The sequence below is a fragment of the Thermincola sp. GK-1 genome (assembly GCF_059412445.1).
This window is the reverse complement of the sequence record NZ_JBSQAT010000004.1, coordinates 115,344-228,191: the sequence shown is the minus strand read 5'-3', so window position 1 is coordinate 228,191 and position 112,848 is coordinate 115,344. Positions and strand designations below refer to the sequence as shown.

125 protein-coding genes, 4 tRNA genes, 1 other RNA gene and 2 riboswitches (2 of these 132 running past the window's edge) are annotated in these 112,848 nt (G+C 45.8%); of the genes, 17 read left to right on the top strand and 113 right to left on the bottom strand.

Annotated elements, in window-relative coordinates; genetic code table 11:
- The 15 genes from ACSNJE_RS05910 to ACSNJE_RS05840 form a co-directional block, all read right to left on the bottom strand.
- A protein-coding gene (locus tag ACSNJE_RS05910; protein WP_052216941.1) for an ABC transporter ATP-binding protein crosses the window boundary here: on the bottom strand, positions 1-321 show its 5' portion. 516 nt of this gene lie to the left of the window's left edge; 321 of the gene's 837 nt are visible here — the first part of the coding sequence; the start codon lies at positions 319-321; the stop codon falls past the left edge of the window.
- 33 nt (positions 322-354) lie between these two features.
- Positions 355-1,404, bottom strand: coding sequence for an aliphatic sulfonate ABC transporter substrate-binding protein (locus ACSNJE_RS05905; RefSeq protein WP_495252197.1), 1,050 nt, complete (start codon positions 1,402-1,404; stop codon positions 355-357).
- Positions 1,405-1,839: 435 nt separating this feature from the next.
- On the bottom strand, positions 1,840-2,865 hold the full coding sequence (locus ACSNJE_RS05900) for a sugar kinase (RefSeq protein WP_013121097.1): 1,026 nt from the start codon (positions 2,863-2,865) through the stop codon (positions 1,840-1,842).
- A gap of 63 nt (positions 2,866-2,928) precedes the next feature.
- Complete coding sequence (locus ACSNJE_RS05895) at positions 2,929-3,576, bottom strand: bifunctional 4-hydroxy-2-oxoglutarate aldolase/2-dehydro-3-deoxy-phosphogluconate aldolase (protein WP_013121098.1); 648 nt, start codon at positions 3,574-3,576, stop codon at positions 2,929-2,931.
- Positions 3,569-4,348, bottom strand: a complete 780-nt coding sequence (locus ACSNJE_RS05890) for an HpcH/HpaI aldolase family protein (protein ID WP_461569024.1) — start codon at positions 4,346-4,348, stop codon at positions 3,569-3,571. The genes ACSNJE_RS05895 and ACSNJE_RS05890 overlap by 8 nt, the downstream gene beginning before the upstream one ends.
- 85 nt (positions 4,349-4,433) lie before the next feature.
- Positions 4,434-5,534: an ABC transporter ATP-binding protein gene (locus ACSNJE_RS05885; RefSeq protein ID WP_052216944.1), complete on the bottom strand. Its 1,101-nt coding sequence runs from the start codon at positions 5,532-5,534 to the stop codon at positions 4,434-4,436.
- Positions 5,535-5,565: 31 nt separating this feature from the next.
- Entirely contained in the window at positions 5,566-6,666 is a 1,101-nt protein-coding gene (locus tag ACSNJE_RS05880; protein ID WP_052216945.1) for a mandelate racemase/muconate lactonizing enzyme family protein, read from the bottom strand.
- The gene (locus ACSNJE_RS05875) at positions 6,653-7,447 is read right to left on the bottom strand and encodes a creatininase family protein (RefSeq protein ID WP_495252196.1); all 795 of its coding nucleotides are present in this window, start codon (positions 7,445-7,447) and stop codon (positions 6,653-6,655) included. Before ACSNJE_RS05875 ends, ACSNJE_RS05880 begins: the two co-directional genes overlap by 14 nt.
- A 35-nt stretch (positions 7,448-7,482) precedes the next feature.
- Positions 7,483-7,941 carry a RidA family protein gene (locus ACSNJE_RS05870; protein ID WP_013121103.1) on the bottom strand — a complete coding sequence of 153 codons (459 nt, stop codon included), beginning with the start codon at positions 7,939-7,941 and terminating at the stop codon, positions 7,483-7,485.
- 37 nt (positions 7,942-7,978) lie between these two features.
- A complete protein-coding gene (locus ACSNJE_RS05865) occupies positions 7,979-8,803 on the bottom strand; it encodes a carbohydrate ABC transporter permease (protein WP_052216947.1) in 825 nt (274 codons plus the stop codon).
- Complete coding sequence (locus ACSNJE_RS05860; protein WP_013121105.1) at positions 8,800-9,681, bottom strand: carbohydrate ABC transporter permease; 882 nt, start codon at positions 9,679-9,681, stop codon at positions 8,800-8,802. The genes ACSNJE_RS05865 and ACSNJE_RS05860 overlap by 4 nt, the downstream gene beginning before the upstream one ends.
- A 93-nt stretch (positions 9,682-9,774) precedes the next feature.
- Positions 9,775-11,106, bottom strand: a complete 1,332-nt coding sequence (locus ACSNJE_RS05855) for an ABC transporter substrate-binding protein (protein ID WP_013121106.1) — start codon at positions 11,104-11,106, stop codon at positions 9,775-9,777.
- Between the two features lie 152 nt (positions 11,107-11,258).
- The gene (locus ACSNJE_RS05850; RefSeq protein WP_041587791.1) at positions 11,259-11,441 is read right to left on the bottom strand and encodes an aspartyl-phosphate phosphatase Spo0E family protein; all 183 of its coding nucleotides are present in this window, start codon (positions 11,439-11,441) and stop codon (positions 11,259-11,261) included.
- A 31-nt stretch (positions 11,442-11,472) separates the two neighbouring features.
- Positions 11,473-13,365 (bottom strand): aldehyde ferredoxin oxidoreductase family protein, encoded by a 1,893-nt coding sequence (locus tag ACSNJE_RS05845; protein WP_495252195.1) that lies wholly within the window; start codon positions 13,363-13,365, stop codon positions 11,473-11,475.
- A 23-nt stretch (positions 13,366-13,388) separates the two neighbouring features.
- Complete coding sequence (locus tag ACSNJE_RS05840; RefSeq protein ID WP_013121108.1) at positions 13,389-14,162, bottom strand: IclR family transcriptional regulator; 774 nt, start codon at positions 14,160-14,162, stop codon at positions 13,389-13,391.
- A gap of 217 nt (positions 14,163-14,379) precedes the next feature.
- Here ACSNJE_RS05840 and ACSNJE_RS05835 point away from each other — a divergent pair, with 217 nt between their 5' ends.
- On the top strand, positions 14,380-14,640 hold the full coding sequence (locus tag ACSNJE_RS05835) for a MoaD/ThiS family protein (protein ID WP_052216949.1): 261 nt from the start codon (positions 14,380-14,382) through the stop codon (positions 14,638-14,640).
- Positions 14,641-14,700: 60 nt separating this feature from the next.
- Here the strand turns inward: ACSNJE_RS05835 and ACSNJE_RS05830 are convergent, their stop codons facing one another.
- The 18 genes from ACSNJE_RS05830 to ACSNJE_RS05745 all read right to left on the bottom strand — a co-directional run bounded on the left by ACSNJE_RS05830 (position 14,701) and on the right by ACSNJE_RS05745 (position 28,888).
- The gene (locus ACSNJE_RS05830; protein WP_013121110.1) at positions 14,701-15,540 is read right to left on the bottom strand and encodes a MetQ/NlpA family ABC transporter substrate-binding protein; all 840 of its coding nucleotides are present in this window, start codon (positions 15,538-15,540) and stop codon (positions 14,701-14,703) included.
- A gap of 10 nt (positions 15,541-15,550) precedes the next feature.
- A complete protein-coding gene (locus ACSNJE_RS05825; RefSeq protein WP_013121111.1) occupies positions 15,551-16,210 on the bottom strand; it encodes a methionine ABC transporter permease in 660 nt (219 codons plus the stop codon).
- Positions 16,200-17,228, bottom strand: a complete 1,029-nt coding sequence (locus ACSNJE_RS05820) for a methionine ABC transporter ATP-binding protein (protein WP_013121112.1) — start codon at positions 17,226-17,228, stop codon at positions 16,200-16,202. Before ACSNJE_RS05820 ends, ACSNJE_RS05825 begins: the two co-directional genes overlap by 11 nt.
- Before the next feature lie 47 nt (positions 17,229-17,275).
- A complete protein-coding gene (locus ACSNJE_RS05815) occupies positions 17,276-18,523 on the bottom strand; it encodes an O-acetylhomoserine aminocarboxypropyltransferase/cysteine synthase family protein (protein WP_495252194.1) in 1,248 nt (415 codons plus the stop codon).
- Between the two features lie 30 nt (positions 18,524-18,553).
- Positions 18,554-18,961, bottom strand: coding sequence for a M67 family metallopeptidase (locus ACSNJE_RS05810; RefSeq protein WP_013121114.1), 408 nt, complete (start codon positions 18,959-18,961; stop codon positions 18,554-18,556).
- Between the two features lie 82 nt (positions 18,962-19,043).
- A complete protein-coding gene (lgt, locus tag ACSNJE_RS05805; protein ID WP_495252193.1) occupies positions 19,044-19,916 on the bottom strand; it encodes a prolipoprotein diacylglyceryl transferase in 873 nt (290 codons plus the stop codon).
- A 15-nt stretch (positions 19,917-19,931) separates the two neighbouring features.
- Positions 19,932-20,522 (bottom strand): hypothetical protein, encoded by a 591-nt coding sequence (locus ACSNJE_RS05800; RefSeq protein ID WP_461569041.1) that lies wholly within the window; start codon positions 20,520-20,522, stop codon positions 19,932-19,934.
- 9 nt (positions 20,523-20,531) lie between these two features.
- A complete protein-coding gene (locus ACSNJE_RS05795) occupies positions 20,532-21,161 on the bottom strand; it encodes a Fe-S-containing protein (protein WP_461569043.1) in 630 nt (209 codons plus the stop codon).
- A gap of 5 nt (positions 21,162-21,166) precedes the next feature.
- Complete coding sequence (locus ACSNJE_RS05790; RefSeq protein WP_013121118.1) at positions 21,167-21,310, bottom strand: CcmD family protein; 144 nt, start codon at positions 21,308-21,310, stop codon at positions 21,167-21,169.
- A gap of 117 nt (positions 21,311-21,427) precedes the next feature.
- Entirely contained in the window at positions 21,428-22,108 is a 681-nt protein-coding gene (locus tag ACSNJE_RS05785; RefSeq protein ID WP_013121119.1) for a cytochrome c biogenesis protein, read from the bottom strand.
- Positions 22,109-22,111: 3 nt separating this feature from the next.
- Entirely contained in the window at positions 22,112-22,777 is a 666-nt protein-coding gene (locus ACSNJE_RS05780) for a heme exporter protein CcmB (protein WP_013121120.1), read from the bottom strand.
- Positions 22,762-23,475, bottom strand: coding sequence for a heme ABC exporter ATP-binding protein CcmA (gene ccmA, locus ACSNJE_RS05775; protein WP_495252192.1), 714 nt, complete (start codon positions 23,473-23,475; stop codon positions 22,762-22,764). Before ccmA ends, ACSNJE_RS05780 begins: the two co-directional genes overlap by 16 nt.
- Positions 23,476-23,490: 15 nt before the next feature.
- The gene (locus ACSNJE_RS05770) at positions 23,491-24,480 is read right to left on the bottom strand and encodes a hypothetical protein (protein ID WP_495252191.1); all 990 of its coding nucleotides are present in this window, start codon (positions 24,478-24,480) and stop codon (positions 23,491-23,493) included.
- Positions 24,477-24,878: a hypothetical protein gene (locus ACSNJE_RS05765; protein WP_495252190.1), complete on the bottom strand. Its 402-nt coding sequence runs from the start codon at positions 24,876-24,878 to the stop codon at positions 24,477-24,479. The genes ACSNJE_RS05770 and ACSNJE_RS05765 overlap by 4 nt, the downstream gene beginning before the upstream one ends.
- A gap of 24 nt (positions 24,879-24,902) precedes the next feature.
- Positions 24,903-25,415, bottom strand: coding sequence for a cytochrome c-type biogenesis protein (locus ACSNJE_RS05760; RefSeq protein WP_052216957.1), 513 nt, complete (start codon positions 25,413-25,415; stop codon positions 24,903-24,905).
- A gap of 5 nt (positions 25,416-25,420) precedes the next feature.
- A complete protein-coding gene (locus tag ACSNJE_RS05755) occupies positions 25,421-27,382 on the bottom strand; it encodes a heme lyase CcmF/NrfE family subunit (protein ID WP_495252189.1) in 1,962 nt (653 codons plus the stop codon).
- Between the two features lie 48 nt (positions 27,383-27,430).
- The gene (locus ACSNJE_RS05750) at positions 27,431-27,859 is read right to left on the bottom strand and encodes a cytochrome c maturation protein CcmE (protein ID WP_461569056.1); all 429 of its coding nucleotides are present in this window, start codon (positions 27,857-27,859) and stop codon (positions 27,431-27,433) included.
- Between the two features lie 21 nt (positions 27,860-27,880).
- Positions 27,881-28,888, bottom strand: a complete 1,008-nt coding sequence (locus tag ACSNJE_RS05745; protein ID WP_495252188.1) for a hypothetical protein — start codon at positions 28,886-28,888, stop codon at positions 27,881-27,883.
- Between the two features lie 289 nt (positions 28,889-29,177).
- On the opposite strand from ACSNJE_RS05745, the gene ACSNJE_RS05740 reads away from it, so the two are divergent.
- Both ACSNJE_RS05740 and ACSNJE_RS05735 read left to right on the top strand, forming a co-directional pair.
- A complete protein-coding gene (locus ACSNJE_RS05740) occupies positions 29,178-29,624 on the top strand; it encodes a cupredoxin domain-containing protein (RefSeq protein WP_013121128.1) in 447 nt (148 codons plus the stop codon).
- Positions 29,625-30,078: 454 nt separating this feature from the next.
- A complete protein-coding gene (locus ACSNJE_RS05735) occupies positions 30,079-30,426 on the top strand; it encodes a YckD family protein (RefSeq protein ID WP_013121129.1) in 348 nt (115 codons plus the stop codon).
- Between the two features lie 158 nt (positions 30,427-30,584).
- Here ACSNJE_RS05735 and ACSNJE_RS05730 read toward each other — a convergent pair whose 3' ends face one another.
- The gene (locus tag ACSNJE_RS05730) at positions 30,585-30,857 is read right to left on the bottom strand and encodes an SHOCT domain-containing protein (protein ID WP_495252187.1); all 273 of its coding nucleotides are present in this window, start codon (positions 30,855-30,857) and stop codon (positions 30,585-30,587) included.
- Between the two features lie 176 nt (positions 30,858-31,033).
- On the opposite strand from ACSNJE_RS05730, the gene ACSNJE_RS05725 reads away from it, so the two are divergent.
- Entirely contained in the window at positions 31,034-31,486 is a 453-nt protein-coding gene (locus ACSNJE_RS05725) for an N-acetyltransferase (protein WP_013121131.1), read from the top strand.
- A gap of 86 nt (positions 31,487-31,572) precedes the next feature.
- On the opposite strand, the gene ACSNJE_RS05720 is transcribed toward ACSNJE_RS05725, so the two are convergent.
- The 3 genes from ACSNJE_RS05720 to ACSNJE_RS05710 form a co-directional block, all read right to left on the bottom strand.
- Complete coding sequence (locus ACSNJE_RS05720) at positions 31,573-31,821, bottom strand: spore germination protein (protein ID WP_474661482.1); 249 nt, start codon at positions 31,819-31,821, stop codon at positions 31,573-31,575.
- Positions 31,822-31,862: 41 nt separating this feature from the next.
- Positions 31,863-32,102 (bottom strand): spore germination protein, encoded by a 240-nt coding sequence (locus tag ACSNJE_RS05715; RefSeq protein ID WP_013121133.1) that lies wholly within the window; start codon positions 32,100-32,102, stop codon positions 31,863-31,865.
- Positions 32,103-32,273: 171 nt separating this feature from the next.
- Positions 32,274-32,546 carry a metal-sensitive transcriptional regulator gene (locus ACSNJE_RS05710; protein ID WP_041587792.1) on the bottom strand — a complete coding sequence of 91 codons (273 nt, stop codon included), beginning with the start codon at positions 32,544-32,546 and terminating at the stop codon, positions 32,274-32,276.
- Positions 32,547-32,710: 164 nt separating this feature from the next.
- Here ACSNJE_RS05710 and ACSNJE_RS05705 point away from each other — a divergent pair, with 164 nt between their 5' ends.
- Entirely contained in the window at positions 32,711-33,004 is a 294-nt protein-coding gene (locus ACSNJE_RS05705) for a DUF6922 domain-containing protein (RefSeq protein WP_495252186.1), read from the top strand.
- Positions 32,956-33,087 carry a hypothetical protein gene (locus ACSNJE_RS05700; RefSeq protein ID WP_495252215.1) on the top strand — a complete coding sequence of 44 codons (132 nt, stop codon included), beginning with the start codon at positions 32,956-32,958 and terminating at the stop codon, positions 33,085-33,087. The genes ACSNJE_RS05705 and ACSNJE_RS05700 overlap by 49 nt, the downstream gene beginning before the upstream one ends.
- 162 nt (positions 33,088-33,249) lie before the next feature.
- Here ACSNJE_RS05700 and ACSNJE_RS05695 read toward each other — a convergent pair whose 3' ends face one another.
- The 40 genes from ACSNJE_RS05695 to ACSNJE_RS05500 form a co-directional block, all read right to left on the bottom strand.
- Positions 33,250-33,501: a hypothetical protein gene (locus ACSNJE_RS05695; RefSeq protein WP_495252185.1), complete on the bottom strand. Its 252-nt coding sequence runs from the start codon at positions 33,499-33,501 to the stop codon at positions 33,250-33,252.
- Between the two features lie 107 nt (positions 33,502-33,608).
- The gene (locus ACSNJE_RS05690; RefSeq protein ID WP_013121137.1) at positions 33,609-33,968 is read right to left on the bottom strand and encodes a hypothetical protein; all 360 of its coding nucleotides are present in this window, start codon (positions 33,966-33,968) and stop codon (positions 33,609-33,611) included.
- A gap of 248 nt (positions 33,969-34,216) precedes the next feature.
- Positions 34,217-34,603, bottom strand: an RNA gene (rnpB, locus tag ACSNJE_RS05685) — RNase P RNA component class A.
- Between the two features lie 93 nt (positions 34,604-34,696).
- The gene (locus ACSNJE_RS05680) at positions 34,697-35,476 is read right to left on the bottom strand and encodes a reverse transcriptase-like protein (RefSeq protein ID WP_013121138.1); all 780 of its coding nucleotides are present in this window, start codon (positions 35,474-35,476) and stop codon (positions 34,697-34,699) included.
- 104 nt (positions 35,477-35,580) lie between these two features.
- On the bottom strand, positions 35,581-36,297 hold the full coding sequence (locus ACSNJE_RS05675) for a zinc ribbon domain-containing protein (RefSeq protein ID WP_495252184.1): 717 nt from the start codon (positions 36,295-36,297) through the stop codon (positions 35,581-35,583).
- A gap of 52 nt (positions 36,298-36,349) precedes the next feature.
- Positions 36,350-37,462, bottom strand: coding sequence for a Nif3-like dinuclear metal center hexameric protein (locus ACSNJE_RS05670; RefSeq protein ID WP_495252183.1), 1,113 nt, complete (start codon positions 37,460-37,462; stop codon positions 36,350-36,352).
- Entirely contained in the window at positions 37,435-38,139 is a 705-nt protein-coding gene (locus ACSNJE_RS05665) for a tRNA (adenine(22)-N(1))-methyltransferase (protein ID WP_495252182.1), read from the bottom strand. Before ACSNJE_RS05665 ends, ACSNJE_RS05670 begins: the two co-directional genes overlap by 28 nt.
- 707 nt (positions 38,140-38,846) lie before the next feature.
- Positions 38,847-38,922 (bottom strand) — tRNA-Val (locus ACSNJE_RS05660).
- A 33-nt stretch (positions 38,923-38,955) separates the two neighbouring features.
- Positions 38,956-39,031 (bottom strand) — tRNA-Glu (locus ACSNJE_RS05655).
- A gap of 113 nt (positions 39,032-39,144) precedes the next feature.
- Positions 39,145-39,220, bottom strand: a tRNA-Ile gene (locus ACSNJE_RS05650).
- A gap of 54 nt (positions 39,221-39,274) precedes the next feature.
- Positions 39,275-39,349 (bottom strand) — tRNA-Asn (locus ACSNJE_RS05645).
- A gap of 125 nt (positions 39,350-39,474) precedes the next feature.
- Positions 39,475-40,575, bottom strand: a complete 1,101-nt coding sequence (gene rpoD, locus ACSNJE_RS05640) for an RNA polymerase sigma factor RpoD (RefSeq protein WP_052216969.1) — start codon at positions 40,573-40,575, stop codon at positions 39,475-39,477.
- Between the two features lie 32 nt (positions 40,576-40,607).
- The gene (gene dnaG, locus ACSNJE_RS05635) at positions 40,608-42,437 is read right to left on the bottom strand and encodes a DNA primase (protein WP_052216970.1); all 1,830 of its coding nucleotides are present in this window, start codon (positions 42,435-42,437) and stop codon (positions 40,608-40,610) included.
- Positions 42,438-42,514: 77 nt separating this feature from the next.
- Positions 42,515-43,024, bottom strand: a complete 510-nt coding sequence (locus ACSNJE_RS05630) for a YaiI/YqxD family protein (protein WP_474774475.1) — start codon at positions 43,022-43,024, stop codon at positions 42,515-42,517.
- A gap of 125 nt (positions 43,025-43,149) precedes the next feature.
- Positions 43,150-44,151, bottom strand: coding sequence for a deoxyguanosinetriphosphate triphosphohydrolase (locus tag ACSNJE_RS05625; protein ID WP_495252181.1), 1,002 nt, complete (start codon positions 44,149-44,151; stop codon positions 43,150-43,152).
- A gap of 74 nt (positions 44,152-44,225) precedes the next feature.
- Entirely contained in the window at positions 44,226-44,825 is a 600-nt protein-coding gene (locus tag ACSNJE_RS05620; protein ID WP_495252180.1) for a flavodoxin family protein, read from the bottom strand.
- A gap of 86 nt (positions 44,826-44,911) precedes the next feature.
- Positions 44,912-45,490, bottom strand: a complete 579-nt coding sequence (gene thpR / locus ACSNJE_RS05615) for an RNA 2',3'-cyclic phosphodiesterase (protein WP_474774478.1) — start codon at positions 45,488-45,490, stop codon at positions 44,912-44,914.
- Between the two features lie 11 nt (positions 45,491-45,501).
- Complete coding sequence (locus ACSNJE_RS05610; protein ID WP_052216975.1) at positions 45,502-46,353, bottom strand: ATP-binding cassette domain-containing protein; 852 nt, start codon at positions 46,351-46,353, stop codon at positions 45,502-45,504.
- 1 nt (position 46,354) lies between these two features.
- Complete coding sequence (gene cbiQ / locus ACSNJE_RS05605; RefSeq protein WP_052216976.1) at positions 46,355-47,140, bottom strand: cobalt ECF transporter T component CbiQ; 786 nt, start codon at positions 47,138-47,140, stop codon at positions 46,355-46,357.
- Positions 47,141-47,228: 88 nt separating this feature from the next.
- Entirely contained in the window at positions 47,229-48,107 is an 879-nt protein-coding gene (gene pstA, locus ACSNJE_RS05600; protein WP_052216977.1) for a phosphate ABC transporter permease PstA, read from the bottom strand.
- Positions 48,104-48,997 carry a phosphate ABC transporter permease subunit PstC gene (gene pstC / locus ACSNJE_RS05595; RefSeq protein ID WP_083436768.1) on the bottom strand — a complete coding sequence of 298 codons (894 nt, stop codon included), beginning with the start codon at positions 48,995-48,997 and terminating at the stop codon, positions 48,104-48,106. The genes pstA and pstC overlap by 4 nt, the downstream gene beginning before the upstream one ends.
- Positions 48,998-49,112: 115 nt before the next feature.
- Positions 49,113-50,024 carry a phosphate ABC transporter substrate-binding protein gene (locus ACSNJE_RS05590; protein ID WP_052216979.1) on the bottom strand — a complete coding sequence of 304 codons (912 nt, stop codon included), beginning with the start codon at positions 50,022-50,024 and terminating at the stop codon, positions 49,113-49,115.
- A 230-nt stretch (positions 50,025-50,254) separates the two neighbouring features.
- A complete protein-coding gene (locus ACSNJE_RS05585; RefSeq protein WP_495252179.1) occupies positions 50,255-50,962 on the bottom strand; it encodes a response regulator in 708 nt (235 codons plus the stop codon).
- Between the two features lie 120 nt (positions 50,963-51,082).
- Entirely contained in the window at positions 51,083-51,526 is a 444-nt protein-coding gene (locus tag ACSNJE_RS05580) for a CBS domain-containing protein (RefSeq protein ID WP_052216981.1), read from the bottom strand.
- Positions 51,527-51,660: 134 nt separating this feature from the next.
- Positions 51,661-51,861 carry a hypothetical protein gene (locus ACSNJE_RS05575; RefSeq protein WP_052216982.1) on the bottom strand — a complete coding sequence of 67 codons (201 nt, stop codon included), beginning with the start codon at positions 51,859-51,861 and terminating at the stop codon, positions 51,661-51,663.
- 55 nt (positions 51,862-51,916) lie between these two features.
- Positions 51,917-53,338, bottom strand: a complete 1,422-nt coding sequence (locus ACSNJE_RS05570) for an ArnT family glycosyltransferase (RefSeq protein WP_495252178.1) — start codon at positions 53,336-53,338, stop codon at positions 51,917-51,919.
- Between the two features lie 164 nt (positions 53,339-53,502).
- Entirely contained in the window at positions 53,503-53,745 is a 243-nt protein-coding gene (locus tag ACSNJE_RS05565) for a hypothetical protein (RefSeq protein WP_052216984.1), read from the bottom strand.
- 149 nt (positions 53,746-53,894) lie between these two features.
- Positions 53,895-54,284, bottom strand: a complete 390-nt coding sequence (locus ACSNJE_RS05560; RefSeq protein ID WP_474774484.1) for an Hsp20/alpha crystallin family protein — start codon at positions 54,282-54,284, stop codon at positions 53,895-53,897.
- 40 nt (positions 54,285-54,324) lie between these two features.
- Positions 54,325-54,975 carry a pyrophosphatase PpaX gene (ppaX, locus tag ACSNJE_RS05555; protein ID WP_052216986.1) on the bottom strand — a complete coding sequence of 217 codons (651 nt, stop codon included), beginning with the start codon at positions 54,973-54,975 and terminating at the stop codon, positions 54,325-54,327.
- Between the two features lie 183 nt (positions 54,976-55,158).
- A complete protein-coding gene (locus ACSNJE_RS05550; protein WP_052216987.1) occupies positions 55,159-56,976 on the bottom strand; it encodes a GGDEF domain-containing protein in 1,818 nt (605 codons plus the stop codon).
- Between the two features lie 284 nt (positions 56,977-57,260).
- Entirely contained in the window at positions 57,261-60,527 is a 3,267-nt protein-coding gene (locus ACSNJE_RS05545) for a S8 family serine peptidase (protein ID WP_495252177.1), read from the bottom strand.
- Positions 60,528-60,908: 381 nt separating this feature from the next.
- A complete protein-coding gene (locus tag ACSNJE_RS05540; protein ID WP_041587677.1) occupies positions 60,909-61,094 on the bottom strand; it encodes a hypothetical protein in 186 nt (61 codons plus the stop codon).
- Positions 61,095-61,934: 840 nt separating this feature from the next.
- Positions 61,935-63,179, bottom strand: coding sequence for an EAL and HDOD domain-containing protein (locus ACSNJE_RS05535; RefSeq protein WP_495252176.1), 1,245 nt, complete (start codon positions 63,177-63,179; stop codon positions 61,935-61,937).
- Positions 63,180-63,244: 65 nt separating this feature from the next.
- A riboswitch (cyclic di-GMP riboswitch) is annotated at positions 63,245-63,370 on the bottom strand.
- 533 nt (positions 63,371-63,903) lie between these two features.
- On the bottom strand, positions 63,904-65,655 hold the full coding sequence (gene pyk, locus ACSNJE_RS05530; protein ID WP_495252175.1) for a pyruvate kinase: 1,752 nt from the start codon (positions 65,653-65,655) through the stop codon (positions 63,904-63,906).
- Between the two features lie 140 nt (positions 65,656-65,795).
- On the bottom strand, positions 65,796-66,758 hold the full coding sequence (gene pfkA, locus ACSNJE_RS05525; protein WP_013121166.1) for a 6-phosphofructokinase: 963 nt from the start codon (positions 66,756-66,758) through the stop codon (positions 65,796-65,798).
- Positions 66,759-66,806: 48 nt separating this feature from the next.
- The gene (locus ACSNJE_RS05520; RefSeq protein WP_495252174.1) at positions 66,807-67,763 is read right to left on the bottom strand and encodes an acetyl-CoA carboxylase carboxyltransferase subunit alpha; all 957 of its coding nucleotides are present in this window, start codon (positions 67,761-67,763) and stop codon (positions 66,807-66,809) included.
- 2 nt (positions 67,764-67,765) lie between these two features.
- Positions 67,766-68,617 (bottom strand): acetyl-CoA carboxylase, carboxyltransferase subunit beta, encoded by an 852-nt coding sequence (accD, locus tag ACSNJE_RS05515; RefSeq protein ID WP_013121168.1) that lies wholly within the window; start codon positions 68,615-68,617, stop codon positions 67,766-67,768.
- Positions 68,618-68,672: 55 nt separating this feature from the next.
- Entirely contained in the window at positions 68,673-68,870 is a 198-nt protein-coding gene (locus tag ACSNJE_RS05510; RefSeq protein WP_013121169.1) for a putative signal transducing protein, read from the bottom strand.
- A 185-nt stretch (positions 68,871-69,055) separates the two neighbouring features.
- The gene (gene mtrB, locus ACSNJE_RS05505) at positions 69,056-69,283 is read right to left on the bottom strand and encodes a trp RNA-binding attenuation protein MtrB (RefSeq protein ID WP_013121170.1); all 228 of its coding nucleotides are present in this window, start codon (positions 69,281-69,283) and stop codon (positions 69,056-69,058) included.
- 91 nt (positions 69,284-69,374) lie between these two features.
- A complete protein-coding gene (locus tag ACSNJE_RS05500; protein ID WP_013121171.1) occupies positions 69,375-72,815 on the bottom strand; it encodes a DNA polymerase III subunit alpha in 3,441 nt (1,146 codons plus the stop codon).
- A gap of 215 nt (positions 72,816-73,030) precedes the next feature.
- Here ACSNJE_RS05500 and ACSNJE_RS05495 point away from each other — a divergent pair, with 215 nt between their 5' ends.
- On the top strand, positions 73,031-74,368 hold the full coding sequence (locus ACSNJE_RS05495; protein WP_495252173.1) for a B12-binding domain-containing radical SAM protein: 1,338 nt from the start codon (positions 73,031-73,033) through the stop codon (positions 74,366-74,368).
- Between the two features lie 25 nt (positions 74,369-74,393).
- Here the strand turns inward: ACSNJE_RS05495 and ACSNJE_RS05490 are convergent, their stop codons facing one another.
- Together ACSNJE_RS05490 and ACSNJE_RS05485 are read right to left on the bottom strand one after the other, a co-directional pair.
- Positions 74,394-75,605 (bottom strand): EAL and HDOD domain-containing protein, encoded by a 1,212-nt coding sequence (locus ACSNJE_RS05490; protein ID WP_495252172.1) that lies wholly within the window; start codon positions 75,603-75,605, stop codon positions 74,394-74,396.
- A 90-nt stretch (positions 75,606-75,695) separates the two neighbouring features.
- Positions 75,696-75,818, bottom strand: a riboswitch (cyclic di-GMP riboswitch).
- 59 nt (positions 75,819-75,877) lie between these two features.
- Positions 75,878-76,264: a PilZ domain-containing protein gene (locus tag ACSNJE_RS05485; RefSeq protein ID WP_495252171.1), complete on the bottom strand. Its 387-nt coding sequence runs from the start codon at positions 76,262-76,264 to the stop codon at positions 75,878-75,880.
- A gap of 285 nt (positions 76,265-76,549) precedes the next feature.
- On the opposite strand from ACSNJE_RS05485, the gene ACSNJE_RS05480 reads away from it, so the two are divergent.
- The 3 genes from ACSNJE_RS05480 (at position 76,550) to ACSNJE_RS05470 (ending at position 77,970) form a co-directional block, all read left to right on the top strand.
- A complete protein-coding gene (locus tag ACSNJE_RS05480) occupies positions 76,550-77,101 on the top strand; it encodes a flavin reductase family protein (RefSeq protein ID WP_052219102.1) in 552 nt (183 codons plus the stop codon).
- 81 nt (positions 77,102-77,182) lie between these two features.
- The gene (locus ACSNJE_RS05475; protein ID WP_052219101.1) at positions 77,183-77,506 is read left to right on the top strand and encodes a YtrH family sporulation protein; all 324 of its coding nucleotides are present in this window, start codon (positions 77,183-77,185) and stop codon (positions 77,504-77,506) included.
- Positions 77,503-77,970, top strand: a complete 468-nt coding sequence (locus tag ACSNJE_RS05470; protein ID WP_052219100.1) for a sporulation membrane protein YtrI — start codon at positions 77,503-77,505, stop codon at positions 77,968-77,970. Before ACSNJE_RS05475 ends, ACSNJE_RS05470 begins: the two co-directional genes overlap by 4 nt.
- On the opposite strand, the gene ACSNJE_RS05465 is transcribed toward ACSNJE_RS05470, so the two are convergent.
- The gene (locus tag ACSNJE_RS05465; RefSeq protein WP_013121175.1) at positions 77,967-78,275 is read right to left on the bottom strand and encodes an MTH1187 family thiamine-binding protein; all 309 of its coding nucleotides are present in this window, start codon (positions 78,273-78,275) and stop codon (positions 77,967-77,969) included. The genes ACSNJE_RS05470 and ACSNJE_RS05465 overlap by 4 nt on opposite strands.
- A gap of 97 nt (positions 78,276-78,372) precedes the next feature.
- Between ACSNJE_RS05465 and ACSNJE_RS05460 the strand changes: the two genes are divergently transcribed.
- Both ACSNJE_RS05460 and ACSNJE_RS05455 read left to right on the top strand, forming a co-directional pair.
- A complete protein-coding gene (locus ACSNJE_RS05460; protein WP_013121176.1) occupies positions 78,373-79,056 on the top strand; it encodes a metal-dependent hydrolase in 684 nt (227 codons plus the stop codon).
- A 284-nt stretch (positions 79,057-79,340) separates the two neighbouring features.
- Positions 79,341-79,526: a hypothetical protein gene (locus ACSNJE_RS05455; RefSeq protein WP_013119752.1), complete on the top strand. Its 186-nt coding sequence runs from the start codon at positions 79,341-79,343 to the stop codon at positions 79,524-79,526.
- Between the two features lie 63 nt (positions 79,527-79,589).
- Here the strand turns inward: ACSNJE_RS05455 and ACSNJE_RS05450 are convergent, their stop codons facing one another.
- The 9 genes from ACSNJE_RS05450 to ACSNJE_RS05410 form a co-directional block, all read right to left on the bottom strand.
- The gene (locus ACSNJE_RS05450) at positions 79,590-80,000 is read right to left on the bottom strand and encodes a Fur family transcriptional regulator (protein WP_495252170.1); all 411 of its coding nucleotides are present in this window, start codon (positions 79,998-80,000) and stop codon (positions 79,590-79,592) included.
- 183 nt (positions 80,001-80,183) lie between these two features.
- Positions 80,184-81,302 (bottom strand): N-acetyl-alpha-D-glucosaminyl L-malate synthase BshA, encoded by a 1,119-nt coding sequence (bshA, locus tag ACSNJE_RS05445; protein ID WP_495252169.1) that lies wholly within the window; start codon positions 81,300-81,302, stop codon positions 80,184-80,186.
- Entirely contained in the window at positions 81,299-82,003 is a 705-nt protein-coding gene (bshB1, locus tag ACSNJE_RS05440) for a bacillithiol biosynthesis deacetylase BshB1 (RefSeq protein ID WP_495252168.1), read from the bottom strand. The genes bshA and bshB1 overlap by 4 nt, the downstream gene beginning before the upstream one ends.
- A 23-nt stretch (positions 82,004-82,026) precedes the next feature.
- A complete protein-coding gene (locus tag ACSNJE_RS05435; protein ID WP_495252167.1) occupies positions 82,027-83,430 on the bottom strand; it encodes a VWA domain-containing protein in 1,404 nt (467 codons plus the stop codon).
- 2 nt (positions 83,431-83,432) lie between these two features.
- Positions 83,433-84,353, bottom strand: a complete 921-nt coding sequence (locus tag ACSNJE_RS05430) for an AAA family ATPase (protein ID WP_474774258.1) — start codon at positions 84,351-84,353, stop codon at positions 83,433-83,435.
- A 64-nt stretch (positions 84,354-84,417) separates the two neighbouring features.
- Positions 84,418-85,098, bottom strand: coding sequence for a Crp/Fnr family transcriptional regulator (locus tag ACSNJE_RS05425; protein ID WP_052218849.1), 681 nt, complete (start codon positions 85,096-85,098; stop codon positions 84,418-84,420).
- Between the two features lie 2 nt (positions 85,099-85,100).
- Positions 85,101-85,592 carry a molybdopterin-guanine dinucleotide biosynthesis protein B gene (gene mobB / locus ACSNJE_RS05420; protein ID WP_495252166.1) on the bottom strand — a complete coding sequence of 164 codons (492 nt, stop codon included), beginning with the start codon at positions 85,590-85,592 and terminating at the stop codon, positions 85,101-85,103.
- 3 nt (positions 85,593-85,595) lie between these two features.
- Entirely contained in the window at positions 85,596-87,137 is a 1,542-nt protein-coding gene (gene fdhD / locus ACSNJE_RS05415) for a formate dehydrogenase accessory sulfurtransferase FdhD (protein ID WP_495252165.1), read from the bottom strand.
- A gap of 54 nt (positions 87,138-87,191) precedes the next feature.
- Positions 87,192-87,683 carry an L-2-amino-thiazoline-4-carboxylic acid hydrolase gene (locus ACSNJE_RS05410; protein WP_013121185.1) on the bottom strand — a complete coding sequence of 164 codons (492 nt, stop codon included), beginning with the start codon at positions 87,681-87,683 and terminating at the stop codon, positions 87,192-87,194.
- A gap of 136 nt (positions 87,684-87,819) precedes the next feature.
- Here ACSNJE_RS05410 and ACSNJE_RS05405 point away from each other — a divergent pair, with 136 nt between their 5' ends.
- Entirely contained in the window at positions 87,820-88,638 is an 819-nt protein-coding gene (locus ACSNJE_RS05405) for a polysaccharide deacetylase family protein (RefSeq protein WP_495252164.1), read from the top strand.
- Here ACSNJE_RS05405 and ACSNJE_RS05400 read toward each other — a convergent pair.
- Positions 88,635-89,384 (bottom strand): class I SAM-dependent DNA methyltransferase, encoded by a 750-nt coding sequence (locus ACSNJE_RS05400; protein ID WP_495252163.1) that lies wholly within the window; start codon positions 89,382-89,384, stop codon positions 88,635-88,637. The genes ACSNJE_RS05405 and ACSNJE_RS05400 overlap by 4 nt on opposite strands.
- 23 nt (positions 89,385-89,407) lie before the next feature.
- Positions 89,408-90,508, bottom strand: a complete 1,101-nt coding sequence (locus ACSNJE_RS05395; protein ID WP_495252162.1) for a 6-phosphofructokinase — start codon at positions 90,506-90,508, stop codon at positions 89,408-89,410.
- 152 nt (positions 90,509-90,660) lie between these two features.
- Here ACSNJE_RS05395 and ACSNJE_RS05390 point away from each other — a divergent pair, with 152 nt between their 5' ends.
- Entirely contained in the window at positions 90,661-91,314 is a 654-nt protein-coding gene (locus ACSNJE_RS05390; RefSeq protein WP_013121189.1) for a CBS domain-containing protein, read from the top strand.
- A gap of 9 nt (positions 91,315-91,323) precedes the next feature.
- Here the strand turns inward: ACSNJE_RS05390 and trmL are convergent, their stop codons facing one another.
- The 3 genes from trmL to ACSNJE_RS05375 all read right to left on the bottom strand — a co-directional run bounded on the left by trmL (position 91,324) and on the right by ACSNJE_RS05375 (position 93,808).
- The gene (trmL, locus tag ACSNJE_RS05385; protein WP_013121190.1) at positions 91,324-91,782 is read right to left on the bottom strand and encodes a tRNA (uridine(34)/cytosine(34)/5-carboxymethylaminomethyluridine(34)-2'-O)-methyltransferase TrmL; all 459 of its coding nucleotides are present in this window, start codon (positions 91,780-91,782) and stop codon (positions 91,324-91,326) included.
- Between the two features lie 586 nt (positions 91,783-92,368).
- Positions 92,369-93,148, bottom strand: coding sequence for an alpha/beta hydrolase (locus tag ACSNJE_RS05380; protein WP_461570095.1), 780 nt, complete (start codon positions 93,146-93,148; stop codon positions 92,369-92,371).
- A gap of 39 nt (positions 93,149-93,187) precedes the next feature.
- Positions 93,188-93,808, bottom strand: a complete 621-nt coding sequence (locus ACSNJE_RS05375; RefSeq protein WP_013121193.1) for a Na/Pi cotransporter family protein — start codon at positions 93,806-93,808, stop codon at positions 93,188-93,190.
- 299 nt (positions 93,809-94,107) lie between these two features.
- Between ACSNJE_RS05375 and ACSNJE_RS05370 the strand changes: the two genes are divergently transcribed.
- Positions 94,108-96,030, top strand: a complete 1,923-nt coding sequence (locus ACSNJE_RS05370) for an aconitate hydratase (protein ID WP_495252161.1) — start codon at positions 94,108-94,110, stop codon at positions 96,028-96,030.
- A gap of 57 nt (positions 96,031-96,087) precedes the next feature.
- Here ACSNJE_RS05370 and ACSNJE_RS05365 read toward each other — a convergent pair whose 3' ends face one another.
- The 7 genes from ACSNJE_RS05365 to glgA (ACSNJE_RS05335) form a co-directional block, all read right to left on the bottom strand.
- A complete protein-coding gene (locus ACSNJE_RS05365) occupies positions 96,088-96,369 on the bottom strand; it encodes a DUF503 domain-containing protein (protein ID WP_013121195.1) in 282 nt (93 codons plus the stop codon).
- A 40-nt stretch (positions 96,370-96,409) separates the two neighbouring features.
- Entirely contained in the window at positions 96,410-97,768 is a 1,359-nt protein-coding gene (locus ACSNJE_RS05360) for a VanW family protein (RefSeq protein WP_495252160.1), read from the bottom strand.
- A 28-nt stretch (positions 97,769-97,796) separates the two neighbouring features.
- A complete protein-coding gene (locus ACSNJE_RS05355) occupies positions 97,797-98,564 on the bottom strand; it encodes a PRC-barrel domain-containing protein (protein ID WP_013121197.1) in 768 nt (255 codons plus the stop codon).
- Between the two features lie 30 nt (positions 98,565-98,594).
- Positions 98,595-99,815: a hypothetical protein gene (locus ACSNJE_RS05350; protein WP_495252159.1), complete on the bottom strand. Its 1,221-nt coding sequence runs from the start codon at positions 99,813-99,815 to the stop codon at positions 98,595-98,597.
- Between the two features lie 118 nt (positions 99,816-99,933).
- A complete protein-coding gene (locus ACSNJE_RS05345) occupies positions 99,934-100,824 on the bottom strand; it encodes a hypothetical protein (RefSeq protein WP_495252158.1) in 891 nt (296 codons plus the stop codon).
- A 33-nt stretch (positions 100,825-100,857) separates the two neighbouring features.
- Positions 100,858-100,995, bottom strand: a complete 138-nt coding sequence (locus tag ACSNJE_RS05340; protein WP_495252157.1) for a hypothetical protein — start codon at positions 100,993-100,995, stop codon at positions 100,858-100,860.
- Between the two features lie 189 nt (positions 100,996-101,184).
- On the bottom strand, positions 101,185-102,663 hold the full coding sequence (gene glgA / locus ACSNJE_RS05335) for a glycogen synthase GlgA (RefSeq protein ID WP_013121200.1): 1,479 nt from the start codon (positions 102,661-102,663) through the stop codon (positions 101,185-101,187).
- A 346-nt stretch (positions 102,664-103,009) separates the two neighbouring features.
- On the opposite strand from glgA (ACSNJE_RS05335), the gene ACSNJE_RS05330 reads away from it, so the two are divergent.
- A complete protein-coding gene (locus ACSNJE_RS05330; RefSeq protein WP_474658963.1) occupies positions 103,010-104,335 on the top strand; it encodes an S-layer homology domain-containing protein in 1,326 nt (441 codons plus the stop codon).
- A 32-nt stretch (positions 104,336-104,367) separates the two neighbouring features.
- Here the strand turns inward: ACSNJE_RS05330 and ACSNJE_RS05325 are convergent, their stop codons facing one another.
- From ACSNJE_RS05325 to ACSNJE_RS05285, 9 genes are all read right to left on the bottom strand, one after another.
- The gene (locus tag ACSNJE_RS05325; RefSeq protein WP_495252156.1) at positions 104,368-106,071 is read right to left on the bottom strand and encodes an ABC-ATPase domain-containing protein; all 1,704 of its coding nucleotides are present in this window, start codon (positions 106,069-106,071) and stop codon (positions 104,368-104,370) included.
- Between the two features lie 9 nt (positions 106,072-106,080).
- Entirely contained in the window at positions 106,081-107,139 is a 1,059-nt protein-coding gene (locus ACSNJE_RS05320; RefSeq protein WP_495252155.1) for a DUF1786 domain-containing protein, read from the bottom strand.
- A gap of 20 nt (positions 107,140-107,159) precedes the next feature.
- On the bottom strand, positions 107,160-107,366 hold the full coding sequence (locus tag ACSNJE_RS05315) for a hypothetical protein (RefSeq protein ID WP_495252154.1): 207 nt from the start codon (positions 107,364-107,366) through the stop codon (positions 107,160-107,162).
- Positions 107,367-107,509: 143 nt separating this feature from the next.
- On the bottom strand, positions 107,510-107,746 hold the full coding sequence (locus tag ACSNJE_RS05310) for a hypothetical protein (RefSeq protein ID WP_474774271.1): 237 nt from the start codon (positions 107,744-107,746) through the stop codon (positions 107,510-107,512).
- Positions 107,747-107,854: 108 nt separating this feature from the next.
- On the bottom strand, positions 107,855-109,342 hold the full coding sequence (gene glgA / locus ACSNJE_RS05305) for a glycogen synthase GlgA (RefSeq protein ID WP_474774272.1): 1,488 nt from the start codon (positions 109,340-109,342) through the stop codon (positions 107,855-107,857).
- A 137-nt stretch (positions 109,343-109,479) separates the two neighbouring features.
- Positions 109,480-110,106 carry an endonuclease III gene (gene nth / locus ACSNJE_RS05300; protein ID WP_013121206.1) on the bottom strand — a complete coding sequence of 209 codons (627 nt, stop codon included), beginning with the start codon at positions 110,104-110,106 and terminating at the stop codon, positions 109,480-109,482.
- Between the two features lie 75 nt (positions 110,107-110,181).
- Positions 110,182-110,664, bottom strand: a complete 483-nt coding sequence (locus ACSNJE_RS05295) for a hydrolase (protein ID WP_474774273.1) — start codon at positions 110,662-110,664, stop codon at positions 110,182-110,184.
- A gap of 22 nt (positions 110,665-110,686) precedes the next feature.
- Complete coding sequence (locus ACSNJE_RS05290) at positions 110,687-110,983, bottom strand: hypothetical protein (RefSeq protein WP_013121208.1); 297 nt, start codon at positions 110,981-110,983, stop codon at positions 110,687-110,689.
- A 202-nt stretch (positions 110,984-111,185) separates the two neighbouring features.
- Positions 111,186-111,659, bottom strand: a complete 474-nt coding sequence (locus tag ACSNJE_RS05285) for a DUF4829 domain-containing protein (RefSeq protein ID WP_495252153.1) — start codon at positions 111,657-111,659, stop codon at positions 111,186-111,188.
- 206 nt (positions 111,660-111,865) lie between these two features.
- On the opposite strand from ACSNJE_RS05285, the gene ACSNJE_RS05280 reads away from it, so the two are divergent.
- A complete protein-coding gene (locus tag ACSNJE_RS05280; RefSeq protein ID WP_474774274.1) occupies positions 111,866-112,096 on the top strand; it encodes a DUF896 domain-containing protein in 231 nt (76 codons plus the stop codon).
- A 44-nt stretch (positions 112,097-112,140) separates the two neighbouring features.
- On the opposite strand, the gene ACSNJE_RS05275 is transcribed toward ACSNJE_RS05280, so the two are convergent.
- The 3 genes from ACSNJE_RS05275 to ACSNJE_RS05265 form a co-directional block, all read right to left on the bottom strand.
- On the bottom strand, positions 112,141-112,329 hold the full coding sequence (locus ACSNJE_RS05275) for a ferredoxin (RefSeq protein ID WP_013121211.1): 189 nt from the start codon (positions 112,327-112,329) through the stop codon (positions 112,141-112,143).
- 72 nt (positions 112,330-112,401) lie between these two features.
- The gene (locus ACSNJE_RS05270) at positions 112,402-112,608 is read right to left on the bottom strand and encodes a hypothetical protein (protein ID WP_013121212.1); all 207 of its coding nucleotides are present in this window, start codon (positions 112,606-112,608) and stop codon (positions 112,402-112,404) included.
- Between the two features lie 219 nt (positions 112,609-112,827).
- On the bottom strand, positions 112,828-112,848 hold the end of the coding sequence (locus ACSNJE_RS05265) for an aldo/keto reductase (protein WP_013121213.1). Its footprint extends 987 nt past the window's final position; the window shows 21 of its 1,008 coding nt (coding positions 988-1,008); its start codon lies off the right edge, out of view — the gene reads right to left on this strand; it ends in the stop codon at positions 112,828-112,830.

Here is a 112,848-nt window from a genome sequence, read left to right as displayed (position 1 = left end):
TTCCTTTGATAAACCGGCTATTTTCATGCCGTATTCAACATTTTCAATAACCTTTAACCACGGAAACAAAGCTGCTTCCTGAAACATTACTACCCGGTCCGGACCGGCTTCCGTGACTTTTTTGCCGTTTTTGGTTATCTGACCGCTTGTGGGTTCCTCCAGTCCGGCAATGATGTTCAAAAGGGTCGACTTACCGCAGCCTGACGGCCCAACCAGGGAAATAAACTCCCCGTCAGCTATTTCTATGTTTATATCCTGCAACGTATGGGTATGACCATTTTTAGTAGCAAAGCTTTTACTTACACCTTCAACTCGCAGCATATTAACACATCCTTATCCGTTTCCCCGTTTTTATCACCGCAATTCCGTCAGTTTCTTTTCCGCTAATATCTTGTTGATTAAGCTCAAATCAAAAAGGTTGGAAATATCGGGGGTTTCTTTAAGGTATTTGTTTTCTACGGAAATTCTGACAAACTCGTTTACAGATTCTATCTCCGGATTATATGTAACGGTAATCCGTCTAAAGGCGTTATTTAAAACATCCGGCGGCAAACTTTTTCCGGTCAGTTTTTTAATTTGGCTGTTAATCACTACCTGGCTGGCCTTAGGGTCTTTGCCTATCCGTTCAGTGATTTCCACATGGGCTTTCAGCCACTTTTCAACTAAATCAGGGTGTTCCTTTAAAAACTTACTGCTAGCAATTACCACTGCCGTAGAGTATTTGCCATTCCGCCATACTTCTTTGGCATCCAGCACTACCCGGGCGCCTGTTTCTTTGACTATCCTGGAACCCCAGGGTTCCGGAACCAAAGCTGCATCCACTTCCCCTTTACTGATCAAAGTCAATATATCGGGGTTTTCGGCCGGAATTACCGTAACCGTGCCGCCTTTGGAGGCATCTTTTAAATTTGCCTGGCTGAGAAGGTTACGTAAAGAAATGTCCTGGGTATTGCCCAGTTGGGGAACTGCCACCCGCTTACCATCCAGATCCTTCACTTTCTCTATATCCGCTCCTTTTCTGGCAATAAGAACGGCACCTGCATCAGCAGCCCCGGAAATAATTCTGAGTCCTCCCTTAGATTTAACAAAACCATTAATGGCTGGAACCGGTCCTATGTAACCCAGGTCAATCTCACCTGCCAGGAGGGCCTCGATTTCAGTGGGCCCGGCATTAAAGATATGTTCCTGGATCGTAACTTCAGAACCCATCGCTTTTTGGAAAGTCCCGTCCCCAAATCCTGCCAGGGCCTGCGCATGGGTCAGATTAGGAAAATAACCTACTCTGATCACCTGTTTCCCATCCTGGCTCTTCTCGGTTTTATCACCGCTACAGCCGGCAAGCGCCACTATAGCCAAAACACTTAAAATTAGTACACCCTGCTTTAATTTCCTTCTATTTAACATTTTTATAAGATCCCCCTTTATTTTAACTCCTAGTTCTCCTATCGGAATTAATGTTTTTAGTTGTTTTTAATATTAACAATATTTATGGGTATTGTCAATTACAAATTCATTACAATGTAGATGACAAAGCCGCATTACAGAATTAAGGGGAGGTTAAATGATTCCTCCGCCACGGGCGAAATCAAAAAATGGAGGGCATATTATTCTTCCGCTCACGGACGAAATCTCCTCCGGCAGCCGCTCCCACTGCGTGGGTCGCGGGCCGGAGGACGATTTAAGTCCCCGCTCCGAATAATATGCCCCCCTGACACCAGAAGAACAATAGGACGATTTTAGCCCCGCTCCGGAAAACATTTAACCTCCCCGAATTTTTCAGAATAACCTTGTCAACAGCCTGAGGGCTGCCCATAACGGCAGCCCTCAAGCCACAGTTGTTTACCTCTGAACCCTGCCTGAACCATCGCCGGACATGAGGTTTTTTACTTCTTCAACAGTAACGTGATTAAAATCGCCCAAAATCGTGTGCTTCAGACATGAAGCAGCAGCAGCAAAATTAACGGCATCTTCTGGTGTATAGTCGTTTAGCAACGCGTAGAGCAGTCCGCCCACAAAAGAATCGCCACCGCCAACTCGGTCCACAATTCTGATGTTGTATTTCCTGGAGAAATAATAGTCTTTTCCGTCATAGAGCATACCAGACCAGCCGTTATCAGAAGCAGAGTAGCTTTCCCGCAGGGTGATAGCCACATATTTAAAACCGAACTTCTCCGCCAGTTTCCGCGCTACATCTTTATATCCTTCCCTGCTCAATTCACCGGAAGTAATATCAGTATTGTCCGCTTTGATGCCAAAAACTTTTTCCGCATCCTCTTCGTTACCTATTGCCACGTCGACGTACTGCATCAATTCGGTCATCACCTGGCGGGCTTTTTCCGTTGACCATAGTTTTTTCCTATAATTCAGGTCACAGCTTACAGTCAGGCCCATTTCCTTGGCAACTCTGGCTGCTGCCAGGGTAAGTCTGGCAGCAGAATCACTCAGGGCAGGCGTTATCCCGGTAAAGTGGAACCATGCAGCACCGGAAAAAATCTGTTGCCAGTCAAAGTCTCCTTCTACAGCCGTAGCAATAGCTGAATTGGCCCGGTCGTAAACTACTTTGGAGGGACGCTGGGAAGCGCCGGTCTCAAGGAAGTAGATACCCAACCTTTCGCCGCCCCTGGCAATATAGTCCGTTTTAACCCCAAACCTCCGGAGGTGGTTAATAGCGCTCTGGCCTATTGGATTATCAGGTACCTTGGTCACAAAGTAAGCATCTTCGCCAAAGTTGGCCAGGGATACCGCCACATTGGACTCCCCGCCTCCGTATGTAACATCAAAGCTCTCCGCCTGTACAAATCTCTGATATCCGGGTGTGGACAACCGCAACATGATTTCCCCGAATGTTACTACCTTCTTACTCATCGTCATTCCCCCTGCCTGCTTAGAGTGTAACTTTCAGTATAAAGTTTTTACAAGCGGCAGTTGTTAACCGGCCTTCCTCGCCGCTTTAACCGCTTCCACAAAGAGACTGGCGGTCCTGGTCACTTCATCGTAATCTCCCCGCCTGGCTCCTGCCGTTAGGTCCGATCCCACACCGACAGCAATGGCGCCAGCCTTAATCCATTCACCCACATTCTGCAGGCTCACCCCACCCGTAGGCATTAGCGAGGCCTGGGGCAGCGGGCCTTTGATATCTTTAATTATCCGGGGTCCATATACGTCACCGGGAAAAACCTTGATTATATCGGCTCCGGCCTCCATAGCGGTAATGGTTTCGGTTACAGTCATGCAGCCAGGCATGTAAGGTACCTGGTAACGGTTGCATAATTTGGCTGTTTCCAGATTAAAAGACGGACTGACAACAAACTCAGCGCCCGCCAGTATGGCAATCCGGGCAGTCTCAGCATCCAAAACCGTTCCCGCTCCCACCAGCAATTCTTCCCTGGAAAATTTCTTCCGGAGAATCCTGATCACTTCGTCGGCGCCTGGCACCGTAAAGGTTATTTCTATCGCATTAACGCCCCCCCTGATACAGGCATCGGAAATCAACTCCGCCTTTTCGGGGCTGTCCGCTCGCACAACTGCTACAATTCCGGTATCAATTATTCTCTGTAAAATTTCCATCTTACGCATTACCTTCATCTCCTACTCCCTGGTATAAGCTGTCTGCAATTTCTTTAAAAGATTGGTATATGATTCCCGTATCAACGGAATAAGCAATGTACTGAACCCCTAAGGCCAGCCATTTCCTGGCCGCGTCAACATCATCCACAAAGGTACCTACGATTTTACCCGCTTCCCGGGCCCGGTCAATAATTTCCCGCATCCTGGCAACCACCAGGGGGTGGTCAACCTGACCGGGCAAACCCAGGGACTGGGATAAGTCGTAGGGGCCGATAAATATGACATCAATGCCCTCAACCTGGAGAATATCCTGGATGTTTTCCATCCCTTCTTCCCCTTCGATGTGAATAATGGTCCGGGTGTTTTGGTTGGCCAGAGTAAAATAGGCCTGCCGGTCCACCGAAGAATAGCCTGCAGCGCGTACATACCTGCAAACGCCCCGTTCACCCAGGGGAGCAAACTTGGCGGCCTGCACAACCTTCTCGGCATCGGTTCGGGTACTTACCTGGGGTACCTGTACCGCATCTGCCCCGATATCCAGTGCCCTGGATATCAACGCAGGGTTGTTTTCTGAAACCCTAATAACAGCCGAGAGACCCGATAATTTGGCCGCCCTGACCATCTCTTCAGCCACCAGCATATCTAACGGTCCGTGCTCACAATCAATGATTACAAAATCAAAACCTGCGATGCCAATAATCTCTACAAGGGCAGGGTTCGGTAATTTTAAGAAGGGACCGAAAGCGACCTGTTTTTTTTCAAACATCCTGTTCAGCGTCATAGGCATACATCTCCGCTAAGTTTTTAGTGAGTCCAACTGGATTGTCCTTTAGTTCCGTCCCCAATTAATAATCTTTTCCCCAAAACTAGACAAGAGCTTTTTCAGTGGAGTTTGAAAAATAATAGGCTTTTAACATATCCATATTTACAGTCACCTTATCTCCGTGTTTGATTTGCACCGTCGGTAGGAGTTTAGCCGTTATCTGGATTCCATCAGCGATCTCCAGATAAGCCAGTTGGTCGGAACCATGAAGTTCCACAATATCTACCCCGGCATCCAGCCGACCGTTATCGGCACCAAAAGCTTCCCCACCTACGAGTACCGCATCGGGCCGGATTCCTAAGGTTACAGATTTTTCACCGGCTGAAACCAGGGCATTCCGGTGGGCGCCCGAAACGGGCAACCTAAAACCGGCGCCTACAAACCAAAGTTGCCCGTTTTCTTCAGAAAGGGTGCCGTCCAAAAAGTTCATCGGAGGAGAGCCTATAAAGCCGGCGACAAACTTATTAGCCGGATTCTTATAAATGTTCAACGGTGTATCTGCCTGCTGGATAACCCCGTCTTTCATGACCACAATCCGGTCTGCCATGGTCATTGCTTCAATCTGGTCATGAGTAACATAGATAATGGTTCTCTTCAACCGCTGGTGCAGGCGGGTAATTTCAACCCTCATTTGCACACGCAGTTTTGCGTCCAGGTTACTCAGGGGTTCATCCATAAGGAAAACCTGGGGTTCACGCATGATGGCCCGTCCCAGGGCAACCCTTTGCCGCTGACCCCCGGACAATTCACCCGGTTTACGTTTAAGCAGGTGTTCGATGCCTAAAATCTGAGCAACCTGCAGTACCTTACCGGCAATTTCACTTTTCTTCTTGCCTTTAATCCGCAGTGAAAAGGTCATGTTGTCTTCAATGGTCATATGGGGATAAAGGGCGTAATTCTGAAACACCATGGCTATATCCCGGTCTTTGGGCGGCAAATCGTTAACAATTCTGTCCCCGATTTTAATGGTCCCCGAGGTGATTTCCTCCAGCCCCGCAATCATCCTTAAAAGCGTGGTCTTTCCGCAACCGGACGGACCGACAAGAGCAACAAATTCCTGGTCCGCGAAATGTAAGTTGACATTGTTGACCGCAACAACATCGCCGTACTGTTTGACTACGTTCTCTAAAGTAACTGAAGCCATTAGTTTTTCATCTCCCCTCCATTCGTTTTACCTAGACCTTGACTGTGAATTCTGCGACAGCGTCTTGATCCAGTTCAATTCCGAACCCGGCGCCTTCCGGCAAGATCAGGCAACCACTTTTATATTCCAAAGGTTTTTTAAGAATATCCCGCTTCAGCAGAAGCGGCCCTACCAATTCAGAAGTCAACGACAAAGCTGCATTGGCAGCAACAAAGTGAGCGCTGGCGACGGTTCCCGGGCCAAGTTCCAGCATACTGCCGGCGAACGGAAACTGCCCTGCGGCCTCGGCAATGGCTGCAATCTTCCTGGCTGCAACAATTCCCCCGACTCTGGAAACCTTTATGTTAACCATGTCTGCCGCATCAGCCCTGGCGATTTCCATAGTATCATAAGGTGTTAAAATACACTCATCGGCAACAACAGGTATGGGGCTGTGCTCCCGGACAAACCTGAGACCGTTAATATTCCAGGCCGGCACAGGCTGTTCCACATGGTTAGGTATGAATTTGGCAAACTCTGTAATGCGCCGCAGGGCTTCTTTTGGTTCCCAGGCCTCGTTGCCGTCTAATCTTAACGAGGTATCATAGCCAATGGCATCACGCAGTGCTTCTACATTTTCCAGGTCTTTCCGGGCATCGGTGCCAACTTTAAGTTTAAAGGTACGGTAGCCTTCGGCCAGTTTTTCCTTGGCCTCCCGGTTCACCTGCACAGGGTCCTTGGCGCTCAATACCCAGCAAACTTGCACTTCTCTCGCTTTGCCCCCCAGCAGGTCATATACCGGCATATCGTATATCTTACCAACCAGGTCATGCAGGGCAAAATCCACGGCGCACTTGGCATACCTTTCACCCTTTACCGCGGCGGCCAGGTTTTCCATAATTTGGGTAATATTCCGGGGGTCCCGGCCTATAAGCAGCGGTTTAAAGTATTTGTTGATTACAAAGACTACTCCGGCCTGGCTGCCTTCATCATAAATCGGAATACAGGATGCTTCCCCCAGCCCTATTCGTCCCTGGTCATCTTCAATTTCAATGATAACAAAATCAGCAGTGCTTCTTGTGCCATAGGCCGCTTTAAATTCATGTAGGAGCGGTACGCTTACGGCAGTAGCCCGAACATCAACAATTTTCATTTTCCAGGTCTCCTTTTTGCATCATTGTGATTAATCTGGCCAGTTCCGCAACAACGGCCTTAAAAACAGCTTCGCCGAAATCAGGCGTGGCTTTGGTCGGATCACCCACATGCCCGTACTCCGACAATTGTCTGTACGGCTTATACATAGCCACCCTGTTAGAAGCGAACATCTCCGGGCTCCAGTATTCATTTCCCTTGACCACGTTAGCCCGTAGCAGGTCCTTTCTCACATCTTCCGGCGCTATGTGCATCTTTAAAGAAGTTTCCAGTTCGCACCCATGGCTGATGCCGCCAAATTCGGATTTTCGCAACCTGGCCACCAGGTCCGCAACCAGGTGCCAATAGGTGACCAGCACCGGTTCCACTTCGCAATGGGCGCCTACTTCATCTATGGCATAGCGCAGAGCAGCCATGTTGCCACCATGGCCGTTGACGACCAAAAACTTCTTCACTCCGTGGCGGGCCAGGCTTTTAAGAATATCGAACACCAGGGCCGTTAATGTTGATTGCCTCAGGGTAATAGTGCCGCTAAAGCTCATATGGTGTTCGGAAATACCAAGCCAGAGGGGAGGAAGCAGGGCGCAGGGAATCCCGGTACTACAGGCCTTGCCCACCGCTTCTTTGGTAATCTCTAGGACTATATCAGTATCGGTATTCAGCGTCAAATGAGGTCCGTGCTGTTCATAAGCCCCTACGGGCAGGACAACCACCGGATCCTCTTTGATCAAATTTGCCAGTTCGTTACTTGTATAAGAACCCCAGTATATTTTGTTTTCCATACCGCATTCGCCTCGATTCCAATATTTCTCTGCAATTACTCGATCTCAAAAATGACTTCAATTTCAACCGGGGTATTAAAGGGCAGTACATTAGTACCGAGAGCCGAACGGGCATGCCGCCCGCTGTCGCCAAAGATTTCGGCAAAAAAGTCGGAAGCCCCGTTGATCACTTTGGGTTGCTCGAAAAAGTTCAGATCGCTGGCCACAAAACCCAAAAGTTTGACAACCCTTTTAACCCGGTCCAAACTGCCCAGTTCCTGCTTGACGATAGCCAGGGTATTAATGGCCGCAATCCGTGCTGCCTCGTAACCCTGCTCCAGGGTCAGTTCCTTGCCTACCTTGCCTGTATATTTCATTTCACCGTCCACCACACAGGCCTGGCCGGAAACATACAACAGGTTTCCGGTCCTTACAGCCGGGACGTAATTAGCCACCGGCACCGGCGCCGCAGGTAAAACAATGCCCAGTTCTTGCAAGCGCTGTTCTGCACTCATTGACTTCAACTCCTTTTAACAAAATAAAGCATAAAATCTATTTAACTGCCCCCATAGTGAGCCCGCGTACCAGGTACCGGCGCATAACTATAGCAAAGATAATGGGAATCAGACTACCTATAGTGGAAGCGGCAGCCAATTCACCCCAAAGGATCCGTTTGGACCCGAAGAAGGAAGTTAAGTGTACAGTAAATGGCTTGGCTATACTCTGCGTAAGTATGGAGGCAAAGAAAAATTCATTCCAGGTAAAAATAAACATCAATACGCCTGTGGCTATCAAACCACCTGCCGTCAAAGGCACTGTAACTTTCCAAAAGGCCTGAAGGCGTGAACAGCCGTCTATCATGGCTGCTTCTTCCACATCCGGGGGTATTTCTTCAAAAAAGCCCCGGGTCAGCCAGATACAAAAAGCCAAATTCATGAAGATATAAATCGCTATTAACCCAACGTAGGTATCGACAAGGCCAAACCGCACCATCAAGAGGTACAAAGGTACCGCAAAAGCCACCGGCGGCGCCATCCTGGTAGTCAGGACCATAAAAAACCAGTTGTCTTTGTTCTTGATCTTGAACCTGGCAAAGGCGTAACCGGCCAGGCTGCCGACAGGCAGCGTTATAAGTACTGTTATCAGACTGATAATTACGCTGTTCCAAAGATACTTGGGGAACATATCGTTAAACAAAACTACTTTATAGTTTTCTAAGCTTGGCACAAAGGTTCCCAATGGCTGGGTGGAAAAAACCTCCAAGGGCGGTTTGAAGGAGGTGGTCACCAGCCAGTATAGCGGGAACAGAGCGATTACTGTGTAAAGCAATAATACGGCATATTTGACAATATTGGCTATTATCTTGTTATTTTTCATGCTTTCACCTGCTTACTTTTAAAAGCGCCAGTATACTTCACAAGTATCATGGCCAAGAATGTAGTAAAGTACAGCGCAAAAATACCCAACGCCGAAGCATAGCCTATGTCAAACCACTGGAAACCAACGGTGGCCAGGTAAGTATTTAACGTTTCGGAAGCATTTCCGGGCCCCCCGGCGGTCATCAGTTGAATGGTCTCATAAACCTTCAAAGCATCCATGGCTCTGATAATTAAGACTACGACAATGAACCGGTTAAGCAGAGGAAGAGTCATATAACGGAACACCTGCCAGCCGCTGGCCCCGTCTATCAGTGCGGCTTCAAAAGGTTCCCTGGGTAGGGCTTCCAACCCCGACAACAACACCAGGATGACCAACGGCGTCCACTGCCATACATCCACGGCCACTGCCGACCATAAGGCCAGGGACGGGTTCCCCAGGAAGTCGATCTTGTCCAAACCTATCGCTTGCAAGAGCTTGTTAATGATACCCAGGTTATAGTTATACATAAATTTGAAATTTAAGGTTGATATGGTGGGGGCAATAACCATGGGAACCAGAAATACTATCCGAAAAAAGCCCTGAAACCATTTGGTCTTTTGCAGGATCAAGGCTATCATCAAACCCAGGACAAAGGAAATACTTACACTGACAGCAACAAATTCCACAGCCCTGGCTAAAGCCATCCAGAAACGAACATCTTTAACCAAATGCAAGTAGTTACCTAAGCCTATAAAGACTTTGCCTGCTGCTGGGTCAGTTAAGTTATAACGGGTTAAGCTGGTGTACAATGCCTCAATGGTCGGGTAAACACCCAAGGCTGCAAACACTATTAAGGCCGGCAATAGCATGATCCATTTGGTACGCCTGTCTTCCAAGTTTTTATTCACTCCTTTTATAGCCAGTAACCCTTGGTTTATGACAGGGGCGGGTTTTTGCCCCGCCCCTCCCTCTTATAACTTACTTTTAACTTACTTTTTAGCTCCAGCCATTATTTTGTCAATGTCCTGTTGCGCTTTGGTCAGTGCGCTATCTACAGTCTGCTTGCCTGAAATGGCCAGGGAAATTTGTTTTTGGAAGGCTTCGGCAATCTTCTCAAACTCGGGTACATTCGGCCAGTAAGAAGTATCTACTGAACCGATGATCTCGTCAATCTGGGAAGTAAAGAATTCCAAACCCTTGGCCTTTTCCTTGTATTCTTTGCTTTCATAAACCCTGGAATCAGGGAAATCAAACCTGATGCCTTTGTTTACTTCTTTCAGGGAAACCTCAAGACTGTCGCGCCATTGCAGGAACAACCATGCCGCTTCTTTGTTCTTGGAATACTTACTGATAGCCAGGCCTTCGCCATACATCCACTGGGCATACTTATCTGCAGGTCCTTTTATTAAAGCGACACCAATTTTATCCGCTACTGAGGAAACTTCCTTATTGGCGTATACACTGGGGAAACCGCTCATTTCAAAGTTCATGGCGGCCTTGCCCTGGCGGAACATTTCAGACATAACGTCCCAGCCTATCGCAGCCTGATCCGGAGGACCGTATTTTTGAGCCAGTTCAACAAAATCGGTCATGGCTTGTTTCATTTCCGGGGTATTTACAGTCACCTTGCCGTTTTCATCCAGCACCCGGGCGCCATAAGCCCACGCCCAGCCGGCAGATGTTCCGAAGGATGCCAGTGAAGACTCCCCGCGGCCAATGAACGGATATACATCTTTTTCTTTACCAGCCAGCGCCTTGGCTGCCTCTAAAACATCCTTAGTAGTTTTCGGCACCTGCAGGCCGTATTTCTTAAATAAATCAGTTCTGTATATCAGCACACCGCCGGAAGCAGAAACGGGTACCGCATAGAGTTTATTATCACTCCCACGGTATGTATTCAGCAGGCCTTTTGGTATGTAGTCGAGGGAATTCCATTCCTTATCGGCTTTATTCTTGATGTAATCATCCAGCGGTTCCAGGGCTTGAGCCCTTAAGTACTCGGGCATGTACCAAAACTGGGTGGCCACAACGTCGTAAGCTCCGGTTCTGGAGGTAGCGTCAAGGATTAATTTGTTACGTACTGTCGGTTCATCATAGATTTCATATTCAACTTTGATACCGGTAGCTTTTTCAAAATCCCCTACAAACTGTTTAATTGCTTCAGTTTCGTAACCGGTTTTTAATAACACTTTTAAAGTCGTGCCTTCATAGGCTTTGCGGGGGTCTGAACTCTGACTGGAAGTCTTGCCGGTCCCACCGCATCCTGCAACCAGCAGAGCGCCAATCAACATAATAACTAACAATAAACTCTTCTTGCGCATTGACATCCTCCTTTAACTTCTGGCTTACTCTCTCAAAACTTTGACGCAGGATTTAACACTTATGTAACTTCTGACCCACCACCCTCCTTCATCATCAAAGATAGACAAGAAACCCGTTTGGACTGCCCACAAAAACTAAGCGGAAACCATGCTCATCCCTTGCGCGAAGCATTTCCTCCTGCAGACCGGTAATATTCGTTCAACGCTGCATCCAACAGGGAGCTGATAAACAATACTTCCGGGTCTGTCAAGGCACCGGCACGTGCAACGGTCTCTTCAAGTTTTTCACGCAAATCCATAATTTTCTGTAAATTGACTTCAGCGGCTGTTTTCATTACTTTCACCAGCTTTTTTTAAACCGTATTACTAAATTAACCAGTCCAGTCCGAGCTCTTTTAACTTCCCTGGGGAAGGCGCGCCCGTTTCATGGTCCCAACCCATTATTTCATAGTAATTTTTTACGGCCTGCTGTATTTGCTCCGGTTCAACCCTGGACCCTTTGGATTCTCCGGTCGTCAGAGGCTCGGTTAACCGGCGGGGGATAATATCGTCCTGTACTCCAAACCCCTCACGGAGGTTAAAAATCCGGGTCATGACGATTCCACGTTCTCCCGCTTTCATCAGTTCATACAAACTGGTATCCCACCCGGTGGCACACTTTACTAAATCGCATAAACCGGTCAGCGGCAGGACATGTCCGGGCGCCGGAACAAAAATACAAATATCCAGCATGTTATACAGTCCCCAGACAATTTGATTCAGAACAAATAACCTTACTTTGTCAATACCCAGGTCCATGGTGGGCACAGGTTCTATCACGCCCAAAGGTTCGAAGGACTTCAGGAAAGGACCCTTCTGTGAAAATTGGAAATCGTGTTCCATCTGGATATGATCTCCTCCGTTATGGGCTACGGCATAACCGATGGCGGCTCCGACCTTGCCTCCCCTGGGGTCCTGCAAAGCCAACTCTTCGCCTTTACCATGGACAGCAAGTGCTTCAGCGCCGTTGCCGATTCTGGCAGCCATTCTTTTCGTGCCTTCCGCCATTATATCGCCAATTCCCCGGCGGTAGGTAATCATTTCTATACATCTTAAAATAGTTTCGGCACTACCGAATTCTACAGGCATGTCCCCCTGCAAATCTTTCGGTAATATTCCTTTTTGTGCACATTCCATGACAAAGGAAATGGTTACTCCGGTCGATATGGTATCCAAGCCATACTCGTCACACATTTCCGCGGCTTTTATGACTACTTTCGGGTCAGTAATGCCGCAGTTACTGCCTAATGCCGCAATGGTTTCATACTCGGGACTGTGAACTTCCGACTTCGTGTCCAGCTCCCCGGAGTTCTCCACCCTGGCAATTTTTCGACAGGCAATGGGGCAAGCAAAACAACGGGTTTTTCCTATCATCAATCCCTGTTCTTTCATGTACTCGCCTGTAAGCTTCTCGGCTCCTTCAATGGTGCCCCCCTGGAAATTGTAGGAGGGCAAAGACCCGATAGCATTGTACATGGCGACCCCTCCCGATGTGCCGTATTCATAAAAAAGGCCGCATGTATCAGGTCTGTTAAAGTTTTGCGCTACCCAACGCGAAATCTCTTTAATCTTTTCTGGCTCTTTAGTCTCCGGCCGTTTACCGCCGCTAACGGCTACGGCTTTTAAATTTTTCGAACCCATAACGGCACCCAGGCCGAGACGTCCGAATACGTTATGGCGTCCGGCAGTAATACAAGCATAACGAACCAGGTTTTCACCGCCAGGACCGATGCAGGCAACTTTCACCCTGGGGTCGCCGGTGTCATCAAAAATCCTCTTTTCAGTCTCGCTGGTATTCAATCCCCACAGGTTACCGGCATCCCTTATTTCAACTTGTCCATCCCGCAGGTAAAGGTAAACGGGCTTTTCAGACTTCCCGGTGATGACTACGGCATCGAAACCGGCAAATTTCAGCTCAGGACCCCAGTTCCCGCCGGCCTCTGCTTCCCCAAACCCGCCCGTCAGCGGCGACTTGGCTACTACTGAAGCGCGGGCATTACCGGGAAAGGGAACACCAGTAACAACACTCACCGCAAAAACAAGGATATTTTCCGGCGCCAAGGCATCCGTGCCGGCGGGCAGGTCCTTAAGCAGGTAATAAGCGCCAATGCCCCTACCGCCTAAATACTTGCGGTACCAGCTTTCCGGCTTTTCTTCCATTCTGGTGCTACCGTCTGTAAGGTTTACACAAAGAATTTTACCATTGTATCCATACGGCATATGTAAAACCTCCAGTTGTTTAATTATAAGCGGACCGGCGGCGGCCAATCTCCCACATACCCCATAGCGCGGGAAAAAGCTTCCGCAGTCTGGCTTAACAAACCGGCATACTTGGCCAGTTCCTCTTCCGGGGTATATGTTATCGTTGCCGATATGCTGATACTGGCTATGACCTTGTTGGTAAAATCAAAAACCGGAGCAGCCATACAGTAAATATCATCCTCATGCTCTCCGCGGTCCCAGGCTATACCATTAACACGTATTTCCCGTATCTCATTCATCATATGTTCCCTGTCTACAATCGTCCTGGCAGTAAAGGATTTCATTTTAATCTGCGCCAGTATCTGATCAATTTTTTCGTCAGGAAGATAAGCCAACAACGCCTTGCCTACACCGGTGCAATAAACATGGGCCCGTTTGCCGATTCTTGAGTACATGCGGATTGGTCTACTTGTGTCAATTTTATCCAGGTATACAATCTCTATACCGTCCAATACAGCCAGGTGAACCGTCTCGTTTGAAGTTTTATTTAACTGTTCCAAAAAAGGGCGCCCAATTTTTCTGACATCCATTCCTTCACTTAAGGCATGAGCCATCTCAAAGACTGCATATCCTAATTCGTATTTCCCATTTGAATTCAACCGGACAAAATTATGGTCACGCATTGTTGAAAGCAACCTTGAAGCCGAACTTTTATGTATTCCAAGTTTTTCGGCTGCCTCCTGTACCCGTAAGGGGCTGATAGCCAAAAGTTTTAAAAGGCATAAGGCTCTTGCTACAGTATCGATATACGTCACCCCTTTCCAATTGTTGCTTTATTTGCAACAATATTGCTCTATTTGCAATTCTTAATTTCATGTTAGCAGGAAGTTAACCTGGTGTCAATTACAAATCAATAAATGTAATAAATTATCGATTAAAAGAGAAAGCCGGTTGAACTTCACTTGTCCGGATTAATCCACTATACTTATAAATGAAGTTGTGAAAAGTATTTAAATTAATTGAGGCAGGTGAATGACCATAGGCAAAGTAACCGTATATTTCTGCCCTCCGTTAAACAGTATTACAAAAAAAGAAAAGCTTGACATTCCAGTAGAAGAGAACATCAAGCTTACCGATTTGGAAGAACACCTGATTAAACAGTTTCCCGCTTTGGCAAATCTCTCCATCAAACATATTTACTATGTAATCGGGGATAAATCCGTATCAAACAGAGAATTCCTTATCAATGCCGGCGAAAAGGTTAAATTGCTTTTTCCCATGTACGGCGGATAAGCCGCCGAATAAAAAGGGGTTATCCCAATTAACTTTGGGATAACCCCTTTTTGGAAAATGTTAAAACACCGGGACTACCGCACCCTGGTATTTATCTTCAATAAATTTCTTGACTTCCGGTGAAGTCAGGACCTGGTCGAGGATTTTAATGGCTTCTTTGTTTTCGTCACCCTTGCGGATGGCGATGATATTGGCATATGTCTGGGCAGCCTCGGAGTTTTTATCTTCGGAAAGCAGGGCATCCTTGCCTGCTGTCAATCCTGCCTCGACAGCATAATTTCCGTTGATGACAGCCAGGTCAACATCAGGCAGGGACCTGGGAATCTGCGCAGCTTCCAGTTCCTTAATTTCAATCTTTTTGGGGTTTTCTATAATGTCATTCTTGGTAGCCTTCAGGCCAGCGCCCGGTTTAATCTTTAACAGCCCTGCCTTTTCCAGCAGCAGTAAAGCACGGGCCTCGTTAGTAACGTCATTGGGCACCGCAATTTGCGCGCCCTCTTTCACTTGGTCCAGGGATTTAACTTTGCCCGGATAGATTCCCATGGGCTCAAAGTGAACCTTGGTGGTATAAGTCAGGTCCAGGTTATTTTCCTTACTGAATTCCTCCAGGTAAGGAATGTGCTGGAAATAATTGGCATCCAGTTCCCCGCTGGCTAAGGCCTTGTTGGGCAGAACATAATCAGTAAATTCAACAATTTCCAGGTCTACGCCTTTCTCTTTAAGCAGCGGCTTGGCAAACTCGAGAATTTCTTTATGCGGTACCGGAGTAGCTCCTATCTTAAGCGTTAAAGCGCCCTTTTCGCCGGATTGCCCGGTTTCTTTAGCCCCACTGCAGCCAACGGCAATAACGGCCACTAACAAAACCGCTGCCAGCAACAATAAAATTTTTGCCCTTCTCATTTTTTCCCTCCTATTTCACTTTTTTGTTTAATTTACGGGAAGCATAGTTCCCCAAACTTTGAATCAATTGTACCATTACCAGCAGCAAGAAAACGGTATATATCATAATATCGGTTTTATAGCGGTAGTATCCGTACCGGACGGCAATATCACCCAAACCGCCGCCACCGATAAACCCGGCCATGGCCGAATACCCAATCAGGGTGATAAAAGTTATGGTCGCGCCTAAAACCAACGAAGGTATTACTTCGGGAATAAGTACCTTGTAAATAATCTGCCACGGAGAAGCCCCCATGGCCAAAGCCGCTTCCACTATCCCACGGTCCACTTCCTTCAGGGAAGTTTCCACCATGCGGCCGACAAAGGGAATGGCGCCTATTACCAGGGGAACTATGGCCGCCGTTGTCCCTATGGTGGTGCCGGTAATCGCCCTGGTGATGGGAATGACGGCAACCATCAGAATAATAAAAGGTACTGACCTGGCGGCATTAACAACAGCGCTTAAAACCTGATTGACAGGCCTGTTTTCCAGAATATGCCCCTCTTCGGTAGTAACCAGGGCAATACCCAGGGGCAGCCCTACCAGGTAGGACAGAATCAGGGATACCGTTGTCATGTACAATGTTTCCAGAGTTCCGTTATATATAAGCTGCCAAGTTTCAGCCGGCATGGTCCAGGACCTCCACATACAGTTTTTTGTCCTTCAGGTACTGAATGGCCTGCAGTATATCGGCCTGTTCCCCCGCCAGATCCAGTGTTAAAATGCCAAGCGGCGCACCCTTGATATAATCAATGTTCCCCGCCATGATGTTTACCTGGATGCCACAATGGCGGACCAGTTCCGCCACTACCGGTTCAGCGGCCGGGGCTCCCGTAAAAACTACGCGGACAAGGCGGTGGTAACGGCCCGCCGCCTTGATCTGCCTGTAAAATTCCTGTGGAATTTCTACGTTGTAAAGGCTCTGAATAAAGCCTTTGGTAGTTTCCTTCCGCGGATGGGCAAAAACATCCATAACAGGACCCGATTCAATTATCTGCCCGTTTTCTATGACAGAAACAGTGTCACATATTTCCTTGATGACCTGCATCTCATGGGTAATTACGACAATGGTTAGATTTAACTCCCGGTTTATGTCTTTCAATAAAGACAGAATTGACTGGGTAGTAGATGGGTCGAGAGCTGAGGTGGCTTCGTCGCAGAGCAGGACCTTGGGCTCGTTGGCCAGTGCCCTGGCTATACCGACCCTCTGCTTCTGTCCGCCGCTAAGCTGGGCGGGATAGGCCGCTGCCCTTTCGGAAAGGCCAACCAGTTCCAGGAGGTCGGCCACCCTTTTATTAATCTGGGTTTTGGACATCCCGGCTATCTCCAGGGGAAAAGCCACGTTGTCCCGGACAGTCCGGGAATACAGCAGGTTAAAATGCTGGAATATCATGCCGATTTTTCTTCTGGCATCACGCAGCTCTCTGCCCTGCAGTACCGTTATCTCGCGTCCGTCAACGATAACGGACCCCTCTGTGGGTTTTTCTAGCAGGTTGATGCACCGGACCAGGGTACTCTTCCCGGCTCCGCTATAACCAATAATGCCTGCAATTTCACCCTTCTTTATATGCAAATTGATATTCCGCAAGGCAGCAATCTCACCCGCCGCTGTATGGAACACTTTGCTCAGGCCTTCGATTTTGATCATTGCACTCAATACCTCATCCAAAATTTTGTCCAAAATATATACCCAGTCTATTGTACTACATTTAACGCCTGTTGGAAATCCCCAATTAAATCCTGAATATCTTCTATCCCCACACTGACCCTGATCATATCGTCAGTGACACCTGTAGCCTGCTTCTCTTCTTCGGAGCACTCCGCAAAAAGGGAGGCGTAAATCGTTGAGGCCGGGTGGACCACCAGTGTCCGTAAATCGCCAATATTCGAAAGGTTATAGGCATATTTCAGGTTGTTAATTACCTTAAAGGCATTTTCCTTCGACCCAACACCAAAGGTCAATATAATACCAAATTTCCCGTCAAATTGGCCTTCAGCTAACCGGCGATAGGGATTACCCACTAGGCCCGGATAGTTAACCCAGGCGACTTTCGGGTGTTCGGCAAGGAATTGGGCTAAAGCCAGGGCATTACTACACATTTTCTCCATCCGCAAGCCCAGTGTGTCAAGTCCTAAATTGTTTAAATAGGCGTTAAAGGGAGCCATGCATACTCCAAAATCCCTGTGGATGCCTTGCCTAAGCTTAGCCAGATAAGCAAAAAATGAGTATTTCTTCTTGTATTCATGTAGCTTTGGAAACTTGGTTTCATCCCAGTTAAACCTGCCCCGGTCAACGATCACACCACCGATGGAGTTGCCGCTCCCGTTAATAAGTTTGGAGGTTGAATGCACGACAATATCGGCGCCGTGTTCAAAGGGTCTGAACAGGTATGGAGTGGTAACAGTATTATCCACTACCAGCGGAATATTATGCCTGTGGGCCAGTTCAGCCAGCTCGCTGATATTTGGAATATCCATTTTGGGATTGCCAATGGTTTCAACAAAAATGAGTCTGGTTTTACCGGTAATCTCTGCGGCAAAACTCTGAACGGAAACCGTTTTGGCAAACCGGGCTCTTATCCCGTAATCGGCGAGGTTCATAAAAAGTGAATATGTACCGGCAAATATTCCTGCCGAAGAAACCAGTTCGTCTCCCTGTTCCAGCAAGTTGAGGACAGCCATGCTGATAGCGGCCATCCCGGACGCGCATGCCACAGCGCCAATGCCCTTTTCCAGAAAAGCTATTCGCTTTTCGAAGGCTTCAATGGTGGGATTGTTTATCCGGGTATACACATAACCCGGCTCGGCGCCGGCAAATATTTTCTCCAGTTCCTCAGCGGTCTTGTGCCGGAAGGAGGTAGATTGAAAAATAGGAACAGTGGTTGCCCCTGTCCCCTCGTCAGGTTGATAATTTCCATGCAACAGCCTTGTATTAAATTCCATCAGTTATCTCTCCCCTGCTCCATCTACTGTTCAAATTACCTGCATCGGTATTTCCCGGTAATCCCCATTCTCAATGTGGAAGGCCTTCAGTACAGGAGGGTTGGTCATCAGTGACAGGATCATATAGACCGCTGCCGGGTCAAAGGCCAGCCTGATGTCTTCCCTTGAAGGCCTGGAAGGTGTGGCAGGGTGGCTGTGGTAGTTGCCCAACACCTTAAGGCCCCTTTCCCGCACAGATTTATAGACCTCCAGTTGTTCTTTCGGGTCCAGGGAAAAATGCTCGGGGCTGTGGTCGATATTGGTCATAGGGTATATATCCACTATTTCAATTATCCCTTCAGCAGCCTTCCCCGCCAGGATACCACAACATTCATTGGGCAGCTCCTCATTTGCCTGCCTGATCATCTGTTCCACCAATGTTTCCGGAATCTTGATCATATTGGCCTCCTGCTTCTGTTAAGGAATGTATATCATTAATTTTAACCATAATATACATATTTGTCTATAGGAATTTATGGGTTTAAATTGCCTCAACCGGCCCGTATCCTAACCCGTAGTATATGGCCATTGATACAGCAATAGCTAAAAGTACTAAACTTAACTGCACCCAAAATAGGTCTAAAGCGGAAGTTTGCAGGGTAAGGCCCCGGTCTTTAACAGAAAGCTGCTTGTTCCCGCTTCTGCCCAGCCAGAAGTAAACGACTGCAGCGGCCATTATGAACACCAGGCTGGCCAGGTGGGCCACACTGATAACTCCTCCCACTGTGGGATTATACCTGAAGAATTCCACAATGCCCCTGGCCGCGGCATATAGCGCTATATAAATCAAAAATAACTGACCGTCAAACCTGGTTCTCTGCCTGAATCTCCACAGCAAAAAGAAAATAAAATAATCCAGTACAAACTCATACAATTGAGTAGGGTGCAGTACTTGGCCCTTTACGTTAACTCCCCAGAACCAGGGTTTGGACATGGGGACGCCAAATACATCGCATCCCACCCTGCCAATAGCTGTACCCAGCGCTATAGCGGGGGCTACTGTATCGGCTAAGACCCAAAAATTCAACTTATGCTTACGGATAAACCAGGCGCCGAATATGAAGCCGCCCAATAGGCCTCCGTGAATGGACAGACCGCCATGCTGGAGCATAATTATTTCAGCGGGATTCTGGATATAGTAATCCAGGTTATAAACCAGGATGTAAAAAATTCTCGCCCCCAAAATGCCAGAAATAACCAGACCCATGGCCAGGTTATACAGCATTTCCGTATCAATCCCTTTTCTTTTTGCTTCTCGGAGCGCAAAATAAAGGCCTACCAATACTCCCACGGCAATCATAAACCCGAAAGAGTAAACCTGGAAGGAGCCTATTTGAAACAGTACGGGTTTCATATCTCTACCCCCAACTTACTTGACCTTATCCATAACTTCCTTTACTAGGGCTTCCCGGTTACCTTCACCCTGGATAGCCACCCAGTAATTAATTTTGCCTTCCTGCCAGTAAAAGTGTTCCTGCCCCATGCCGTTAACCTTGATGACTTCCCGTCCGGCCAAAGTAACAGGCTCCCGACCGGTAAAGACCTGGCTGGCCGGTACTTTTTGGTCCATCTCCCTGAACAGTTGAGCCGCCTCTTCCACCGAAGAAGACACCGATAACCACAGGGTTATCCGGGTATTTGGTTTACCATAAACCAGGATATAAGCGTTTACAACATTTATACTGGTGCGGTGCATTTTGCTTATAGCATCTATAGCAGTAGGACCTGACTGTTCCTGCATCTTTTTGGCGCCAAGCAGCTCATCGGGGATTCTTAGAACCCCCTGGCCCGAAAGGTCCCGGTCACCCTCACTCTGGTTGTACCCCGCCGGCCTGCCCTGGTCATATCCGGGCTGTCCACCCTGGTTTTCAACGGGGGCAAGGAACAGGGTCCAAACCAAAAAGCCGATGGCTGTCAGGATAACAGCAATTATTATGAGGTAAAGATTTTTCCTATGCATATTTTCCTCCTAACCCATAACATCTTCGGTAAAGAACCTGGGCTGCCAATCTTTAATCACGGACTCAGGCAGTACGATTTTATCACCCTCAACAGTATACTTCAATTCCTCGGGCGGGTATTTCACACAGCCGCCGGCCTCACCAAACAGGTCCGTATTCCTCCATCTTGTTCCACAGGCTACGCATACCAAACTATCGTCTTGAAAATAAAATTCGGTGCCGTAACAGGGTTCGCAAATACTGGATGCAACAACAACTCTCCCGGCGGTCGTCAGGAAGGCCATGATAGGCATTTTCCCTTTAATTTGGCCGTAGAAGACATGTTCAGGATCACTATCCTTATATTCAAACCTGACTATCTTTTTATCTACGACCTCTGACAGGGGAATCATAATCTTTCCATCCTTTTGTTCTGCCTCAATCAAGGACATTTCTACTTTTTTACCTTTATAAGAGGGGGTCTCTTCCACAAAATAGTTACCCCCGTCATCACTTTTATAAGGCCCGCTGTTGGCATACCAAATGCCTCCCACAGCCAAAATAACTGCCATAACGGAGACAATGATGATTTTCTTCCTCTTTTTCCTGCTGGCCTCTATATATTCCTGCATAAACTTCTGTTTTTTATCTTCTCTCATGCCAATCATTCCCTTCCCATTTGGCGCTTGGCCAGGCTTTCCAGCTTACCCACTTCGCCTTCCAGACGGGTCAGTTTTCTTCCTGATGCAAATATGAACACTGATATAAGTAGCCAAATTATCGTATAAGCAACTGTCAAATACGCCATTTCCCCTCAGCTCCTTAAGTGTTTTTCTTATTTTGTACGTTCTGATTGCTAATTTCTTACCTCTGTTTCTTTCCTTCGATTTTTTCCTTTTTTCTACTTCTTGTCTACTCCGGTTTCTTACCTGTAATTTCTTACTTCTTCCTTAAGCCGGTCAAACCTCTCTTCCAGCCTTTCAATCCGGTAAAGCCTCGGCATCAACCATCCGTACAGGGCTGTAAAGGCTGCCAGGCTAACCATCAGCGTAGTAAACATCTTCGGTGAAATTGCCATTCCGGAACTGTTTAAAATTTTAGGGTGAATAGTATTCCACCAGCTTATGGAGAACCAGACGATGGGAACATCGAGAAAACCGATTATTCCAAAAAGGGCGGAAAATCTTTCCCTTTTTTCTTTTTCATCAACGGTAACTCTGACCAATACGTACCCTGCATAGATAAACCATAATATAAGGGTTGTTGTCAGCCTTGGATCCCAGGTCCACCATGCGCCCCAGGCTGATTTACCCCAGATAGGCCCTGTCAGGATAACAATTGTCGTGAAAAGCAGGCCGATTTTTGCTGAGGCGGCTGCCCACCAGTCCCATTTGGAATTACGCGTTTTCAGGTAGACAATGCTGGCGATGAACACTACGAAAAAGGCAAAGAAGGCTATCCAGGCCGATGCCACGTGGAAATAAAAAATCTTCTGTACCGGGCCCATTATCTTCTCATTAGGTACCCAGGCAAAAACAAGGTATATCGCAACTGCCATCAGCACAGTTGCCACTACACCAATTGCCTGTTCAATTTTGGCCAACATTTTTTACACCTCCACCAGGTAATCAAATAACAGCCACGGAACCACTAGGTATATCAGGTCAAAGGCGCCTACCAACTTTAACCATCCCAGCCACTCAGCGGCGGGCTGGCCATTTAACAAGGCCACTGATATTTCCACCGCTCCAATTACCAGTGGTACCAGTAAAGGAAACAGCAACACCGGTAGTAGTAATTCACTGTTCTTGGTATACGAAGTTAAAGCCGCTATAAAGACCCCTATTGAAGCAAAACCTGTAGTGACAAAAATAGCGACGATTGCAAACAGAAGTAGACTGCCTTCGGGTTTATATGAAAAAAGAAGCATTATTAATGGGAAGGTAACGGCTTCAACTGTTAAAAGCAGGACCACAGTTGTCATGGCCTTGCTCAGGAATATCATTCCCGGGCCGACCGCGAGGGTGAGTCCCGCCAGGCAACCGTTTTCTTTTTCAGGGGTAAAAGCCTTGTTCAGGCCTATGGTGCCGGCAAACACAAAGATAACCCAGATTATTCCCGGCACCCACATTTTAACCTCTTTGGCCGGTGGAAGGGCAAAATTAAGGATAAGGGTTGCCAACAGGACGAAAAGCAGTACCCCTCCCACCTGCTCCTTCCGCCGCAATTCACTCCGCAGGTCTTTCCAAATTAAAAGCCTTAACTGTCTGAACATAGAGATTTTTCACTTCCTTGGAGGGCCTCCTGATAAAGTTTCAAGACTTCCTCCGGGCTGTTCGGGCACTCTCCCAAGTAGGCTGGATGCCCCTTTTTCAGTATCAAAAGCCTGTCTACCAGGCCAAAAATATCGTCACAGGAATGGGTTACCAGAACCATAGCTTTACCATCGGCCTTCCACTGTCTTATAAATTCGCAGAGCAGCTTTAATCCGGCCTGGTCCAACCCTGTCTGGGGCTCATCGAGCAAAATTATTTCAGGGTCCTGCAGCAGAAGGCGGGCCATGGCCAGCCTCTGCTGCATGCCCCTTGAATACCTGCCCACTTCTTCGTCCCCATCCCATTCGAGACCCACTTTTTGCAAAACGTCTTCTATTTGGGCAGGGGTTATTTCCCGGCCTGTTATAGAACCATAAAAATACAGGTTTTCCTTGCCGGTAAGTGAACTGTACAGGTAAGTCTGGTGTGAAAGCATACCCATGGCGGGGCGCCCTTCATTTTTAACATCGCTCCCCTGCCATGTGACTCTCCCTTCCGAGGCTTTCATAAGCCCGGACAGTAGCTTAAGAAGGGTAGACTTGCCGGCCCCGTTAGGTCCCATTACAGCCATGATTTCACCCCGGGGAACCTGGAAACTGACAGGTCCCACCAAGTTGCGATGCGCTACATATTTTGCAAGTTCATGGGCTTCCAGCATGCTACCCCTCCTCGGTTATTGTGCATCCAGTTCTTCCTCAACAGCTTTTAACTTAATTTTTACTTCCCTTAAAAGCTCCCAGTAGGCCTTCTTTTTCTTCAGAAGCTCTCCATCGTCAGGATTATTCTCCAACTGTTCCTCTATCTTCACCAGGTTATTCAGCAGTTTTTTATGCCTTGCCTGTAATGAAAGGAACAGCTTGTGCAGTTTTTCTTCGTCTTCCTTCTCCCTGGCCTCTTTTACTCTTTTTCGGATATACAGGCTGGTAGCCACCAGGAAGGCCACAATCAAGACACCCAGGAACACCAGCCATAAATGGGGATTCGTATTGCGGAGCGGTGAATTGTACCAGCGGCTCAGATGCTCCGGGCTGTGAAAATCTATTTTTCCTGTAGGCGAAGTTTTGCTGACAATACCTCTACCTGTTGAGGCCTTTCCGCCCATGATAATCTCAAACTCAAGTCCTATGCCGCTGGGCACATTTTGTCCGCCAAATACCCTGAACTCCTTGGACTCCATATTCTGAACACCCAAGTCCTGCAGTTGCTTAGTTGATATACTGAGTTCATCGGCGGGAGCAAGGGCATAAAGAACCTCGTTGGCATAAACAAGCTGGGTGCTCAATACGGCTTTGCCACCGGTTACAGGAAGCTTATAAGTTAACCGTACTTCATTATTCCCCTTGGTCCACTTAAAAGGGGTTACTACTTTATCTCCGTTACGTTCCAGATTGTCAGCTTTAACAGGCTGCGGGGAACTCCCTTTATAAAGCAGGACCTCAACAGCATTATCGGGTACTCTCAGTTCAATATTGCCCTCAGGTGTGTCACCGGTAACATTCCATTGAAGCACCTCATCAACGGAAATATTACCATCCTGCCCTGTCTTAAACAGAAAGTGGTGCAGCTTAACTGCGGGAAGAGGGGCCTGCTGCGCCGCCAGGGCCAGGTTGGGGATAAGCAGCAGTACCATGGTAACAGCAAGAATTATTATATACTTCTTCAACTGTTTCCCCTCCCGGTTTTTAGACGTTTCAATTCCTCTTCAATCTCTTTATCGATGGCTTTTGTTGCTTTTTCACCACCGGCCCTGTTGTTCTCATCCCCATCCAGGGAAACTATATCTTCTTCTTCCTCTTCAAGGTACTCAACAGCCATCAGTTGGTATTTCTTTTTCAGGGCATGGTAATCATCTTCTGACAATTTCCCTGTGGAGTAGTCAAATTCTATTTCATTCAGTGTTGTCAACACTGCTTCCTTATCCATCTCTCCCAGACCGGCCAGTTCATCTTCCCACCACCGGGCCTGTGCAGCTTTAAAGTTGCGGCTGACCAAAGGCCATCCTACCCAGTAAATGATCAGACCCAGGGCGGCTATTTCCACTATCAAAAACAGGCTGTCCATTTATTTTCCTCCTTCCACGGAAAATTACCACCTTTTCCGCAGTTCCTCCTGTAATTTATCTTGGTATAGTTCCAGCTTTTCTTCCTGTAATTCTGAACTTTCCATTTCACTGTCATCTTCCTCAAGCCTGTTTGTAAAAACCCACTTGTCAACTACAGTATAGATCAGGATTCCACCGGCCAGGACAAAGATAAAAGGAGTAACCCAGGCCGTGATATTGAAACCCTTTGCGGGGGGAGCAGCCAAAACCTGCTCCCCGTAGATACTTACAAAATAGGCCAGAATTTCTTCTTTACTCCTGCCTTCGGCCATTTTCTGCTTGATAATTCCCCGCATATATTCAGCGGTGGAGTTTTCACAAGCGCTTACCAGCATACCGCAAGAGTCCTGGCAGACCAGCATGTCCTCCAGTTCCTTTTGCATTTTGGCTGCCTGCAACCCCGTTGGACCCCTGTTTTCAGCGGCAGTGGCAACCATGGTATTAGCGGTCAGGAGGAGTCCGATTATGCCAAGTAAAATCATCAACCTTTTTGCCACGGCTCTCAGCTCCTTTGAATATATTTACCGCCAACGGCACTGCCACGGCCGGGCCATAAGGCAAATATGGTGCCGAACACGGTAACCCAGCCGCCGATCCACATCCATTTAACCAGCGGGTTGATCAGGATTTTAAAGGTACTGGTACCCTGCTGATCCCAATCCGCCAAAATGAGGTAAAGGTCCTCATCATAACCGCTGTGAATGGCTACCTCCGTGGACGGGTTCGGGTGGGTCGGGTAGAATATCCTGGACGGCTCCATAATGCCAAGGTATTTATCACCCTTCCAAACTTCCAACTGGGCATAAACTTCGTCATTTTTACCCACCTTTCGTTCGGCCAGGCGGTCATATTTAATGTTATATTCCTGAACTTTTACCGATTCACCAAGTTTCAGTGACTTTGGCACCTGAACATCATAAGTGTGGGAACCAATGATACCAATCAGGATCAGAATCAGGCCAATGTGAATGATATACCCACCATACCTGCGGCAGTTTCTTATCAATAGTTTGCCCGCAGCCACCGGCATGGCTTCGCCTGTCAGCTTGCGTCTTGCAATTATGCCTTTTACAGTGTCATATATTGTGGCAGCAAGCGCAAAAAATGCTATGCTAAAGGCCAATACAGCCATTGGTTTCATGCCCATTATTATTGAAATCAGGGCAAAGACTGCCGTAGCTCCTACCGGAACCAGAAAATTCTTCATCAGATTGGCCATACTGGCTTTTCTCCAGGCGATTAACGGGCAAATACCCATCAGGAGGAAAAGAGCCAATCCTAAAGGCGCGTTAACCGCATTGAAGAATGGTATGGAAACGGTTATTTTCTTACCCGTTACAGCCTCTGATAAAATCGGAAACACAGTCCCCCAGAAGGTAGCAAAAGTGATACCCAGCAGAACCAGGTTGTTGAAAAGGAAACTGCTTTCCTTGGATATATATGATTCAAACTGTTTTTCTTCTTTCAACATGTGCAGCCGGTCAACCATCAGCCACAGGGAAGCTACCAGCGCACTTACCGTAAAGGCCAGGAAGAACTTGCCCAGGTCAGAGTTTCCAAAGGCGTGGACGCTGGTCAAGATACCGCTGCGAACCAGGAATGTCCCGAACAGGGTCAGAACATAAGTGATAATAATCAGGAGAATGTTCCAGATCTTTAGCATGTTCTTACGTTCCTGGATCATAACTGAATGCAGGAAGGCGCTGCCCGTTAACCAAGGCATAAAGGATGCGTTTTCAACAGGGTCCCATGCCCAGTAACCGCCCCAGCCCAGTTCCACATAAGCCCATTGACCGCCTGATAAGTTACCTATGGTCAGGAACAGCCAGGCAATAACAGTCCATCTCCTGGTTACCTTAATCCATGCATCGTCAGTGGTTTTCAGGATTAATCCGGCCATAGAAAAAGCGAAGGGAATCAAGAATCCTACATAACCAAGATAAGTCGTTACCGGATGTATTACCATCCCCGGATTCTGCAGCATGGGATTAAGCCCCTGCCCCTCCGCCGGAGCAAAGGCCAGCTTTTCAAAGGGGTTGGTAACAAAGGCCATCATGAATAAAAAGAACGCTGCGTTAATCATCATAATTATGGCAACCCATGGGGTCATTTCTTTCAACTTATCGGCCCTTACAACAATAGCGGCATAAATGGCCAGCACCCATACCCAGAGGAGTAAAGAACCCTCATTACCGGCCCACCAAGCCGAAAGTTTATAGAAAAGGGGCAGGTCAGTACTGGTATAGGAATATACATATTTAATCGAGAAATCACTGACCGCCAATGAATATAACAGGGCTAAAGAAGCTATCGTTGTCAGCAGAGCAATCCCGTATACTGCGCCTTTTGCGCTGGTTTTCAAACGCTCATTGTCCGTCTTGATGGCCACCGCATTGGCAATTATGACATATAAAGATAACCCAAAGGCCAACATAAGGGACAAGTAACCTAAATCCGCTATCATGGTCCCTCCCCTTCCTAATTCGTATTTGGTGATAAATGCCGAACAGATCTATTTTTTGATTTTCTCGCCAGGGGCCGCACCAGGGGCAACTTTCTCTTCTTCGTATTTGGAAGGACATTTGACTAACAGCTTATCTGCCTGTAAAACCCCTTTTTCATCAAACCTACCCTCGACGATTACAGGGTATCCTGACTCAAAGTTATCGGGCATAACATCTCGGTATACAACAGGAAGTCTATTCTTTCCATCAGTAAGTTCAAATTTTAAAATAGGCACGGTGGAATCGTATTTTATCGTATCATTATCTACTTTAGATTCAATCTGTATAAAACCGGGATTTTCCCCGCGGGAATTTGCCGCCAGGGCTTGTGCTACAGTCATGTTTTCACCCATTGCACTCTGCATCCCGGCAGATATCAGGAGTCCAACAGCAATTACAGCTATACCGACCACCACTAAGGCTTTCTTGTTTTTCATACACCCATCTCCCCGCTATAATTACTCTTCATATTCTTCTTCGAGGTCAGCCAGCAACTGGAGGTAAGTTTCCTCGGAAATGGCGCCGTCAAGAAGCTGCTGCCTTAGTTTTTTCTTCTCTTCAACAAGCAACGGATTTTTCGCTCCTTTGGTCCGGTTGGTTTTAACTGCCTTTTTGGCCAACCGGTCAATCCTGTCGGCACGCTGCTTATCTTTGTTCTGCATTACGGCATAGGAAATGAAGCCACCCAGTATCAGTACCATAAACCCTGCCGGCACCCATATCTTGGCATCTTTAAAGCTTGAGGTAAACTGTACTCCCGACGCCTGTTGTTCCCCGCCGTTGTTGTTATTATTAACCTGCTTTTCAACTGACGGTTTGGGGTCTGCTTTTTTATATGATACATTAAGAGTAATCTTGTTGTTAGGAGTTTGGTTGCTGTAAACATAATTGTGGTTCACAAATCCGCCACTGTCGGTATTTGTACTGCTCGGCGCCGGGTCTATCTTAAAGTTTTCGGCTTTCAGCGGCTGCTGTACCGATACGGTCAGGCTATCAATTTTGTAACTGGGCTGGTAAGAGAAAGTGAATTTTTTGTCAACAAAACCTTCTATCGGGTTGTAATAGTACTCCAGGAATACCGGGTATTCTTCCCCAGGGGCAATTGACCTGGTAGTTTTCCAAGTCAGTTCAATCCAGTCACCCTTATCTTTTTGCTCATAAGGCTGGCAGCTATGGCCCCCATTGACAATTTCGCAGGCCATACCTATTTCCAGGTCTTTTCCTTTAGGGATGTTCCATTTAACTTCCCCTTTAAAGGGTGAATCGGAGGCATTGACCATAGTACCTTCCAAAATTACCAGCACCCTTGGGTCATCATATTCAGGCCAAACACTTACCTTTAAGTTCTTGAATTCCATTTGTTCGTCCCCTGCCCATACGGCGGCAGGTATGAAACTCAATACCGTTACTAATACCAGGACGCTTGTTACTACCGGCCTAATTAATGTTTTAAAGATCCTTTGCATTTTTCTCCCCCCAAAATTTTGATTAAAAGGATGTTAGTTTGGCCAATACTTACAGCCGATCCCTCTACTACTAATCGTAGTATATTCCGGCAAAATAAATTACTACTTTTAGTAGTACTATGTCGAATTCATTGTACACTATTCCTGTAGGTTTAGCAATACTTTATTTAAAAAATATTAAATGAAAAAATTTTCTTGGATTTTGGGGCTTGTTTAACAAACTTCAATATAATATAATTTACATTAGTACTACGTTTTGTAGTATTATCTTTTTTTAGGAGGGTTATAAATGGGTAAAAAAAAGGGTACCACAAAAAAAGCCCGTTCCAGGCGAAATAATAAGCAAAAATTGATTCCCCTGGTTATTATGGCTATTGGAATTGTCGGACTTGCCGTCTGGATTGTCGCATCGGCAGCCAGGTCCGGTAGTGGCGCCGGTACGGGGCCGGCCGTGGCGGCCAAAGTAACGGACGGTGTCCAGGAAATTTCTATGGATCTCAGCCCTGCCGGTTACAGCCCTAATAATATTACCGTGAAAAAAGGCATTCCAGTAAAGATTAATACTAATGCCACAGCCGATGCCGGTTGTGTAAGGGGTATCATGATTCCTGATTTCAACATTAACGTAGCCCTTGATGTTGGTTCTGACTCCTTTACCTTTACGCCTGACAAGACAGGCACCTTTGAATTTACCTGTCAGATGAAGATGTCCAGGGGAACAATCACGGTTATTTAACAATTCCACCAAAATAATGGGGCTGGGATACTTCCACATGCATAACTGTTGGGCAAATGATAATAAAAGCAAATCATTGATAAACTCCGAAAATGATGATAAATGCCCTTTCTTTTGTAAATTCAGCCGATTTTGATATTTGTCTTTTTAATAACCCGGTTCTATAATTAGCATAGTTACTACTTGTTGTAGTAAAGTTTTAAGTTAACATGAAGCCTGCTTTTTTTGCAGGTGATTTTTTACAATATTGTCTACTATCACGCGTAGTACTATCTGTATTCCTGATAGTTCAGGTCTATTCTGGTAATGTCAAACATTATGTTACAAAATTATCTGGTTTTTATAATATCAGGTATTCCAACTAAATAACCGATATGGAGGTGATGCAATAAGCACCAAAAAGGTTTTCGCCAACAAATTACTAAAAATCAAACTTATTGAGGAGGTCTTTCTTATGAAGAAGAAATTATTAACGGGTATCATAGCGGCAACATTAATGGTTGCTTTCGCCATTCCGGCTTTCGCAGCCATTTCCGACAGCCAGAAGAAAGAAATCAACAACCTGCTTGAACAAATTGCTTCTTTGCGTAAGCAAGTCGTCGAAAAGTATGTTGAAGCCGGTAAATTGACTAAGGAACAGGGCGAACAAATTAAAAAGAATATTGACCAAGCTACCAAATACCAGAAAGAGAACGACTTATTAGGACCCGGTTTCGGATGCGGCGGCCCGGGCATGATGGGCGGCTATAATATGATGGGCGGCTATAACATGATGGGTGGCTATAACGCCAATACCATTTAACTTTAGTTGGGTTGTACTTACAAAATAAATTATCCCCCACAAAAAAATAATACTTTATCTCTGTGAAGAGAGCCGCAAAGGCTCTCTTTTTTTATCGAAAAAAATGAAAGAAAACAGGTGGTATACTTTCTTGGAAAATATACCACCTTAGCCCTTGATTATTTCTTCAGGTCCTCAATCATCTGCCGGTATTGTTCTCTTGTAATTTCACCCTTTGCGTAACGCTGGCGGAGAATCTCTTCGGCGCTGTCAGTATGTCCGGGGTATCCGTGCTCCCGCGGCCCATGACATGCTCCCAATCCTGCTCCCCGCAAGAACCTGGCAGCGACATAAAGTATTATTACCCAAAATACTATCTGTAAAATCATACCTATTCCCATCATCCACCAATCCCCTCCGACAAACGGACCGTAGAACCAGCGTCCCATCATAGTCTCGTCATCTCCTTAACAGTTTTGTTTCTTTTAATTTAACTCTTATTTTTGACCAAAACGAGGCAAAATTATGAACAATATGTGAAATTTATTAAAAACACTCCCCTATTTCCAAGGTCCCATAGCAGTAGTATAATAATTTTATAATTGTTATTGAGGAAGGAGAAGGCTCATTGATCTATAGAAAAGCAAAGATAACCGATGTGGAAGACATCCATGCCCTACTGGCCCATTATGCCGGTGAAGGGTTAATGCTCGCCCGCCCCAGGTCAAAATTGTACGAAAGTATCCGGGAATTTTCAGTAGCTGAGAAAGATGGGAAAATTGTCGGCGCCGGCTCCCTGCACATCATCTGGGAAGACCTGGCTGAAGTCCGGGCACTGGCGGTAGCGCCGGAATACAGAGAAAAAGGCATAGGCAGGACCCTGGTCAACATTTTTTTGGAGGAAGCACGTAACCTTGGCATCCCTAAAGTTTTTACCCTCACTTACCAACGGGGTTTTTTTGAAAAATGTGGTTTTCGGCTTATTTCCAAGGACGTTTTGCCCCACAAAGTATGGAAAGAGTGTATTGATTGTCCCAAGTTTCCCAACTGCGACGAAAATGCCTTGGTCATAGATTTATGAAATTCAGTTAGTCATACAAAAACGATGGAACTTTATTCCACCGCTTTTCCATTTACCTTCGCGCTAAAAAAAAGGACTTATGTGATTTAAGAGAGACTGACGGGACGAACAAAAGCATTGTCAACCAAATCAGGGTCAAAAAATATCGGTGCATTTGGTGAGTTATTCAGGCTTATGTCTCCCGCACTAAATGCTCCGGCTACCTTGTTTTTGGTTTCGCTCTGCGGGGTCGTTAACAGGGTATCACCAATGTTTATCATAGCTGTTCCAGCACTGCTGTTGACTTTGTAACCGCCAAGGTTGATAATTACCCCAACTCCAGGCAAAATTCTCACCTCTTTATAAATATTTCCTGGTCCCGTTGTATCGGAAGAAATTAAGAAACGCTTACCGGCCTTACAGTGGAACTGTCAATTACATCCGGGTCACTGAAAACAGGCGTGCTGGGGGCATTATTCAAAGTACCGTCGCCGGCGCTGAAAGGACCCGCCACCAGGTTTTTCGTTACGCTTTGTGGCGTGGTGATCAAATTATCACCGATATTGACTGAAGCCGTGCCGGTCATGCTGTTTATTTTAAAAGCCCCGATATTAATAACAACCCCAAAACCGGGCAAGACTATCCACTCCTTTCTCCGGCCATATCTTATTGTATGCTATAACTAACTATTTTGACAGGATGTTCTTTTCAGTTATCTTTCGTTCAAAGGGCAAAAAAGAAAGAGCCTTACGGCTCCACGATTTAAAGAGATAATACTAAATGAGAATTTTAGTTTTAAGAATACAGCCTATTTTATAAATTTGGAAATGACATCCACGAGCTCCTCTATACGCTCGTCGCCCTCACCTTTTCTGATGGCTGCCGAAACACAGCCCCTGGTATGGGATTCAATTATTGACAAGCCAATTTTATTAATTCTGGCCTTTACTGCCGCCAATTGTATAAGCAGGTCAACACAATAACGGTCTTCTTCGACCATTTTGGCTATACCACGAATTTGACCCTCCACAGTTTTTAAGCCGTTGAGTAGGTTTTTCTTAAATTTTTCCGGCCTATCCAAAGATACCTGACGCTCCTTTACAACCCACCGGGGGGATTTTTTTTTATTGTACAACCTGGGGTTTAAGCTTGTCAAATGCTTATATTTTTCAATTTTATTTGTTAATTTTTTCCGGATGTGGTATAATATTTTTAAGGAAAATGCTTTTACTTTGAGGTATCACCATGTTGCCGAAAGAGCTGCATAAATTTTTCTGGGAACATAACCCGGCTGAACTTGAAGAAAAAACTTATTGGTATTTTACGATTGAACGGCTCCTGGAACATGGCAATGACCAGGCGATTAGGTGGGTATTTAAGCATTATCCCCAGGAAAAAATTATTGAAGTTATTAAATCCAGCCGGTCGATTTCCAGGAAAACGGCAAATTTTTGGAAGAATTTCTTCCACCTAAGGGAGGAGGAAATTTTTTGTTTGACGAAGTCATCTCACCAGCCAGGCATAAACTTTCGTGGATGAAACCGGAAAACTGGTCAGGGATGAGATTTTGGGGGTATAGTGTTGAAGAATATAAATGCAGAATCATTGGGATGATTTACTGAATTCGTTAGACAGATTGCCAGATTTGTGGAGGAATATGAGAAAAAATAGTGTAGAGAATTAACACCTGCCGTGGGCAGGTGTTTTTTAGTATTTAAGAAATTTTTTATAGATTTTAATAAACTTGAAAGCAGGTGAAAAGCCAATGATCCGGCAATATACTTTCAATGCTGCCGTATGTAGGAACATAATCCTGTTGCTCCCTTTTCCCGGATAACGGCAACTATCTTCTGCAGGGCAGCCTCCAAATCTTCCCGGTAGGGAAATCCCTTCTGCTCCAGCAGTACCCGGGCAGCGACGAAGAGCGCCATGGCCTCGGCCCCGGAAAAGGTGAGGGGTTTCACATAATAGGCGCCTCTGGAGGCAAAGGCATTAATATTAAATGCCATTCTATTTATTAGTAGTTTCATTACCATATTAACCAAATCCTGCCGCGAAAAACATCGTGTTTTGTCGATTGAAACAAAAAAAATACACCGACCTTCTAACGCCGGTGTATTACGCCAAATCAATTCATCTTCACCTAACCTCGCTTCACAAAATGCGTACTATACCACTTCTCCACGTTCGCATTCCGAAACTTGCTAAAGACTAACCTTTTCTTTGGCCCTTTCCCCCATGCCACGTACGCCGTCTGGGACGGTTTTAGCGCGTTCTGCACACCAAAACTCCTCAACTCTTTCATAACAAACGCACACCTGCCCAGGTTTCCCCGAAGTACCTTTTCCAAATAGGGTACCTGTTGCCTTCTCCATCGCTCGTAATCCTCAATCGTAAGCATTCCGATTCTCATAAACAAATCCACCGGAGCAATATAGCCCTTTTCAGAAAGCAACCCTGCACAAGCGTGGCGTACCCGTTTACTAAGTTCGTTTCTGTTCATTCTTCTTTCCTCTGTAAAACCTTTATTGTATCGTCAACCCAAAGTTCAAGCCTTCTAATAAACGCCCTTGGAAAATACTCCCTTGTTACAGAACCTGCAACAGTATCCGCAACCTGGATGCCCTTTTTCCGATGCAGCACAATATATTTTGAGCCTTAACTCCCCATACTCTTTAGTCATACTATCTTAATAAAAACAATGGTGGGAAACCGAATGTATAAATATACATATCCAGTTTCCCATAAACAAAACCGAGTAAATCGATAAGCCGAGTTCTGTCGTGGATGATCATCTATCTGGGACGACAGTTACCTGCCGCCTCTAGCGACCTTACCCGGGAACGGAACGGGCCGCTCCATTGTTCCCCTATTTGGTCTTGCTCCAGGTGGGGTTTACCTAGCCGGTTAGTCGCCTAACCGCTGGTGAGCTCTTACCTCACCGTTCCACCCTTACCCCATACTAGAGGTTAGAGGTTCAACTTCTAACCTCCAACCTCCAGTAGGAGGCGGTTTGTTTCTGTGGCACTTTCCTTGGGGTCGCCCCCACTGGGTATTACCCAGCACCCTGCCCTGTGGAGCTCGGACTTTCCTCAGGTATAAACATAAATTTATACCCGCGATCATCTGATTTACTCAGTTTATTTTATGATTTGTTCTCCTGCTGTGTTTCAGGAGTTTTATACTAACATTTTTTTATCGTCATGTCAAATGCCAAATTTCTCTAATTATTTACCCAAATAACGTGGTTTGGACCTGGGCTCCAGAATTGGCATTGTTATTATCTTCTTTTTTAGGCAACAAATCGAAGCGCATGGGATAATAAGACACTATCTCCCGAGAATCAGCCAGCGCTTCAACTTGGTGTTCAACCTGACCTGTGATGGCCAGTCCCGTTCCTTTGGTCAATATGATATCCCGACCGGCAATAGCATATTTAAGCTTGCCTTTTACCAGGTAACTGGTTTGTTCATGAAGGTGCTTATGAAGAGGTAAAATTAAGCCTTTAGGATAATTAAACTCTACCAACATCAGTTTGGGAGTAAAGGCAATTACTTTCCAGGTAAGGGGGCTTTCCCGGTCAGGTTCAACGGAAACAGTGTGAATGTTTTCTTCAAGGTTAGCGGCTGCTTTAGCCAATTCGTAGGCCTGTTTATTAGTTTCCCGATCTATTAAATAAAGGTTGACCAGAGGATTTTCTTCCAAAAGGCTGCAGGCCCGTTCATGTAGCATTTTGAGCTTTTTATCCCTTACATCAAAAACACCCTTTAACTGTTTAAACATGAGCTCGTTATCGGTGTATATATCAACGGAACCGAAATTCCAATTTACCGCTCTTTCCAGCGCTTTATTCAGCGCCAGGTAACCTGCTTCATTAAGGGAAGTCTGGCCCACATATTCGCCTTTTTCCATTAAAGTAGTGGTTTTATCCGTACACGCTACCATCCCAATACCGGCAGTATTTGTTTTTCTACTGACAGTTCCGCAGAGGTATATAGTTAAATCCGCCATGTTACTTACCACCTCTTGGCTAAATAAATGAATTTTTCACCTTATTATATGTACCGTGGAAATAAATTGCCAAGGGGTGGCCATGCTTTTGATAATTTTAAAACCTAAAGAGTAAATAAAATCCGTCCGCAATTCTCACAAAAGATATCCTCAGAATTCTCTTGGTTTTTAAGTCTTTTAACTGTTTCGATGGACAAGACCATGTTGCACCCGGTACAAGTATCATGTTGAATTAAAGCCACAAGTTTTTTATCAGGAAACTTTTCCCGCATCTCGGTAAACCACCGCAATATTTCGGGCCCAATACTTTCCTTTAGTTTTTCGATATCATCGCTTATCCGGCTAACTTCCGCCTCCCGGCTATCCTTTTCCCGCTGAAAAGCAGTGCACAAGATTTTAAATTCCTTAATTCCCGCTTCAATCTCCTGTTTAACGCTGCTCAATTCATTCTCAATGCCTTCCATTTTTTCCAGATTGTCTATAATTTCATCCTCTAAAGCTGCTATTTGTTTTTCTATTTGTTCAACTTTATGCTGAGCCTGTTTCAGTTCTTTTGGGGAGGACACTTTATCGCTGTATAGCAGAAAGTTGGTTGCTGCCAGTTTTTCCTTCAAAGACTCTACCTCGTGTTCCCTAGCCCGATTTTTCTTTTTTATTTGTTCAAATTTATTCTTTTTTTGTTCATATATCTGTTTAAATTCTTCCAATTCGGTTTTTAACTGCTTCAGTTTTGCTGTGCCGGACTTTAGCGGTCTTCCCAATTCATTTAATTGGCTCTCCAGGTTTTGTAAATCCCATAACAACTTAAGGTATTCTTTCATGGTAAACCCCCCGCAAAAAATAATATAAAGGACAGAAGTCCAGCTCCTGCCCTCATAAAAACGTAAAAGGGTCTGTGTTAACTTGAGATACATAAATTTCCACACCGTCTTTTACCAGGCGCTCTTTTAAAAATGCCGCCAGTTGGTCCAATATGACAATCTCCGTCCCGTTATGACCGGCGTCTATTAAATGCAGGTCCATTTCTTTTGCTTCTAAGGCTTCATGGTATTTCACGTCGCCCGTTACCAATACATCGGCGCCGGCAAAAAAAGCCTTATGCAAAAGGCTGGCTCCACTCCCACCGCAAACCGCCACTTTTTTAACTGTTTTTGCCAAATCGCCTACAACCTTAACAGTCTGCACATTAAGCGTTTTCTTAACCCTGTCGGCAAACCTGCCCAAAGTGGTCTCCTCGTTTAGAACTCCCATTCTGCCCAGGCCAAAAACCTTGCCCCTGTTGAAAAGAGGATACACATCATAAGCAACTTCTTCGTATGGATGGGCTTTTAACATTGCTTTCAAAACGCTGTTTAAATTCTGCTTGGGTAGAATCGTCTCCAAACGCTTTTCCTCTACCTTTTCAAGCTGTCCTACCGCTCCAATGAATGGGTCGGACCCTGCCAAAGGTTTAAAAGTACCTATCCCGTCAACCTGAAAAGTACAATCCGAGTAATTGCCAATCCACCCTGCTCCGGCTTTGGTAACGGCTTCCCTGACGGCATCCTCATGCCCTGCGGGAATAAAAACAACAAGTTTAACAAGCTCTTCCTCCTTGTCCGGGCTTAGGATTTCTATATTTTGTAAACCAAGTTTTTCCGCCAGAACCGCATTTACCCCTTCCACAGCGCTGTCCAGATTGGTATGGGCTGAATAAACAACTAATCCGTTCAAAACAATCTTTTCAATCAATGCACCAAAGGAAGTGTCAAAACGCAAATTCCTTAAAGGCTTAAAAATGAGCGGGTGATGCGAAACAATCATTTCCGCCCCCATACTTAAAGCTTCGTTGACAACATCAGCCGTAACATCCAGAGTCACTAATACTTTGGAAACCTCCCTTGTGGTCGTCCCAACCTGCACACCCACATTATCCCATTCTTCGGCCAGGTGTTTAGGAGCAAACTGTTCTATGTAATTTATAACGGTTTGGCATTTAACAGACATTCTAACACCTCTTCCAGCCTTTTTATCTCTGCCGACATTTTCTCTGATTGCTCCCGGGCCTGAATAGAACCCTGCCGTTTAATCTGAGCCATGATGCGCTTACGGTGCTCCAATTCCTTTTCCAGTTTCTCTTTCAGCAGCGGGTGTTTCCTGGCCAAGAGCACAGGGCCATACAAAATTTCCTCTTCCTTCAGCCGAAACCCGGCGCCTCTCCTGGCCATAATAACGGTATATATTTTATCATCTTCCTGTACCAGTTCTTCGTCGTCAATTACCCACCCATTGGTCATTAGCCACTTTCGCAGGATATCTTCATCAGTCATGGGCTGTAAAACCAGCTTTTTGAGTCCTTGCACAATCAATGGTTGGCCATTTAAAATATCCACAATGGTAGCCCCTCCCATGCCGGCTATAATTGCAGTATTTACTTCGCCCGGTTTTAAAACTGATAAGCCGTCACCCAACCGCACATCTATTTTTGTACTCAGTCCCATCTTTTGTACGTTTTTTAAAGCTGTTTCATAGGGACCTTTGTTCAGATCAGCAGCAACGATATAGTTATTGCCCCTGTTGGCAAGAAATATGGGTAAATAACCGTGGTCTGTTCCAATATCAGCTAATCTGTCGCCGATATCGATAAATGAAGCCAGCGCCAATAATCTTTTTGATAAATTCATAGTCACACCTTAAGCTAAAAGATAACTCTGTTTTATTATTTCAACATCTTTGGTTTAAATACCTTTAAACAACCCAACCCATACTTAATTTACCAAATAAAAATTAAACTTTTGGCGAATTAATATATTTTCCACGGAGATAATAATTAATGAAAAGGGTTCATAACAGCCGAGCGAAGATCATTGCAGGCTCTTTAAAGGGTCTGTAATGGTCGGGCAAAGGTTATTACAGGGTCGCCGGTTACCTTTTGGCTCTGTAATAGCCGGAGCGCAGATTGTTATGGGTTCCGCATGGGTTTGCAGCAGCCCGAACGGTTGCTGTAGGCTCAGTAGGGATTCATAACAGTCGGGCCACGATCATCATGGGTTCTGGAAGGTTTTCCCCGGAGTCCGCCCTTTAGAATTATTCTAAAGGTTCCCCTCCGGATGTACAACCTATAGGGTCTGTAGCAGCCGAGAGGTTGCTGCAGGCTCGGTAAGGGTTCATGATGGTCAGACAAAGGTTGTTGTATGTTCCGTAAGGGTTCGTAGCAGTCGAAAGATTGCTGCGGGCTCTGTAGGGATATACAGCAGCCGGCGGTAGGTTGTTATGGGCTCTTTTTTATGTGACTTCCGCCTCGGCCTTATGGTGGGCAAAGGGTCCTTACAAGCAGGGGGTCGGCTAAAACAAAAGCTGTTGGATCTATCCAACAGCTTTAATCCTCCTCTGGTGGGCGATGACAGGATCGAACTGCCGACCCCCTGCTTGTAAGGCAGGTGCTCTCCCAGCTGAGCTAATCGCCCTAACTATCTATATAAATTTTGATTATTATTAATTGGTGACCCCTACGGGATTCGAACCCGTGTTACCGCCGTGAAAGGGCGGTGTCTTAGACCACTTGACCAAGGGGCCTCTATTGGAGGTTGGAAATTGGATGTTAGAGGTGGATATTCGGTTGGAATTCGCTTCAGCGAATTCCTTCCATTTTTCCAACTTCCAACTTCTAACCTCTAACTTCCAGTAAATGGTGGGCCCACCAGGACTCGAACCTGGGACCAACCGGTTATGAGCCGGTTGCTCTACCAACTGAGCTATAGGCCCTTTTCTATTAAATGGCCAGTGCCTTTGGGACACCCACCATATTTGATTTAGTTATGGCTCCCCGGGCAGGACTCGAACCTGCAACCTACCGGTTAACAGCCGGGTGCTCCACCATTGAGCTACCGAGGAACATCTCAAGTGACAAAATACATTATACGATACATTTATAACTTGGTCAATAATATTGTTACTGGAAAATTTAAATTTATTCCTACTTAACAGAAAATATGTCGTGAATACTCAAAAACCCTTCGCTATTCTAAAAAGTCCTTTAATTTTTTACTTCTGCTGGGGTGTCTTAATTTTCTTAAAGCCTTCGCTTCTATCTGCCTGATACGCTCTCTGGTTACCCCAAATTCCTGGCCTACTTCCTCCAAAGTCCTGGACCTTCCGTCATCAAGGCCAAACCTCAACCGCAGGACTTTTTCCTCTCTTGGAGTAAGGGTCTCCAATACCTCTTCCAGTTGTTCACGCAGCAATATAAAGGAAGCTGCTTCTGCCGGAGCGGGCGCATCCTGGTCTTCTATGAAATCACCAAGATGGGAATCCTCCTCTTCGCCGATAGGAGTCTCCAATGAGACAGGTTCCTGGGCAATCTTCATAATCTCCCTCACCCTGTCCACCGGGATATCCATTTCAGCCGCAATTTCCTCAGGAGTTGGTTCGCGCCCAAGCTCTTGCAGTAATTGCCTGGAAACCCGGATTAACTTATTAATAGTCTCCACCATATGCACAGGAATTCGTATAGTTCTGGCCTGGTCCGCGATGGCCCTGGTAATTGCCTGTCTGATCCACCAGGTGGCATAGGTACTGAATTTATAACCCTTACGGTAATCAAACTTTTCTACGGCCTTAATCAAACCCAGGTTACCTTCCTGAATTAGGTCCAGGAATAACAATCCTCTGCCAACATACCTCTTGGCAATACTTACCACCAAACGCAAATTCGCTTCAGCCAGCCGCCGTTTAGCTTCCTCATCTCCTGACTCCATTCTCTTAGCCAGTTCAACTTCTTCTTCAGCGGTCAACAGCGGAACTCGCCCTATTTCCTTAAGGTACATACGGACAGGGTCATCTATACCAATACCGTCGGGTACAGTTAAATCCACTTCAATTTCGGCCTCTTCAGCGTCAGCTTCGATAGCCTCACTATCCAAGGGCTCCAGGTCAGGTACTTCAGGAACCACATCTATTCCCATATTGGCTAACTTTTCATAGATTTCATCTATCTGTTCGGGGTTCAGGTCCACACTCTGCAAAGTGTTCATAATCTCGGTGTAGGTTAAAATACCCCTTTTCTTTCCATTTTCAATTAATTCTTGTACCCCTTCAACTTGTATAATATCCTTGGACATGTATTCCCCCCCTTCCCCAGGGTATTGGTATTTTATATAAGTTTGGAAAACTCCATTAAAAGTTTATCTCGCAGTTCCATATCTTTAGACTGTTCCGCCTGCTCAATTTGTTTCAATAATGTTTCACGGCGGCATTTTATGTCATCATCCTTAATCACCTTAATATAGTCGGCAATTAAGGAGTGCGGGTCGCCCGGCGGTTCCTCCTGCATCATCAAAGCCGAGAGTTTCTGCCTTAGTTCTTTATCTGCCACTTTATCAATAAAAGCAGCAGGTTCAAATTCAATGCCAGAGGCCAAAATTTCATCCAAATAATTTATAATAACAATATATTCCGGAACATCGGTGAAATTCACACCCAGTTCCTCTTTGACTCTTCCATAAAGCTCCTGATGTGTAATCAGCAACCTTATCAGGTTGTCTTCCGCTTGCCGGCGTGCGCTTTTTTTAATTACCTGTTCAGGATTTGTTACCTTGGGGGTTCCTTTAGGCGCTTTAAACTCAGTGTTATTATCCCTTTCTAAGGTAATTTTATCCCATTTGGCCATATTTTTTCTGAATTGCTGCTGATATTTCTTAATTTCTCCCCAAAGTGAATGGGAACTTATGCCTAAAGTTGTTGAAATTAACTTTATTTGTTCTTCTCTTTCAATTTCGCTGGGAATTCTGATTATATTAGGTATTAATTCGCCAACAATTCCTATTTTCCCTTCAATCGTATTACAATCAAATTTTTCCATACCTTTGGCCAATTTATATTCAATCAAAGACTTAGAACCTTCCCTGATTAAGCGGGTAAAACTTTCCGGTCCTTTCTTCCTGATCAATTCATCGGGATCCTTGCCATCCGGGATGGTCACCACTTTCACCCGGCACCCTGTGTCCTGCAGAATCTCTAAACCGCGCAGGGTAGCTGCTACCCCGGCTGTATCCGCATCATAAGCAATATATACATTTGGCGCGTAGCGGGCCAAAATTTTACCCTGTTCCCTGGTCATTGCCGTACCAAGAGAAGCGACCACATTTGAAACCCCATACTGGTGACAGGTAATTACATCCATGTAGCCTTCAACTATAACGACGTGTTCTTGTTCTCTTATAGCCGGAATAGCAAAATTAATCCCGTATAAATTTTTACTTTTGTTAAAAACACTGGTTTCAGGAGAATTCAAATACTTCGGCAGGCTATCATCCAAAACCCGCCCTCCGAAACCAATAACATTATTTTTGTGGTCCCAGATTGGGAACATCACTCTGTTGCGAAACCGGTCATAATAGCCGGTCCCGGTGGACCTTTTTGTTACCAGGCCCTGCGCCTCTAAATAATCTGGCGAATATCCCCTTTTTTGCAAAAATCCCAGCAGGCTGTCCCAGCCAGGCGGCGCAAAACCAAGTTGAAATTTTTCTATAGTAGCCCGGTCAATACCTCTTTTCAGGAGGTATTCCCTGGCTCCGGCAGCTATGTCATGATTAAGCAAAATATAGTGATAAAAGTTTTTAACCAATTCATTTAACCTGTACGCCTTTTCCCTCTGCCTGAGTTTCTGTGCCGCAGCGGAATTTTTACCCTCAGGAATAACTATACCCGCTTTATCGGCCAGAAACTTAGCAGCCTCAGGAAAGTTCAGGTTTTCTATCTGCATAATAAAGGAGATTACATTCCCTCCTGCCCCACAGCCAAAACAGTAATACATCTGCTTTTCAGGGTTCACTGTAAAGGAAGGAGTTTTTTCATTATGAAACGGGCACAACCCCACATAATTCCTGCCCTGTTTTTTCAAACGCAGGTATTCGGATACTATTGTATAAATGTCATTCCTTTGCCTTATTTCATCTACTATATCATCGGGGATAAAACCCAATTAAACCACCCTCAAATCCGACAACTCGTAGTAAATAAGTGATTCGCCAAATATTGATATTTTCCTGCTGCCGGATTTTAAAACCCCCTCTCCTCAAGAGACGGGGTTTTTGCTTCTTTTAATATCCCCTCGATTAATCTAGTTAAACTAAGGCAAAACCTTTGCCTATCAGATTTGGTAAAGGCTTTCGGACCCTTTGTGCGCCCTCCGCCCCGGCGAATTTTAACGCCAAGGTGGCGTTCGACCAACAGCCTCTCCATACTCGCTTCGGAATAAATATATCCTCTTGGGCTTAAAGCCCGGGCCTCTTTGGCCAAGACCAAACTGGCCAGCCCGTAATCACCGGTGACTACAATATTATTTCTCTTTACCCTGTTCAGAATTTCCATATCTACAGCCTGAGAGACATTATCAACATAAATCAAATCTTCCCCAGGTCGCACTTCCCGGCCAAAATGCGCTATACTCGCAATTAGTATAACCGGAATATTAAATTTTTTTGCAACATTGGTTATTTCTGAAAGCACTGGGCAAGAGTCCGCATCGACGAGTATTTTAATGGGATAATTAGTATTATTCGATGTCACATAAAATTTTCCTTCCCGTTTTGACAAATTTTAAAAAGATTCTGCCAAAACATATATTATTTTAACCATAAATTAACAAATTATACAGGTTTAAAAAAGTATTATAACATATAAAGTCTTTTTTATCAAACTATCCAGGGGTCAGGTAAAAATAACTCGGTATATTGTTTTATGGCATAACGGTCTGTCATACCGGCTACGTAATCACAGGCAATTCTGACTATAGATTCGGATTTCTTCAAAACATCCCATTCTTCAGGAAGGGCTTCCGGATGCTCTACAAAATGCATAAACAAGCTTACCAATACTTTTTTCGCTTTTTGTTCTTCTTTTTTGGCGGTAGAACCCACATAAACACGTTCAAACAGAAAGGAACGAAGTTTGTCCATGGCCTCTTTTACTTCCGGGCTCATTTTTATTTCCGGTTGGTCTGTGCTGGCTGTTATCATGTCTCTTACCATAGTATTAATACGCGTACTGTGGTCTTCGCCAAGAACCTTTAAACAATCCCTCGGCAGGTCACTCAACCTGATGATCCCACCCCTGATGGCATCATCAATATCATGGTTAATATATGCCATCCGGTCAGCAATTTTTACAATAGCGCCTTCCAGGGTAGCCGGGGTAACAGGGCCTGTATGGTGCTCGATGCCGTTCCGGACCTCCCAGGTCAGGTTCATGGGTTCAAGCACATCAACCACCCGGAGGCTCTGTTCATTGTGTTTGAAATGCATGCCAAAATGCTCCTGCATAACCACATTTAAAGCCTCTTCGCCGGCATGCCCGAAAGGCGTATGTCCCAAATCATGTCCCAGGGCAATGGCTTCTGTCAGGTCTTCATTTAAACGCAGAGCTTTGGCAATAGTACGGGCAATCTGCGCCACTTCAAGGGTATGGGTCAGGCGGGTTCGGTAATGGTCTCCTTCCGGCGCTATAAACACCTGGGTTTTATGTTTGAGCCGCCGAAAAGCCTTGGAATGGACTATGCGATCCCGATCCCTTTGGAATGCCGTCCTTACTTCACATTCCGGAGCCGGTTTCATGCGCCCTCGGCTGTCTCTGGACAAACAGGCATATGGTGAAAGCTGCCGTGCTTCCATTTGTTCCGTTCTCTCCCGGATATTCATTTGCGCACCCCCTCAACCGGAACACTAGGTAAAGAAAAGTCGCGGGCAGTCCCACGACAATTAAGCTATAGCAATTATCTCTGCCTTAAAGCTTTTGTAGCTTCAGCTACTTCATAAACCCGCCGGCCAAGAATGCGGGCCCGCAGCAATCCTGTTTCATCAGCATTGGCAGGCCGCTGGGCACAACCGCCGTGGTGACCGGCGTCATCTTCAATATAACCGTCGCCGACTACCGTCATACCCTGCACCAGCATCATGTCATGAATGGCCTTAACAGTAGTTTCCTGTCCGCCAAAGCGGGCGGCACCCACCGTAACTGCTCCGCCAACAACGTTTAACAGTTTCTTGTTGGCCCGCAGTTGCCTCGTTTTATCCCAGAAACCTTTCAACTGAGCGGAAACAGTACCGAAGTAAACCGGGCTGCCAATAATTATTCCATCGGCTCGGCCGAGCAGTTCATAAACCTTGCCCAGTTCCCGATCCTTAAAACAGTGACCGCCGCAAGGGTTGGAACAGCAGTTGCAAAAAGGTATCGTCGCACTCTTCAGAGCCTCAGCAGCATGAATGATAACAATTTCAGCCCCCTTTTCCCTGGCCGGTTCCAGGGCGGCACTTAATAATGCAGCAGTATTATCTTCTTTATTCGGGCTGCCGTTCAAGCCGATAATTAACACTCTGTTCACCTCTCCGCAGCATCAACTAAAAACATAATTTAATTTTATTCTAGCTCGGGCAAAATGTTCCTGCAAAAAAAAAATATTTAGCCGGTACTTAATGGAAACCTTGCAAGACTTTTATAAACGGGGCCAGTAGGCGTAAGCCGGCTTTCATACAATATTACTTCGCCAACATGGACTGTTAACCCTGTAATCCCTTCCACCGTTCCCTGTGGGGACAAATGAAATACCTTTTCCGGCTGCTTTTTTAACCGGCCGAGGGTCAGATGGGGAATATATTTCTTGGTATCCCGGGCTAAACCAATTTCCTCGGCGATTTCGTCTATAATTTCGTGCAATCTGGCCAGGTTACTACCCGGATCACAGACCCCAGTCCACAGAACATTAGGATTTTTCAAGTTTGGAAATCCTCCGATTTTCGTGAGCTTAAACCGAAAACTTCCTACACTGCTCAGCCTTTCGGGAATCATATCTTTAAGCCTGCCGATTTGCTGTTCTGAAATATCGCCGAAAAATTTTACAGTCAAATGCAGGTTCTGTCGTTCCACCCATTTTATTCTAAAACCCTCTGGTCCGGCTACCTTCTCAATGGATTCCTGCACAGCGGAAAGCTGCCGTTTGGCCTCACCGGACAGCGGAACAGCCAGAAAGCAGCGTTTCAAACTCAGGGCGCTCACCCCTTTTGACTAATTTTCCTGATCGCTTTTACCGCCTCATCTACCGTATAAGGTAATGTATCTGGCGTAAATTCCGGCAGCCGGCTGAAAATCTGCGCTACGATGGGTAGGCGTAAATTAGCCTGAGAGACAATATCTTTATTCACCAGCAGTTCTTTACCTCCTTCGGCCAGTGTCCTACCCGATTTGATGACAATAATCCGGTCAGCCCATTCCGCGGCCAGATCCATATCATGAGTGGCTAACAGAATAGTTTTACCCCTCTCATAAAAGCCGGCCAGAATCTCCATAAGCACGTCCTGTCCCCCAGGATCCAGATAAGCCGTGGGCTCATCGAGAATTATTACTTCCGGGTCCATGGCCACAACCCCGGCAATGGCCACCCTTTTCTTCTGGCCGAAGCTCAGGTGGTGAGGCGCTTTATCCTTGAATTCCCACATACCTACTAATTTCAGGGCATCCTCTACCCGGGATTTAACTTCATCGCGGCCCAAACCCATATTCAGCGGGCCAAAAGCAACATCGTCCCATGCCGTCATAGCAAATACCTGGTCATCAGGGTCCTGAAATACCAAACCCACCTTATTCCTGATCTCTTTTTCTGTAGCCGGTGATACCTCTATCCCCGCCACTTTAATGCTTCCCTGCTGAGGCAGGTTGATGGCATTCAAGTGCAACAACAGGGTTGACTTACCTGCTCCGTTGGGTCCGACCAAAGCCGTCCGTGAACCCTTTGGTACGGAGAGGGATATTCCTTTTAAGGCGTGGGTATCATCTTTATACCGGTAATGCAGGTCATTTACTTCTATGATATTTTCTATGTCGGCTCCCTTGTTTACCGTACCCATTCTATAACCCCCTCCTGTCCAGGATAACGAGAACAATACCGGCACCAAGCACCAAAACTGTCCAGATAAAATCCTTCGGCATCATCCTAAAATCATGCAGTGTTTTCATTTTCCCCGTATACCCCCGGGAAAGCATAGCCAGATATACCCGTTCTCCCCTCTCATATGCTCTTATAAACAGCGAACCCACCAACTGCCCGAGGGTGCGCAGCGTATGCAGGTGCCAGATATTCTTGCCGGCCACAAAGGCCCTGGCCTTGCGGGCCCGCCGCATACGTTTTAATTCATCCATGGCCACAAAAATATAGCGGACGGTAAATTCAAGAAGCTGTAGAAAAACAGCCGGAACCCGCAGTTCGGCCAAAGCCTTTAAAAGGTAGTTGAACCTTGTCGTCAAGGTCAGAAAAAGCACGGCCAATATGGAGGCCAAAACCCTGCCAAAGAGCATAACAGCTTCCCGGACTCCCTCTTTCGTCGCCGTTAACGTTACCACCCAGAGGTTCACATGAAGCAAAGTCTCTCCCGGCTTGATAAAAGGGAAAATCAAAATCATTATCCCGGCAAAAGGTATGACCCAGGTAATTCGGCTGAAAATATAACTTAAAGGTATTTGGGCAAATATCAGTAACAAAATCCAAAAGAAAGCGGTCGCGAACAAAAGGGCCGGCGTCTTAACCCCGGCAGCGAGGAAAATAAAAACAAGAGTGGTCACCGTCTTGGCCCTGGGATCAATGCGATGAAAAAAGGTATCCATTTGGGCGAATTCGTCAAGGTGAAAATGTTTCATGGTTTGGCTCCCCTGTTGTAATATTCCGGATTTATTATATCACCAACTGGAGCCTTCTTGAAACTTTTTTCAGCAAAGTTTTTATTTCTTAACCCATACGTTTTTGCATGCGGCGTCCTATCCACCTGGCTAAAATGTTAAACAGCAGCACCACTATGATTAAAACTGCAGCCGACCCATCTGCCACGGCCCGCACATCGGGTATAAGACTTTCGGAATTAACCTTCCATATATGAACCGCCAAGGTTTCCCCGGGTCTGAATGGATTGAACGGCGACGTAGGATAAGTTGGGAGCCAGCGTGAAAAATTGAGGTTCGGGCTGCTCATTCCGGCAGTATAAAGCAGCGCCGCAGCCTCGCCAAAGATCCGCCCGGCAGAAATAACAAAACCGGTTATAAGTCCCGGAAATGCTGTTGGCAGCAAAACTTTCACTATCGTCTGCCATTTTGTCGCCCCCAGGGCCAAACTGCCTTCCTTATATTCTTTCTGTACACCGGTAATAGATTCTTCCGTTACCCGGACAATAAAAGGCAAATTAATAACAGACAAAGCAAAGGCCCCGGCCAGTATGGAGTATCCCCAGCCGGTCATATTGACAAAAATTATTAAACCAAAAAGCCCTACAACAATCGAAGGCAAAGATGCCAGGGTTTCTATACAGGTCCTGATGATTTTTACCAGCGGCCCGTTTTTGGCATATTCAGCCATATAAACGCCTGCCAGTAAACCTATAGGCACTGTAATAAGCATAGAAAGGACCAACAGGTAAAAAGAGTTGAAGATTTGAGGCCCAATCCCGCCTCCGGCAGCTATATTTGTCGGAGGACTGGTTAAAAAATGCCAGTCAATCACTTTAGCGCCATGGTAAAGAATATATCCGATCAGAAACAAAAGAAGAGCAATTACAGTAAGCGCTCCGGCCCAAAACATCCCAGTGGCCAATTTATCGGCTGTTCTGGCGTTCACTGGTTAACCCCCCTTTTACTCACCAGTCTGATTATGATAATAAAAAAGAATGACATGATTAGCAGCACCAGGGCCATGGTCCAAAGAGCATTGTTCCAGGGGGACCCCATAGCAGTATACCCCATGTCCATAGTAATTCCACTGGTCAATGTGGTAGCCGGATCAAGTAGGGAATGTGGTATCTTCCTCACATTGCCCAGCACCATTTGGACTGCCAGCGCTTCTCCGAAAGCTCTGGCCAGGCCCAGGATCAGTCCTGTCATGATGCCGGGCAAGGCTGCCGGAAACAGGACTCGGCGAATTAATTGCCAGCGCGTACTACCCAAAGCATAGGAGGCTTCTTTATATGAATTAGGGAGTGCCTTAATCCGGTCTGTGGCAACACTGACGGTAGTAGGCAGAATCATAACGGCGAGGACCAGACCGGCAGCCAAAACACTGACCCCTAATCCGCCAAAGGTGCTTCTTATGAAAGGTACCAGGACACTCAGGCCAATCCACCCGTATACTACAGAAGGGATACCGGCTAACAGTTCAACGGCAGGCTGCAAAAATCTTTGACCAATGCTTGGCGCTATTTCCGTAATAAAAAAGGCGGAAATGATGCTTAACGGCGCGCTTAGCAACACTGCGAACAATGAGACTACAATCGAGCCTGCCAAAAAAGGCAAAATCCCGAATGAAGGGCCTCCTTCGGCTGCGCTACGATCGGGGAACCAATCGGTGTTTAAAAATACATTGGAAAAACTAATGTGGTTGCTGAAAAAGATGGCCAAACCTTTGGAAGCAATAAAGAAAATAATTGAAATCGTGAGCACAATTACCAGAGCTACACATAAAAAAGAAGCCCATTTACCAATTAACTCGTTTTTCACATTTTTTAAATTCAACGTTCCAAACACCCCTAATCAAAATAAAAACCACTCATTAATAAAAGCATGATGGGACAGCCCCAACAAAATTGAAGCTGCCCTGGCCTGAATTAACTTTCTTAAAAATATGCTTTTACTTCGCGCCTTTCTCTACCTTCATTTCAGTTACCGGTATATAGCCCAACTTTGGAACAAGAGTTTTCTGAACATCGTCGGAAAGCATATAATCCAGGAAAGCCTTGGTTAAACCCTTAGGTTCACCCTTGGTATACATGTGCTCATAAGACCAGACAGGATACTTTCCTTCGACAATGTTTTCCTTGGTGGGAGCGACTCCATCAAGGCTTACAGCCACTACGCTCTTATCAACATAGGATAATGCTAAGTATCCAATCGCGCCAGGGGTTTCTGCAATAATCTTCCTAACGGTTCCCGAAGAATCCTCTTCAATTCCACTGGCTTCCTCCGCACCATCCAACGCGTATTTCTTGAAGGTAGCACGAGTACCGGAACCTTTTGGCCTGTTCACCAAGGTAATTTTTTGGTCTATACCTCCAACATCTTTCCAATTAGTAATTTTGCCGGTAAAAATATCAATTAACTGCTGTTTGGTAAGGTTGTTGACCTTAACCTTGGGGTTTACCACCGCAGCCATGCCCACAACGGCTACCTTGTGGTCAACTAACTGGCTGGCATCGATACCGTCTTTTTCTTCAGCGAAAACATCAGAGTTTCCGATATTAGCTGCTCCCTGGGAAACCTGGGTAAGACCTGTACCGCTTCCTCCACCGTTAACAACTATTTGGGCATCCGGATTCTCACTCATAAACTGCTGTGCTGCCTGGTCCACCAATGGTTGTAAAGCTGTTGAACCAACAGCGGTAATTGAACCGGCAATCCCATTTTCTCCTGCTGTTTGTCCCTGATTGGTTCCTTCCTGGTTTGTCTTATTGGTTCCTTCCTGGTTTGTCCCACTGCATCCTACGACAGCGAAAACTAGCAATGCTGCCAAAGTTACTAATAAGATCTTTTTCAATTTTTGCACTTTTTTGCCCCTCCTTTAAATATTCTAATTATTTTTCGATGGCCAACCTTTGCCACAATTCACATTATAAAACACAACTGTTAACATCCAATTATGACATTGTTAAGGTTATGTTAATTAATGTGAACTTTGCGTAAAAGAAAAAAAGCGGCACCAGATGCCACCTGTTTAGGTGAAGAAATTTCATGCAACAGTCTTCTTTTTTCAGATTAATGAAAAGGTATTCTTCTTTAGGCCAATTCTTTAAAACGATAACCCACACCGCGCACTGTTTCTATAAAGCCGGGCTGAGAAGGATCCCGTTCAATTTTCTGACGTAAGTGGTAAATGTGTACATCAACTGTACGGGTGTCGCTCGTATAATCAAAACCCCATAGGGTAGATAACAGGAAATCCCTGCTGAAAACCTTACCCGGGTTGTTTATCAGAAGGACAAGTAATTCATATTCTTTTAATGTCAGGTCCAGTTTCTCCCCATTTAAAAAAACCTCATACCGGGCAGGTCGCACAACCAAGGGCCCATAGGCTATCTCTTCTTCAACCTTTCTATCGGCATGTTTAATAAGGCCGGTTCTTCTCCGCAACCTGGCCTTCACGCGCGCTACCAACTCCCGTGGGCTGAAAGGCTTTGTTACGTAGTCATCGGCCCCCAACTCGAGGCCAATGATTTTGTCCATTTCATCAGACTTGGCCGTCACCATGATTACCGGTATATCTGCCGTTTCCGGCTTTTTGCGCAAAGTCCGGCATACTTCCAGCCCGTCTATCCCAGGTAACATCAGGTCGAGAAGAATTAAATCAGGCCTATAATTTTCTGTTTCCTTGATGGCAGTAAGTCCGTCTTGGGCTACTTTAACATCGAATCCTTCCTTTTGAAGAACGAATCTAACAAGTTCAATTATGTGATGCTCGTCGTCAACAATTAATATTTTAGCCACTTTTACCACCATACCTAAAAGAATTCTAACCCCATTTTAGGATAGGTATGTAAAGGGGCTATTATTTAATAGTTAAATTTTTGTTAATCTTTAGTTAAAAAACTAAATTAAATAAGTTTGTTAAAGTTTTCCTTCCATAACCAACCGCATTATATCCCGCCTGCTAACAAGGCCAACTAATTTTCCATCGGCCAATATGGGCACGTTTTTTATTTTTTCCCGGACCATCACTCTGGCTATTTCCGAAATGGGGGTATCCTCACTGGCTGTAAACAGCTCTTCGGTCATTACTTCCCTCGCTGTAGTTCCCGACCTTTTATTTATTGATTTAATCATTTCGCGAAGTTTTCCTAAAAAAGCTACTCCTACATCGACAGGCTCCCCATCAGAATAAGCACGGTAGATTATATCACCTTCCGTAACCACTCCTAAAACCTTTAAATTATCATCAACAATAGGCAGCATACTGACGTTGAAGTTCAGCATCATCCTTATTAATTCCTGAATGCTGTTTTCAGGTTTGCCGGTAAGCACATTGGTATGCATTACTTCTTTAGCCAGCATTGATTCCACTCCTTACCGCGTTTTTGATCTTAATTCATGTTATCATACAAAACCTGGTTTTGTAAACATTGGTAAAACTCTTGCTGGCGTGACTGGCATCTTTATATTAACATTTGTTTTTCATTGAGAAAAAATCAAGAAATGATGTAGTAACAAGCATCCACTTCCTCGTCATCAGCCTGAGCCAGGACAGCACCCAGTTGAGAAAGGTGTTCCGCTTCCCTGAGGCTTTCTCCTGTACCGATCATGCGGCGTCCTACTGCCCTGCTGGCCTGTGATTCCGGATGGTCCATTACGAATTGCATAATTTCTTTTACTTTTTCGTTTTTATCCATTTCCTTAACACCTCCGGTTTTAGTATGCCTCAAGCCGTTCTAAAAAAACCGGAAGTTAAACTTGCCCGTCTCTTGTAAACTTGAATACATAATAGTTTTGGCCGTGTATTTGGGTTTTCCCACAAAAAACGGTCTGTTTTTTAATAAATTTTCCAAGACTGTCCTGATCCTCTGTAAAAAGCGGCCATTTGTTGAACTGGGCAATATTTGTATCAATTACTATGTAATCGGGGGATATTTCCTGCAAAGCCGTTTCCGCGGTTTTGCGTTCCAGATCCATAATCATGCGTACATTATGAAAACCTATGACACGACAGTCATCCAAATAAACAGCCAGGCTGGGCTGGGCGATCACCGTGGAATGAGGTTCGACCAAATTTTGCAGTGTCGCTGCACCATCATTGCCGTTTCTATACCCGGAAAAACTTTTTACTATACCTATCCCATTTGTGAAAATGAGCACAATCAAAAGAAAAACTAAACCTGTGCTTCTGTGTTTTTTCAGAGAATAGGCAGCATATAATGCCATGTAAGGAATTACCAAAGCGACGTAATAATTAATATACTTATTTGGCACAAGAACAACCAGTCCCAGGAAATTGACGGCCTGAATGAGCAGCAAGGTTTTGGCCTCGTTATCTTGTTTCTTGGTTAGACCAACAATCATCAATAAGGCTAACGGAATGAGCCAGAACAGCCATTGCCTGGCCTCCTGCAACAGCCGCAAAAAATTTTTTAACTGGACTAAAGGACCGCCCAGCCACCCGCTGTTTGCATAAAGATACCTCTGTACCGTAAAATACTGTCTGACAAATTCATTCAGATCCCCAATTACAAAGGAAAAAGTTATAAGTACGGGAAAAGCAAGGGCAGCAAAAAACCGTTTATCTACTGACGCTTTTAACTTAAGTAATATTAAACCATCCAAAACGGTAAAAATACCAACCGGATGGTTCAGCACAGCCAAGCTGCCAATGAACCCGGCCTCTACCGGTCGTTTGTTCCAGGCAAAATAAAACGACGCCAGGGATAACAACAGGGTAAGCATCTCCATGCGCCCTATACAGGCCACCCAGATGAAAAGCACATTAAATACCAGTAAAATAGGAAACAGATGAGGTACCCCTAGGTTTTTGCCTATTTTATAAGCGAGGAGTAATGACAATAATCCCAGGAAGGCAGACAGTATTTTGATAGACCAGCAGTTAAAGCCGAACAATTTTATTGGTATGTACATTAACATTATGTATAAGGGATGTTGCCAGTAGGTTTTCGTCTGAAATTGAAATAGCCCGCTCATGGACGTGGTACCGAAATGACCTTCCTGAACAAAGTTTCTGGCCGGCTCCGCAAACAGGACTTCATCCATGGTTACCGGCATTTTCCCAAGCAAAGGAAAAGTATTGGCAATATAAAACATTAAAGCCAGCACCATTAATAACCTGGACAAGTTTTTGTGTGACAAACTAATTTGCATACGAACTCCACCAACCAAACCATGGTCCCGCCCGAAAAAATGAATTGTACATTACTGTTAATTGTTACCTTATTAATTATATTGTAACAATCTTCTAATTGCGCCGTCAATGAAAAACCGTAAAAAAAAGATAGGCGTCTGCCTATCCCCTTTGAAAAATCTTTTTAACTGGCCAGATTGGTTCTTTTTTCATTTAATATCTTATTAAATTCCTCCTGAGCCGAACGTCGCTTTACTTCTTTTTCTATAAGTTCTTTTATTCTGGCAGCCCGCGATTTGATAGACATGGGGCCGTTACTGGCCTCCTGCTCCTGCCATAAATACTCGTCTGCCAAACGCTCCAAAATCATTTTGGGAACTTGTCTTTTAGCATCGCTGGTAATGGTAAAATGAAAAAATCTCTGCACGTCTATTCCCCCTCAATTTTTCCATCTTTTTTATGGAGTTCACATCAAAAATTATCATTTTTCCAATATTTTACCTTAATATGTGATTAATTTCAACATTTTTTGCTCATCTTTCAATAAAACTTGATTTTTATATTAATATTGGAAAATTATGTTTTGGGGATTTCAACAGTCAACCGGTTGCCTTTAAAATAAACCTGGGCTTTTTCCGCCGCAATTCTCTTTGGCAATCTGTAGCACTGGTAAAAACTTTTCCAACTGGCAGCAGCCGAATGACTGTTTTTCTCTGAACTGCTTGTTTGCCCAAATACTTCCACCTTATCCCCTTCAACTCTTACATCCAATTTATTTTTTAATTCTTCCGGGACGATAAAATGCAGCAGGGTCCTGTCCCGCTCCTCCTGCACCTTTATGTGGTGCACGTCTATACCCTCAAAAAACTTATCCAAAGCCTTCAACTGAGCATTAAAGTAATTCTCAACAGCCCTGAAAAAATGCTCCAGGTTCCTGATGGCATCCCACGGTATCAGATCACTCATAAAAATCACTCCCCAAAAGGCCGTTTCTACTACTATTATATTAATCACCCTTTGCGGTTGTGATTTTTACCAAATCCTGGAATTCTGACAGTACCAGGTCAGGTTTATACCTGCGCAGCGTTTCAATACCATGGACACTCCACTTCACAGCAGCCGAACCTACACCGGCATTGACAGCACACTGGATGTCGAAGGGGCTGTCACCAACCATGAGAACTTTTCTTTTTGCCGGATGGTTGAGAATTTCCATGGCTCTGTTGATGGGAGCAGGATTGGGCTTATGGGCTTCCGTATCTTCAAAAGCTATCAGAGCATCAAAAAAACGGTCCAGGGAAAACAGACGCAGCCCCTTAAGAGCCACCTTTTTGATTTTTGAGGTAACTACCGCCATTTTAATACCTTTCTTACGCAGTTCCGTTAAAGTCTCCCTGACACCGGGAAAAAGAGTGGTAAGCTCGTCATGTTTTTCCTGATTAAAGGTTCTGTATGTATGGAGCATTTCCTCTACCTGGTCAGGGTCAAAAACTTTCATTATATCGACCAAAGGCACCCCAAAATAGGGATACAGCTCTTCATCAGAAACTTCCCGCCCCAAGTGTTTTTTAAAGGTATACCGGAAAGACTCCAGTACCAAAGTATTGGTATTGAGTAATGTTCCGTCCAGGTCGAACAAAATGCAATTATAGGCCATCCGATTATACCTCCCGGAAAATTTCAGTACAAAAATAGTATATCATCATTGTGAAGGCTATTTTTCTATGCCTGTAAAGCCTCACAAATGCCATATTTATAAATTATTGCCGAAGATCAAAAGTTATAACAACAAGCACCACAGCAGCCCTAAGGGTAATACGCCAAGTAATTTAAATCATTATTAAAAATCAAAAACTACAGATGATCCCTGGTTTTGCTTGGCAACTCGTTTTAATTCTGCTGCAATTTCGCCGATTTCCAAATAATTGCGGAATTTTCGTTTAGTATTATTAACTGCCGCCAATGATATGGACATAATCGGAAATTTTTCCGGCCGGCCGCGCCGGTTAGTAACTTCTATAAATCCTAGGGCAAGGTCCTTAGGATCGTATAAATTCCGGATATTTTTATCAAAGTTTTCAAGAATATAGTTGGCTATGTTTTTCGCGTATTCCGGTTTTGTGATTATAACAAAATCATCGCCGCCGATATGGCCAACAAAATCATCACCTGAACCAAACCTTACCAGGCTGTCACTTAAAATCTGGGCAGTTAGGAGAATAGCTTTATCTCCATTTTCAAAACCATACTTGTCATTAAATGCTTTGAAGTTATCCAAATCGGCATACAAGACCGTAAAGTCCCCATTTTCTTCCACTAAGGCTTTTAATTTTGCCTCAATGATAAGGTTACCCGGCAGACCGGTAAGTGGATTTGAATTTTGAGCACAGGAAATTCTCATTTTGGTAATGTTATTGAGCATGCTCATTATGGAAACTACTCCAGCATATTTCCCTCCCTTGTCAACCACTATTATAAGGTCATAAAGATTATATTCGTCACGGCTCATAGCAATTTGTGAAGCATCTTCAAGAGGCATGTCCGCATGCACAATTAAAGGCGATTTATCCATAATTAACGCTACCGGCCTGTTTTGATAAAGAGATACACCATAGTTCGTACCAAGTCTGTAATAGAGTTTGTTTTTCATAACAAGGCCGACAGGCTGACCATTTTCTACTACAACCAGACCGTTTAGATTTTTTTCATGTAAAATTTGTTCAACTTTGCTGACAGGGGTTTCTTTTTCTATTGTCTGTGTTAACTCTGCAATCTCTCCTATACGTATACCCAACCCGATGAACTGGTTATGCAGCTTAAGCGGTTTCGAGGTATTATTCAGATTTGCAATAAGCCTCATTGCTTCCGGAGTAATCTCCGGAGCCGGGTAGGACGGCCTGGCCAGATAGTACCCCTGCACATAATGTACTCCCAAATTATAAAGGGCTATTAACTCTTCACGGGTTTCCACTCCCTCCGCAATTATCTTTGCATTTACCGCGGCAGCAAGCTTTACCATTGCCTCAACAATAGCCTGTTTTGGGAGACTGGTATGAATTCCCCTGATGATAGACATATCAAGTTTTATATATTCCGGCCTCAATTCGACTATGGCCTGCAAACTGGAATAACCCGCGCCCGCATCATCAACGGCTATTGTGTACCCCTGCTCCCGGTAATGACATAATGATCGGCAAAAACTGTCAAAATCAGTAATAGCTGTGCGCTCCGTTATTTCAAAAGTAACCTGTTCGGGTTTAAAACCGCGGAGGGTAACACATTTTTTCGTTTTTCCGTTTTGGAAATGGGGGTCATTAACAACTTCTGCATTCATGTTGAGAAATAGCTGTTGGTGCGATTTTAAATCATGGATGTTGTTTAATGCTTCTTCGCGGCAAATTTGTTCCAACGCAAAAAGCAATTGGTTGTCCATAGCGGCCTGAAAAAGGTCAACTGGAGAAAATAATGGACTGCCCTCCGGCCCACGGGTAAGGGCTTCATAACCCATAATTTCTCCGGTTTTTATATTGACAATCGGTTGGTATACAATCCTGATTTTCCTTTCTCTTATTATGTTTTCAAGTTCTTTACGCCTAAACGGCGGGTGATTAGAACAATCCTTTCGTTTTGTCTCGCTTACATTAACCGTACCTTCCATTTCCGCACCTACTCTCTTCCATAAAAGTATTGGAGTAAAAAACCATATCACTTATTATAAGTGTAGCTTATCTTTTTAAAAATTACGTTAAAAGATTTTTAAACTTTAATTAATTGCGTTGACCAGAAATTTTTAACCAGATTTTGAGATGGGCCAACTTCACGTTAATTTGGCTTTAACATGAATAGGAGATAATAGGTGCATAACTAAAATATCAGGAAAGTGGGTTAATTTGCCTCAATTCAGTGTGAAATAACGCCGGAAAACGGCCAAATGTTTTAAACTTACTTTTTCCCTTTTTTACCCACCACAATGTATTTGACCGTCATTTTATACGGCAGGACAGAAGCATTGCCTAAATAATCATAAACCTTTAAAAAGTAAATTCCGGATTTTTTAATCGGCAGGGTGAACAGCTCTTCTTCCCCCACCAGAGCCTGGTCTACCCGGGTAATCAAACGACCGGCGGAATCATATAGCTCAATAACCCCGTCAATATCGTTGGGGGGCTCCAACTTTAGGGTCAGTTGGGAAGAAGCAGGTATAAATATTTTAAACCAGTCCACGTCTTCTGTTCCCATGAATGTAGGGCTGAATACGGCATTGTTGCCCAAAGGTTTGGCCGTTTGCATTGTATTGTTGTTTTCCCAATAATCAGGCACAGCTTTAAAACTCCGGACCAGTAACGTATATGTCCCTTTGGGGACCTTGCCGGGGAACTCAGCCCAGCCATTTACAGCCAAATAATACCGTCCCGGCTTGGAAGCCATGAAAACCCCGGCATCGACACTCCCGCCGCCGCCGGAATTGATTTGAGCAACATAATCCAGGTCAGGGTAATCATACTTACCTTCATTTGCTTTGTCGTTCCCGATATCTTCCCTTTTCCTGCCCTCCGGCTCCCGGAAAACTGCTACCATAGTATCCAGCCCCTGAGGCGGAATTATCTTTATCAGTACCGGTCCTTTTTCATAGATATCCAGGACATAATAATCTATATCATTCATCGGATAAAGGGTGCCTGTTTTCGTCTCTCCCAAGCCGATAGGAACAGATTTCTCGTATGTATCATTTATCTCGGCATCCACAAAGTTAAAGCTGTCAAAAGTCAGGGTAAATTTGTAGTCACCTGTTATATCCCCCAGATAATTAGCTATACTGATGTAGTATTTCCCTGGAGCAACTTTAAACCGCTGAGATTCGGCCGGGTCGGGCGGGACCGACACAAAAGGATCCGGCGACCCGTAATTTAGAAAGCTCACGGGTTCCATTTTTTCGTCATAAATTGTTATATCCGGGATAAGGGTTGTTACCGCCTGCCAGTCAAAGATAACAATCCCCGTCTTACTTACCTCAAATTGGTACCAATCCCGGTCTTCCGCACCGGAAAAATTGGCTTCAACTTGGCTGCCCAGTTCTATCGGGCGGGCATCTTTCTCTGATTCGTTCGGTTCATACCGGTCCTTAGGAGGATTGTACTCCGTTACCTGTAAAGTATATGGGCTATTCACCGCACCTTTGGTTTTATCATATACCCTGAGATAGTAATATCCGGCCCCTTCTATATACGGTTTAAAAGTTCCTGTTTCATTTTTACCCTGTCCACCGGTATCAATTATCTGGTCGGCATGTTGGCCATTATCCCATAAATCTCCTTCCGTTCCCTTGTCTCCGGCGAATCCATCAGCCGGCGGCTCACCTATAACCTCGACAGCAAGATCAAGACCGGCCGGGACTTCCGTATCAATTTTGTAGATATTCCCTGGCATTACATATACCTTATACCAGTCTTCGTCGCCACAAGGATTTATGGCTGCCGATACTTTGCGGCCCAATTCCACTTTTTTGGCATCCTCCAAAGTATCATTTCTCTCCCACATATCAGGAACCAATTCATTTTTCTCCAATATCTGAGCCGTCAAAGTGTATAACTCCTGAGACCAACGGTTATGGTTGCCAAAGACCCTGAAGAAATAATCACCGGCAGGCAAATCGCCAATGATACCGTATACTGCTTCGCCGACTTTCACATTAGAATCGGGTTTAGGAAAAAGCCCCCAGGCATCAAAGCGTGTATCGGCATCTCCCGCTTCTTCCATAGAGTTAAAAGCGTTCAGCATTTCTCCCTGTTCACTATAAATTTCTATGGCAGGAGTAACTTTACCGGCCGGCAGTAATTCAAACTGCAGGCTTGCTCTGTCTGGCACAGAAATCCGGTACCAGTCCTCATCAGCCCCATAATCAAGTTTTTGGGTCACTGGCCGGCCACTTTTTATATATTGGGCATCTTCCTGCCGATTGTTGGCCACGTCTATTTTATCAAAAGAAGTAGTCAGCGCTTTAAATATATCTATCCTTCCGTGACCATACTGAGGGTCCCAACCGGGTTCTCCCAGGTCCTTTGCGGAAGATTCTATGATTTGCCTGACCTCATCAGGCGTCAACCAAGGTTTGGCGCTTATCAGCAAAGCCGCCAGGCCTGCAACCTGCGGCGCTGCCATGGAAGTTCCGCTTAACTCGCCATAGGTAGACCCTTTATGTGGGTCCCAATATGTACTGAAGATCTTTTCGCCGGGCGCACATACATCAATTTCCGGTCCATAACTTGAAAAATCAGCCAATTTATCGTTTTTATCAGTAGCGGAAACAGCAATTACCTGTGAAAGAGCTGCCGGATAACTGATATACTGATTCGCCCAGTTTCCAGCGGCTGCCACCATAATGACTCCCTTTTTTCGGGCATACTCTATAGCCTCATTCAACATGGTTGAATTGGCCATGGTGCCAAAGCTCATGTTAATAACATTGGCCCCATGGTCAGCAGCCCAGATTATTCCGTCGGCAACACTGATATCACTGCCGCCCCAATAATCAAAAACCTTGACTGGCATTATTTTGCAGTTACCGGCCACTCCGGCAATGCCAATCCCGTTATTCGATACGGCAGCAGCTATTCCGGCCACATGGGTTCCGTGTCCGTCATCATCACGGTTACTCTTTAATGGATTTACAGTGTTCGTCCCCGGAACAAGCTTGTTGCGCAAGTCCGGGTGGTTCACGTCCACACCGGTATCTAAAACCGCAATAATTACGCTTTTTCGACCCTGGGTAATATTCCAGCCCTGTTCAGCATTGATTTTCTTTAATGCCCACTGCCTGAAATACATGGGGTCCCTGGGCAAAGCAAAGGGTTTGTAAATATAGTTTGGCTGGACATTCTGCACCAGAGGGCTGGTTTTTAGTTTTTTAACCAGCATGGGAATATCCTGCCCTCCGGTTGTACCGGCCAGTATATAATTGAGCCTGGTATCCTTTTTTAATACGGTAAGCCTATTGTTTTTAAGGAATTCCCGCTGTTCCCGGTTATTACCCCTGAGTTTCAGAATAACTTGATCCTTTAAAAACATAGTATCCATTTTAACAGGTAGCCTGGCTGAATTGCTTGTCGTAGTTCCTGTTGCGCTTCCCGCCGGGGATATCCCAGGAAAAAGCACTGATATAACCATTGTCAGCAGCAAAATAATACTAAATATTTTCTTGGCTTTGAACACGTCCGCTCCCCCTTAATATTTATGTACATGCTATATAAGTATTAACCGTTTTCCAGCTTTATCCTGCAAAATAAGGGGAAGTCTAAAAAATATTTTCTTAACCGTTACTCCGGGAATGCAGGTTGCTGCTGCACCGGTGAAGCAGCATGTTGGCAGGATGAAGGAAGGGTGGGATGACCCGGCTACCCCGGAGCTTGGTGCCGGAGAATGGAGGCAGGGTAGGAGGGTGTCTCCGCTACCGGGGAGCTTGGTGCTGCAAACCCTGGCCGTTCAGGCAGCGTTCCCGAACTCGATGGCTCATGTTGCATTTCTAATAAGCCGGGCCGCCTCCCGTCCGGTCACCCAGCATATGTTGCGTGCCGCAGATAGGAAAAGGGGAGGTTAAATGATTCCTCCGCTCCGGGCGAAATCTCCATCGGATAACCGCTCCCGCTTACGCGGCTCGCGGACCGATGGACGATTTAAGCCCCGCTCCGGAAAACATTTAACCTCCCTTATCAACATCCCGGGGCGCCCTACATAAGTTGAGTGCCGGACTTCCCGGCGGCCTTCGCCATCTTCAAACATGCGGGAACTCCTCTGCCTGCCCGGCAGCGGTTTTGCGGGCGCAGTCGCTCCCAAACGGTAGGCGGAGAACCCTGCCTACCCTGCCTTGGGTAAGGGTGAGAAAGAGGCCGCCCGGTGAAACAATAAGTTGCGACCTGGCTGAGGGCAGATAGCCGGTGTTGACGACAGTGAGGGCTTGAAAAATCACTGTTTCCGGCATGGACGCCTCAATCCCGAGGACGTATTTATTTAAACCGCAGAAGCCACAGAGAATTCACAGAAGACACGGAGAATTAATGGTAAAAGCAAAGTATATAGATTATCTAAACAATGAAATTTTGATTAGTTTCTTAGTAATTTTCTTGTTCAGTTTTTTCCCAGTTTTTCTCTGAGTCCTTTGTGGTAGATGGTTGCTGGCCGTAACCTCGGAGCAACGGTTGTTTCACCGGAAGAGCGGCAAACTTTTACTCCCGACCAAGCTATGATGGAAGTGCAAGTGAAGCAGCACGTTGACAGGGTGGGTGGGGTATCCCGGCTACCACCGAGCTTAGTGCTGCATAACCTTGTTATGGAAAGGAGATAGCCGCTGTAGAGGTAAAACAACCGTTGCTTCAAGGTTACGGGCGGAAACGATTTACCACAGAGCAGTCATTACTTACCAGGTAGATTATTATTCCTCTTACAGCAGATACTTTTTCCAGATGGCTGATCATGTTTCTAAACACCAATGGCTCTACCGGAGCTTTATCTGCAATACTTTCCTGATAGGCTTTTGTGCTGCTGTTGATAAAGTTTATGCCCATACCTAAAATCGACAGGTTTGCTTTTCTGCAAGTTTAGTGCTTCAACATGAAATTTATACTAATGTGACCCGACTTCTTTTTCCTGCAGATGTAACTTATTAACCCACTCCAGGGCCTGGACATACAATTCTGGCATTTCATTCTCGTTTAAGCCTAATTTCTCAGCGTACCTGATAAAAGCGTTCCAATCTCCTCTTTCATAAGCCTTTATCATGTTCAGCACATCGAGATAATAGCAGGTCTTGCCCATTAGGGCCAGCCTTATCTGCTCACTTACGGGCATGTCCGTAAGTATGGCGGACATGGGCCTGCCAACAAGTACGTCAATCATGGAAAACAGGCCTACCATAAACAGCTCTGATTCACAGCCCTGCAAACCAATGCCGGGAGCAATTAATTCTCCCAGCCTGGCCCTAATAACGGAGCAGGTCATAATTTCATCTGGTTTATCCTTGGCCAGGCTCCGGAGAGCTAATAAAGATATCCATTTTCTAATTTCATTAATTCCCAACAATACCAGGGCTTGTCTTATGGAAGTTATTTTTGTCCGAAAACCGAAAGCGGCGGAATTAATAAACTTCAACAGTTTATACGACAAGGATACATTTCTTTTCACAATACTTTCCAAGCCCTCAAAGTCTATGTCCGGTTTATTAATCTCCTGCAGGACATGCAGGTAGTGCTGTTTATATACAGGAACGTCCCTACAGGAAATAACTGACGGCCTGCTGAAGAAATACCCCTGAAAATAGGAATAGCCTGTCTTCAACGCCAGTTCAAAATCCTCCCGGGTCTCTACCTTTTCTGCCAAAAACTTTATTCTGCCTGAGCCCAACTTCCTGAAAATGTTTTTCCTTTGCGCTGGACTTGTTTTCATAAAATCAATTTTAATAATATCGGCAAACTCCAGCATTGACTCAAAAGGACTGCCCGTCGTAAAATCATCCAGCACCAGAGTGAAACCCATTTCCTTAAGTTTCCGGCAAGACTTAATCACTTCATCGCTGCACTTGATGTTTTCCAATATTTCCACTGCCACCATGTTAGGTGGAAGATTGGCCGGCAGACCGCTCTTTAACAGGTTTTCCGTAAAGTTAATATAGGCTTTTTTCTTGCCTGTCAGTGATTCGAGGCCGATGAGCAAAAAACTGTTGGCAATTACTTCTGATGTGGCCTGGTCTCCGTTAGCACAAACGTATTGATTTTCTGGACCCGCCCGATATAAAAGCTCATAACCGCAAACCTTCTGCTGTCTGTCAAAAATAGGTTGTCTGGCCACGAATACATTCAATTTATTCCCCATAAGGGACCCTTTCCCCCCCTTAAAATCAAGTGCCTGCTTGTAAGGCAAACAGGCTAGATTTCTGACTTTGCAGCCTGGCGGCCATAGCACACGGAAAAGTAATCTCTGGTTATTAACTACGATAACTACGCCAGTGCCTTAGGCCCTTGGCTTTGCGTCCCTGTCTTTCGACAGGTTTGCCCTACTATGAATTTAAGATTTGTTGACCAAAGTTTTAATGATACATAATTCTAAAAATGTTACATTAAATTAGTAACTTTATTTTCTTGTAAAAGTAAATGGATAAAGCCTCTAAACACAGTCCTGGACCGTTATTAGCAGGTCTGAGCACTCATCCATAAACAGTGATATTCAGTTCTTTTACTACCAATAATGACCAATAAGGTGAGCTGTTTTTCTTGGATAATTTGGCCATATCTATACTCGCAAGGTATTGTTAAAGCACAATATGTAGAAATATGTTTGATAAGAAACTATTTTTAATAAATATGTCACTAATTAGCAGGATTAATTATTTTCCCGTCGTATAAAAGTCGTATAAAATATGTATAGTAATTTTTGGTATGCTACATTTTTAGAAATAAGTTATATGTTATTCTTCTATAAATGTGCATATGTTACACCAGGCACCACACAAAAAATTCCTGCCCGTTTGCAATGCATCCGGGTAGGAATTTTTGTTTTCACAAATATAACCTCTTTTTTTCACCGAAAGATGCCAGTTTTAAAGAACCCGGGCAGCGCCACGGTAAACTAAACCGCGCATACCGTCCACAGTGACGGTTTGGCCGTCCTCCAGAATAGATGTAGCGCCGTCGGCCCCCACCACCACCGGGATACCCAGGTTCAGGCCCACTATGGCGGCGTGAGAGGTCAGACCTCCTACTTCCGTTATTATGGCGGCACATTTTTCGATAGCCGGTACAAATTCCTTTTCCGTGCTGTTAGTAACCATAATGTCACCCGGCTCAATTCGCTGCAGGGCTTCTCTGGCGTTTTTCACTATTTTCACTTTCCCCGTTACGGCCCGGGCGCCGATACCGGCTCCCCTGAGCACCACATCGCCCACGATATGCACCTTGAGCAGGTTGGTTGTCCCCGGAACCCCCACCGGCACACCGGCGGTAATGACTACCAGGTCGCCGCATTTAATCAAATTGGCTGCCAGCGATGTTTGGATAGCCTCGGCGATCATTTCGTCAGTACCTGTCGTTTCAGCGACCAGTAATGGATATACGCCCCAGACCAGGTTCAACTTGCGCACCACGCTCATCTTTGGCGTCACAGCAATGATCGGAGCATGGGGCCGGTATTTGGAAACCATCCGGGCTGTGTACCCTGATTTGGTGGAAGTTATGATGGCCGCAGCTCCTAAGTCAAAAGCCGTAGTACAGGTGGCGTGGCTGATGGCATCGGTAACAGTGCGCATAGGGGACGCTTCCCGTTTTATTGAAAGCTCTTTGTACCGCAGCGCGACTTCTGTACGTTGGGCTATCCTGGCCATTATTTCCACGGCCTCCACCGGGAACTCGCCTGCCGCCGTTTCGCCCGACAGCATGATGGCATCGGTCCCGTCAAAAATGGCGTTGGCGATATCCGTAGCTTCAGCCCTGGTAGGCCGGGGGTTATGCACCATGGATTCAAGCATCTGAGTGGCAGTAATAACCGGTTTGCCGGCCCGGTTACATTTTTCTATAATCATCTTCTGCACCAGGGGGACTTCTTCGGTGGGGATCTCTACCCCCAGATCGCCCCGCGCCACCATTATGCCGTCGGCCACTTTCAGTATTTCGTCTATGTTCTCCATGCCCTGGCGGCTTTCAATTTTAGCAATAATGGATATGTCGGCATCCTTCTCTTCCAGGATCCTCCTGATGGCCAGCACGTCACCTGCCGTTCGCACAAAAGATGCAGCGATAAAGTCGAAACCGTGTTCCACGGCAAAGTTGATGTCTTCCACATCTTTTTCCGTAATGGAAGGCAGTTTAACCTTCACCCCCGGGATGTTCACATTTTTCCGGCTGCCAATTTCGCCTCCGTTGACAATCAGGCATTCTACATAATCATCTACTACTTTTTCCACTCGCAATTCCACCAGGCCGTCAGCTATCAGGATCCGGTCGCCGGGTGCCACATCCTTTGTTAAATCAGGATAGCTTAAAGACAGGAGTTCCTCTGTTCCTTCCACTTCTTTAGGGGTTAGTTTTATCTTACGGCCGTTAACCAGGCGTATCTTTTCTGTCTTCAAAACACCGGTCCGGATCTCAGGCCCCTTGGTATCAAGCATAATCGCAACAACAGTCCCTGTTTTGGCCGCTGCTTCCCTTATGTTTTTTACCCTCGCCAGATGCTCTGCATGGGTACCGTGGGAGAAATTCAGCCGGGCCACATTCATGCCTTTTTCTATCAGCTGGACAAGTTTCTCCACAGATTCACTGGCTGGGCCGATAGTACAAACTATTTTAGTTTTCCTCACCTTACGGATCCTCCTTACCAAAAACATTTATTCTTTAAAATCATGCTTTGAGTTTTTCCACAATTTTACCTGAAAGCATAATTTCCTAAATATTGAAAAGAACGGGGATAAAAACCCATAAGGTTTCATCCCCGCTTTGTTTAAATTGCCAGTATGCCGGCCAGCTCATAAACAGAATGGTCGATAGTCCGTTTTTCGCTTAAAGCACAATCAAAGTCAACGGCCACTAAGTCGTTATGCTGGCGGGCAATCATCTTCCCGCTCGCCCCGGCTTTTATCAAATCAACAGCCAAAGCGCCCATCCGGCTGGCCAGCACCCGGTCAAAGGCCGTAGGCGTACCTCCCCTTTGGAGATGGCCAAGAATGGTCACCTTGGTGTCAAACCCCGTTTTTTCTTTGATCTGCTTTCCTATTTCAATACCGCTGGCAGCACCTTCCGCAACTACTATGATGCTGTGCAATTTTCCTCTTTTCTGCCCCCGGTGCAGTTTTTCAATAATCTCATCGATACTGAAAGGGATTTCGGGAATCAAAATTGATTCCGCGCCTCCGGCCAAGCCTGCTTCCAGGGCTATATACCCCGCGTGCCTGCCCATAACCTCGATTACGTAAGTACGCTCATGGGAAGTAGCCGTATCACGAATTTTGTTTATGGCATCCACCACTGTATTCACAGAGGTATCAAAACCGATAGAATAATCACTGCAGGGAATGTCATTATCTATAGTGCCCGGTATGCCGATTACCTTGACGCCATGTTCTTGGCTAAAAATTTGGGCGCCGCGGAAAGAACCGTCCCCGCCAATAACTATCAGTCCTTCAATACCCTGTTCCTGCATATTGGCATAAGCACGACGCCTGCCTTCTACAGTACGGAATTCCTCGGAACGGGCAGTCCGCAGAATGGTACCGCCCCGCTGAATAATATCAGCCACGGAACCCAGATTCATATCCACAAACTCACCGTTGATCAAACCGGCGTACCCGCGTTTGATACCAACAACTTCCAGCCCTTCAAAAATACCTTTGCGCACAACTGCCCGGATGGCTGCATTCATGCCCGGCGCATCGCCGCCGCTGGTCAAGACTCCAATTCTCTTCAAGGCCTTTCCTCCTCGGTAAAATTTTTTCCGAAGGCATCATGAAATATTTTATCCGGATATGACCTGACCTATGCCGCGAAACTTTTGATAGCGCTGTTCCAACATGGTTTCCGTTGACATGCCTGCTACTTCTGCAAGGCTTTCGGCAATAGCGTCCTTCAGAGTGGCATACATCTTGCCCGGATCCTTATGGGCGCCGCCCAAGGGCTCGGCAACAATTTTATCGACAATTCCCATTTCCAGTAAATGCGGTGCAGTAAGTTTCATGACTTCCGCCGCTTCCTGGGCTCTGCCGGCATCCTTCCAAAGGATGGAGGCAAAGGATTCCGGCGAAATAATGGAGAAAATAGCATATTCCAGCATCAGAGTACGGTCCCCCAGGCCAATGGCCAGGGCTCCGCCACTACCGCCTTCCCCGATTATCGTTACAATAATAGGTACCTTCAGACTAATCATGTGGAACAGGTTTTTGGCGATGGCCTCGGCCTGCCCTCTTTCCTCTGCCCCTGTACCGCAGTATGCGCCGGGAGTATCCACGAAAGTCAGCACCGGCCGGTTAAATTTTTCCGCCTGCTGCATCAGCCGCAGAGCCTTGCGGTTTCCTTCCGGGTGGGCATAACCAAAGTTGCGCATAATGTTTTCCTTGGTATCCTTGCCCTTTACATTGCCCAGAACTGTTACGGGCCGGCCGTTAAATTTTCCAATCCCGCCCACAATGGCTTTGTCGTCGCCGAAATACCTATCGCCATGCAGCTCGATAAACCCTTCTATCAAATTATTTATGTAATCCAAAGCAGTAGGCCGCTCAACATGCCGGGCTATCTGTACCTTCTGCCAAGCCGTAAGGTTTCCGTAAATGGATTGTTTCAGGGCCTGGGCTTTGTTTTCCAGGGTCCTGATTTCATCGCTTAAATCTATGCCCTTTTCATTGCTGAAGTTTTTGAGCTCTTCTATTTTTGCTTCCAGTTCGACTAGCGGTTTCTCAAACTCCAAAACATTTGCCATGTTTAAGCCCCTCCGCCTTTATGTAACTCTAACAGGCCGGCCAAAGTTTGCTTCATGTTGGACCTGGGTACAACAATATCTACAAACCCGTGCTCCAAAAGGAATTCAGAAGTCTGAAAACCTTCGGGCAGTTTTTTCTTGATAGCCTGCTCGATAACCCGTGGGCCGGCAAAACCAATTAAGGCCCCCGGTTCCCCAATGATAATATCCCCTAAAGAAGCAAAACTGGCTGTAACGCCGCCGGTTGTTGGGTCTGTGAGCACAGTAATATACAGCAGCCCGGCAGCCGCCATCTTGTTTAAAGCAGCACTGGTTTTCGCCATCTGCATAAGGGAAAGTATGCCTTCCTGCATCCGCGCTCCACCGGAAGCGCAGAACATAATAAGGGGAAGTTTTTCCTCAATGGCCTTTTCAATAGCTCTGGTTACCTTTTCTCCCACCACGGAACCCATACTGCCCATAATGAAGTTGGCATCCATTACTCCTATAACGGTCGGATGCCCTTCGATTTTCGCAGTACCAACAACGATAGCTTCATTTAATCCCGTTTTTTCCCGGGCAGCAGTAATCTTTTCAGGGTAGCCGGGGAAATTTAAGGGGTTAGCCGGCTGTAAATCTGCTGCAAATTCGACAAAGGTACCTTCATCAACGGTTATAGCCAGGCGTTCCCTGGCCCCCAGACGAAAATGGTATTTGCACTTGGGGCATATCCCGGCCAATTTCCCCAGCTCTTTAGTATAAAGTATTTCATTGCACTGGGGACATTTTTGCCATAAGCCTTCGGGTATATCCTTTTTATCGGTATCGGCATGAACAGTTACATATTTGGGCTTTCGAAATAAATCCTTAAGCATATTGTTTATACACACCTCTGCTTTCCAGAAACGAAACGTCAGGACAAACAGATGTTTATCTGACTGAGGAGTTCAAAATTTCCATTGCTTCTTCCACTTCGGATTCCGGGACCAAAATTTCTACTGCGCCAAATTCCCCTAAATGAGGCACGCCTATCGGACGTAACATGACCAACAACCCTTCAGATGCCAGAACTGTTTTCAGGGATTCGGCAACATTTCGATTTGGCGCAATATAAACAACTGTCCACATCAATCCTCGGCCTCCTTCAAATAATACCTGGTAAAAGAGTACGATTGCCCCAATACAGTCCTTTCGACTAGTATTATCTAGATTCCTTCCTCTTTAAACAAATATAATTCAATCAAATTTAAACAAATATAATTCAATCAAAACAGTGATGTCCAGAGCCAAAACGCCCTGGACATACGAGACAGTTATATACCGGACTCAACCGCACCGTGCTTCGTTAATATCTGGGCCTTTCCCCTTATTTTCATCGCGGAAGTATGCTCGGTGAACTGGGCAATCATTACTTCACCCTTGTCAAGTTTCTCTGTATGATGAAACTTGGTATCATGGCCTCTGGTCAATCCGATAATGGTAACCCCGTTTTCTAATGCCTTCACAACTATATAGTCGCCGGTTATTTCAGCATCGGTCATGCTTTTATCACCTCTCCTAAAATTGCAAGCATATAATACCATAATATTAATTAATTTGCAATAAAGCAGGTCTTTCTTTTCCTTCCGGTAGCTAAACAGGCAGGGCGCTGCCGCCGCTATCTTCTTTTTCTTTCACCAATACCGATCCCTCGCCCAGCAGGTCTGTAAGTTCGGCCAATGCTTCCGGCAGGGGGTTCAGCCACCATTCGGTCTTGGTTTTAATCATTTTCCGGGTATCGGTAAAATATAGCATAACAGGGTGGCTGCCCCGGTAACGGCGCATGACACCCTTCAACCGGTCCATGAGGGCCGCATCGCCGGCAGACGGAATTTTCAGGTATATTTCCGATAAAAGTCCGGTAGCCGGATTCATTATTTGCTCGGCAATAATCTTTACTTCCTCATCTCCCTGGTTAATACGACCGCGAATAAAAAGAATGGCATCAGGATATATCATGGCCCGGAACTGCTGATAGACCTTTGGAAAGACAATCACTTCCACACTGCCTACCAAGTCCTCCAGGTTCATCAATAGCATGGTTTCTCCCCGTCTGGTGGTAATTTTCCGCATACCGGCAATAATACCGCCAATAACAACTTCCTCCTGGTCCTGCATCTCCACTAATTGGGCGGTAGTGGCCGTCGTTTTTTCCGCCAGTTCCCGGCGATACTGTTCCAGTGGGTGGCCGCTTATATACAACCCGAGCATTTCCTTTTCCATGGCCAGTAATTCATGCTGCGGAAAATCCGGTACCGGAGGCAGCGGAACCTCTCCGCCAAAACTGCTGTCGCCTTCATATACATCAAATAAAGATATCTGGCCGGTGGAAAGGTCTTTTTGCCTTTTGGCCGCCCATTCCAGGCATCTGTCCAAACCCTCCAGCAACTGCCGGCGGTTGCCCGTCAGAGAATCAAAAGCGCCTCCTTTGATCAGGCTTTCAATCACCCGCTTGGTAACTACCCGGTGCTCGGCCCGCTCACAGAAATCCAGCAGGGAGGCAAACTTCTTTTTGCTGCGCACAGCTATAATATGCTCAATGGCCTGGCGCCCCACATTCTTTACCGCCGCCAACCCAAACCTGATTTTATCTCCTACCACAGTGAAATTTACAAGGGATTCATTGATATCCGGAGGGAGTATATCTATACCCATACGTTTGCATTCCTCGATATAGACAGCCACTTTGTCGCTGCTGCCGGCCACGCTGGTCAGCAGGGCCGCCATGTAAGCCACGGGATAATTGGCCTTCAGGTAAGCCGTCTGGTAAGACACCAGGGCGTAAGCCGCCGAGTGGCTTTTGTTAAACCCGTAGCCGGCAAAGTATTCCATCAGGTCAAAAATCTGCCCGGCAATAGTTTCTTCAATGTTGTTTTTCCGGGCCCCCTCAATAAACTGGTTCCGGAGCCCGGCAATTACCTCCGGCTTTTTCTTACCCATGGCCCGCCGCAACAGATCTGCTTCGCCCAGGGTAAAACCGGCCAAGTCGCTAGCAATCCGCATGACCTGTTCCTGGTAAAGGATAACGCCGTAGGTATCCTTTAAAATTGGCTCCAACGCCGGGTGCAGGTACTTGATTTCACTCTGTCCGTGCTTGCGGCGGATGAAATCTTCCACCATGCCGCTGCCTAACGGGCCCGGGCGGTACAAGGCAACGAGGGCGATAATATCATCCAGAACTTCGGGCTTTAGTTCCTTCAAGATAGCCCGCATGCCCGAACTTTCCAACTGGAAAACCCCGATGGCATCTCCCCGGCCCAGCATTTCATATGTGGCCCGGTCGTCAAGGGGAATATTGTCTATATCAATTTCATCACCAGTGGTATGCTTAATGATATTCACTGCATCCCCAATTACCGTCAAGGTACGCAAGCCCAGCAAGTCCATTTTCAGCAGGCCGATTTCCTCGACAGTCTCCTTGGCAAACTGGGTGGTCACCACCCCATCAGAAGACCTATACAAGGGCAGGTAACGGGTCAGGGGTTCTCTCCCGATGACCACCCCCGCCGCATGGGTGGAGGCATGTCGCGGCATGCCTTCGATAGCCCGGGCCATATCTACCAGCTTGTGTACCTTTGGTTCTGTTTCATAAAGCTCCCGCAATTCGGGGCTTGCTTCCAGAGCCTTGTCCAGGGTCATGCCCAGTTCCCCGGGAATCATCTTAGCTACCCGGTCTACCTCTGCATAGGGCATATTCAAGGCCCTGCCCACATCCCTAATGGCCGCCCGCGCTGCCATGGTTCCAAAAGTGATGATCTGGGCTACCCTGTCGGCCCCATAACGTTCTATAACGTAACGGATAACTTCTTCCCGCTTCTCATAACAAAAATCGATATCAATATCCGGCATAGTTACCCGTTCAGGGTTCAGGAACCGCTCAAAAAGAAGGTCGTATTTTAAGGGGTCGATGTTGGTTATCCCCAGAGTATAAGCCACCAAACTCCCGGCGGCGCTCCCCCGCCCCGGTCCCACCAGAATCCCTTTTTCCCGCGCAAAACGCACAAAATCCCAAACGATTAAGAAGTAACCGGGGAAACCCATGTCGTTAATGACCTGTAGCTCATATTCCAGCCGCCTGCGGACTTCTTCCCCGGCGTTGGGATAGCGCTTTTTCAAGCCATCCAGGCATAGCTGGCGCAAATAAGACTCAACCGTATGCCCTTCGGGAATCATGTAATCCGGAAGATAGTTTTGGCTAAAATCAAACTCCACATTACACCGTGCCGCTATATTGACAGTATTGGCCAAAGCCTCAGGGTATTCTCCCGCCAGCAGGGCCATTTCCCGGGCATCCTTCAGGTAGAATTCCGAAGTGCCGAATTCCATGCGGTCTGCATCTTCCATGGTCCGCCCTGTACCAATGCAGAGTAAGACATCCTGCACCTCGGCATCGCTTTTCCGCACGTAATGGACGTCATTAGTGACAACCAGGGGAATATTCAGTTCCCGGCCGATTTTGACCAGTTCCATATTGACCATGCGCTGATTTTCTAGGCCATGGTCCTGTAGTTCCAGGAAAAAGTTCCCTTTGCCAAATATATCTTCATATTCCCTGGCCGCGGCCCGGGCCTTGTCAGACTGGCCGTTTACAATAGCCGTGGCAATTTCACCGCCAAGGCAAGCGCTTAAGGCAATCAACCCTTCACTGTGCTTGCGCAGGGCCGCCTTATCGGTACGCGGTTTATAGTAGAAGCCGCGGGTATAGGCTTCAGAAACGATGTGCAGGAGATTCTTATACCCTGTTTCGTTTTCCGCCAAAAGAACCAGGTGGTAGTTGGCGTCATCCCGTCCCGGCTCCCGGTCGTCCATGGAACGAGGTGCCACGTAAACTTCACAGCCCAGAATAGGCTTGATCCCGGCCTTCTTGCAGGCTTTGTAAAAATCAATAACCCCGAACATAGACCCATGGTCGGTAACAGCCAGGGCCTTCATCCCCTTTTCGGCGGCAGCGGACACCAGGTCCCTGATGCGGGCTGCACCGTCTAAGAGAGAGTATTCTGTATGAACATGGAGGTGGATAAAATCAGCAGCCATGATAACCCCCTGTGTAGAACCTTTGCCTAAGAAATTCGCTTCACTTGGAGTATTTCCTTCATTTTTCCCTGAGATAAGTATAGGCATCAATCAATCTGCAAAATCAGCTCTGCAGGTTAATTGATACCCGCAAAAATTAAGGGTTTCGTTCCTCTGTTAATTCACATATCATGTATTGGTATTTACATTATTTATATTGTTTAAGGAGAAGGTTTATGGAGCGCTACGATGTATTATTGATTAATCCTCCTTCGAGGATAAATGAGGCATTCGAACATCTGGGACTGGGTTATCTGGCAGCCTGTCTCAGAGAAAAAGGCATTACAGTTAAAATATTGAATATGCCAACCTGGACAGTACCCCAAGCCTTGCAGCAAGTCAAAAATTTTTCTTCCGAAATACTAGGTATCAGCATACCTTTTCAGGACAGCGCGGACCTGGCTTTCGATTTTATAACCGCCCTGAAAAGCGAAGGGTTAGATACCCATATAACCATTGGTGGTATATATCCCACTTTTTGTTACGAGGAAATAATGCATATGTTTCCCGCCATCGACTCAGTAGTCCTGGGCGAAGGGGAGCATACCTTCGTTGAACTGGCCAAAACAGTACTGCACGGTAGAGACTGGCGAAAAATAAGAGGCATCGCCTATCGGGAAAATGACAAAATCGTTACCAACGAACCCCGACCGCTCATTAAAGACTTGGATTCCTTACCCTTTCCTGCAAGGGATAGTCTTCCGGAAGTATTGAAAAGGCTGGGTTTCGCCACCATGCTCAGTTCTCGCGGCTGTTACGGCCGCTGCAGTTTTTGCAGTGTTATCCCTTTTTACTCGAAATTTGGGCCAAAATACCGGCTTAGAAGCAGCGAAAATGTAATGGAAGAAATAGACGTGCTGTATAACGAATACGGAGTAAGAAATATTGAATTTAATGATGCCAATTTTGTCGGAGGTAAGGGACATGGTTTTCACAGAGCCAGGGAAATTGCCGAGGAAATTTTGAAAAGAAATTTGGATTTGCGCTTATCTATTCAGTGCAGACCCGATGATGTGGATGAAGAGTTGTTTGCAATTTTAAAGAGAGCAGGATTAAGCAAAGTTTTTCTGGGAGTGGAGTCAGGTTCCCAAACCATGCTCGACCGTTTCAAGAAAGATATTACCGTGGAAGAAAACATAAAAGCTTTGGAAATATTGGGCAGGCTTGATTTCATAGTAATTATGGGATTTATAACCTTTGATGACAGGATAACCATCAGAGAATTTCGAGAAAATATGGCGTTTATCAAAAAGGCAACACGAACGATGCCAATAAGTAAGCTTAAATTTAACCTGGCGTCAAAGCTCATTCCCCTTGCGGGAACAGAAGTAGAACAATACATGAAAAAAACCCAAAAATATAGAGGTAATTCTTTGGGATATGCTTATAACCTGGACGACGTCAGACTGCAAATGCTTTATAATGCATTTAACAAGTTTGGTAATTTCTCCAGAAATGTCAAGAGAATTTTTAACATAAAAGTAGGCAATGATCGGGATTGGATGAAAAGATAATTGGATATTAGAAACGGCAGTTTTATCAAACAACAAGAAAATTATTAGTCCACTCCAGAGCCTGAACATACAGTTCAGGCATTTCATTTTCATTCAGGCCAAAATCCTCGGCATACCTGAAAAAGGTGGCCCAATCCGCTTTTTCATAAGCCTTTATCATAGTTAACACATCGTAATAACGGCAGGCTTGGCCCAGCAACGCTGTCTTAACCTGGTCACATATAGGCAGGTCGGCCAGTATGACGGACATAGGCCTGCCGATCAGTACGTCAATCATAGAAAATAGCCCCATCATAAACAAGTCTGATTCACAACCCCGCAGCCCTATTTTGGGGGCAACCAACTCCCCCAGCCGGGCCCTGATTACTGAACAGGTCATAATCTCGTCCGGTTTATCCTCTGCCAGATTATGAAGCGCTATCAAAGATACCCATTTTTTTATTTCATTAATACCCAGCATTACCAGGGCATGCCTAGTGGAGGTTATTTTTGTTCTGAACCCGAAAGCGGCAGAATTGATAAACTTCAGTAGTTTATAGGACAGGGATACATCCCTCTTGACAATACTATCCAGGCTCCCGAAGTCCATATCCGGCCTGTTAACCTCCTGCAGGATGCGTAGGTAGTTCAGCTTATAAACCGGCACGTCCCTGCAGGACATAATCACCGGCTTGCTGAAGAAATATCCCTGGAAATAAGAGTAACCCATTTCCAGAGCTTGTTCAAAATCCTCCCGTGTTTCTACCTTTTCGGCCAGGAACTCTATTTTCCCGAAGCCCACTTTCCTTATGATGTTTTTTCTTTGTGCCGGAGTCGTATTCACAAAATCGATTTTAACAATGTCGGCAAACTCCAGTAAAGGTTCGCTGCACCCGTTCACTACAAAATCATCCAGTACTATGGTAAATCCCATTTTTTTGAGTTTGCGGCAGGCCGCAATTATTTCTTCACAGTGTTCCACATCTTCCAGTATTTCCACAGCCACCATATTCGGCGGAAGATTGGTCGGCAGGCCGGTCTTTAACAGATTCTCTGTAAAGTTAATATAGGCCTTTTTTCCACCAGTCAGCGTTTCAAGACCAATGAGCAAAAAGCTGTTAGCAATTACGTCAGACGTGGCCTGGTCCCCATTGGCGCAGATGTATTGATTTTCTGTACTCATCCGGTACAGAAGTTCGTAGCCGCACACTTTCTGCTGTCTGTCAAAAATTGGCTGTCTGGCAACAAATACATCCATCTTATTCCCTCGCAGGGGCCCCTCCCCGAAAAAGAAGAAATATATTCCATATTTAAAAAACCCCTTTGACAGCAAGGGGTTTTCGCATCATGCGGCAACCAGGCTGTCATAAATCAGTGGTCAGTAGCCACATAGTCACCGGCCACTGGTCACTAATTCTTAGACCCACGGCTTTGCGCCCCCGTCTTTCGTACGGGTTTGCCCAATATTATCAGCTCTTTATTGTTTTCGCCAACTCTTGGGAAATTCCTTCCATAGTTTAGTAAATTTTCTTATTGAAACCTTAATTCCTCCCGGAGGTAGCGCAAGAGCATGTCATTATCCTCTGCAGGTATTCTTTCAAAACTTATGCCTGCCTTTACCCCTGTTTCCGTCTTTTTAAACCAAATCACCCGGCCCGTCAATTTAATCACCCGGTCAGTTATGGGGATGTCAATTTCAATAAGGTTATTTCTCCGCACTGCGCAGGTGCTGATACTGCCTTCGCAGGTAATGCAGGCGCCGGCAGGGCTCAAGTTAAGCAGTACAACTTCCATGCCCACCATTGACAAAAGCTTGAACCGGTTACCCTCCTCACCCAAAAACCTACAAATTACTTTTTTATTAATTTTGACCCGGTAGAATCTTCTGTTATCCTGTGTATACTCACCAAAATCCAAAGAAACCTCACCCCAAAGGACCGGTAATCACATAAATAGTTTGCTTCCAACAGGTTTTATCAAATTTTTAACCGTAATTGGTTTTATTCAACAAACAGAGATAATTTCCTGTCATTATTATGTAGAAACATTTCACCCCTATCGAAAAATTGTTTTCCCCCGCGCATTTTAAAATGGATTTTTCTGTGGTAAACTAAAACTGTGACAAAATGGAAACAATGATTTAATCGCCGCCAAAACCGAATTTTTGTCACAACAATTTGTCACAATAAAAGGAGGTATTTTATGAGCAAAGTCACTGTCAAACCTTCAACGGTTCTATTCCCCGTACCAACGGTCATGGTGACCTGCGGAGACAACCCACCAAACATTATTACAATCGCCTGGACAGGTATCATCAACAGCGTACCACCCATGGTCTACATCAGTGTTCAGCCCAGCAGGCACTCCCATCACTTAATTAAACAAACACAGGAATATGTTATCAATATTCCGTCCGCCGACCAGGCAAAACTGGTTGATTACTGCGGAATAACATCAGGAAAAAATGTGGATAAGTTTAAGGAAACAGGGTTAACCCCTGTGCCGGCATCCCGCGTTAAAGCCCCGCTAATAAGAGAATGCCCCGTAAACATTGAATGCGGCGTAAAACAAACCATTAACCTGGGCAGCCATGATGTATTCATTGCAGAGGTATTAGCTGTTCACTTCAATGAGGATGTACTTGATGAACAGGGTAATCCAAACCTGGATAAAATCAAACCCTATGGTTTCTGTCTCCGTGATTACCGGGTTATTTCCGATAAAATCGGCACTTACGGGTATTCCAAAAAATAATTAGTCGCCGGACGGCATAATAAGAAAGTATAGAAAATAACAATAAACAAAAAGGCACTGTAAATCTCAAAAGGGGATACCATGGAACGTTTCAGCGCCAAACTTCTTTTTATTTTCTTTACAGCTTTGGGTTTGATGCTCGGCGGATCGATTATCGGGTCTCTGTCAGCTCTTTTGACAGGCCATGGTCCGCAAAGGGTCATGTTAAAACTGGCCAGAGAAATAAAAATCTGGGCTATAGTTGCCGCCATCGGCGGAACCTTCGATTCCCTGCATATACTGGAATCAGGCATATTGGAGGGAGAAGTGCGGGCTGTTGCCAAACAGTTGTTGTTTATCCTGGGGGCCTTTACGGGGGCCCACCTGGGATATATCATTATTTCCGCACTTGGTAGCCATCAATGAAAACAGCAACAGGCTTGAGATTGGTGGCTCTTTTCTTTTTGGGACTGGTTACAGGAGCCTCAGTTACCAACCTGATCACAGGCCGGCACCTGGAAAAAGCTTACCTGGAAATCCAAAGCCTGCAGGATAAGGTAGCAGACCAGGAGAGACAGATAGAATCCCTTCAGGCGGAACTGGATTTAAGACAGGAGAGCCTGGTTAAAGAAATAAAAATTCATGTTCTCCACGATGAAAAATATATCCGCCTGGAAATTGAAGACTTTGCCAAAGGCATGTTGCAGGAATTAGTCGGAAAAGAAGTTGAAAACATCGACCCTATTCTGGTAAGCAATATTCTAGACAACAGAGTCACGGAAATTGATAAAACCGCTTATACCCTGCGGGTAAAAGCGGTATTGGTTTCAGAACGTATTCTTGTTTACATCGTGCCGGACGATGACATCAAAGCCGGTCAATATCCTTAAACTTTTTCCATCTTACTGTAAACAGATTGCAATTTGCCCTCCATGGTTAACTCCCTGTCCCTTCGGTCATCTATTTTCACCGTTGTAATAACTCGCTGAGCCCCTTTGCCAAAAGGAACTTCATGGACCTGGCGGACAAGCTCCAGAATATCCGTTAGATCCCCTTCCAAAATGGTTCCCATGGGGGTAAGCTGATATTTTACGTTTTCCTTCCTTTTGATTAGTTCCAGGCATCCGGCCACATATTTACTAATGCTCGGCGACCCGGTACCCAAAGGAACCACCGTTAATTCTACTACTGCCATTTTTGTTGCCTCCTTCTCTGAAACATTAATATTTTTATCCGCAAATAATATTTTTTACATCAACTTCAATTATAAATTTTAGCAAGGAGTGATGAAATTGCAACTTAAATTTTTAGGACATGCCGCTTTCCTGCTGGAAGCCGGGGAGGTACGGCTGGCTGTTGATCCTTTCATCACCGATAACCCTGCTGCTCCGTGTTCCGTCAATGATGTGAATGCCGGCTGGATCCTGATAACCCACGGCCATTTTGACCATTTCGGTGATACTCTGGAGATTGCGGCGAAAAATTCCGCAACTGTTATCTCCGTAGCTGAAATAGCCAAATATTGTGCTGATAAAGGTGTGCAGGCCCATGGCATGCATATTGGGGGCAGCCATGATTTTGGCAAATTCACTGTAAAACTTACCATGGCGCTACACGGCAGCTCCATTGGTTCTTCGCCGGCCCAGTATCTGGGCAATCCTTGCGGTTTCCTGATTACCATCAACGGCAAGACTATTTATCACGCCGGAGATACGGGTTTATTCGGGGATATGGAATTGATCGGTCGGCTGCATGTCATTGATTATGCTTTACTACCTATCGGGGACAATTTTACTATGGGCCCCCGGGATGCCCTGGAGGCTGTGCGCATGCTTAGGCCGAAAAAAGTAATTCCTATGCACTACAACACCTGGGAATTAATTAACCAAAACCCGAAACAATTTCAGGAAACGGTGGAAAGGGAAACTGGCATACCGGTAATTATATTACAACCGGGCGAATCCATCAATATTTAAAAAAAGCGTATATACTGTTGTACTGCAAAAAAAAATACCGCTATGGAGGTAAAACAACCGTTGCTCCAAGGTTACGGGCGGAGACAGTGTGAAACTCCGTTCAGTTGAAATCGCTGTCGTTAACACTGTCTACCCGCCCTCCACCAAGTCGCAACTTATTGTTTTACCTCCACAGCGGCCACTTTCTCACCCTTACCTAGGGAAGGGTAGGCAGGGTTCTCCGCCTACCGTTTGGGAGCGACTGCGCCCGCAAAACCGCTGCCAAGCAGGCAGAGAGTTCCCGCATGTTTGAAGATGGCGAAGGCCGCCGGGAAGTCCGGCACTCAACTTATGTAGGGCGCCCCAGGATGTTGATAAGGGAGGTTAAATGTTTTCCGGAGCGGGGCTTAAATCGTCCATCGGTCCGCGAGCCGCGTAAGCGGGAGCGGTTATCCGATGGAGATTTCGCCCGGAGCGGAGGAATCATTTAACCTCCCCTTAATTATGATAATGCAGCTTTGTCATCAATCTGAAGCGTATGTAAAATACGCTTTTTATCTTTGCTCGGCGGCCATTTTCTGCAGGCATTTATCGCAAATACCATAAAACTCCATCCGATGGTACTTAACCTGGTACCCCGTCGTATCCTGTACCATTTTATCCAAGCCCTGGTAAACAGGCATATCAACATCTACTAATTTATTGCAGTTTTCGCATACAAAATGATAATGATTGTTAGCTTTGCCATCGTATCTGCTATATGTAGAGCCATAATTAAGTTCCAAAATCTCACCAAGTTCTTTTAATACGTTTAAGTTGCGGTAAACGGTGCCCAAACTGATATCCGGAATTACTTTTTTGGCTTGTTCGTATACCCAGTCTGCCGATGGATGACAGTCTGTATTGCGTAGTATTTCTAAGATAATTCTTTTCTGTTTGGTCATTCTGGTGGTTTTGGCCCTCAATGTGCAATTCACCCTTCTTTCACACCAAGAAAATATAAAATATTTAATTATTTAATATTTAAATTAGCTTTGCATTAAGTATATCCCCTTTTTCTTCTACTGTCAACTTTTGTCAACTTACTTTCTTTGCAGTTTTCAGACTTTTCTCTTAATTTATCGCAAAAAAATGGCCAAAGGGCAGTTTCAAAGAAAAACTTCATAATATTTCAGGTAATTTGTTACCATATCATCTACGTGAAATTTATTGACAGCATGCCTGCGGCTTTCCAGGGCCATTTGTAAATAGCTCTCTTCGTCACTTAAGAGTTTCACAGCCCTTTCAGCCATTGCCGCAACATTACCTACTTCTTCAAGGATTCCCGTCTCGCCGTCTCTGACCACCTCCGGTAGTCCCCCTACCTTAGTTCCGACTACAGGCACCTGGCATGCCATTGCTTCCAGCGCAACAAGGCCAAAACTTTCTTTTTCCGAGGGAAGCAAACATAAATCCGAGATAGAAAGCAGCTCCACAACCCTTTCCTGTTTACCCAAAAAAAATACCCTGTCTAAAAGGCCGATCTTTCTTACATATTCATGAATATAAGAACCGTCCGGCCCGTCGCCGACCAGCAGCAGCTTGGACGGAATCTTACTGTTAACCAGGGCGAAAAGATCTACCACATCTTTCAGACGTTTTACCGGTCGGAAGTTGGAGATATGAATCAGAAGTTTATCTTCGCCGTCGGTAAATCTTTTCTTTAACTGAGGGCACGGCAGCCTCCGGTATTCTTCGGGGTCCACAAAATTGTAAATTACTTCAATCTGCCTGTTCAGTTTAAACCGGCGCAGGGTTTCATCCCGTAGGCTTCTGGAAACGGCGGTGACCCCATCGCTGCTCTGGATGGCAAAACGGGTAATATCAAAAAATTGTTTCTCCAACCCCACAATGGTTATGTCAGTCCCATGCAAGGTAGTTATGACCGGTAATTCCAACTCCCCTTTGAGCATCTGTTTGGCCAGGTAAGCGCTTACTGCGTGAGGTATAGCATAATGAACATGAAGCAGGTCAAGACCTGCCCATTTAGCTACTTCATATATCTTGCTCGCCAAAGCCATCGAATACGGAGGAAACTTGAACAACGGGTAATCAACAATGTCTACTTCATGAAAAATTATGTTTTCATGAAACAGGTCCAGTTTAAAAGGACGTTCGTAACTGATAAAGTGCACCTCGTGGCCTCTGAAGGCCAATTGTTTTCCTAACTCTGTAGCCACCACTCCACTGCCGCCGTATGAAGGGTAACAGATCATACCGATTCTCATTTGGTTTCCCTCCAGGCGGCAATCGGGTCATTCAAAGGCACCGGCACCTTAGTGGTAAAGGCCTCTCCGTATTCAACCCCTATTTGCGCCCCGTACTGCCGATTGCGGCTTTCTACAAAACTCAGCGGGTCTTTTGCTCCCAACAGCCCCCTCTGCCCAAACTGGGAATCATGGGCCAGCAAAGCTTCCCACTTGGTGGCAAAATATTCGCTGATGTCCACTATAAACGAAACGTTCCCGGGCCTATTCAGGTAGTAATGCAGAATAACCTGGGGCCTGAAGGGCGGAATTTCCGGCATATATTTCACTAAACCGGCTTTGAACACCGCCTCTTCAATCAAGTGGGCCGCCTTGACATGGTCGGGGTGTCTGTCTTCCCAGTAAGGAGCCAGAACCACCGTCGGCTTATATTTTCTGAGCAGAGTTACTACCAGGTCTATATTTTCCCTGCATACCGAAACTTCTCCGTCGGGTATGCCCAGGGTTTTCCGCCAAACTGCCCCCAGTATGCCGGCCGCTTTGTACCCCTCCTGCTCTCTGATTGCCACAGTTCCCCTGGTGGACAGTTCACCACGGGTCAGGTCGACAATGCCCACTTTATATCCTTTGGCCGTTTGTTTGGCTATAAGCCCGCCCGCTCCTATTTCCACATCATCAGGATGAGCGCCGAAAGCAATCATGTCCAATTTTTCAGAATCCATACCGCATACCCCTTTTCCTGAGTTTATTTCAACATCCTACTGGTCATAATCCGCTCCAGATGAGCCAGCGTATTGCACTCGTACATCAGGCACCTGGCGCAAAAAGCCTGCACAGATGGCGTATCGTCCCAACTCTTTTTCGGCAGGGTATTCAGCCAGATGATTTCCTTTACTTTCTTTCTCAGTTTGGTCATTTCCTCAGCCGCTCTGGCATAGTTCAGCGTTTTGGTATCGCTTAATATTATCAAAAAGGTATCGGGCCGTAGCAGGGCGCCATATTTGTTTTTGATTACCTGCAGGGCTTTATATAAATCGGTCCCTTTGCCCCACTCCTTGCTTCTATTAACAATATCGGTCATGGTTTGGTCAAAGGGATGTCCTGCCCTGAAGTAAGGCGTAATCCGTTCCACCCCTTCAGAAAAAACAAAACTTTCGATGTCTTCCACCGTACTGGATAAACCGTAAATAAACTGCAGGATAAAACCCGCATATTTAGCCATTGAACCCGATACATCGGCTATCAATAAAAATCGTGGTTTCCGGGGTTTTCGCGTTTTAAAATCCAGTTTAAAAAGAGTTCCCCCATACCGCATATTGTGGCGAATTGACCGGCGCAGGTCCAGGCGGCGCCGCTTTTTGCTCTGTCTATACCGCCGGGATATCCTGGTCGCCAGTTTTTGGGAAAGTTTCTTTATCAGTACCCCCACCTGCGGCAGGTCCCTGTCCGCCAGTTTCTGCATGTCCTCATAAAGCAAATCCTCTTCCTGAATAGTCTGTTTTACTACCTCGTCCAGCAGACTGTCCATTTCGGGGTCACCTGTATAATTTACCTCAAAGGGCGGGTGTGCTTCTTCCTGCCGCAGCCTGTGTTTCCAATAGTTTAAAGAACTTCTCACCACATTGGTGATCAGTTGTTCCGGGCTGTTTATACGATTCCCCTGGAACTGGCTCTGTAAATAATCCCGAATTTTCTGTTTTTTATCTTCAGGCAACCGGGCATAAACCTGTTTTTCCTCGTCAGTGAGCTTCAGTTGCAACTGGCCGGAAGATTCACCGTCTTGTCCCCATTGTTCCCACTCAAAGGACAAATCTTTTTCCGCTGCCTGCATTTCCACAGCTTTCTTTTCCTGGCCCTCAACATACTGAGCCACTCTTTTCTCCATATTTTCAGGGTTTGTAAAATAGGCATCGAATGCGCGCTTGACCTGCTTGCGGCTGGTTTCATCCTTGGCCAGAGTTCCCTGAAACACGGCCAACACCTGTTCCCGGTCAATAATGTCCACCATTTGCAGTCCTCGCACGGCATCAATGACCTCGGCGGAACTTATGCGCAGGCCAAGGCGCCGAAGAGCATCAACAAACCTGACAATGCTGTTTTCGATATAGCGCTGGCGCCCGGTAGAATTTTCTTGGGCCGGGTGGGACATAACTAATCCCTCCTGTGCTTGTGCCGGCACGAACAGTCCGGCGACCGCATAGCTGATAAAAGTCCGGCCGCTCCTAACTCCTGCCGGTAAATGTCCAGGTCCTCCTTATTTTTCAGCAACACATTAATCGTCGATTCCACCAGGGCCGGATCTAACCTATCGGCGTCCATGTGTACCAGGGCTTTGGCCCAGTCCAGGGTTTCCGATATGGAGGGTTTTTTCTTTAGTTCAATACCTGTGCGCAGGTAATTGACTGCCTGGGCAACTTCCCGGGAAAGCTGTTCACCGACCCCGGGCACCCTGGCCCTGATGATGCGCAGTTCTTTTTCTATCGATGGGTAATCCACGTAAAGGTAAACGCACCGGCGTTTTAAACCGTCGGACAAATCCCGTTCCGCATTACTGGTCAATACCACTATGGGAATCTGTTTAGCTTTTATTGTACCCAGTTCAGGTATAGAAATCTGAAAATCGGACAATATCTCGAATAAAAAGGCTTCAAATTCCTCGTCGGTCTTGTCAATTTCATCAATTAAAAGTACGGGTTTATTTTCGGTCCGGATAGCCTTTAGGAGGGGACGTTCCAGTAAATATGTTTCCGAAAAAAGGTCTTCTTCCGTGATGTCCCCGCCTTCTTCCGCTTTGCCCAGTTGAATGCGGATTAACTGGCGCTGGTAGTTCCATTCATATAAGGCCTTATTTTCATCCAACCCCTCATAGCATTGCAGCCTTATAAGTTCCGCCTGAAAAATCCTACTGAGGGCCTTGGCGATTTCTGTTTTCCCCACCCCCGGCGGACCTTCCACCAATAAAGGTTTCTCCAGCTTTAAAGCGAGAAACACCGTAACAACCGTATCCTGTTCCAAGATATAGGCTTGTTCTTCAAAGGCCTTTTTCAGTTCTTCCACCGTAAAATCCTTCATAATACACAACTCCCGTTTTTTCTTGCATTATACCAAAGGGCTGGATGCAAAAAAATGACGCATATCACATCCAACTGCGCAGTTTCTTTTCGTCCAGAATGGTTATTACCTGCCTGTCCAGCCGAATAATATTGCTTTTATTGAAATCACTCAGGACTCTCGTTACAGTTTCTCTGGTGGTTCCGATCAAATTGGCCAATTCCTGCCTGCTCAGAGAAAGGTCAATTTTTATTCCTTCTGCGCAGGTTAAGCCGTGTTCTTTAGCCAGCATCAGCAGCATGCTGGCCACACGTCCATAGGTATCCCGCAGAGCGATATCCCTGATCTGAATCTGCGCCTGGCGTAAACGATAGGTCATAACTCTTAGCAGGCTGAGCGCAATATCGGGGTTTTCCCGCACCAGTCGTTCAAAATCATCGTTTCGGATAAGCCCTATCTGACTGTCTTCGAGCACCTGGGCTGTCGCCGGGTAGTTGCCTTTGTCAATAAAAACCACCTCGGCAAATACATCGCCTTCTTTTAAGATGTGCAAAATCTGTTCCCGACCGTCTTCTGCCAGCTTGTATACCTTAACTTTGCCGGAGATGATAAAGAACAGGGCCTCGCCCGGCTCCCCTTCCATAAAAATGATCATGTTTTTCTTATAATTCCTTATTACAACAATATCTTCTATCTGCTGTAGTTCATTTTCCTCCAGACCGGCAAAAATAGGAGTGTTCCCGATAATTTCCCGGACAGTCAGCAAAGCTATCCCTCCTTCAAAAACTCTTTTACTATAAGGTCGGCCAATCCTTTAACATCATCCGGCCCGTAACAGGGCACGCCGGTAAATTCCCTGTCGGAAGCCACGACGGCCACCAATTCCTCCCGGGACGTAATAAGGGCATCATGCACCGAACCGCGAAACACTTCGATTTTGGGCATCTTTTCTTTTTTAAATCCCTCAACTAAAATTATATCAGCATCGGTAATCTCCTGCAGCGCCTTTTGCAGTCCTATTTTTTGCTCACTTTTTGAAATTTTTACCATTTGGTATGGAGAAACCAGCATAACTGTTGCCGCCCCGGCCTGGGCGTGCCGCCATGTATCCTTGCCCGGCCGGTCAAATTCCATATCCCGGTGATGGTGTTTAATGGCTGCCACCCGGTAACCCCTGACGGTCAATTCCCGGATAAGTTTTTCCATTAATGTAGTCTTGCCCGTATTGGAGAACCCTACAATCCCTACAAAAGGAATCACTGGTCAACCCCCCAGGACCCGGTATTCATTGGCATAAAGGTTAAAGCGCCCGCCCCTGGCAAAACCGATCAGGGTTACCCCCAGTTGTCTCGCCAGTTTTACCGCCAATTCGGTCGGCGCTGACCTGGAAACCAGGATAGGCGCTCCCAATTTAGCCACTTTGAGAAGAATTTCCGAAGAAAGCCTACCCGTTGTGAAAAGGATTTTATCATCCACAGATATATTGTCCATGTAACACCTGCCCACAATCTTATCCAGGGCATTATGGCGTCCTATATCTTCCCGGTATAAAATCATCCTTTCCACGGAACAGAGTGCTGCCAGGTGCACACCTCCCGTATCCTTGAACAGGCGGGAAACCTGCTGGGTCCGGGTCATCAATTCAATAATCTTTTCAGCCGCAACTGTGATCTGACCCGTCACCGGCCGGCATTTGGCGTCCATAACATTATAAAAAGTGGTACCCTTACCGCAGCCCGTTGTGATATATCGTTTCAAAAAAGTCTGCTCAGCAATAATACTGACCTTATCGGCTGTTACCCAGGCCATTCCCCGTTCACAGTCAACCCTTACCCTGATTTCTCCGGCATCCCCTTTTATCAGCCCTTCAGAGACAAGGAACCCCACAGCCAGTTCGTCCTGGTTTACCGGTGAGCATAAAAGGGTCACAATTTCCTGGTCGTTCAGAAAAACAGTCAGAGGACTTTCTGCTGCCAGCGGGTCATCTATTAGCTCTACCATCCCGGCTTTCCAGCGGTAAGCCTGAAGGTATTTCTTATCCTGCCGAGCACTTCTTCGCTGAGCATTATCCTCCTGGATTTTGTCTTCCGGAGTATTATTTTCCTGATTGTCTTCCAGAGAATTTTTTTCCTGGGAATTATCTTCCTGAGTATTTTCTTCATGAATGTTGTCTTCATGAATGTTGTCTTCCCGAATATTGTCTTTCCCACCTATTTCTGTTGCCATTTTTCTGGCTTCTTCCAGTTCCGCGGGGGTATTTACGTTGTAAAAAAACTTTTCCGGCGTAATTCCGTTATTCAGTTCACTGTAATCTATTTCTCTTACCCGAACCTGGCTGTAAAAGGACGTAATTTTATATATCCCCGCCTGCAACTGCTGCTCAATGGGTTTTAGACAGCTTTTAGCATAAATAGCAAACAGAGGTTGGTATTTCCCCTCTATAACCGGAACGGTAACATCCCAACCGCGGCTTTGGCGAAACAGCCGCTGTGCCGTTTTTCTGGCTACGAAAGGCATATCACAGGCCACTATTAAACTTCTGTCCAGGGATGCATGGGTCAACCCGGCATGGATACCACTCAAGGGCCCTTTGCCAGGATAAATATCGGTGACTATGCGAATATTTTGCAAACCTTTATAAGCATGGGGAGCGTTAGTTACAATAATGATTTCTTTAAATACCGTCCCCAGTTCGCCAATGATTTTTTCTATAATGGGGACATCCCGGACCCTTAAAAAGGCCTTGTTCTGTCCCATGCGGGTGTTTTGACCGCCGGATAATATGACCAGGCTACCGTCTTCCATGTAGTCACCCCAAAATAATAATTAAGAAACTTTCTTAAATTATACTTGAAAAACTTATTCTTGTCGAATATCTTCCCTCTCAACCAACAGCCGGCATACTTTATCCCCTTCCGCCAGCAATTTTTCAAAAGTAAGCTTGAAAGGAAAAGAGGCTATCCGCCCATGGTCGCCACACCTGGCCATTTTGCAAAGGGCAGCCACTTCTTTATCAGAAGCCCCTTGCTTTTTCCAGGCTTCCACCAGTGGACAGTACGAAAATTCAATAACTGCCCGGTTATCATTTTCCTCAACCAGCTTTTGTTCAAACACCATGCTGCCCACCGGCGTTATCAGGCTTCTGGCCCAATCGCCTGGGTTATCGGCAGGCGGCATCTGTTCTCCTTTTTGCCGTCCAAATTTAAATATTGCTTCCGAAACAGCAGGAACCTCCGTAATTTCTTTACCGCCCTGTAATTCCTTCAGGATAAGGTACAGCCAAACAGCCCTGTCTTCTATGGCTGCCCGCACCGCGTCCCTTAGTTCTTCTCCGGTTACTTTGTCCTCCATATTGACCTCCTCATTGTCCATTCAGGCAATTATTAAAAGAGATAAATATTACCGATTTTTTTTATAACACTGGACAACAAATATGTGATATATTGTTGAAAAAAGCAATTTTACAAAGGAAAGGAATGCCCGTGTTATGCGGAAATTTTCCCACCTGTTAATATTGCTTGTCCTAATCTTTGCCTTTATTACTTTTCTGGCCGGCAGAGCAGAGGCCCCAGCGCTGAAATTAACAGATAACCAAAGGCCTATCCCTGTCCTGATGTATCACAAAGTCAATCCTTACAGGTCAAGCGGCGGCAAGGGCTTACGGGTTGACCCCAACGAATTTAGCTGGCAGATGCGATACCTAAAACAGCGCGGTTTCACGACTATCTCCAGCACAGATCTCATAAACTACCTGCGCTACAAAAAAACCCTGCCAAAAAGGCCAATCTTGATTACTTTTGACGACGGTTATGAAGACAACTATCTTTTTGCTTACCCGGTTATGAAGCGTTACGGCTTTAAGGGTGTTATTTTCCTCGTGGCCGATGATATCGGCCGCTACAACGTATGGGATGTGAAAATAGGCAAACAGCCTTATAACAAACTGCTTAACTGGAATCAGATAATGGAGATGAAACGGTATGGTTTTGAATTTGGTTCCCATACCTTAAGTCATCCCCATCTGGCCAGAATAAACAGAACTGTTGCCGCTTATGAAATCGCTGAAAGCAAAAGGGCACTGGAAAAACGGCTGGGCGTCCCCGTTACCAGTTTTGCCTATCCTTACGGCAATTTGGATGACGATGTGGCGCAAATGGTTAAAAAAGCAGGTTATTCCTGCGCCTTTACCACTGCTATCGGTCCCGTTATTAAAACTTCCGACCCTTATAGGTTAAACCGTTTCCGCATTACCGGTTATACCAACAGAACCGGTTTCATAACCGCCGTGGAAGGAGAACCCTATTAACCGTTCGGTTTACGGGCAACATAAAAGATCCTTCTGGTCGCAGGGTTTGGCGGGTCAAAAGTGAATCCGTGGTATTCTGCCAGCAGTTCAAAGCCCGTTCGTCCCAAAGCCGCTATTATTTCATCTCTTGAATAATATTTCTCCTGGTGAACTTCGTAGAACTTCTCGTAAAGAGCCCCTTTCTTAATGAAACCCGTTAACCTTATTTCCCATAAGTCTTCCGCATGATTGTAGTCGGTCTCCCAAATAAGAGACATATCCTCTTCATCGAGGAAGGTGGTATCGTTGCTCGCTCCTTTGGCCAGTTTGGCAACAGCGTTCATGTCAAAAATGAATAATCCGCCAGGCCGGAGAGCGGTGTAGACTCCGTGGAAAACTTTTACCATGTCGGTATATGCCGTTATGTAATTTAACCCGTCGTGGTAACAGGTCACCAGATCCACCTTTTCCGGCAATCGTAGTTCACGCATATCCTGTTGTAGGAATTCAACGGTCAGGTTTTCCGCCGCGGCTTTTTCCCTGGCTTTATCCAGCATGGCCCCGGAAAGGTCCAAACCGTATACTTTTATACTGTGTCTAGCAAAAGGCAGAGTTGTATTGCCTGTACCACAGGCCAGATCCAGGACGCTGGTCAGCTTTACATTGAACCTGCCAGCGATTTCCCGAATATAGTTAAACCAATCGTCATAATCAACGCCCTGCACCAAATAATCGTAAATGTCGGCAAGCTTAACATACTGGTCCATCAATAATCGTCTCCAGGTTTGTTTTATTCATCACCAAAACTGATCCCTACCGATTTGGCCGCAAATACTTTGTCACCGTCAGGCGGTACCTTACGCAACTGCTTTACGGCGTCGGCGATTGGAACAGTTTCTATACGGGTATTTCTCAGACAGACCATATGGCCGAATTTACCTTCCATCAAGGCTTTAACAGCACAAGCCCCATACCGGGTGCTCAGAATACGGTCAAAAGGTGTAGGGCTACCTCCTCTCTGCAGGTGGCCAAGCACCGTAACCCTGGTTTCCATACCCGAACACTTTTCAATTTCTTCAGCAATACTATTGCCTATACCGCCAAGGCGGATGGGGTCGGCGCTGTCGGGAATTACCTTAGCTACCACCATCTCCCCGCCCTTTTTCCTGGCACCTTCGGCCACAACTATGATGCTGAATTTCTTTCCGTTGTCCTTTCGTTCCCTGATTTTCCTGCAAACTGCCTCAATTGTAAAGGGGATTTCCGGAATCAGAATAACGTCGGCCCCGCCGGCTATCCCCGCTTCCAGGGCTATCCAGCCGGCATAGCGGCCCATAACTTCCAGGATCATCACCCGGTGATGGGACTCAGCCGTAGTATGCAGCTTGTCGATAGCATCTGTAGCCGTATGCAGGGCCGTATCAAAACCGAAGGTTATATCCGTGGCCGAAAGGTCGTTATCTATGGTCTTGGGGATACCAATAACCGGAAATCCTTTATCCCAAAATTCCTTCCCAATACTGAGGCTGCCGTCTCCACCTATAATAATCAGAGCATCGATCTCCAATTTTTTGAGATTGGCAATAATTTCATCAGATTTGTCAACGTAAACCGTTTCCCCATTCTTCTTCACAGGATAGCGAAAAGGATTATCCCTGTTGGTAGTGCCGAGAATAGTTCCACCCCTGGGTAAAATGCCGGACACACTCCTGACATCCAGTTTTGTATACTGGTTATGAATCAGTCCACCAAAGCCGTCCATAATGCCATACACTTCTAAACCATACTGATTAATAGCCGTTTTTACCACCGCCCGAATGACGGCATTCAAACCGGGACAGTCTCCGCCGCCCGTTAAGACGCCTATCCTTTTTATTACCCCAGTACTCATTTAATGAGCCTCCTTTCGCAATAATTAAAATTTTGTTTTCGACACTCTGACAGGAAATCCTCTCCAGCCGCCACTTTTTCCGCAAAACACAAGGATTTTAATCGAATAACGTCGAAAAGTTATTATAAGTCTGAGCAAAGAAGGTGATTGCAATGCTGGTTAAAGACCTGATGGCCCAACCCGTTGTGCTTATAACGGAAAAGGCCACCGTAGGGGAAGCCCTGGAACTTATCAGACAGCATGATGTTCGCCACCTGCCGGTAGTTGACAGAAAACAACATTTAGTGGGCGTAACTTCTGAATCGGACCTCCTGAAAATCTTCCCCAGGAATAAGCACGACGAACGGAAAACTTTTGAAACAAACCTTCTTCTGAGGACACCTATCACGCAAGTTATGGTTCCCAATCCTTATCATATTAATCCGCACATTACCATAGAGGAAGCGGCCCTGCTTATGAAGAACCATAAAATAGGCTGCCTGCCGGTGATTGAACATTCCAAAGTGATAGGACTGATTTCACGCACCGACGTCATCGAAGCCTTTATCAATTCCCTGGGGCTTGGCAAATCCGGTGTGCGGGTTACTATCCCCTACCGGAAGAAAATAGGTTTCCTATCGGATTTGGTGCGACTGGCAGATAAATTTGGGGTATTAATCGACCATATGGTTACCTTTGAAACGGAGATTGTCTTGAAGATTCGCCGGGAAAAAGCGGAACAGTTTCTGAAAGAATTAAAGTCCCACGGCTATACAGTTACCGATATTACATGTATAGAAAACTCCGTTTCTCTACCCTGTGCCTAAAAAGGTATTTTAAGTGCCTGACGGAAAACCCTGCTGGCGCCAGGCCTCATATAATACTATAGCTACTGAGTTGGATAAGTTCAGAGACCTGACATTGTTTATCATGGGAATGCGGATACAGAACTCCGCATTTTCTTCCAGCAGCTCCTTCGGCAAACCGGCCGTTTCCTTGCCGAAAACTAGGAAATCATCGGCGGAATATGGAACGTCGGTATAGAATTTCTTGCCCTTGGTGGTCACATAATAGAACCTGCTGGCAGGATATTTCGCCTTTAGTTCCTGAAAATTTTCGTAATACCGGATATCCAGCAGGTGCCAGTAATCCAGGCCGGCTCTTTTTAAATGCTTGTCATCTACCGAAAAACCCAAAGGCTTTACTAAATGCAAAACAGAACCTGTAACAGCACAGGTTCTGGCTATGTTGCCGGTATTGGCGGGAATTTCAGGTTCTACTAAGACTATGTTCATGTTTGTCCTCCTATTTCTGATAATAGTCCCTTTTATTTTTCCGTACTGCACTACATTCTTATTCACCCGTACAATTTTGTTCACCCCTAGCACGCAGTCTTTGCTGCCGACAACAGATTCAGGATTTGATGTCTTGGTCGACCTTTTCCCTTTCATGTGTCTTCTGCTGCTGTTTTAACAAATATCTAAACAGCATCGAGTATAAGTATATTGAACCGCCTACAATTAATAGAAATGTAACCAGGTCCAGGAAGCGGATAGGAACGGAGCTGAATACAAAGAGCACAGGACCTTTAATGTTTTTGGGCAACAACACCAAAGAAAGAAAAAATAAGTGAAATATAAACACCAAAATAAACCGTTCCCGCATGGTCAAAGACCCCTTTTTTAGAAAAGATACTCCAGGCGAAAACAGTATTTATATACTACATAGGAACTGTAAATATTTTTGCATTTATTGCCTTTAGTAAAATTTATTTCGATGCAACAATTTTATTTCCTGTCAGACCTGGGCCCTTTTCTAAAAAAGTAATTTATTGTTCAGGTAAATCATTTTTATGAAACTTAGTCTTGCTATAATTCAGTTTCACCTGGCTGAACCTGCGGGAAAATATTTTTCCAGCCACTTTAAAGTGGTATCAAAAACATATCGGAAATTCCTGGTAAAACGGTGGTCCGCTCCGGCGATTATCGCCAACTCTTTGGGATACCGCGCATTTTCAAAGAGCTTGATGCCCTGTTCCATAGGCACGGTGCAGTCTTCACTGCCGTGAATAATCAGAACAGGCCGCGGCGCAACAGACTGCACATTTTTTAACACGTTGTATCTTTTCAGATCTATGAAAAAACCTGCTTTCAATTCATAGCTGTCTGTTTCGGTTTCAATATGGTAGACCTTATCTTCGTCGACACCTAAAGGACCGTAATAAGTATCTAAAGGCTCGATAAATAGTTTTTCCAAATCGTGAGGCGAGCCCCAGGTACAAACCCCGGCAATTCGGTTATCTAAAGCAGCGCGGCAGATAGCCGTGGTTCCGCCGAAACTCCTGCCCAAAGCTATGAAGGGGCCCTTCGATTCTCTACTGAGGTAATCTATCGCTGAAGCAAGGTCATCCATATATCCTGTTAATGTGATATTGGCAAAATCCCCTTCACTGTCCCCTGTTCCGGCAAAATCAAACCTCAATACCCGGTAGCCCCTGGCAACAGCCTCTTCGGAAAAGACGGCCGCCTTGCCACTGCCCTCTTTGGAGCCACGAAACCCATGACAAATAACAATCGTAGGCCCTCCCAGCCAATCGTCTGGTTGGTGCAGTACCCCGGCTAAGCGCTGTCCACTGCTGTTTAAAAAGCTGACATTTCTCATACAGGCCCTCCCTGCGCGTAATAAATGACCCGGTTAGGGTCATTTGTTAAAAGCTTTACCTATAATTTTAATATTCCATAAAATATCTTTTAAGCTGTCCATCATGGTCAGGTAAATAATTGATGACTTCGGCAAACAAATGCCGCGAATTAAACGCTCTTCGTGCTCGGTAGCATAGTCCATGACCACCCTGTTATAAAGATCGGCCCGGCTAATCAGGTGCCCGGCAATAACTTTATTCCCGGTCACTGCCAAATCACCGGCATTCTTCAGGCAGTCCAGCACCACGTCAAAAACATCTTTTAATTCGGTAACGGCCTTATCACTAAATAGGACTCCGTCTTTGATCTTGCTATTAACACTCTCGCCAATTTTCACTGCGGAGTACTTGATCTGCTCCATGGATTTGAGAAACTGCAGAACGGTGGTCCTGTCAACCTCTTCCCCTGTCCCCTCCGCCGGAGAAAGAACGTCAGCCGTAAGCTGATTAATCAGGCCGTCAGCCTTTGATCCATATTCTTCAGCAGAAGCCAGCACACCCTTTTTATGCTGCAAGAAGCCTTCGAAGATTTTCGTAAGCATGGACCGGACATAAAACGTTAATTCACCCAGGTTTTTCAGCATTTCCATTTTCCTGCAGTCTGAGTTTACACCAGTCATAAGACCTACCTCCCTGCCATAATATTTCTTATATTATAGCAGAAAAATGGCTTTAGACCTGCCTGTTTTGCCGTAAAACGGAAAATTTCAGTCGTCAATGGGTGGTGGAAAAACTGAACGGTAGTTATAGTATTCGGCAAAAATAACGTTTATCCTCTTTACTGCCGCCAAAGGGTCCGAAACCATGGACTGATTGACACCCACCGCTTTTTCTGGTACATTAAGTTAAGTAGGTTCTCGGAAATGACCACGGGAGTACGGCGAAATGTTGGACCGATTTTCTAACCAAGGAGGGCAAAATGGGAGAGAATATTGCACAAAAAATCATCAAAGCGCATTTGGTTTCAGGCCAAATGGAACCTGGCAAAGAAATTGCCATTAAAATTGATCAGACATTAACCCAGGATGCTACCGGTACCATGGCTTACCTGCAGTTTGAAGCCATGGGGGTGCCAAGGGTAAAAACCAGGCTATCAGTCAGCTACGTTGACCATAACACCCTGCAGACCGGCTTTGAAAACGCCGACGACCACAGATTTCTGCAGACCGTGGCAGCAAAACACGGGATCTATTTTTCCAGACCCGGCAACGGAATATGTCACCAGGTTCACCTGGAACGTTTTGGCGTGCCCGGGCAAACTCTGCTCGGTTCCGACAGTCATACCCCTACCGGTGGCGGTATAGGTATGCTGGCAATCGGAGCCGGTGGGCTGGATGTGGCTGTTGCTATGGGCGGCGGTCCTTTTTACCTGAACATGCCCAAAGTTCTGAATATAAAACTTACCGGTCATTTGCAACCTTGGGTTTCCGCCAAAGACATCATCCTGGAAATCCTGCGCATCCTCTCTGTTAAGGGCGGCGTGGGCAAAGTCATTGAATACAGCGGCCCGGGAGTGGCCACCCTGTCTGTTCCGGAAAGGGCCACCATCACCAACATGGGAGCTGAATTAGGGGCCACCACCTCTATCTTCCCCAGTGACGAGGTAACCAGGCTGTTCCTGAAGGCCCAGGGCCGCGAACAGGATTGGCAGGAAATAAAAGCAGACGAAGACGCCGTTTACGACGAATATCTGGAGATAAACTTAAGCGAATTGGAACCAATGGTGGCACAGCCGCACAGCCCTGACCGGGTAGCCAAGGTAAAAGAAGTGGGGCCCATCGCGGTGAACCAGGTCGCCATCGGTAGCTGCACAAACTCTTCTTTTACGGACATGATGAAGGTAGCAGGCATCCTCAAAGGCAAAAAAGTCCATCCCGATGTAAGCCTAGTTATATCACCCGGTTCCAAACAGGTTTTTGAAATGTTGGCGAGAAACGGCGCCCTGGCGGATATTATTTCTGCCGGAGCCAGAATTCTGGAATCGGCATGCGGCCCGTGCATCGGTATGGGACAATCCCCCTGTTCCGGCGGCATATCTTTAAGGACCTTTAACCGGAACTTTGAAGGTCGCAGCGGTACCGCTGACGCCCAAGTATACCTGGTCAGCCCGGAAGTGGCTGCCGCCTCGGCCATCAAAGGCGTTTTAACAGACCCCAGGGATCTGGGCGCACCCATCGAAATTGCTCAGCCGGAAAAGTTTTTAATTGACGACAGCATGGTTCTCCCTCCGGCCGAAGACCCCAGTACCGTGGAAGTGGTGCGCGGTCCCAATATCAAGCCGCTGCCTATAAACAGGGAGCTTCCTGAGAAGGTAGAATGTTCCGTACTATTGAAAGTGGGAGATAACATTACCACCGACCACATCATGCCGGCCGGGGCCAAGATACTGCCTCTCAGGTCAAATATACCGGCTATTTCCCAGTACGTTTTTTCCGCTATTGATCCCACCTTTGCAGAGCGGGCTTTGGCTGCCGGAGGCGGGTTTATCGTGGGCGGCCACAACTACGGCCAGGGCTCCAGCCGGGAACACGCCGCGCTGGCTCCTATGTACCTGGGCGTAAAAGCCGTACTGGCCAAGTCTTTTGCCCGGATTCACAGGGCTAACCTGATAAACTTCGGCATCGTGCCGTTAACCTTTATAAATGAAACCGATTACGACGCTATCGGCCAGGGAGACAAGCTTGCCATTGATTTTTCCAAAATGGCGGAAGCAGGTAAAGTCACGGTAACCAACTTGGCCAACGGTAAAGAAATTACGATGGAACATGGCCTCTCGCCAAGGCAGGTGGATATCATCAAGGCCGGCGGCTTGTTGAATTATACAAAGAAACAGAACAGTTAACACCGTCAATAAAGGCCCAAATCACTGCCTGACGCAGTGACTTGGGCCTTCTGCTTACTATAGAACTTCAATATTAAAATCCACCACTTCCACATTGGCATTCTCTTCAATGTAATCCACAGCCTTCTGTAGAGTCTGCCGCGTCAGGTCTGCGCTGGCGCTGACGGTAGATATGCCCAGTACGGCATGCTGCCAGAAGTCCTGGGCAGCTACTTCGGCTACAGAAACGTTAAATCTGTTTTTCAGTTTGTCTATAATACCTTTGAGCTCCTGCCGTTTATCCTTTAACGAACGGGCCCAGGGAATGTGAATGTCCACGCTGCATATCCCTACAAACAACGAAGATACCCCCACCGGCAAGTTAATGATTGCCTTCATGTTATTTTCTGTTGCGCAGGTCTTTGTTGGTTTTCGTACCGACCCGGACCACGGTGGCCAGGGGTTTATAGTAATCTTCAGAGACCAATTCCTTTTTCCCTTCCGGCTCCGTCACCCGAAATACCTTAACCCGATACCCTTTCTGACCGCTGACCAGTACCGTTGTTTCGCCTTTGGGCATGGTGCCGTCCTTCTTCACTGTAACCTTCGGTTCAATTATCTCGTAGATATCGGAAACCAGGCGATATTTTTTATTACCCTGCTTCTTGCCTATTAACCTGACAAGCAATTCACTGTCAGAAACAGAAACAGCTATCAGCACAGGAAAGGCGGTGTTATTTTTGAATTTCAAATCAAGCTGGCCGTCAGCCACAGCAGCATCCTGTCCAATGGGGACATAATCGGGCGGTAGGCTATGGGGATGTCTTTCCACTATCTGCAGGCCGGCCATTAATACAGCCCGGTATAAAGTGGTCGATACCTGGCAGACTCCCCCGCCGATACCATCCGTCAAATTACTGTTACTGATTACTTTGGCATTTTTATAGCCCCTTTGAACGGTTCTCTGGCCCACAGTATAGTTAAATGAAAAGGTTTCACCCGGTTTAACTAAAGAATTGTTTATACTTTCCGCTGCCAGGATAATGTTGGCTCGCCGGTTTTTATCAGCGGCATCAAAACCGGTAACGGCCACGGCCAGGTCGTCCCTAACGTCTTTTAACTGCCCCGCACTAACCTCGGCAGCCACTTGCCGTACAGTTAACCGGCAAGACTCTTTCCTTTGTATAACAGCATTTTTAATAGCTTGCAGGGAAGCCTCTTCATCCAATCGATACCCTTTTTGTTCGGGGGTCACCTGTAATTTGTTATCCAGCAGAATAACTCCGGCATTTTTGGGGGACCGGTTAATCTCAGCGGCCAATTCCTGCAAACTTTTTCTCATTTTCTCTTCGTCAAACCGGAATGCTAACGGCAGTTCAACCTCATTCATGCGAATCCTGAAAGAATCGAACATTTTTAAGAAATGGTTATTTCCCCGGCCTGTATTATAAGCTTCCTCCACAGTCTTTTTATAATCGGCATAAATACCGAGTTGGCTATATGGCAACGTCCATTGTTTGCTGCGGAAAGTCAGTGTAATGGCAGAGTTACGAAGACCCGGTTCCAAGGCCCGGGTCAGTTTTTCTTCGGCTGCCGATTTATCCAGTCCGCCCAAATCAATATTCTCCACCAAAACCCCTTCATAAATCAATTCATTATCTGCCGGAGCCAAGAAAAAAACGGCCCCAAAAACACTAACCGCCACTTGAATGGCGATTAATGATAATATTCCTGTAAAAACCTTTTTTCTGGAAGGCATAGACACACGCTCCCGGCAAAATTTGGTTCTAACTTCTCGTATTCATGGAAAGTTCGGTAAATTTGCCGGCTCTTTTTACTTTTTCCAGTAATTCTTCCGTAATAATGTCGCCTTCCTCAGCCAGAACTTCTCCTTTCTCAGTTTCTATTTTCTTACTGACCTTTCTGCCTAACAGGAATTGACGCTGTCGTTCCTCAAAAAGCCTGGTAGCCTCGGAATTGTCTTCATCCTGTTGCTCTTCTGTTTCCTGAGCGCTCCCTGCAGGAACTTGTGTATCCGGTTCAGCCAAACCGCTGAAAGTCTTTTTATCTGTAAGCAACTTGTCAACATCTTCGACAACTACTAAAACATCCTTGCCAAAGGTTACCACCCCGTCCGCCGGGACAATTTTCGGTTCGTTGCTATTGGGAGCCGTAAACTCACAGGCCACGATTTTGCCCTCGTTTTCTTCGTCTACGTAAAATTCGCTAACCGTTCCTATCAGTTTGCCCTTCTTGGTTAAAACTTTAGTCCCGATTACCTTTACATTTTTCTCCAACAGGTCGCTCAAATCAGGCAAATCATCCAGAGTAGTAATAGCTGTAGCGCTCTCGATAGTTACGGCGTATTCACCAACTCCTATGATAAATTTGGATGGCAATACCCGTACTCCCAGGTAACGGGTGCCGTCGTCCACAACCAGGCACTCAACGGCCCCTTCCTCGGGATTGATGATCAGGTCGTTAACTCTACCCACTTCCTTACCGTCATTAAGGCTTATTATGGCCAGGCCTAAAAGTTCTCCACTTCTTTTCATAACCTACTCTCCTCATCAAGCAAATGTATTTTAAAAGGTTTCCGCTTTCCATTGGCCTAATCTCTCTTCAACGGTTACCTTAATTAAATTCGGCACCATTGATATAGGCAGGTTCGGAGTATTAGCCTTCTGCAGCATCTCCATAAGAAGCTCTAAATGTTTAATTTCACAGAGAATATCCCTCTTCATATCCTGCTTGATGTTTGTGCCAACGGTATTTAAAAAAACCTGCAAGGCTTCTCTGGCCTTCTTGTACTGTCCCAATTCCTTGAACATGGCGCACATATCCGTAATTATCAAAAATCTCAGGCTTTGCGAAGGGTTTAACTCCAAGGCCGATTCAAAATACTTAACGGCCAGGTCCAGCTTGCCCTGCATTTTTGCATCAAAGCCTTTGGATATATAGTCGTTAAGCAGGTCGCCCGTATCAACTTGAACCGCATCCTTTGTTTTATCTTCGCTCATATCCGGTTCCCCTTGTAATTGGTTTTCAGTTTCCGTATAAACGGCAAACTCCAAACCCTGTGCAAAAGCTTCTCCCGTTCCTGAATCCTCCGGAAAAAAGGTTTCCTCCTGTTCCGGAATACTCACAGCTTGTTCTGCGATATTTTCCTGGTCTGTTACAGAAAACAGGTCTGTTTCTTCTTCTGTTTCCTCTACTTCTTTGTACTCATTACTTTCGTAATATACTTCATTGTATCTTTCCGGCACTTCAATCGAGATAATGCCCGGTTCTTCAGGTTCTTCATGCGATGCAGTGCCTGAAATTTCTTCGGATGTGTTAATCTCTCCGGCTCCGTCCTGTTCCGTTTCCTTTGTTACGTCATACTGCATCTTTGCTCCGGCATCATCGCCGGTTTCTTCTGCCTGTTTTGTATCTTCTGCCTCTTCTTCATCTTCCGCTACTACGTCTTCTACACCCTCCGCCTCAATTTTTTTATCTTCAGGCGGTAATTCCTGTGTAGCAGCAACCTCTTCCATCCCATCCGTCAGATGCGTGGCTGCCGAGGTATTCAGAGCAGCTATTGTTATTATGTAAGCACAAACAAAAATAAACCCTATTAACATCAGCACTACCAAAACCCAATTCATCAAACCTAACATTATTGGAAAAAGAGTACTGATTAACAGGGACACCCCAGCTATGTACCAAAAAACCCTGGTATTCAACCCTTTCTTCTGCCCTACCAAATAAAATACACCAAATAAAGCCGCGTTTGTGATTAATACCCACACAATGTATTTGGCCATAACTGACCCCCTTCAGGGACGCACTATGCGTATAAAGTACTATTCGACAGGTGGTACATAATTCCTTCATAAAATTAATATTTTCGAAAATTTCCACATAATATCCAGTTTAAACCAACTATACAAAAATATCACCTGCATCGGGACCTGATTCAATATTATTGGGTTTTGCACGCATTTCGTCATACCAAACAAATTTATAAAAACCAAAATATACATTAAAGATGTAATTGGCTATTATGTTCAACAGTATCAATAATCCACTGTTCGGCCGCACATTTGTTATCATGCTTAAAATTCCGTAAGCTAACACCTGAATAACCACCAGGGCAATCAGGTACAGTATGTTTTTGAAACCCAGTTTAGCACTTTCCTTCAGGCTCCCGAAGAAGTCATGCTCTCCCACTATCAGGGAGGGCAGCCAAAAATAGGTCACCAAATTATACAACAGTGTAATAACCAGCATGATTAGCCCAAAAGCAATGAAACCCATGACAAAAGAAGGTACTATACTGTCCGGGTTTTGTAACAGGACATTCAGGTTCTTGATAATGCTGAATTTCAGGTACAAAATAACCGGCACACCAAAAATGGCGGCGCCCACCAGCATAACAGCAAAGACGCGGAACCAGTATTTTAAGCCGTTTCTGAAATATTGGGCTACACTGAGGGGTAACCCCTCAACAGCATCCCTGAAAACCCCGTTTATCGCCCCGGTAAAATAAGCCTGCACAGCCATAAGCAAAAGGATAAAGATAACAAGAACTACAGCCCCTGCCGCCCCCGGACTGAAAAGATATTGAATTAATAGGCGGGCGGCTTCATCATTAGAGACTTGCATCATGTTGTTCACCAGCGGTCCGAAAAACACCAGTCCTATGATAACGGCAACAGGCACAACAATAAAAAATCCGGCTATAGACCCCAATAAGGGATAAAGAAACATCTGCCATTTCTCCGTCAGCAATTTGAAAGTACGACCGAAAGCATCGCCAAAATGGTTTGCCATCAAAAGTCTCCTTTACTTTAATTTACCTAAAAGCTATTTCGCCTTTTCCCGATAATTTTCCTGTCTGACAGGCAAATTTTCTGTCATATCACCAAACCGGCCTTTTCCCTCCCCTTTAAGGCCGCAGCGCATACCGGCTAAGCTCCGGAGTAGCCGGGACACCCCACCCATTCTTTACCCACCCACCACAAAGGGCACAGAGACACCACAGAGGAAAAAGTAAAGGCAAAATTTCAAAGCAATTAATTATAACTCAAACCAGAGAACCTATAAACTTTACTTTTACCATTAATTCTCCGTGTCCTCTGTGTACTCCGTGGTTGTAATAAATTTCTATTCGATTTCCTAGTGGTAAAGGGGTTATGCAGTCTGAATTAGATTGGTTGTCCTGGCCAGGGCCTTATCATAGAGTTCCAGGTACTCAGCCGCCGACCGGTTCCAGGAGAAATCCTGTTCCATACCTGTGCGGGCCAGTTTTTCCCATTTATCGGGTTCGTCGTAAAAGAGTTTGATGGCCCTTTGCAATGTATGATAAAGCATTTGGGCCGAATAGGGTTCAAAACTAAAACCGTTTCCCATGCCGGTGAAAGGATCGTAATCAACAATGGTATCGGCCAAACCGCCTGTAGCCCTGACTATCGGCACAGCTCCGTAGCGCAGCGCTATCAATTGACCAAGCCCGCACGGTTCAAGTTTTGAAGGCATCAAGAACATATCTGCACCGGCATATATCCTTTGCGCCAAAATACTGTTAAACCCAATATGCACCGCCATCTTGTTGGGGTACTTATTTTTATAACCGGTGAACAGCCGCTCGTAATACGGTTCTCCGGTACCTAATATAACCAACTGCACCCGTTCTTTCATGAGTTCATCCAATATTTCCGCAAGCAGATCCAGTCCTTTATGATCAACCAGACGTGAAACCAACCCTATCAACGGCACGCTCTCCACAGGCAAGCCCATTTCCTTTTGCAGCGCATATTTATTTTCACTCTTCTCCGCAAAGGTCTCGGAACTGTAATTACGGAAAATACGCGGGTCCGTTTTGGGATTAAACTCGTGGAAGTTGATCCCGTTTACGATTCCGTAAAGGTCATGAGCCCTTTTTCGCAATAATCCATCCATCCCTTCACCGTATTGAGGCGTTTGAATTTCCCGCGCGTATTTTGAACTAACAGTATTTAATATATCTGCATACACCAGGCCCGCCTTCATAAAACTGACCTTTCCGTAAAATTCCAGCCGGTCGGGGTGAAAATATTCTTCGCCCAGGCCAAGGAGGCGCAGCACATCCTTGCCATGGTTACCCTGGTACAGCAGGTTATGGACAGTAAACAAGGTGGCTATCCGCTTATAAATATCCCGGTTTTGATATTTTGTTTTCAGCAATAAAGGAATGGGACCTGTGTGCCAGTCATTGCAGTGAATTATGTGCGGCTGCCAACCAATATAAGGCAGCATCTCCAGGACCGCCTTACAGAAAAAGATATACCTCTCCGCCTCATCCCAATAACCATAAATCCCGTACCGGTCAAAGTAATGGTAGTTATCCACAAAATAAACAGGCACCGTCTTCGTTCCACCCGGTACTATCGCCTCAATTGAACCTTCCCTGATAATGCAGGTTTGCTTTTGCCCGGCCATCTCCACAGGAAAATCAGTCACCGTTCGGCGCCAGTCAATTCCCTTATATCTGGGGAGCACAATACGCACATCGTTTCCCAGTGCCGTCAAAGCCTTCGGTAAAGAACCGGCCACATCGGCCAGGCCTCCGGTTTTGGCAAAAGGAACGACCTCCGCCGCCACATACAGAACTTTCAGGTTTTTATCTAACATAGTAAATTGCCTCCCTCTTTTCAGCAAATAATTGAAACAAACCTCTTAACCCTCTTAACTTCAAATACCGGTCTTGCCAACTTATTCTTAGGTTGTAACGGAGAACGCCATTTTATTTGTCTATTTTTTGGAAAACCCCCATAAAAGAAAGCTTTCCTACGATTAGTATGAATACACCACATGTGAACTCCACAAAAAAGTTATTGTTTTAATTTTAGGAAATTATGCTTTGAGGTAAAATTGTGGATAACCTCAAAGCATGATTACCGGATATCAACAAAAGTTTTCTTGAGGTTTCGATAGAAACTTTTGTTCAAAATTCTAAAAAAGGAAAGGAGGTTAAAAAATGAAGTTGTTGAAAAGGATATTTGCACTGGGTCTGATCTTCATTTTTGTTTTCAGTTTTGCTGCCGGTTCCTATGCTTTCCCCTCCTTATCCCTTATGTTGAATGTACCGACAGAAACCAAACCGCCGGCCCTTTTGCCCTTCGCCGATGTATCGGGGCACTGGGGTGAACCGTTTATTGCAGAAATGTACTTTCGCGGTATAATGAACGGATATGCAGATAATACTTTCCGGCCAAACAACCCTGTAACCAAACTGGAAGCGCTGGTCATGATGGTTAAAATGCTCGGTTTTGATCCGAAAGACATGGGGCATTCCGATAACTACCTGTTAAATGAAATTTTCAAAGTGCCCAAGTGGGCCGTGCCTTATGTGGATTACGCCATCGACAACGATATTGTCGATTACAAAGAAGTCCAGAACATGACACTGCAGCAACCCCTGATCAGGCAGGAAGCAGCCGTAATGGTGATTCGCTCCCTGGGCCTGGCCCGCGATGCCAAAAAAATAGGTAAAGAACTGGACTTTACCGATGCCGATGCTATAGATCCTGACGTAAAAGGCTTTGTCGCCCTCGCTAATGAGAAAGGCTTGATAAACGGCAATTCTAAAGGTGCCTTTCTCCCAACCCACCCCGTTTCCAGGGCAGAAGTAGCCGCCATTATGGCCAAGGTTTTTACGACAGAAATTTCACAAAAAGGGTACACAATAACAGAGGGTAAACTGGCTCAAAAAAAGCAAAGTCCTGAAGGTACTGAGATAAGCCTTTATCACCCGGCCGCCGACGGGCGGGAAGAACAAACCCTATCCCTGAGTTCGGTACCTGCTATTTACAAGAATAAGCATTGGGTTGGGCCCGATGAATTGGCTCCCGAAGACTATCTGAGGGTAATTTGCAAAGATGCCGACGGGAAAACTCTGATTTTTGTGGAACCTGAACCCGCTCAGGAACAGGTTGCTTTTGAACAACTGACTTTAGACAATGCTCCGGTAAAATTGCAGCAGCTCTTTGAAGAAATTAAAACCAACGAAGGATTTTACGCCTTCCGGGACGATTCGGACCTGTACCTGTTGGCCTGCCGGGGCGAAAAAACTACCGGCGGTTACAGTATCGAGATAAACAGCATTATACCCGCAGATGAACAGCAGAAGATTTTAACAGTTCGTTATACTAATACCGATCCCGTTCCTGGTAATTTTTACACTCTTCCGATAACTTACCCATACAGCCTAGTGAAAGTAAAAGTAAAGGCAATGCCGGAAAAGGTAATATTCAGGGAGCAGTCTACCGGATTGACCACAGAAACGCCCGTGCAGCGTCTTTAAAAATAAAAGGAGCTTGATTGATCAAGCTCCTTTTATTTTACTGCTAATGTCCTCAGCCGGTTGACAGCCGCCGCCACTTCCTGTTTGCGGGGCATGGCCAGATCACCCGGATGCTGCCCAGAAAAAGGGGCCAGGATATCCAACCCTTTTTCTTCAATATCCCGAAAAACAGCATCTACAGCCTGGTGAATAGTGTGCCGGTTATCTATGTATTTTTTCGCCATATAAAATATCATGGCGGCTATGGCCCTGGTCTGGCTGGTATCAACCAATTGTTCCAAAAAAGATAGATCAACGGAAGAAGTACCAAAAATAATGGTTTTCAGGCCCTTCGCATCCACCTTGGGCTTACCACCCTTTTCGGGCCGAAAGCCGCTTATCAGGACCACCCTCGGTTCCGTTGCACCAAAACCCTTTCCCCCTTCAGCCAGCCTCTGGTTGGGCCTTAACCGGGCCACTTCTTTCGCCCGGTCTGTTATATTGTAAGCCACATATTCATCCATCATAATCACCAGGTCGGCTACATCGAAATAATCTCCCGACCCGCCCATTACCAGTATTGTCGATACGCCTTTATCCCTGTAAAGCTGCCTTACCTTGTCCACAAATGGCGTAATCGGTTCTTTTTCTTTCGCCACCAGAGCCTGCATCCTGGCATCCCTGATCATAAAATTAGTAGCGCTTGTATCTTCGTCCAAAAGAAGCAAACCTGTTCCGATTTCCAGGGCTTCCATAATGTTGGCAGCCTGTGAAGTACTGCCGCTGGCGTCATCAGTGCTGAAAGCCCGCGTATCTATGCCATGCGGGAGATTGCTAATAAAGGGCGTAATATTTACCTTCTCCACCCGTCTTCCGTCTTCAGCCCTGATTTTAACTGCATCGGCACGGGTTATCACCAGTTCCCGCCCATCACCGGGAATATGGTCATATACGCCTCTTTCAATGGCCTTCAATAAGGTTGACTTGCCGTGATATCCCCCGCCAACTATCAGGGTAACGCCCTCTGGAATACCCATTCCTTTGACAGGTCCCCGATTGGGTAATTGCATATCCACGGTTAGATCAGGAGGTGATACAAAAGGCACAACCCTTCCGGCCATGGGTTTGTCGCTGACTCCGCTTTGCCTGGGTAAAATTGATCCGTTGGCCACAAAGCAAACCAGGTTCCTTCTCTTCATCTCTGCACGGATAAAATCCTGGTCTTCTTTCAATTCAACATAAGACAGGGCTTCTTTAGCAGGAATATTGCCAAATAAGATAGAATCGGCGACTATCCTGGGCAACTCTTCCGTCAGCATCGCTGCGGCCACATTTCCCATCACCGTCCGGCCCCTGGCCGGAAGCCCCAGGGAGATCCTGGCCTCAATATAATCTGCATTCACCACCACGGCTGTCCGTTCCAAAATTTCCTGACCACCGGCATCAATAAACATCAGCCCGCTTTTCCCCGTCCCGCGGATGCCCCGGGAATGTTTCCCAATCATAGCTGCAATACGCCTGCTGAGATAATCTTCCAGCCCAATCCGCCGGGGTTTGTTATGCCAAAAATCGGCCGGAAAGCGGGCCAAGCTTTGGGGCACCCTCACCCTGATTCTTGATGGGGACGCAAAGGGGTCACCCTGAACATAGTCGATATACAGGGTATAGTCCCTGAACTGATAAACACCGACAATATCCTTATATGCTTTATATCCCTTACCGTCAATCCTTTTTAAACTCTGAAGCAGTTTTTCCATACCGTCACCTTAATATCCGGGCATCAAAGGCATAACTTTACCCTGTTTTTGATAATAGGCCGCTATTAAACCAAAGCTGCCCGTAAGCATCATATCGCCGAAAGGAGCCGCCAGATAAACCTTTTCCCCTGCTATCTTATACCGGTTGGGTCCTGTCACCACAATCTTCCCGGTAAAAGAATGGCGCCTGGCTTCGGGGTCCACATAGGCGCCATGGCCCCTGGCGTTAAATACCTCCTCGTGAGTCAGGGTGCCAGCCTGGAGTTTACGCACATATTCCATAACAGCCTGTCCGTCCAAAATCCGTGTATGGTGTTCAAAAAGGCCAAAAATCCTCTTTCCTTTAATGAGCACTCCCACGGTATGCTGGTTGCCGATATTGACAATGGTAATACCCGTCTCGGCTGCCGCAGCCACCTTCGGATCACATAAAGCTCCCCAGATGGCGGCCGAACCCGTATCCATCAGCAAGGCGCCGGGCAAATCCCTTTGCACTGCCCGCATTCTGGTAAAATGAAAGGGTATATCAAAATAGGCCAAATCTTCTAAGGCTCCTCCGCGTTCAATAAATTTTCTCCACTGCTGAAAACGAAACTCCCTGTTTGACTGGCCTATCGCTTCACCGTGGTCCTGGACTGCAACGGCAAATTTCTGCGGCAATTCTACATCAAAGCAAGCCAGCGCTTTTTGTAACGCTTCCAGATCTATGTCCCGCATGGCTATTTCCCTGACATGGGCCGGAGGATTGGCCGTTATTTCAACTCCCATCTCTTCAACCTTTTTCAGATCATCATTAATGGTCAAGGCAGCATCAGGTGTGGCATAAACGGCCAAGCCGGCATTTAAATGTCTGCGAATTGCGCCCACGCAAGCCCCGCCGCCCATCAGGTTGCCGTTTAAAAACACAGCTTCTCCCCTGGCAGTAGCTGCGCTGATTCTGTTGCCGACGATCACCGTCTGGGAGGGCAGTACCATCTTCACGCAGTTTTCTATGGGCTTACCTTCTTCGTAAAGCAGGATATCCTGCGTTCCTCCGCCAACATCTATAGCCAGAATAGCTTCCGCCAAATTTATTCCTCCTTTAATTCTTATCCTTCTTTTAGTCTTTTTTCTGAATCCTGCTGTTCTTTCAGTCTTTTTTCTCTGTTCACCCGCAGTTTCTCTTCCAGTTTCAGGTAGGCATCAGGGTCGTAGTTATCACTTTTCGGGCAAAACTCCGTGCTTTCCCGACACACAAAACAATTAGCACATTTGATTGTTTCCCTTTGCCCATTGCTATCTCGGTGAACACCCACTGTCTGTCATCTCCTTATTGCAACTCAGTATGTTCAAAACCTGGGCATTTATAAAGGCCAAATGACTCCCTTTCCATATGGCCCCGGGAATACATTTGACCTTCTCAAAAACCTTATGTGCGCACAACACTTCCGCAACTGTATTATTGCAAGAGCTGCCGTTCAGCAATAATACTGTAGGCTTTGCCTGCGGCGCCTTTAGCATAATAATCAAAGCCATGCATTCGCAATTCCGCAGTTAGCCTGTCAGCTTCATGGGCATCAGCGGCATCCAGTACCAGAGTTAATCCATCGTTGGGTCCCAGCCTGGCAATAGTGTCTTTCAGTTTATTGATACTCTGTTCACCCAAAGCCGGTCTCAAGTCCAGAGTAATATTCATAATCGGCCTCCTGTCGTTTTTATCTGTTAATATGCCCCACGACGGGCCGGATTATTACTCCGGAACCTTATTTTATTTAATACTACCTAATTTTTATTCAAACGGCATTTAGATGCCACCCGAATACCCAATCCTATGTTTCTTTATGCAGAGACGGTAAAGGTCAACGTATTCCCGGGCAGATTTATTCCATGAGAAATCGCTGTCGAGGGCTTTTCGCATAAGGCTCTTCCAGCTACCTCGGTCTGAATTATACAGATCCAAAGCGCGTAAAATAGCGGCATACATTTCCTCTGCGTTATAGGCTTGAAAAACAAAACCGTTACCGGCGCCCGTGTGCGGATCGTAATCGGTGACAGTATCGGCCAGCCCGCCTGTAGCCCTGACAATGGGAACGGTACCATACCTTAAGGCGATCAACTGGCCCAATCCGCAGGGTTCAAAACGGGAAGGCATCAGGAACATGTCGCTGCCGGCATATATTTGTTTGGCCAAAGCTTCGTTGAATCCTATGAACACCCCTACTTTCTCGGGGTATTTCCCGGCCATAGCCTGGAAGAAATCCTCGTATTTCCTGTCACCTGAACCTAATACTATTAACTGTATATTTTGAGTCATCAACCGGTCAAAAACTTCTGCAATCAGTTCAAGCCCCTTCTGGTCCACAAGCCGGGATACCAAGCCGATTACCGGGAAATCCACTTTCGGTAAGCGTAGTATATTCTGCACCGCGGTCTTATTTTCCTTCTTGGCTTCCAGGTTTCCCGAACGGTAACGAGCGGTGATAAAAGGGTCCTTTTCGGGGTCATACTCATTGTAGTCAATACCGTTAATTATTCCATATAAATCCTGTGCTCGCTTCCGCAGAATTCCTTCCATGCCTTCACCGTATTCCGGCGTCTGAATCTCCCGGGCATAGGTTTTGCTGACGGCATTGAGCAAATCGGCATATACAAGTCCGGCTTTGATAAAACTTATACTACCGTAGAATTCCAACCGTTCATGATGATAATAATACTCCGGCAGTCCCAACACATCCAAAGCATCCCGGGGAAAATTACCCTGGTAATGCAGGTTATGTATGGTCATAAGAGTAGCTATCCCTTTATAAAAGGGATTTTGGGCTGCCAATTCTGTTAATAATACACACACAGGCCCTGTCTGCCAGTCGTTGCAGTGAATAATATCAGGCTGAAAACCAATTGCCGGCAGCATGGCCAGGACCGCCCGGCAGAAAAACCCGAACCGGTCAGCTTCGTCGGCATACATGTAAAGATGTTGGCGGTCAAAGTAATGATAATTGTCTATAAAGTACACCGGCAACTGTCGGCCTAGGGTTGCCTCCCCCACATTCATAAAAGTCCTGCGTACGATAGCAGTCTCTTTGCGTCCCCTTATCAAAACGGGAAAGTCCGTCAAAGTTTCCATACTGCTTTTAATAACCTTGTATCTTGGCATGGCTATGCGGACATCATGGCCCATTTGGGCCAGCGCCCTGGGCAAAGACCCTGCCACATCGGCCAAACCGCCGGTTTTCGCATAGGGAGCAACTTCCGAAGAAACAAACAAAATTTTCAGGGACTCATGATCAGTCATCAGGTACCTCCGACATTATTTCTTCTTTCCCAAAAAATTTCTTCTTCCGTTGTCGTAGAGCCAGTCAACAAAAATAATTGAGAGACTTCAATTGTCACATTCTACCTCAATTCTGCAAAATCCTTTTCATAACAGCATTATATTTGGCGCGATTTGCAGTAGACCGCCAGGCAACAATTCACACACTGCGGGTTTCTTGCCTTACAAACTTTTCTGCCGTGATGAATGAGCCAGTGATGAGCCCGGGACCATTTGTCCCTGGGAATTGCCCGCATCAGGTCCGCTTCCGTTTTTAACGGAGTGCTGCTGTCAGCCAGGCCCAGCCTGTTGGCTACCCTGAAGACATGAGTATCCACGGCAATGGCATCCCGGGCAAAAGCGTTGCTTAGAACCACATTCGCCGTCTTGCGGCCTACTCCCGGCAAAGATATAAGCTCTTGCAGGGTATCCGGTACTTGGCCTTTGAATTCCGCCACCAGCTTTTTGCTTGCCGCCACCAGGTTCCTGGCCTTGTTATGATACAGACCGCAGCTTTTGATCAGCTCTTCCACCTCTTTTACCGGGGCCTTGCTCATCTTTTCCGGAGTGCCGAATTTGGCAAAGAGAGCAGGAGTCACTTTGTTTACCCGTTCGTCAGTGCACTGGGCGGACAAAACAGTGGCCACCAGCAGTTCAAAGGGGTTCCTGTAATTTAAAGCTGTTCCCGCATCGCCGTATTCTTTTTCCAATGCCTGTAATATCATTTGTACCCTGTCTGCAGCCATAAACCGCTACCTCCGGACGACGAATGACCTGTTATCGGTTCATCATAACAAGTACGATAATAATATGTTTTTGGTTTACAACACTTTGGCGAAAATTATGGTTTTATTTTCTTTACTCCTTTTGTTGCAGTTTTTGCAGGTTAAAAACCAGAAATAATAATCATTCGTTATAATTTTACGGCTCATCAGGAGACGGTCAAACTCCTTCAAGGCCTTTGGAACCAGGTGGCGCGGCCCGGTATATACCTTGGATATCATTCGGGTCGGCCCCATCGTGACAACGTTGGCATATTTTCCGTCCGGGGACACAATTTCAACCATGAGACTGCCCACCAGCATACCATCGTTAAAAACAATTAGCGGCGGGGCAACAGTCCGAAAACCCTTTTCCTCGATTTCTGCCATCACCCTAAAAATTTTAAGTTCGGGAGCAACGGGAAAATGCGAAATCATGGGTACCTTTACCTGGTAAAAAGTTTTGCCTGTCCAGTCATTTTCCTGCATATCCCAATTCATGAATTCTTCCTCGGTCATGCCGGGACAAAAGCATTTCATCATAACGGCACCTCACAGCATACTTTTATCTGAATTTCCAGGCTTCGTAAGCAGGCAACTGCAGTTTTCGTAAGGCCATGCCTACCCCCAGATTAATGCCAACCCCCACAGACCAGAACTTTAAAGCCACGTCCCTGGGTATGGACAGAATGACCAGCAATATAAATACTGTACCCAGCAAACTGTATTTCATTGTATTGATTCCCCGTTCCCGCTGGCCGAGATTGATCCAGTTGATGCCCGCCAGTAAACCGCCCAACAGAAAAGCCGGTAAAGAAACAACCGTAATTACAGTTGGATGAATGGGGCGCTTCCACAGCAAGATTCCTTCACCTGCCCAAAATATTTATGCTTATTATAACATAATTTGCACCAAAATTTGTACCAAATGGGCCAACAACAGGAAAAAAGACATGCTGTCAAGAATATTTGGGGTAACTTCCCCTAAAAAAAAAGACCCCACTGCAAGGTATTTTGCACAGGGTGTCTTTCCTCCCACACTCATATTGACATTGAAGAAAAAACTAGTGGCCAAAATCGTCTATTTTCCAATTTCCGCTCTCCTTAACAAGTATAAATTTAAAATGATCTTGCACAACTTTAGCCTTGTTCTTTAATTTAAACTCAAAATCAACTTTGTAACCCTTTATATCTTCTTCTTTTTTATTCTTGCCTCTACCAAAGGTCATGTATTCATATACCACGGATTTATCCGGTACTATTTGTGATATGTTGATAAATTCATATTCATCTTCTCCCAACGATGCATTTTGAGCCATTTTACGTCTCTCAGTTGAATATAAGCTCTTTAGCCTGTCTAAATCATGAGTTTTGACTGCTTGGAAATAATCAGTGATTGCCCTTTTGCATTGTTCATCGTCATTTTTATACTGTTTATTGTACTGTTCAATGGAAGAATTGGTACCAATGCACTCACTGATAAGAAGCAAAAATATAAGCCCTAAAATCGCTGTTTTTTTCATAGTCTCTACTGTCATGTTTTAATAGTATCCGGCAATTTTAAAATATACCTTCGAATCAGTATATTTCGTATGACATTTTACGACATTTTTTGAACATCGGCGCTGGCTATCGGTAGAAGGTTGAGCAATTTCTTTAATTATAATTGCATTTTGAATTTTGTTTTATTTGTGGTAAAATGGTTTCGAGTTCTACTTAAACCAATAATTGTCAGGAGGGCGCCATGATTGACAGAGATTTGATTGACCGGATCAATTACCTGGCCTGGAAAAAGAAGCACGAAGGCCTGACAGCAGAAGAAGCGGAAGAACAAAAAAAATTGAGGGACATCTACCTGCGGAACATACGGCAGCAGGTCAAGGCATCTCTGGATGCACTGAAACAGGCCCAGCAGGGACAGCATAAAAACAAGGAGCACGGCCATGGGTGCAATTGCCACCACTGTAAAAATTAAATGAGGCTGGCAGATAAGCACAGCCTCAATTATCTTTCACAACCTTATTCTTCCTTAATTGCTGCCGTCGGGCAACCCTCTACTGCCTCGTGAGCCAAAGATTCTTGATCGGCAGGTACTTCCTCTATTTTGGCAACTGCCTTGTCGTCATCACCCCATTCAAATACATCGGGGCAGATACTGATGCACTGTCCGCAACTGACGCAAAGGTCTTCGTATACTTTTACCTTCAAAGTGTTACCCCCTTTTATGTTTTAATGTATCCCATAGAATTTTTCCCATCATTAATGTTGCCCCAATAAGCGTTAATTATTCCTGTGCATGGTTTTCCCAATATCGTGCAGCAACTTTCTGGCGCCCGGCATGATAACTGCTGACATGACACGTCTGGAGAATTCCGGACCAAGTAGCCGCTTGCCGCCATATTTAACTACGAATGACTCTTCTTCGGGGATAAACTCCACTTGCTCAGTTTCGGGCATACCCTCCAGGACGCCCCTGACGCGGGCCACTCAGCCTCCGCACAGGAGCCCGTAAACTTTTAGCTTACAGCGGTTAAATCCGTCAGCGGATTGGTCCCAGAGGATTTCGACCCGGGGATTAACCCATATATTGTGCAATCCGGGGCCTTTTTTCATAATAGTGTACACCTCTCATTATATTTTGCCCCGGCTAAGGTTCCGTATATTCACGTAACAAGCCGCATCTCAATTTTAATCTTAATTCAAGTCTCAACCCTCCAGGTGGCTCCT

What these genes read in the sequence shown, in the direction of transcription:
- ACSNJE_RS05745 (WP_495252188.1), bottom strand. Translation starts at nt 28,888, where the DNA reads ATGCAAAGGATCTTTAAAACATTAATTAGGCCGGTAGTAACAAGCGTC.
- ACSNJE_RS05780 (WP_013121120.1), bottom strand. Translation starts at nt 22,777, where the DNA reads ATGTTCAGACAGTTAAGGCTTTTAATTTGGAAAGACCTGCGGAGTGAA.
- lgt (WP_495252193.1), bottom strand. Translation starts at nt 19,916, where the DNA reads ATGAAACCCGTACTGTTTCAAATAGGCTCCTTCCAGGTTTACTCTTTC.
- ACSNJE_RS05810 (WP_013121114.1), bottom strand. Translation starts at nt 18,961, where the DNA reads ATGATCAAGATTCCGGAAACATTGGTGGAACAGATGATCAGGCAGGCA.
- ACSNJE_RS05740 (WP_013121128.1), top strand. Translation starts at nt 29,178, where the DNA reads ATGGGTAAAAAAAAGGGTACCACAAAAAAAGCCCGTTCCAGGCGAAAT.
- ACSNJE_RS05470 (WP_052219100.1), top strand. Translation starts at nt 77,503, where the DNA reads ATGAAAACAGCAACAGGCTTGAGATTGGTGGCTCTTTTCTTTTTGGGA.
- ACSNJE_RS05475 (WP_052219101.1), top strand. Translation starts at nt 77,183, where the DNA reads ATGGAACGTTTCAGCGCCAAACTTCTTTTTATTTTCTTTACAGCTTTG.
- ACSNJE_RS05395 (WP_495252162.1), bottom strand. Translation starts at nt 90,508, where the DNA reads ATGAGTACTGGGGTAATAAAAAGGATAGGCGTCTTAACGGGCGGCGGA.
- ACSNJE_RS05500 (WP_013121171.1), bottom strand. Translation starts at nt 72,815, where the DNA reads ATGGCTGCTGATTTTATCCACCTCCATGTTCATACAGAATACTCTCTC.
- ACSNJE_RS05535 (WP_495252176.1), bottom strand. Translation starts at nt 63,179, where the DNA reads ATGGGGAATAAATTGAATGTATTCGTGGCCAGACAACCTATTTTTGAC.
- ACSNJE_RS05820 (WP_013121112.1), bottom strand. Translation starts at nt 17,228, where the DNA reads ATGATCAAAATCGAAGGCCTGAGCAAAGTGTTCCATACAGCGGCGGGT.
- ACSNJE_RS05850 (WP_041587791.1), bottom strand. Translation starts at nt 11,441, where the DNA reads ATGAAAACAGCCGCTGAAGTCAATTTACAGAAAATTATGGATTTGCGT.
- accD (WP_013121168.1), bottom strand. Translation starts at nt 68,617, where the DNA reads ATGCTTAAGGATTTATTTCGAAAGCCCAAATATGTAACTGTTCATGCC.
- bshA (WP_495252169.1), bottom strand. Translation starts at nt 81,302, where the DNA reads ATGAGAATCGGTATGATCTGTTACCCTTCATACGGCGGCAGTGGAGTG.
- fdhD (WP_495252165.1), bottom strand. Translation starts at nt 87,137, where the DNA reads ATGGAAGACGGTAGCCTGGTCATATTATCCGGCGGTCAAAACACCCGC.
- glgA (WP_474774272.1), bottom strand. Translation starts at nt 109,342, where the DNA reads ATGACTGATCATGAGTCCCTGAAAATTTTGTTTGTTTCTTCGGAAGTT.
- ACSNJE_RS05580 (WP_052216981.1), bottom strand. Translation starts at nt 51,526, where the DNA reads ATGCTGGCTAAAGAAGTAATGCATACCAATGTGCTTACCGGCAAACCT.
- ACSNJE_RS05665 (WP_495252182.1), bottom strand. Translation starts at nt 38,139, where the DNA reads ATGAATTTATCAAAAAGATTATTGGCGCTGGCTTCATTTATCGATATC.
- ACSNJE_RS05370 (WP_495252161.1), top strand. Translation starts at nt 94,108, where the DNA reads ATGGGAGAGAATATTGCACAAAAAATCATCAAAGCGCATTTGGTTTCA.
- ACSNJE_RS05835 (WP_052216949.1), top strand. Translation starts at nt 14,380, where the DNA reads ATGACCATAGGCAAAGTAACCGTATATTTCTGCCCTCCGTTAAACAGT.
- ACSNJE_RS05815 (WP_495252194.1), bottom strand. Translation starts at nt 18,523, where the DNA reads ATGGAATTTAATACAAGGCTGTTGCATGGAAATTATCAACCTGACGAG.
- ACSNJE_RS05435 (WP_495252167.1), bottom strand. Translation starts at nt 83,430, where the DNA reads ATGTCCCACCCGGCCCAAGAAAATTCTACCGGGCGCCAGCGCTATATC.
- ACSNJE_RS05690 (WP_013121137.1), bottom strand. Translation starts at nt 33,968, where the DNA reads ATGAACAGAAACGAACTTAGTAAACGGGTACGCCACGCTTGTGCAGGG.
- ACSNJE_RS05610 (WP_052216975.1), bottom strand. Translation starts at nt 46,353, where the DNA reads ATGGGTACGGTAAACAAGGGAGCCGACATAGAAAATATCATAGAAGTA.
- ACSNJE_RS05330 (WP_474658963.1), top strand. Translation starts at nt 103,010, where the DNA reads ATGAAGTTGTTGAAAAGGATATTTGCACTGGGTCTGATCTTCATTTTT.
- ACSNJE_RS05735 (WP_013121129.1), top strand. Translation starts at nt 30,079, where the DNA reads ATGAAGAAGAAATTATTAACGGGTATCATAGCGGCAACATTAATGGTT.
- ACSNJE_RS05885 (WP_052216944.1), bottom strand. Translation starts at nt 5,534, where the DNA reads ATGGCTTCAGTTACTTTAGAGAACGTAGTCAAACAGTACGGCGATGTT.
- ACSNJE_RS05575 (WP_052216982.1), bottom strand. Translation starts at nt 51,861, where the DNA reads ATGGATAAAAACGAAAAAGTAAAAGAAATTATGCAATTCGTAATGGAC.
- ACSNJE_RS05345 (WP_495252158.1), bottom strand. Translation starts at nt 100,824, where the DNA reads ATGGCAAACCATTTTGGCGATGCTTTCGGTCGTACTTTCAAATTGCTG.
- ACSNJE_RS05755 (WP_495252189.1), bottom strand. Translation starts at nt 27,382, where the DNA reads ATGATAGCGGATTTAGGTTACTTGTCCCTTATGTTGGCCTTTGGGTTA.
- mtrB (WP_013121170.1), bottom strand. Translation starts at nt 69,283, where the DNA reads ATGACCGATGCTGAAATAACCGGCGACTATATAGTTGTGAAGGCATTA.
- ACSNJE_RS05540 (WP_041587677.1), bottom strand. Translation starts at nt 61,094, where the DNA reads ATGTTTGAAGATGGCGAAGGCCGCCGGGAAGTCCGGCACTCAACTTAT.
- ACSNJE_RS05730 (WP_495252187.1), bottom strand. Translation starts at nt 30,857, where the DNA reads ATGATGGGACGCTGGTTCTACGGTCCGTTTGTCGGAGGGGATTGGTGG.
- ACSNJE_RS05790 (WP_013121118.1), bottom strand. Translation starts at nt 21,310, where the DNA reads ATGGCGTATTTGACAGTTGCTTATACGATAATTTGGCTACTTATATCA.
- ACSNJE_RS05430 (WP_474774258.1), bottom strand. Translation starts at nt 84,353, where the DNA reads ATGAAGGATTTTACGGTGGAAGAACTGAAAAAGGCCTTTGAAGAACAA.
- glgA (WP_013121200.1), bottom strand. Translation starts at nt 102,663, where the DNA reads ATGTTAGATAAAAACCTGAAAGTTCTGTATGTGGCGGCGGAGGTCGTT.
- ACSNJE_RS05375 (WP_013121193.1), bottom strand. Translation starts at nt 93,808, where the DNA reads ATGACTGGTGTAAACTCAGACTGCAGGAAAATGGAAATGCTGAAAAAC.
- ACSNJE_RS05765 (WP_495252190.1), bottom strand. Translation starts at nt 24,878, where the DNA reads ATGGACAGCCTGTTTTTGATAGTGGAAATAGCCGCCCTGGGTCTGATC.
- ACSNJE_RS05880 (WP_052216945.1), bottom strand. Translation starts at nt 6,666, where the DNA reads ATGAAAATTGTTGATGTTCGGGCTACTGCCGTAAGCGTACCGCTCCTA.
- ACSNJE_RS05350 (WP_495252159.1), bottom strand. Translation starts at nt 99,815, where the DNA reads ATGGCCAAATACATTGTGTGGGTATTAATCACAAACGCGGCTTTATTT.
- ACSNJE_RS05325 (WP_495252156.1), bottom strand. Translation starts at nt 106,071, where the DNA reads ATGGAAAAACTGCTTCAGAGTTTAAAAAGGATTGACGGTAAGGGATAT.
- ACSNJE_RS05670 (WP_495252183.1), bottom strand. Translation starts at nt 37,462, where the DNA reads ATGTCTGTTAAATGCCAAACCGTTATAAATTACATAGAACAGTTTGCT.
- ACSNJE_RS05360 (WP_495252160.1), bottom strand. Translation starts at nt 97,768, where the DNA reads ATGCCTTCCAGAAAAAAGGTTTTTACAGGAATATTATCATTAATCGCC.
- ACSNJE_RS05490 (WP_495252172.1), bottom strand. Translation starts at nt 75,605, where the DNA reads ATGGATGTATTTGTTGCCAGACAGCCAATTTTTGACAGACAGCAGAAA.
- ACSNJE_RS05400 (WP_495252163.1), bottom strand. Translation starts at nt 89,384, where the DNA reads ATGGACCAGTATGTTAAGCTTGCCGACATTTACGATTATTTGGTGCAG.
- ACSNJE_RS05905 (WP_495252197.1), bottom strand. Translation starts at nt 1,404, where the DNA reads ATGTTAAATAGAAGGAAATTAAAGCAGGGTGTACTAATTTTAAGTGTT.
- ACSNJE_RS05855 (WP_013121106.1), bottom strand. Translation starts at nt 11,106, where the DNA reads ATGCGCAAGAAGAGTTTATTGTTAGTTATTATGTTGATTGGCGCTCTG.
- ACSNJE_RS05510 (WP_013121169.1), bottom strand. Translation starts at nt 68,870, where the DNA reads ATGTGGACAGTTGTTTATATTGCGCCAAATCGAAATGTTGCCGAATCC.
- ACSNJE_RS05465 (WP_013121175.1), bottom strand. Translation starts at nt 78,275, where the DNA reads ATGGCAGTAGTAGAATTAACGGTGGTTCCTTTGGGTACCGGGTCGCCG.
- nth (WP_013121206.1), bottom strand. Translation starts at nt 110,106, where the DNA reads ATGGCTGCAGACAGGGTACAAATGATATTACAGGCATTGGAAAAAGAA.
- ACSNJE_RS05875 (WP_495252196.1), bottom strand. Translation starts at nt 7,447, where the DNA reads ATGGAAAACAAAATATACTGGGGTTCTTATACAAGTAACGAACTGGCA.
- ACSNJE_RS05340 (WP_495252157.1), bottom strand. Translation starts at nt 100,995, where the DNA reads ATGGGTGGGGTGTCCCGGCTACTCCGGAGCTTAGCCGGTATGCGCTGC.
- ACSNJE_RS05795 (WP_461569043.1), bottom strand. Translation starts at nt 21,161, where the DNA reads ATGAGAGAAGATAAAAAACAGAAGTTTATGCAGGAATATATAGAGGCC.
- ACSNJE_RS05295 (WP_474774273.1), bottom strand. Translation starts at nt 110,664, where the DNA reads ATGATGAAATGCTTTTGTCCCGGCATGACCGAGGAAGAATTCATGAAT.
- ACSNJE_RS05625 (WP_495252181.1), bottom strand. Translation starts at nt 44,151, where the DNA reads ATGAATATCCGGGAGAGAACGGAACAAATGGAAGCACGGCAGCTTTCA.
- ACSNJE_RS05890 (WP_461569024.1), bottom strand. Translation starts at nt 4,348, where the DNA reads ATGACGCTGAACAGGATGTTTGAAAAAAAACAGGTCGCTTTCGGTCCC.
- ACSNJE_RS05560 (WP_474774484.1), bottom strand. Translation starts at nt 54,284, where the DNA reads ATGAGTGATCTGATACCGTGGGATGCCATCAGGAACCTGGAGCATTTT.
- ACSNJE_RS05865 (WP_052216947.1), bottom strand. Translation starts at nt 8,803, where the DNA reads ATGAAAAATAACAAGATAATAGCCAATATTGTCAAATATGCCGTATTA.
- ccmA (WP_495252192.1), bottom strand. Translation starts at nt 23,475, where the DNA reads ATGCTGGAAGCCCATGAACTTGCAAAATATGTAGCGCATCGCAACTTG.
- ACSNJE_RS05355 (WP_013121197.1), bottom strand. Translation starts at nt 98,564, where the DNA reads ATGAAAAGAAGTGGAGAACTTTTAGGCCTGGCCATAATAAGCCTTAAT.
- ACSNJE_RS05390 (WP_013121189.1), top strand. Translation starts at nt 90,661, where the DNA reads ATGCTGGTTAAAGACCTGATGGCCCAACCCGTTGTGCTTATAACGGAA.
- ACSNJE_RS05800 (WP_461569041.1), bottom strand. Translation starts at nt 20,522, where the DNA reads ATGCATAGGAAAAATCTTTACCTCATAATAATTGCTGTTATCCTGACA.
- ACSNJE_RS05705 (WP_495252186.1), top strand. Translation starts at nt 32,711, where the DNA reads ATGTTGCCGAAAGAGCTGCATAAATTTTTCTGGGAACATAACCCGGCT.
- ACSNJE_RS05310 (WP_474774271.1), bottom strand. Translation starts at nt 107,746, where the DNA reads ATGAATATTACTCTGGACTTGAGACCGGCTTTGGGTGAACAGAGTATC.
- bshB1 (WP_495252168.1), bottom strand. Translation starts at nt 82,003, where the DNA reads ATGGATTCTGAAAAATTGGACATGATTGCTTTCGGCGCTCATCCTGAT.
- ACSNJE_RS05405 (WP_495252164.1), top strand. Translation starts at nt 87,820, where the DNA reads ATGCGGAAATTTTCCCACCTGTTAATATTGCTTGTCCTAATCTTTGCC.
- ACSNJE_RS05480 (WP_052219102.1), top strand. Translation starts at nt 76,550, where the DNA reads ATGAGCAAAGTCACTGTCAAACCTTCAACGGTTCTATTCCCCGTACCA.
- ACSNJE_RS05750 (WP_461569056.1), bottom strand. Translation starts at nt 27,859, where the DNA reads ATGAAAAACAAGAAAGCCTTAGTGGTGGTCGGTATAGCTGTAATTGCT.
- ACSNJE_RS05570 (WP_495252178.1), bottom strand. Translation starts at nt 53,338, where the DNA reads ATGCAAATTAGTTTGTCACACAAAAACTTGTCCAGGTTATTAATGGTG.
- ACSNJE_RS05900 (WP_013121097.1), bottom strand. Translation starts at nt 2,865, where the DNA reads ATGAGTAAGAAGGTAGTAACATTCGGGGAAATCATGTTGCGGTTGTCC.
- ACSNJE_RS05520 (WP_495252174.1), bottom strand. Translation starts at nt 67,763, where the DNA reads ATGGCAAATGTTTTGGAGTTTGAGAAACCGCTAGTCGAACTGGAAGCA.
- cbiQ (WP_052216976.1), bottom strand. Translation starts at nt 47,140, where the DNA reads ATGAAACATTTTCACCTTGACGAATTCGCCCAAATGGATACCTTTTTT.
- ACSNJE_RS05680 (WP_013121138.1), bottom strand. Translation starts at nt 35,476, where the DNA reads ATGGCGGATTTAACTATATACCTCTGCGGAACTGTCAGTAGAAAAACA.
- ACSNJE_RS05495 (WP_495252173.1), top strand. Translation starts at nt 73,031, where the DNA reads ATGGAGCGCTACGATGTATTATTGATTAATCCTCCTTCGAGGATAAAT.
- ACSNJE_RS05410 (WP_013121185.1), bottom strand. Translation starts at nt 87,683, where the DNA reads ATGGAGGACAAAGTAACCGGAGAAGAACTAAGGGACGCGGTGCGGGCA.
- ACSNJE_RS05845 (WP_495252195.1), bottom strand. Translation starts at nt 13,365, where the DNA reads ATGCCGTATGGATACAATGGTAAAATTCTTTGTGTAAACCTTACAGAC.
- ACSNJE_RS05550 (WP_052216987.1), bottom strand. Translation starts at nt 56,976, where the DNA reads ATGGAAGGTACGGTTAATGTAAGCGAGACAAAACGAAAGGATTGTTCT.
- ACSNJE_RS05280 (WP_474774274.1), top strand. Translation starts at nt 111,866, where the DNA reads ATGATTGACAGAGATTTGATTGACCGGATCAATTACCTGGCCTGGAAA.
- trmL (WP_013121190.1), bottom strand. Translation starts at nt 91,782, where the DNA reads ATGAACATAGTCTTAGTAGAACCTGAAATTCCCGCCAATACCGGCAAC.
- ACSNJE_RS05830 (WP_013121110.1), bottom strand. Translation starts at nt 15,540, where the DNA reads ATGAGAAGGGCAAAAATTTTATTGTTGCTGGCAGCGGTTTTGTTAGTG.
- ACSNJE_RS05895 (WP_013121098.1), bottom strand. Translation starts at nt 3,576, where the DNA reads ATGCGTAAGATGGAAATTTTACAGAGAATAATTGATACCGGAATTGTA.
- ACSNJE_RS05380 (WP_461570095.1), bottom strand. Translation starts at nt 93,148, where the DNA reads ATGAGAAATGTCAGCTTTTTAAACAGCAGTGGACAGCGCTTAGCCGGG.
- ppaX (WP_052216986.1), bottom strand. Translation starts at nt 54,975, where the DNA reads ATGGCCTATAATTGCATTTTGTTCGACCTGGACGGAACATTACTCAAT.
- ACSNJE_RS05285 (WP_495252153.1), bottom strand. Translation starts at nt 111,659, where the DNA reads ATGACAGTAGAGACTATGAAAAAAACAGCGATTTTAGGGCTTATATTT.
- ACSNJE_RS05870 (WP_013121103.1), bottom strand. Translation starts at nt 7,941, where the DNA reads ATGAGTGCAGAACAGCGCTTGCAAGAACTGGGCATTGTTTTACCTGCG.
- ACSNJE_RS05785 (WP_013121119.1), bottom strand. Translation starts at nt 22,108, where the DNA reads ATGTTGGCCAAAATTGAACAGGCAATTGGTGTAGTGGCAACTGTGCTG.
- ACSNJE_RS05695 (WP_495252185.1), bottom strand. Translation starts at nt 33,501, where the DNA reads ATGGTAATGAAACTACTAATAAATAGAATGGCATTTAATATTAATGCC.
- ACSNJE_RS05825 (WP_013121111.1), bottom strand. Translation starts at nt 16,210, where the DNA reads ATGCCGGCTGAAACTTGGCAGCTTATATATAACGGAACTCTGGAAACA.
- ACSNJE_RS05675 (WP_495252184.1), bottom strand. Translation starts at nt 36,297, where the DNA reads ATGAAAGAATACCTTAAGTTGTTATGGGATTTACAAAACCTGGAGAGC.
- ACSNJE_RS05455 (WP_013119752.1), top strand. Translation starts at nt 79,341, where the DNA reads ATGTTTGAAGATGGCGAAGGCCGCCGGGAAGTCCGGCACTCAACTTAT.
- rpoD (WP_052216969.1), bottom strand. Translation starts at nt 40,575, where the DNA reads ATGTCCAAGGATATTATACAAGTTGAAGGGGTACAAGAATTAATTGAA.